This is a genomic window from Caballeronia sp. HLA56, assembly GCF_054655155.1.
Genome location: NZ_BAAHOB010000002.1, coordinates 168,899 through 284,241, shown reverse-complemented (window position 1 = coordinate 284,241; position 115,343 = coordinate 168,899). Strand labels below are relative to the sequence as shown.

Genomic DNA, 115,343 nt, shown 5'->3' with positions numbered 1-115,343 from the left:
TCTGTTGCGTGCCGGCGTGCATCCGTTTCGGAACTCTCGATTACCGCATCGAAGCGCTTCATGTCGGTGAGCGGCGATCCGCTTGAGATCCCGTGCCACTGCGCGGCGGCGAGCGCATCGGTCGGCGCCTTTCTGACCAGCCGTTGATACACGGCGACGTAGCCGGGCAACGGTGCACCGATCATGCGAGAGGCATCGGCGACTGCCTGACGGACGATCCGCAGCGACTGTGACAGCGCGTCAGCGTCGGCATGCAGCGCAGGCGCCACGCTCAGCACGACGCCGTCAGGTGCGTGACCGTCGCGCCATTGCCGCATGGCGAGCGCGAGGCGCGGCAGATCCTGGATACGATCCGCACGTACCCAGATGGCTCCCTCTCCGACATGAACAAGACGTTCCCTGCTGCTCTCATGATTGAAGATCGATGGCAGGGCGTCACCCGTCACCAGGACGAGCGGCATGCGCGTGCGAAGCCTGACTGGTACCTCCGCCGTGGCGGAGCCGAGCGCCGTCAAAACGTGTTCACTGGCCTGACGCGCACGTGTCTGTTGATGCGTGCGCAAACCGATGGCGAGTAGTGCCGCCAGCACGACGACGGCAGTCAATGACCAGGCGAGCGTCGTCGTCACCGGCATGACGAGCCAAAGCACGGCGAGCATCAGCGCTGCGGCGATACCGACTACTGTGCGAAAGGGATACCCCAGCCGTTGCATTGAATTCACCGCTTGATGCCCGACGGAATCGTGCTAACCAGTTGCGCATCGAGCGCCACGTGCCACGCAAACCAGACAGCCAACGCGACTACGGCGCACAATCCGGCGATACCCCAAGGCGACAGGCGCTGAAACCAGCTACCGAGGCGGCGTCCGCCATGTTCGATAAGAAACACAGGCTGTTGCGACGGGCGCAACTGCTCAACTTGCGCATTGAGGCTAGTAATGAGCGCGTTGCGTTTTGTCTCGTCCTCTAACGCATAACGACCCCGAAAGCCGAGACCAAGGATTGCTGCATAGCATTCAAGCAAGTCGATACTCGGCGCCGCTTCGCGCATGCGAATTGCCATTCGCTCGAATACGTATTCGCCAGCGTTATGGTGCTGTAGACGCTCGACTTGAATAGGCTCCGCGATCCACTTGTTCTTATTCACGGGATCGAGATGACGCAAGGCGGTTTCGTCAAGCAGTGCGCAAAGCGCGACGATTGCGTCGTCGCCTACGTCGTGCGAATACCCATGCTGCGTAAGCGCCGTCTCAAACGCTTCGACAAGTTCCTTGCAACGGTGGCGGAGCAGTTCGAAGTCACTGGCTTTGCCACCGGCCGATAGTGTGGTAACGAGAAGAGCTGACGCGCGTAGCAAGCCTGTCAGACCCGCAGCCGGCTCGATGGTCGGCTTCGTCGACCGAAGCAACGTGTCGCCGCGCGCCGGCGAAAAAGTAAGCGTCGTCATGCGCGTAGCACCGCGTAGAGTTCAAGCGCCGCATCTGGCACGGATGAGGGCAAGTAGATCTGGCACGCGCGGGCAGCCAGCAATCGGGCGTGCGCGGGGCTCGCGGCGTCCAGCGCGAAATAGTGATTGTCGAGGCGGACCGGAATAGCCGACGGCACCCGTTGCACAGGCTTGAGTGCGATGCCCGCAAGCGCGGAATTGACGATGTGTTCGACATCGTCGGGCGCGCCGATCTTGCACAAGCGCGGGATGCGTTCGACGAGTTCGAACGCCGGGAGTGATGAGTTCACGGACAGATACCAGTCCGCTGCATCCGATGCGATACGTTCGTCCATAATCTTGCCTGACCATGTCGTCGCATTGTCACGAGACAGCCCGATCGACACCACGCGCGACGGGATGATTGCATCGAGCAATTGGCGAATCAACGCTTCCAGCTCCGTGAAGACTTCATCGGCGCGTGCGTGATCGTAGAGAGGGATGTCGGTAAGCTGAGATCCGGTCGAAAACGTCATCAGCGCGCTCGCTAGTTCGGCGATGATCGCGTACAGCCGCTCAGGAGGCTGGTTTGGATTCGATGCAAGAAAGCGCAGCTTCGGCCATGCTGCATGTATGCAATGCAGCAGCCAGAACAGCTGTACGTCGGCCACGCCGTATTCCGTCACCTGATCGACCCGCTCACTACGACGCGCACCGAGCGCGAGACTTTTTGCCAGCAGAATGTCGGTCAGGCGATTGATGCGCTCCATGTGCAGAGCATGAGCGCCCAACGTCAGACACGGTGGCACGTATTGCGAGACTAGCTGAAACTGTCCGCTGGTTGAACGCGACAGGCGTGCGATGGCGCATACCGTGTCGTCGGCGTGTGGTTCGAAGTCGAACAGCAGCCTAAGGGCATGGCGTTCGGCCGCGATCTCCGCTTCATCCGAGCCATTGAGATCGACGACTTTCACGAACTCACGATAGGAGCGGCGCGGACGAGTCAACGCTGTCTCATCCATGCGGCAGTTGCTGCCGTTTGCATCGGGAAGCGCGAGCGCGGCCAGCACAGTAACGCTTTGCCGATTAGCACCGACGCCTTCGAGCAGATCGCGCGGCGGAGGCAGCGCCTGAGCAAGCGTCGTGTCGATGGGAGTGCCATCCGGAAAACGCAACTTGAGTCGAGTCAGTTTGAATCGCCCGGACGCGAGCGCGTCTTCATCTACCTCGACGGCCAGGGTGCCCCATGGTTGAGCCAGCGCGGCCGTCGCGACTTGCCTCAAGGCGAACTCGTTCCAACGGTCCTGTTGCTGAAAATGCTGTTGCGTGAGGATCAGGCCTTCATGCCAAAGCGGTTTTTCGATCCGCATGTCTTTCTTCTCTAGCTATTGTTGCCATCAGTTGAGAATTCTATCTCTCACCACTTAGTTCGTATAGCTGATAACTAAAACGAAGCGACGAATCATATCTGCTAACGAGGACATTCTGTGTACCGTTTCGCCGGAGACGCGAAACATTTATTTCGAGATATGAAGCGCGTCCAGTGCGCGACGTGGAAATTGTCAAATGGTGTTGCATTTGAGTTGAGGGACCGACGAATCTCACTTCCGTCGATTTACACGAGTAGTACTAAGTCTTTGAAGGGACAAAGATTAAGGCCTTGCATAAAGCTTCGTTGCCTAACTATTAGTCACGCCGTACGATCATTGGCAGTTGATGTGGAACCTGTTCTAATAGTGCCCCAATGAGAATCACAATCAAGTGAACAGATCCATGAGCGTGCTCGAGAGTCGCGCCTTCAAGTAGTGCGGTTCGTTGTCGCAACGAATCTTCTTCGAGAGGTTCCTGCGTGTTCGCAGATCGAGTGGCGCTTATGGCTAATCAATAAGGACTATTTATGGACAGCTTCCAGCGCGAAATCCCGAAGAGCCGGGTTTCGATCACCCTCGACCTGCATTCCGGCGGCGCGCAAAAGAAAATTGAGTTGCCGCTGAAGCTACTCGTTGCAGGCGATTTCAGCGCGGGGCGAGAGCAAGCGCCGCTCGCCGAACGAAAGAAAGTCAACATCGACAAGAACAACTTCGACGCGGTGCTTGCTGATTACGCGCCAGACCTCAAGTTCGGTGCGGACAATACGCTCGCGAACGACGGCTCTGAGTTGCCGGTGAACCTGTCGTTCCGTTCGATGAAGGACTTCGAGCCGGAACAGGTGGCGCGTCAGATTCCGGAACTTCAGGCACTTCTGGCCGTGCGCAATCTGCTGCGCGATCTGAAGTCGAATTTGTTGGACAACAGCACCTTCCGCCGCGAGTTCGAAAAGATTCTGAAGAACAAGGAAATGTCGGACAAGCTGCGCGGCGAACTATCGCAAATCGCCACGGCTGCCACGCAGCCCGAAGGCAACGCTTAACGCGCCCTCGGCACCTCTCGAAAAGCACCGTAGACAGGACAAGAAAATGAGCAAGAATCCCGCACGCCAGAGCGCCGCGGCAGAGACCGTCGTGCTTGACGCACCTCGTGATGCGCATGGCGAGAGCGTCTATGCATCGCTTTGCGACAAGATCAATCTTACGCCGGTTGCGCAGGCTCGGCCGCTGGAAGCGTTTCGTGACAACGACACATTGTCGGAAGCGTCTGCCGACGAACGTCTCGCACGCGGCATGGGCGCGTTCCTCGAACTCGTGGCGCAAAGCAGCAAGCCGGTGGATCGCCTGGACAAGTCGCTGCTAGATTTCTTTATTGGTCAGCTCGACCGTCAGATCAGCAAGCAGCTCGACGCAGTGATGCACAACCCCGAGTTCCAGGCGCTCGAAGGCCGCTGGCGCGGTCTGAAGATGCTCGTAAGCTTCACTTTTCCGGCGTGGTCTGGCACGCCTGTGCAAGACGTTAAGAACCCGATCTCTTTCGGCTTTTCTGAGTAAGCATCGATATGGCAAATTCATCAAGAGCGGCACAACCGGCCTCTGCGCCTGCGCCTGCGTCCGCACCTGCTTCTGCACCTCGCGCCGCCTCAAGCGCTCCGGCGAACGCTCCTGCTGCAAGAGCGCCGAGCGCTCCACGCTCCGCGCCGCCTGATACCAAGGTCAAACAAATATCGTTTGGGTTCCCTTTTTTGAAGAAGGGACAACGCCCTGCAGACGCGGCGGCAAAGTTCACCGACGAGCACGAGATCTATCAAATGCTCGCCAATAAGGAACCGTCAGGGAGCTATCTCGTAAGCAAGAGCGGAATGTGGCATGGCGGGATACACATCACGGACACGGGGGCGGGTACGCAGCTGGATCTCAACCAAGGGGTTCGATGCATCGCGGATGGCCATGTCATCGCCTACCGCGTCAATCGCGCTTATCCGGTCAGCCAGGTTCCGGCTTCCAGCAATCAGCCGGCCTCTCAGGCCTTATACAGCACCGGGTTTGCCTTGGTGCGGCATACGATGGAGTTCCCAAAGGGAAAGACTTTCACGTTCTATAGCGTGTACATGCACCTTCAGGCTTACGACGACTACGAACGGGATGTGGGGAAAAGCAAACCGTCGTACTGGTCCACGCAATTCAAGGTGACCGAGCACGCTCGGGATAAACCTGAGGTCAGTAGAACTGGGTCGGCTGCTGACCCGGGTCAGCAGGGTTTGACGGTACGCGCGACGCCGCGAGGAGGCCAACGAGGAGGTCATGCTATGGCCATACTTCCGCAGGGCGCATGCGTCAGTATCGGAGAACAACAGCACGGCTGGGGAAAGATCACCGACGTACATGGCGCGCAGTTGTATGCACCGCAAGCGGGTGGGGTTCCGCCGTCAACAGCCGTGAGCGGATGGATTTTTCTTGGCAACGAAAACGGCGGTCCGCTGGTACAAGCGTTCATGCCCGACGACACCTTCGATCGCGTCGTGGTTACTGCGTCGACCTTGGATAGCGCGGGCGACGCGAGTGCTCAAGGTATTCCCATCAAGGCTGGTGACTTGATTGGCCATCTGGGACGTTACGACTCGCTGAACGCAGGTTCGTCGGCCACGCGCATGGCACACATCGAGGCGTTTTGCGACGACAGCGTGCAGACGTTTATCGACCAGTCCCGAACGTGGATCGGAGCGCATGGCGCGCATAAGGACGACTGGACTCCGCTGGGCTTGTCTGCAGAACCGACGATCTTGCGTATCGACACCCAAACTAAGCTATTCCACGATGCCGAGCGCGAAGGTGCGAGCGCACCCATGACCGGAGTTGTGCAGCGTTGGTCGCTCGGGGAACTCGCACGTGACAGAAATAAGCAGCATGTGGAACAGAACGCTGATCGCACCGGACGCAAGGTGAATTGGTGGCGTGTCGGAAGTGCGGATCCACGGGGGCAAGCCATAGAAGGATGGGTGCGGGAGGAGGCGTTCGCGGGCGGTAGGGTGACGCGTGAATTTGCTCAGACGTGGGTGGACTTTTCTTGCATCGACGATGCGCACGACCCCGCGCACTCAATGTTTGCGACTACGCAAGCTTGGGTGGATTATGCCGGTCATGCGAACGTGCCACACGCGAAATCCCTGACTAAGCTGAGTCCAATGATGAGGACCATCTACCGTGTGTTGTTTCCACAGGGAGATGGGAGTGGCGCTGCGGACGATATGTGCGTGTCTTATGCGGGGGAGTCGGGGCACTATCCGTGGTTGATGCAGCGGGCCTCGCGGTTAATTGTGAAGCACGAGAGTGAGTGGGCTAATCCGGATAAGTGGAAGCAGCTTTATGCGGAGATCGAAAGGGTCGCGGGACGGACACCGCAGTATGACGAAGAACAGAAGCGAATTGAGAAGCTCGTTTGGTGGGATGAGGTGAAGGCAAAAGTGTCAGGCTTTCCTGGGTCAGATGTGTTTCATATCAATCCGATTGGCTTGGTGGCGAATTTTGAAGCGTCAAACGGTTGTTCATGTGGCTGCTGTTATGTCGACAAATTCAAAGTTTCGCGGTGGTCTGGTCAGACCGTGCACTACGGACCCGTCTATTGGGGGGGAGTAAGCTTAGAAGCATCGCCCGCGATGCGGTGCCTTCTTTCCAATGGGCAGATGACGCAAAGCGAACACAGAATTTTAGTGGCTATGTCTAAAAACGAAGGGAAGATGGATTCGGTTCAAGCGTACGATAGCGAGATCTTCACCGCCGGAGCTTGTCAAAAAACCGTAAATATCCGGGGGGCTGGGGAATTTCCAATTCAAGTTGCCGAATTTAAACAAGAAAACGGGGCCGCTTATAAACGCTTATTCGCCGATTGCGGTTGGAGCGTTGAAGATACTGGATCTAAATCGCCCATTGCCACTATGTTTTATAGTGATGAATCTTTAACCGGCGGCACGCTTATTACCGGACGTGAACTTTATAGCCTCGTTAGGACTGGCTGTAACGCGAAAGCCTTTGGTCATGTCGTATCTAATAAGCCGTTAGCATCCATCGTAAATGCAGTGATTGATAACGAATTCCAGGAGAAACAAGTAAAGGATTTCGTGCGCCGACTTAGGTTAGTAATTTCTATAATTCCTACGGGGTTCACTTCTACAATTGGAGACTTTTGTCGAAACGATCTAGGGCGGGCGTTAGCCTTAGACCAACATGTGAATCGGCCTGGCAATGTTGCCGACGATTTTGGAAGGGCTCTCTCTGACTTCTTTCATGCTAATTCATCGGTTGCGAACGATCCCGCGAAGTGGGGTGCGCAGCATACGGCACACGAGGCAGCGTTGACTGCGGCTTACGCCGCACGAAGGCGAATGAATGACAACAATACTCGTTACGCATCATTAAGTGGAGCGCTGTCCCAATGAGATTAAGTACTCACTCTTTCTTGGCCTTATTGTTCGTTTCATGCGCATTATTTGTGACGCGTAGTTTCGCAAATGTTAGCGCAGACGTCACCGCCCAATTGCCAGGTGGTCAAGTGTTGCAATTTAGCGATCATCTATCCGGTACTAATGAGCTACGTTTTGGATCAGGGTGGGCGCGCGCTCGGCTCAAACTGAAAACAGGCGACTGGCTGCGGTTCCTTCCAGACGAATCATTAAGCATCAATGGCGGCGTTGTCTTCAATGGCGTAAGCGCTCGAAGCTTATCTTTTAGCGGGCGTTATTTGGTGCTCCCACTAGTTAGACAGGGAATGCTCGAAAGTGCAGGCAAGGAGCCACGTATAGTGGGAAATCAATATTGCCCCGTCGTAGACACGTCTTCCGGATGCATGATTAGCTTCGAAACTGGAGCTATCTGCTCGGGAGCCTGGTCGCAGCAAAAAGACGCTTGGATTGAGCAGGGGCGCGACCGTTCGGGCGAGATGTTGCAGGGGCAGGAAGATCTTGCTAATCAACTATGGACCGATTTTCGAAAATCACCAAAATCAGGAACATTGCGCGATCGCGTGGTTGATGCATTGGGTATCGAGAATTTAATCTCGTGTGACTCCCCCAGTAATGATAATCGACACACTTATAGGCAGATAGCTGCAGCACTCAGACGCGAGGGTGCAGCGTCTGATGCAACGTACATTGAAAATAAGCTTGCTAAAGTATCGAATGAAAGAGAAGGTAAGTTAGCTCTTGATACCAGGGTCCGGATCAAATCTTGGCTGTATGATTCTCCTGAAGCATTAGCAAGAACAACCGCATATCTAGTTCCGGGCGACAGGGTAAAAGTGCTCGGGGTTAGCAAAGACGGATGGGTTAAGACAGAATACACACAGGCTAATGGCAAAAAAATAAAAAAATGGATACTTAAGTCAACTCTCGACGAATGAGAATTTGAAGGGAAGTCTTCTTTAGGATGGTAAATTCGCGTTTATAATTTTCTCTTAATTTTTTGGAACTCGTAGCGCAATTCCAATCCTCCAAATTGCAAAAGGACAGTATTGGAAGATTAAAACCAACCCGAACGGCGAAAGTGACGTGGTCCCAGCAGGCAAGCGCTTAGTTCATCCTAAAAGCCTTGAAGCCAAAGTTGATCGGCGAGTGGATTTCCGTACCTCCAAAAGCGCCTTTTACTGTGAATTAACCTAAAGAAATGGTTCTATTAGGGTATTGATCTTACAACGATGGCCGTAGGACGGCGTGTAATCGTACCGCGTTAATAAAAAAATTCATGCATTGCCGTAGGGCTTAAGTTGTGAATTAACTTGCCAAGACTGGCTCATCGGCTGAATCGCTACAACCTAACGATCGAGTGAAAACAAAATGTTTAGTTTCCAGAAGATTATGGTTACACTCGCGCTCAGCGCCGGAACATTAAATGTTGCACACGCAGAATTGACGCTTTGTAAGGATTTTGAGGAAGTGTATTTCAGTTGTCATGCCAGCGGAAAAATAATATCCCTTTGTGCCTCTGGTAATATCTCGCCGAATAACGGCTATGTACAATATCGCATCGGAACGAAAGAGAAGATCGATCTCCAATATCCAGAACAAAGCATTCCGCCACGTAATAGATTCAATATTAGCGATGTTTTTGCAGCCAATGCAAGCTCAACACACATTAAGTTTCGACGCGGTGCCTATAACTACGTAGTGTACGCAAGCGCACTCGGCGGAGTTTATGTGAAACGAGGCGACGAACTTTTATCAAACAGAGTCTGTGAGCCAGGAATCTACCAAAGGTTCAATTCGCGAGCTTTCAGAGGCATCGAGACGGTGGCGCCGATTGATGGCATTGACTAACGGAAGACTATAGCTAATACCGCAAAAAGCAGTGGTATGGCGGATTACCACTTAAAGTGGGTAGAGTACCACGCAGACTTGTGCATCTAAGCCACAAAATAGCAGCATGTTGGCCGCGATTTTATTAACACGGTCAAGGAGATGTAAGCGATCTAAAGGATTTTCGCAAACGGTGTAAGTTTATTGAAGATCGCGCGATGCCATGGATCTCATCTTTTGCTTTGATGCATGTCAGTGCGAGAGTTTCGTAGAACCGATAGGATAGCCTCGTTTTTCCTAAAAATAAAGGGCGCAAAAAATTGAAATCTTTGAAGTGGAGAGAAGCAACCTGCGAGTGCTTGATTTTTGTTGTTCTACTTTCGGTCATGAATACGCCGGCTTACGCGCGCGAAAACGTACTTCGAGATGATTTCGAGAGGATTGGCGTTGTGAGTACATTGACATCTAAAAACGATCACGACAAGCTAAAAATCAGGTATCGTGCGACAGATGGGGTTGTCCATTTATATAATGTGGATAAATTCGATTCATGTAGCTCGATGGCAGTTTACAAGGTTCCAAGTGCGTATTCCATAGCCATTGACGGCAGCTGTTCGAGTCAAGGTGGACAGATTTTTACGAAAATTTATCAATGGGATAGCTCGTTCGGAAATTGGTGCTTACGACGGGAAGTAACAGGAGAAAAGCCCTACCTAAACTCTGGCGAGGTAGCCTCAAAAGAATATGTTTCGCGTGTCGAGGGCTGCTTTGCGCCAGGCGATCTCAGACCTCCTCGATATACGCCTTCAACCCAGTCGAGGAAAGCGGTGATTTCGCAGCTTCGTTATTTTCGGACCATCATAAAAGATGAGGCGGCTATTAAAGAATTCATCAGATTATTTCCGTTTTATAGCGTTGCAGAGCTAGTGCCGTATATTGATGTAAATACTGTGCAGGAGGTAAATGATATCGCTTTCTATCTTTCAAAGTATGATCGATCTTACGAGGCAATACCGTTGCTAGAGCGCATAGTGAGAGAATTCCCGGAACGAATTGTTGCCAAGCTTAACCTCGCTGACGCCTACTGGACGAACGGATTTGAGAGTAAGGCCATACCGCTTTATGTGGCTTACGAGGCCAAAATGAACCCACTCGGCTTAACCAAGAACATTCCATCGCGAGTAAAGAATCGACAGGCTGCAAAGGAAAATTAGACTTATGCACGCCGGATTGAATGTTGAGGCTTGAGTCGCAACTTAGGCAACGGTGTTTGGGCGATGTCCATCACATCTTTGACGAATACGCTGAGTATGCAAGCCATGAGAAATTTCGATAATTAAGTCAAATTGATGATTCTTAAAATGGTGTTTCCGCATAGGTCTTTGTTTTTTTGGAGCTCGTAACGGAGGTCCAATCCTCCGAATCGCAAAAGGGCCGCTAATTGGAAGACAAGACCAACCCGAACGGCGAATTGCACGCGCCTGCAAGGCGAAGCTGGACCGCAATGGGTGATGACCGCACCAGCGCCGTGTACGACGAGTCGCTACGGGTGGTTCCTTATCTGCAAAACCAAGCGTGACGTGGTCCCAGCAGGGCAAGCGCTTAGGCACCCAAAACCCAAGCTTCTAGATTGAACCGATTTCCGTTGGCGCGAAGCAAAACAAAACCATCATGAAAAACCTAGCATACGAAGGCAATGTCACCAGCCACGGCGGCAAGATCCTCTGCGGCTCCAACCGCATTAAAGTCAAAGGTCGACGTGCTGCCCGCATCGGAGACTTTGTCTCTTGCCCAATCCATGGCGACAACCGGATCGTCGAAGGAAGCAAGCGGATAAAAGATGGCATCACCTCACTGTCCCGTGATGGAGACCACACGGAATGTGGCGCGTACTTGATTGCATCCCCGCTCGGTGCTTCCGTCGAGTAGACGATGCCAATCGATTTCGAAAGAATTCCACCGAAAGCGGCGGTTCCCCTTGCACCCAGAGCGTCGCTCTTCCTTTGGGGTTCGTTGTTGGTGCTTGCACTGTGCGTTGGCGCAACCATGGCGATTTCTGTTTGGCGAGAGAGCCATAAGATAGATACGGCCTGGTTCTGGCTCTGCGCCGTCGGATACCCCATTCTGATTTGGGCCTTCTCGCTCTTTTCAACTTTGGCATACAGTTCCGCGGCGCGAGCATCAGCGCTTGCCAATAATCGAGTCAGCGAAGATGCAGAAGCAGCATGTCACGCTGCCGCCAGTAAGCCATTGACCGTTTATGGCTATTCCTGGCACTACTCTTCGGACAAGAAGGAAAACAGTCTCCAGAGCATCGTCGATGGAAAAGTTCGTTCAGAGTTGCGTCTGAGCGCTGCCGAGAGAGATAGAGAAGTCTTGGCGCGCTGGATAGACGTGCCCGGCGAGCCTTTTTATCCGAGCAACGAACTGGGGGAGCACACTCGTCATCTGGCCGTGTGCGAATGGCTGATCGATCAAATGCTCAGCGATCTAGAGTCGCCGTTGTTAGCTCTACCGGGAAAAAGCACGCTTCACGTACATCTCTGCTTGCACTCCAATCTCAAGACGCAGCCTGTGATTGATCGAATTTGCGCGTTGCTGAAAAAGCTTGGAAAGGCTGATCTCCGGATCAGTTGCGAAGACGTTTTTGCGCTCTTCACCACCGACGCGTGGCTGGATCAGAAAGACGAAAATACCTTTCATCTCGTCATTGCAATCGAACTTCGCAATGCCATAAGCAACGTGCTTGGCGGGGGAGTCGCCGAAGTAGGGGTTGCCGTGTTGCTTGGCTATGTCTCCAAGCCTGAGGCTGGCGGTCAGCCGGCAGTGCACCTGCACCGGCCGGTCAAGTCAGGCGTCGATAAGATCGCGGACGCGATTGGCCTTGCAAGCCGTTGGTCCGGGGCAAGTGGGCAGGAATTGAGCGCTGTCTGGATTGCTGGCTTGCAAGAAGATGATGTGGGCCTTGTTCGTCGGTCAGCGAAGCTCGATGAGCAAACCCAATTGATCTCGATCGAGTCGTCGGTCGGCGACTGCTCGGCTGCTAGCGGTTGGCTCGCGCTTGCGCTAGCTGCAGCAAGCGCAAGCGCGAGCCCCAACCCTCAATTGATTTTGGCACGGGAAGACGACGAAATGACCGCTCTGGTTTGCAGGAAAGAACGTGACTAAACAAAGAGAAAGACCGCTGGCGCTCTTAATTGCTATCGCTATTTTCATCGTCTATCTGGCATTGGCGGTTGGCTTGGCGGTAAAGGGCCCAAGCATTGGTTTGTCAGGAGACAAGCTGCTCATCGTTGAACTTTCGTTGTTTTGTGTGCTCTTGATATTGACTTTGCTGAGCAAGTTCTTCGAGGCAATCTTGCTCTTGATTGCATCGCTAAGGGCCACACGATGGTTCATGCGGTACGACGCGGAAAAAGGTAGTCCACCCGGTGGCACGGCTGACAACTTACGCTCGCAAGACTCGGCCGGCCGCGCGAAGGCATTAAAGACCGCGCTCGTTCATCGCTTCGGGTTGAGGTGGAGACACCGGGCTCGGTGGATACTCGTTGCCGGCGAGCGCTCGGTCGTGGATCGCATCGCGCCAGGACTTTCCACCAGCGGCTGGCAGATGATTCAAGGCGCCGTGTTGCTCCAGGGATGCCATGACGACGGTCAACCCGACGTGGAATGGTTAAAAAAACTTCGGCGGTTACGTCGTCACCGCCCTGTGGACGCAGTGGTTGCTTGCACTGAAGTGCTCGGCCCGGCAAGGACGCCCTTCGATGCAGAGGGCATGGCGCAGCGCCTCGTGCTTCAGGCTCGAACGTTGTGCTGGTCGGCGCCTGTCTATCTTGTCGATGCCGTCAGGTGTACCGGGAATATTTCCGCGTACGACGCATCGATTAGCGTGACGTGGTCGGATCGTCGCTCGAACTCGGCAGAACTTGAAACCACTCTAACGAATCTCGCCGGCAGTCTTGCAGGCAACGGGGTTGCACGCCTTGCTCGCGACCCGCTCGATCGGGCTGCGGCGGAGATGTCGCAACACATAGAGCGGTTTCGTGCCGCGTTACGTGTCCTCCTCGACACGGTTGGAACGTCGGGATTCTGGCGCAGTGATGTACACGGTTTGCTGTTTGCCCCGATTTGTGTTGAACAGGTCGAGGACGCAGATCGCGAAGTGAGCGAACAAGCTTTTGCATTGCCGTCTTATGACGCTCTTTGGAAATCCGTCTTAACGCAAAGTCGCGCTATCCATGGCCGCCGTGTGGGCGTGTCGTTATCGAGCGCGGCGGCATATGGCGTCATCGTTGTCCTGGGCATATTCGTCGCCGGCACGTTGCTTTCAGGCTTCGTCAATCGTTCAATGGTCCGAACTGATGCAGGCACGCTGGAAAGTCTGTCATCCGCGAAAGATCCCGAGCAACGACTGCAGGCGTTAAACGCGCTCGACTCACAACTCGACACGCTCGAAATCCGCAGGAAGGAAGGCGCACCGCTTTACACCCGCTTCGGTCTGAACCACGACGCCGCCCTATACCAGCGCCTCTGGCCGGCTTACCTCAACGCCGCCTCACGCGTCCTGATCGTTCCCATCAAAGCCAAACTCGAAAACCGCCTGAGCCAACTTGCCTCGCTATCGGATGCCGAAATCGCCAGTGGCGGCAACGCACAAGTTCAGGCAGCCTATGACACGCTAAAAACATATCTCATGCTCGCCAACCCCGAGCACGCCGACGCAACCTTCCTTACGACGCAGCTACTAGCCACCAACGAACCCGCGCGCCAGCAAAATGCGACGCTCACGCAAGGCGCGTGGGAGGACCTGCGCCAGCACGCAATTGCATTCTATGCAAGCCACTTAAAGCACGGGGCGTCGCCGGCCTTGACGCCCGACGCGGCACTGATAGCGTCGGCGCGTCAGACGATCATTGGCGTGCGCGGAATCCAGAATTCGACGGATGCGATCTACCAACAGATCATCGATGAAACCAAGCCCAAATATCCGCCGCTGACATTGGCCGGCATCCTCGGGGATCATCCTAGTCGCGGCCTCTTCGGCACGAGCGCCACGGTCCCGGGCGTTTTCACGCGCGCCGCTTGGGAAGAACGCATTCCCAAAGCGATCGACGAAGCGAGCGAACATCACACCGTCGCAGGCGATTGGGTGCTCTCAGACGCGAAAGCCGACAATACATCGCCGTCGGCGCTGAAGGCCGAACTTCGCCAACGCTACTTCGACGACTACTTCCGCGCCTGGGCGCAATTTCTCAACGGTATTCGCTGGCAGGATGCATCGTCGCTTTCCGGCACGGTCGATCAACTGACACTGCTCGGCGACCCGCAACGCTCGCCGCTCGTCGCGTTGATGGACGCAATCGTCTATCAGGCCGGCGCGGGCGCATCGACGCAAACGTTGTCGGACAGTCTGATCACGAAGGCACAGCAACTCGTGGGCGCCGACGAGAAAGATCCATCGAAGCGCGCTCAAGCTAGAAACACCCCGCTCGCCGAAGCATTCGGCCCCGTCCTGCGCCTGACCGGAAGCGATCTCGGGGCCGCAGCATCCGCGAATGGGAAAGGCGTGCCGCAACCTGTCGGCGACCTCAGTCTGCCGCGCTATCTCGAACGCGTCACCGCCATGCGCCTGAGAACGCAGCAGATGATGTCCAGTCCCGACCCGGACGCCATGTCGCGCGCCGCGGCGCAAGCGATGCTGCAAGGAAAGACTTCGGATATTGCTGACAGCCGCGACTACGCAAGCCGTGTGTCCGCGAGCCTCGGCGAGCGCTGGGCCGGTTTCGGCAAACTCTTTGAAGCTCCCTTCGACCAGACGTGGCAGGTTGTCGTGCGCCCCGCGTCCGCAAGTCTGAATGACATCTGGCGCACGGCCATTCTCGCGGACTGGAATCGCAACTTCGCATCCCGCTATCCGTTCGCGGATTCCGACAACGATGCATCGTTGCCCGATCTTGCGCGCTTCCTGCGGCTCGACAATGGCGTGATTGCGCAGTTTGTCGCGACGCAACTTGCAGGCATCATCGAACGGCAGGGCGATCACTGGGTCGCGGCGCAGGGCGCGAATCAGGGCGCGCTTACGCTCGATCCCGCGTTCCTTATCGCGCTCAACAAGCTCACGCGCGTCTCGACCGTGATGTTTCCATCCGGCGATGCACACGTCCGCTTCGATCTCCGTGGTGTACCAACTCCCGGCGTCACCGAAATGACGTTCGTGCTTGCGGGCCGCACGTTCAAGTACTTCAATCAGCAAGAAGAATGGATGCCCTTCGAATGGCCGGGCCAGTCGCTGGAGAACGTCACGCATCTGGAATGGGAAACGGCGCAAGGCGGCCTGCGCTCGGCCCTCGATGCCCAAGGCCGTTTCGGCGTGATACGCCTGCTCGAGCGTGCGAAGGTTACGCAACAGGACAGCGCGCGCTACTTGCTTTCCTGGACACCCGATCAAAGTCAGGCGCTGCCTCTTTCGGTGCAGATGCGCGCGGAAGGCGGTGCGGGTCCGCTCGATGTACTTGTGTTACGACACTTCGCCTTGCCGGAGCGCGTCTTCCTGGTTAATAACCCCGCGAAGACGAAGGCGACGTCGGCGGCCTCGAACCCTCCGCCCCTGCCTCCCGGAGCGTTCACTGCGGCGAATCAGTTGGGCATTCCCTTGCCGCAAGGCGCAACCATAGAGATGCATTGATGTTTGCTGGTCTTTTTAAAACGCTTTTCCCTTCGCGCGATGCTGCCCAATTTGCTCGCACTCGCCTCGACACTTGGGAGGCTTGGCTCGCGCCGCTTCCCGGAGATGCAGGCGTCGGTCGAGATCCCGGTTACGAAGACGCCTTCTTCAGCTTGAAGGATGAAGCAGGAAAACTTTCGGGCATCGACGATTCGTTGATTGTCCGCTCGTGCGAGCAAATCACGAAAGAAGTCGGCAAGGATCTGCGTGTCGCGGGCCATTACGCTTTTGCGCGATTGCGTCAGGACGGACCTGAAGGCTTCGTCGATGGTCTCGAACTCGCTGCTGCCATGATCGACCGCTTCGGCGATGCCATCTTGCCTTTGCGTCCCGAAGCCAGGAAGGGCGCGCTCGAAATGCTCGCCACTACACGCACGCTGGACTTGCTCGACAGCCGGGACGCTTTCGATCCTGGTGGTGTGGAGCGCGCGGTCGCCGCGCTCGATGCGATCGTCGGAAAGACACTCACATGGCCGGAAGCGGCGCGGCCCAACTTGCAGATGCTTGCCTCTCGCTTCCAACGCAAGGACGACGGCATACAAAGCGCCGAGCCGAGCACGACCGCGCCGATTCCATCGGCTCCGGCGCTTGCCGGTAGCGCCCCGATCGCATCGCAGCGCGAATTGCTCGATCAGGCTCGCACCATGGCAGCATGGTTGCGCGATCAGGAAAACGGCTATCTGCCTTCTGCGCGACTCGTGCGCAGTATCCGTTGGGATACGCTTCACGAAGTCCCGCCCGCGGATGCCGGCGCTCGAACCCGCCTCGCCGCGCCACGCGGCGAATTGCGTCAGCAGTTCAAGCGCCTCGTGTTGCAAAAGCAGTGGAACGAGTTGCTGGAACGCGTCGAAGCGGCGTTCATGGAAGGGGTCAATCACCTCTGGTTCGATCTGCAACATTTTCAGCACGTTGCGCTCGATAACGTAGGCACGCCTTATGATGCATGGCGCGATTTGCTGCGCGCGGATTTCGCGCTCTTTCTTGAACGTCTTCCCGGCATCGAGCGGCTTGCCTTCACTGACGGTACACCTTTCGCCGATGATGTCACGCTCGAGTGGATCGCGCGTCACGCCGTCGTGCGCGATCTTGACGCAGGCGAGAGTATCGCGGCGTTGCCGGTGTCGGCAAATGCCGCGGAAGGTGCGGCCGGAGACTGGCCCGAGATCGAAGCACAGGCGCGTGATTTGTCCGCGCGCGATGGTATTGAAGCCGCATTTATCTGGCTCGATGCGCTGCCGGGCATGAAGACAGACAAGCATCGCTATCTGCAGCGCCTGATGATGGCGCGTCTGGCCGAGCAGGCCGGCCGCGCGGATACCGCACTCTCACTTCTCGCGGAACTCGATGCCGCCACGCGCACCTTGCCTCTCGCACGCTGGGAGCCGGCGCTCGCTTTTGAGGTCAAGCAGCAATTGATGCGTGCATTGAAGACGATGAGTGCCCGCAAGGACGCCGACAAGACAACGCTGACCAACCGTATCGGCGAACTGCGTAGTGAACTGATCGTGCTGGACCCGGCGCGTGCGCTCACGCTGTCATGAAAACATAGATGAACGACGAATCGACACAAGACCCCAATCAGGACCTCTCGCGCGGCGATCCGGTCCTGCGCTACTACGAAGCAGAAATGCGTTATCTGCGCGAGTCTGGGCGCGAGTTCGCACGGGCGCATCCTGATCGCGCGCGCATGCTCAATCTCGATCGCGTGGGTGATCGCGACCCCTACGTCGAACGTCTTTATGAAGGTTTTGCGTTTCTCACGAGCCGGCTTCGGCAGAAACTCGACGACGAACTGCCGGAGCTGACAGAAGGCATCGTAAGCCTGCTCTGGCCGCACTACTTGCGGATGATCCCATCGCTGTCCGTCGTGGAACTCTTGCCGCAAGGCGAGCGGATGCAGAAAACCGCATACGTCCCGGCAGGCGTCGCGGTGCGCTCCGCGCCGATTTCCGTGCCGACGGATTCAGGCACAACCGCTGCGCCTCGGACGGTGCAATGCCTCTACCGCACGACGCAGCCCGTCGCCATGCAACCGTTGCGCCTCTCGCAGGCAGGCCCCGCGGTGCGGCACGACGGTCGTTCGGTTATTCGGATAGCCTTTGAACTGGATAACTCGGCGCGCCGCACGGAAACCGATCTCTCGCGCCTGCGACTACACCTGAGCGCGGATCAGCCGACGGCGTTTGCCATGCACCTTGCGCTGACCCGTCAGGTCGACGCCATCGAATGGCGCATCCCCGAGGTTCGTAACGGCGAGGCCCTGCCGTGCAAAGGCGCGAGCATCGAACCAGCAGGGTTCTCTCCTGAAGAACGGTTGTGGCCTAAGTCGGATGCTGCATTTTCGGGCTATCAGCTGCTGCTCGAATATTTCACGTTCCGCGAGAAGTTTCTGTTCGTCGATCTTTGCGGGCTCGACATCGACATGCTTCCGGTGGGCGCGACGCGCTTCGAGTTCGAAATTGTGTTGAAGCATGCATATCCGTCGGATCAGCGATTCAACAAAGACAATTTGCGTCTCTTTTGCACGCCGGTCATCAACCTGTTCAGCCTCGACGCCGAGCCGGTGGTAATCAACCATCACGAGACGGAGTATCGCGTGGTGCCCGCGGGGCATCAGGGCGGGCACGTCGAAACCTATTCGGTCGATGCCGCCGAATCTTTCGATCACGAAACCGCCGAGCGCTTCGAATATGTTCCCTTCGCGACGTTTCGACATCGCGGAGGCATGTTGCGGCACGAGTCGCCCGAACGATACTTCCATACGCGCGTGCGGCCGGGTATGGACGGTCTACACGAGACGTGGGTGATTCTTGGCGGACATGCATGGGATTCGATGCAGACGCTGCCAGAGGAAAGCATATCGCTACGCGTGACCGGCACCAACGGAATGTTGCCGCGTAAGGGTTTGCGCGAAGCGCGCATCGACGAGCTCGCGCTCAGCACGCCAAACGTGGGCGGCGTGCGCAATCTCGTCGCGCCGACGCTGCCGCTTTATCCGCCCACCGGCGACCGGTTTCAGTGGCGCGTGTTGTCACATCTCGCGCCGAATTTTCTATCGATGCTCAACGCCGAGGTCTTGCGCGGCGCGCTCGCACTTTATGACTGGACCAACGACGAACTCAATCGGCGGCGGCTCGCCGGCATTCTGCACGTCTCGGAGCAACTGCTGGAGGAGATTTCCGGCGGCGCTGTGGAGCGCGGCGTGCTGATCGAAGTGACGCTCGACTCGCAGGCGTTCTCGGGCGAAGGCGACGTGATGCTGTTCGCCGAACTGCTGCATCGCTTCTTCGAACTGTATGCGGAAATCAATCTCTTCACGAAGCTCGCCATCGTGAGTCTGCCGTCGCAGGCTCGCATCGAATGGCCGCGCAGCAAGACGCGGCGTGCTCCGCTATGACGGCGCGCGATCTATCGGGGGTCGAACCGTTCGTCGCCGCGTTGCTCGCGCGCGCGCCACGAATGAGCTTCATGCAACTGTGCCGTCTTTTTGAGGCGAGCGAGCCGAACAGGCCGGGTTTCGGCGAGCGTGATACGCCCGAACACGAACCCGTGCGCTTCAGGCCGCGCCCGCGCATGGGCTTTCCCGCAGGCGAAATGGCGAGTGTCGAATTCGCGGACGAGGGCGATGCCCTGCTTGCGCCTACCGTGCGCACTACGTTCATGGGTCTGTACGGCGTCGATGCGACGATGCCGACGCATTATCTCGACGATATCGTCCAGCGCGAGGAGGGGCACGAAGCAGTCGAAGCGTTTCTCGACCAATTCAATCATCGGCTGGCGACGCTGCTTTATCGGACGTGGAAGAAGTATCGCTATCCGGAAAGTTTTTGCCACGGCGGTACGGACCAGCACTCGCAAAAGCTTTTGTGTCTTGCTGGTTTCGGCTGGGGCAACAAGCCCGCGCGCGCCGGTTTGCCAGATTCGCGCATGCTCGCCTTGCTAAGTCTGATGGTCCAACGTACTCGCACGCCGGAGGGTCTGGCTGGCGTCATTGCGCTTGGTGCGCCCGGCGTGGAGGTCAGGGTCGATGAGTTCTGGCCGGTTGCGAAGCGCACGGAACAGGGTTCGCCGCTAAGCGCGAAAGACGTGGGTGCCGCAAGCGCCGGCAGCAAGCGACGTGGCCTCGGCGGAGGTTATGTGCTCGGCAAGCGAATTACCTATCGAAGCCGTGCGGTGCGTGTGACGATGCGTCCGCGCGACGCCGAGCAGGCCAACGATCTCCTGCCCGGTGGGTGGCTGCATCGCGATCTGATGGCACTGGTGCGTCTCTATATCGGCGTCAAGGCCGATGTGCATTTGCGCGTGCAGATGTCCTCGCGTTTCGTTCCGACACCGGCGGTTGGCGTCCTGCTGGGGGCGCGCGCCCCGCGGCTCGGCTGGACCGTGGTGCTGCCCTCCGAGGCGGAACGCGACATCGAGATATCGCTCGGTGTGTGCGAGGCGCTTCCTGCTCCCGGCATCAATCCTTATCTCAAGCCATATGTCAGCCCGCACGCGGCGTGACTTCAATAGCAGAAGGCAATCATGTTGAAACGATTTAGCGCAGCAAGCGTCGCCGCGACGCTGCTGCTTTCCGGATGCGGCGCTTGGCAAACCGTTTCCGATACCTCGGTCGACGCTTATAACGCAGTCTTCCACAAACGGGTGAAAGTGCTCGACGTAGATCTGACCGCGCGCGCCGGGCTGAATCAGGACGCGGCGGGTCGTTCGACTTCAGTGGCGGTACGCGTTTATCAACTGAAGGACCGCAAGCTATTCGACAGCGCGGCCTATGGCGATCTCATTCGTGACGACAAAACCATGCTCGCGCAGGATCTCCAGGCAAGCCTAGGCGTGGTGGTCAACCCAGCCGCATCGGTGAGTCTTTCACAGCCATTGGAAAAGGAAACGGCATACATAGCGATCGCCACTTTCTATCGCGATCCGCCTGCGAACGGAAGCTGGAAGCAGGTCGTCGAGGCAAAGAAGCTGTCCGCCGATGCTCCGCTCAAACTCGAGCTATCCGATCGGCAAATAACGGAGCTCACCGATACTAAGGCAAGCGGCAAGAAATAGACTTGCGCACCGGGGCACTGATTCAGTTCGACGGACATTTCGCTCGCGAACCGCGTTCCTCACTACGGACAACGTCCGCCCGCTATCCATGCTCACGGGAGTCTGCATGGCGGGCTGCGCAGCGAATGATAGAAGACGGCTGTGTCACGGCAATAGCATTCGCTGCCAGGCAAGTGCCCGACGTCCCTCGCCCTCGACGCTCATGGGAAATCCATGAGTTCGGTACTACTGGATATCGACGTGGATTGATCGTATAAAACGGCCGTGCGCATGAGGCGGCTGCGCGCTTCGAAGTGTGGGAAAAAAACTAACCGTTCCGGTAAAAACCACCGTCCATGCCTTGACAAAACATGGCCACGCGAGAGCAGAAAGCTCTCGTTAGACTTTTTTACACTTTAGTTGGCAGAAGGTTTCTAAACGTCTGAATACAATCGAAATTGTTAAAGATTGTGTAGCCGTCGGGACCAATGACAACGAAGCGAACAACGATACTGTCCATTTTTGGGACGCGCCCCGAAGCCATCAAGATGGCGCCGCTCGTCAAGGCGCTGGAAGCGGAGCCGGGCGTTCGGTCCATCGTGTGTGTAACCGGTCAGCATCGCTCGATGCTGCAACAGGCGCTGGATCTCTTCGACATCGCTCCGCAGTACGACCTCGCGGTCATGTCCGAGAACCAGAGTCTGAACGGGCTGGCCGCGCGGCTGATCGGCGCGATCGATAACGTCATCGAAGAAGAAAAGCCGTGCCGCATTCTCGTGCACGGCGACACCACCACGGCAACGGCAGGCGCGCTCGCGGCGTTTCATCGGCGCGTGCCGGTGGCGCACGTCGAAGCAGGCTTGCGTACCGGCGACATGACGCGGCCTTGGCCGGAAGAAATGAACCGCCGCGTGGTCGATGTCATGAGCGACCTCATGTTCGTGCCGACGCAGCGCTCGGAACAGAACATCGCGCGCGAGACGCTGCAAGGCCGCTCGATCATCACGGGCAACACGGTAATCGACGCGCTTCTGTCAGTGACGAAGCGCATCGACTCGAACGCCACGCTGCGAGCCTCGCTCGATGCTCGCTTCCCGTATCTCGACGATTCGAAACAACTCGTGCTCGTGACCGGTCATCGGCGCGAAAGCTTCGGCCAGGGTCTGCGCGACATCTGCGCGGCGCTCGGCGAGATCGCCCGGCGTGACGATGTTCAGATCGTCTATCCGGTGCATCTGAATCCGAACGTGCAGGCCACAGTGATCAGCGCGCTCGGCGCCTCGCCGAACGTGTTCCTTATCCAGCCGCAGAACTACATGGGCTTCGTGCGTCTCCTGCAGCGCGCGTCCATCGTATTGACTGACTCTGGCGGCGTGCAGGAAGAAGCGCCCGCGCTCGGCAAGCCGGTGCTCGTGATGCGCGATGTCACCGAGCGCCCCGAAGCCGTGCAGGCCGGCACCGCGCGGCTCGTCGGCACGGATCGCCATGCAATCGTTTGCGCTGTGTCGCTGCTTCTCGACGATGAAAGCGCCCGCGCCGCCTTCGCCCGCAGCGTGAACCCCTATGGCGACGGCCATGCCTCGTCGCGCATCGTCTCGGCGTTGCTGGACCGTCCTTTCGAGGAGTTTCGCCCCGACTTGCGCGTGTCCGAGGAGCAGCATCGTCTGATGCGCGCGGCGGTTGCGTAGTGCGGCAGTGCGCGCATCGCGCGAAGCGCCGCAAGGCCGCGAAGCGAACGATGCGGATATCGAACGAAATAGCTGCCAGCTTGGGCGTTGCACCAAAAAGACCATCGCAATCTCGCGCGTTCGCGCTCTCGAGCCTCTTCGGGCGACAGAGCGGCTGTGCGTGAGAATGCGCCAAAATTCGAGCCATTCGCCTTGATCAACGACATCATCAAACCGCGCCGATTGCGCGTCGCACTCGCTTTGACCGCCGCATGGGCGGCCTTTTCCATGGCGCTTCCGTGCGCGGCGCTCGCCGCCGCCGGCGATCTTGCAAGCACGTTCGCGCATCTCGGGCTCAACGGCCGCGAATCGCGCACGGTGACACTGCGCGAGCTAGGGCTCTTGCAAGACGTCACGCTGAGCGCACCCGACACGCGCCAGGAGTTCTATCTCCCCGTTCCCGCCGATGTCCCGCTCAGCGACGCCACGCTGCAACTCGACGGCGGTTACGTACGCGGCGACGGCGGACGCGTGACGATGCTGCTCTCGCTCGACGGCTCGCCCGTGCTCTCGCGCGCCTTCACGCAGGACGCGGGCAACGTCGCGGTGAACATCGGCGTGGACGGCGCGCCGCGTTCGGCCGGTTTCGTGCGGCTCGGGCTCGGCTTCGCCTCGGTAATCAACCAGAACGTGTGCACGGACCAGACCGCGATCGGCAACGTGCTGCGCGTGCGTCCGGAAACGCGTCTGACCTTCAGCTTCGATCCCGCCGATATTCGCGATCTGCGCACGGCGTGGAGCGCGCTGCCTTACGCGCCGGTGCTCGCGGTGTCGTCGCCAAAACTCGCCAGCGACGCCTACGACACGGCCTGGCGCACCGATGCGCTCCTGCAACGCGACGGCAAGCGCCCGCTCGTGCAGGCGCTGCCAGCCGTGGGCGATACGGCCGACCTGACCGGCATCGACGTGCCCGCGGCTTTGCGCGCGATTCCCGCGTTCAGCGCGCTGGCCTCGGGCGGCAAGCATGCAATAAGCGATGACGCCGAACTCGGCGCGCTCGTCGCGCTCGGAGCGCGCGCGGCGTTCGGTCCGGACGTGATCGTGGCGGATGACGGCATGAGAAAGCGCATCGTCGGCGCGCTCGATGCGTTGCGCGCGCAAGTCGCCACCGCTTCCGCCGATGCCGTGCCCGCCTTCGACGAATGGCGCGCCCGCACGATGAACACGCTGACCGCGCCGCTCGCGCCGGGCGAGGTGCGCATTGCGCATGTCGGCGGACGCGCGGTGATCGTGGTCGGCGACACGCGCGGCATCGGCGCGCTGGCGGCAAGCTGGCGGCCCATCGATGTATCGAACCGGCTGATCGTGCATTCGATCGATGCCGACCAGCGCGTGCGCGGCGACAACATCGCGCTTTCGGAGCTCGGCGGCGATCCGCGCAGCATCGACGTGCAGACCAACGCGTCATGGTCCGCGCGCTTCGACCTCGCCGCGGCTTCGGGCAACGGCCGTCTGCCGCAGAACGTGGTGCTCGACCTCGCGGCATCGCCGACACTCTCCAACGGCGGCGCGACCGCCACGGTGTATTTCAACGACGTGATGATCGGCGCGCGCCTCCTGAACGTGGATGGCGTGCGTCAACGCATCATCGTGCCGATTCCGCGCTATGCGCTTGCACGCACCAACGAATTGCGCGTGAGCTTTCGCCGTCAGCCGGATGCAGGCTGTCAGGCGCGCCAGGCCTATCCGGTCGCCGTGTTGCCGACGAGCCATCTGCAACTCGGCAACTCCACGCTCGACAACACCTTCGCGGGCATGGCGGCGCGCTTTGCATCGGCGGCGACGGTTTACGTGCCGCACGCCTGGCTCGACGATGCGTTGAACAGCGTGCCGCGTCTCGCTTATCTGACAGGCGCGGCGGGCGTCGCTCCCGTGCAGGCGAAGTTCGCCGTGAGCGAGTCGGGCGCGACCGTGCATCCGGATGGCGCGTTCCTCGCCGCCGATGTTCCGCTTGCCGACGAGCACAATCCCGCCGTCTATTCGGCCGACAGGCTTTCGCTGAAGTCCGCTTCGGGCGACATGCTGCTCGACATGTCGGGCCTTTCGCGTGTCGCGGTGGTGAGCGTGGCGAGCTCAAACGGACAAAGCGGCGTGGTGTATCGCTCGGCGGGCGCCATGCCCGTACTCAGCGACAAGCTGCAACTCTCGCGCGGCGACATTGCCGTGGTGGACGGCAGCGGCGTCCTCAAGCAGTTCGATACCGTGAATCCCGATGAACTCGTCGATGAACCGGCGGGCAGCTCCGACTGGATCACGCGGCACTGGGCGCGCTGGGGCATTCCGGCCGTGCTCGTGGTGTTGTTGCTGGTGCTGATCGCGCTGGCGGGTCAGGCGCGCCGCAGGCATCTGCGCCGGCAGAAGAAGGACAACGGCGCGTGATCCTGGAAACGATCAGGTGGTACGGCCAGATACTCGTCGCCGAGTACTACCAGACACTTGAATACGTCGCGGCGGTGGTGGCGACGATCATCCTGCTGTCGAGTCTCGATGATCTCTTCATCGATATCTGGTTCTGGACCCGCAAGTTCTGGCGGCGCGTGACGGTGGAACGCCGTTACGCGCCGCTCACCGTCGAGCAGCTTTACGCGCGCGACGAGCAGCCGATCGCCATCATGGTGCCCGCCTGGCAGGAGCACGATGTCATCGCGCCGATGATCGAAGACCTTGTGCGCGTGCTCGATTACCGCAGCTATACGATTTTCGTCGGCACCTATCAGAACGATCCGGCGACGATCCGCGAAGTGGAACGCATGCGGCATCGCTACAAGCATTTGCATCGCGTGGAAGTGCCGCACGACGGGCCGACCTGCAAGGCCGACTGTCTCAACTGGCTCGTGCAGGCGATTCTGCGCTACGAGTTCGAGGCGGGCGTGGAGTTCGCGGGGATCGTCATGCACGATAGCGAGGACGTGCTGCATCCCATCGAACTCAAGTTCTTCAACTATCTGCTGCCGCGTAAAGACATGATTCAGTTGCCGGTGGCATCGCTCGAACGCAACTGGTTCGAACTGGTCGCGGGCACGTACATGGACGAGTTCGCGGAATGGCACGCAAAGGATCTGGTCGTGCGCGAAAGTCTCGCGGGTGCGGTGCCCTCCGCCGGCGTGGGCACGTGCTTCTCGCGCCGCGCGATGCTCGCGCTCGTTCGGCAGACCGAGAGTCAGCCGTTCAATACCGAGAGCCTCACCGAAGACTACGATATCGGCGCGCGCATTCTCAAGATGGGCATGCAGTCCATCTTTCCGCTGTTTCCGGTGCAGTTCACGTCGCGCCGCAAGGTGTGGTTCGGCCTGGGTCCCGAGCGCGAGATCACGACCACCATGCCGCTTTGCGTGCGCGAATTTTTCCCCGACACGTTTCGCACCGCGTACCGGCAGCGGGCGCGCTGGACGCTCGGCATCGGCTTGCAAGGTTGGGCGCTGACAGGCTGGAGCGGCACGCTCGCCAACCGCTATCTCTTGCTGCGCGACCGCAAGGGCGTGGTGACGGCGTTCGTCGGCATGCTGGCCTATCTGCTTGCCGTGCAGTTCATGCTGTTCGCGAGCGCTTCGTACTTCGGCTTCACGAATGATTTCTTTCCGTCACCGTTCATCGATTCCGGCTGGCTGCAGGCGCTGCTCGCCGCGAACTTCGTCGCGCTCTTGCTGCGCGTCACGCAGCGCATCATCTTCACGACGCGGCTTTACGGCTGGGAGCACGGCATTCTGGCGGTGCCGCGCATGGTGATCGGCAACGTGGTCAACTTCATGGCGGTGTCGCGCGCGTGGCGCCTTTTTATCGTGCATGTGGTGACGGGAAGGCGGCTCGCGTGGGACAAGACGATGCACGATTTCCCGAGCGTGGATGGCTTGCGCAGCACGCGTCAGGACCTCGGCGACTTGCTGGTGTCGTGGCAGGCGATTGACCCCGAACGGCTCGAACAGGCGAAGCAGACGGACCATGCGCGCGAAGCGCCGCTCGGACGCGTGCTCGTCACGCGCGGCTGGCTCGACGAGGAGACGCTCGCGGAAGCAATCGCGTTTCAGGCGGACTTGCCGCGTGGAAGGTTCGACGTGGCTCGCATGCAGAACGAGCCGGGCGTCGCGGTGCCGCCAGAAACGCTCGTGCGCCTGCGCGCCATGCCCCAGGGCGCCGATGCGAACGGCAACGCGATCTTCGTGAGCGCCAGTCTGCTCGATGACGCGGCGCTCGCCGAATTGCGCGAAGCGACCGGCTGCGCGGTATCGATCAACGTGGTGCGCGAAAGCGAGATCGCGGCAGGCTTGCGGATGTTGCGCGATGTGGGCGTGTCGGCGCTTTCCGGCGACGAGCAGACGGCCGCGAAGGCGGTGAACGACGAGGCTGCGCGCGGCGTGCCCTTGCTTGGCGACATCATGATCGAGATGGGCCTCGTCACGCGCCGCGCGTTCGAAACGGCGTTGCAGAATTATCGGCCGGAGCGGCATGGACGTATCGGCGATTACATGGTCGCCGAGCGCGTGATCACGAGCGAAGCGCTGGCTTCGGCGGTGGGCGAGCAACGGCGCCGGTATGCGAAGCGGGCGGGTGGGCAATGAAGCGCTATCGTGCGCGCCTGCGTGGCGAAGAATCGGCTTTGCGGGAAAGAATCGATTTGGTTGCGAGAAAGCATGGCGCTGGATTGCACACCGGAACGATGCCCGATCGTCAGGGGCCGAATGCGCGCCGGATGACGCCGCCGGCAACGCGCGCGACATCCCGCGTCGCTCGCGTCATGTTCTGGACCGCCGCGATGATGTGCGCGAGCGGTCACGCACACGCCGATGAAACCTTGCCCTTGCAATTGAGCGGCGCGCCGTATCGCATTGCGCGCGACGCTTACGCGGCGTTCGGCGAACATCGATATGCCGATGCCACCGCGTCGGCGCGCGAGGCTATTCGGCAGCGGCCGGATGTCGCGGGTTTGCGCGTGCTGCTGGCCAATTCGCTGGCGGCGCGTGGCCGTCTGAAAGAAGCGAGCCACGAACTGTCCGATGCGATCGCGCAACTCGGACCCGTGCCCGCATTGATCTCGCGCCGCCGGCAGATCGATACGTCGATCGCGGGCGGTGGCGAAGGGCATCCGGGCGGTGGCGGCGCCGGCGATCTGCAAGGTCCGGCGCTCGTGGCCGCGCGCGCGGCGTATCGCGATTTCGGCAAGAAGGATTACGCGGCGGCCGTGCGCGAGAGCCGTGAAGCTGTGCGTCTCGCGCCGCAAGTCGAGCGCTTGCGCTATCTGCTCGTCGATTCGCTCGCCGCTTCCGGCGATGATCCCGCCGCCTACGCCGCCGCCGACGATGCCGCGCGTCGCTTCGGCGAGAACAACGAATTGCGCACGCGGCGGCGTTATATCGGCGATCGGCTGGCGCCGGTGGAATCGAAGGCGGCGTATGCGGCGCGTGCGAATGGCGATTTCGTCGAAGCGGAAAGCCATGCGCGCAAGGCGGTGGCGTTCGCGCCGTCGCGGATGGAGTTTCGCACGCAGTTGCTCGAAACCCTCTTCGCGCGTGGCGATCTGGCGGGCGTGGAAGCGGCGGCGAGCGATTGCATCGCTATCGATCGCAACGACGCGCTCTGGTGGACCTTGCGCGGCTATGCGCGTGCGGCGCGCGGCGCGAATGCGGACGCGGATTTCGCGCACGCGTTGGCGGTGGCGCCGGAGTCGTTGTCGCAGGCGGGGGATACGCGGGCGAACGTTGGGGCGCAGGCGGATGATGAGAACGAAGGCGGCACGATGAGCGTTGCTTCCCCGGCATTGCGGAATCCGCGCCGGAGTGACGCTGCCAGTGCAAAGACAAGCGCCGACCCTTCAGACCCGAGCAGCGCGATGCTCGCTGATTCGGCGGCAGTGCGCCATCGACAACGCGGCAGCGAAGCTACGGATGCAAACGTGAACGCCGACACGCAAGGCAGCGCCATGCGCGCCGACCCCACGGGCATCGAACTGGAACGCGTGTTGATCGCCGAAGGCGACGCGCGCCGCGCCGAAGCCGCGGCTTCCGGCGAAAACGTGATGTTCGACGAAGCCGATGCGCGCCGCGCCAATCCGTCGATTGCGGGCGTAACGCAGTCGCGCGGCAACCAAGCCACGAATGACGTGGCCTCGACGAGCGGCGAAGCCGCTTCCGCAGCCGAACGTAGATATCGCGATGCCCGTGTGGCACGCACGATCATCGCCGATGTGCGGCTCGCGCAGAACCGTCCGCAAGCCGCGCTCGACGCGCTGCCGTCCGTATCGCAACGAAACGCCGCCGCGCTCGACGATGCCGACGCCGCCATCGCTTTACGCCGTCAGCGCGCTAAGACGATGCTGCAAATGGCCGCCGCCGCGCAGAACGACATCGACCCGCGTGCGCGGCCGACCTTCGATTGCCGCGAAGACCGCTACGGCGCATCGTGCGATGTCTACGCCCACGACCCCGCGCTCGCCGACACGCGCGCCGCACGCTTGGCCGAACGCGACGGCAAGCATGGCGAGGCCATCGACCACTGGCGCGATGCGATCGCCGCCGTACCCGACGATCCGCAATTGCGCATCGCGCTGATCGATGCGCTCGCGGCGGCGGGAAAAACGCGCGAGGCATCGAAGGAAGCGCGCGCGGCCATCGACGCCAATCTGCTCGATTCGATGAGCGACCTGCAGGCGGCCTTCATCGCGTCGCGGGCGGGCGAGCGGCAGCTTGCGCTGGACCGTTTCGCACGCGCTGAACGAAGCGGTACACTGCCACCGGGCGCGCAAGCCGATGCGGGTTATGCCGCGCTTTCGATGCATCGCAACGAGGAAGGCGCGCGCTATCTCGAACGCGCGATGGATCGCACCGCGAGCGCGCCTCACGCAGACGACGCGCTCCCGCCGCAAGCCGTGTACGACGCGCGCGCGGCCCACGCCGAAGCCACCCGCGACTGGGGCTTCAGCATGAACGTGAACTATCGCGGCAGCGGCGCGCAGCAGGGCTTTGCGTTCAACCCGACGCCCGGCCTGTCGAGCAACTGGCAAGCAGGCGCGGAGGCGTACTGGCGCCCGTTCGGCAGCCTCGGCGACCGCATGTTCGAAGTCTATGCGCGCGGTTACGAGAACTTCGGCGTGCAGGGTAGCGGACCGTCGGGGGCATCGACGTTGCAGGCCGCATTGGGTGCGCGCGTGAAGCCGTTTGCATCGGTGAATGCGATCTTCGCCATCGAAAAGATCTTGCCGATAGGCTCGGACGTGCGCTCCGACTGGCTCGTGCGCGCGGCCTATTCGACCGGTTTCGGCGACACGCGCCGCCTCGACGTTCCGAGTTGGTGGACCGGCACGTTCTACGGCGAGGCCGGCCATTACCTTGTGAATCCGTCGACGTACGCGACCGCGAACGCGCGGCTCGGACGCACGTATCGTATCGATTCGATCAGCCCGCGCCTCACCGTGTTTCCGCATGCGGTGGTCGGCGTGGACTACGATTCTGCAATCGATCGCAGCGTGCCGGTGGGCATCGGCGCGGGCGTGGCGGCGCGTTACTGGTTCCGTGGCGATGGTTACGATACGACGCGCTCGTTCGTCGATATATCGGTGCAATATCGCGTGCGCGTGGCGGGCGACGATCGCGCGAAGGGCGTGTTCTTCGGTGCGGTATTCTCGTACTGATGGCGCTCATGCTGCCGATGGGTTGGATGCAGTGCAGGTCTTGCATGTACGAGGTTTATGACATGTTCGCGGGTCATGCGTTTGCACGGCGATTACGCGCTTCGTTGTTCGCGGGGCTCAGTGTGCGCGGCGCTCGGTCGCTTGCTTCGTCGCCTGTAAGTGCGGGCGGCGGCGTCGATCAGTCGCCTGGATTGGGCTCGCAGGCAGATGCAATCGCAAGCGCGTTGCCCGCGCGGACTTCGCGCGCCGTTATCCGTGTGATGACGACGGCGTGCGTGTTCGCATCGATATGCTTCGCGAGCGCGGCGCCGGCGCAACCGCCGCGCATCGTCTCCGGCATCGTCTGGCAGCCGGACAACACGTTTTACGATCCGCACGGCGACTGGGACAAGCTTGGCGCGCACGAACTGATCGTCCAATGGACGGCGGTCGATGGCATCTCCTTCGTGCCCGGCGCGGGCTTTCGGCCGGCGCCGCGCATGCCGGACTGGGAGCGCATTGGACGTGAGCCTTGGGCACGCGATGTGATCATCGGCTTGTCGGGACGTTTCAGCGAAGCGGTGGCGCGTGCGAATGCGGCGCAGCTTTCCATCGAGTCGATGCGTCTGGCGGATGTCGTCTTGCCGGTGCACGTGACGGGCTACTACTTTCCCGTCGAGATCGATCCGACCTGGCAGGATGCGAGCGCGCTGCGCACCTTGCTCGATGCGTTGCCCCGGCCGCTCTGGATCAGCGTCTACGATCGCGCGAACGTGGGTGGGAATGCGATCGCCGAATGGCTCGATGGCTGGCTGCCGCGCGATGTCGGTGTGCTCTTGCAGGACGGATGCGGCGTCTATGCGCGCGAACCGCGAGTAGCGCGGCAATATGCGGATCAGCTTGCGGCGCGCCTGGGGCGCCATCGCGTGAGAATAATCGCGGAGGCGTTTCGACCGAATGTCGGTGGCGGATTTCGCTCCGCAACGGTCGATGAATTGAAGCCGCAGATCGATGCTTATCGCGGATATAAAACCTATCTTTTCGATGGGCCGCATTATGTGTCGAACGAGCTGGTACAGGGATTGGTGCAGGCGTATTCTGTTAGGAGCTATGGGGCGCGATAGAGGTTTTTTGAATATTTTGTGTTCATGGTTCCGCTTTGTAGGTGGTAGGCGTCAAATCTCGAGTAACGCGCAAATCAATCCAGGCAATTCTTTATCTTTCATGACCTATTGGATAGCCCGCTGCCGCCACGTCGCAGAGGCTTTGAATTATTACGTCTGGTATGAACGACTCAGCGACTGATCCATAAGTTTCGTGACGGACTACCTTAGCGTTTCAAATCAGTGAAACCACAACTAAGGAAGTCGTCGTTACAAAAAGAAAGCAGGATCAGCCGCGTGGACTTATCCCATTTGCAATGGCGCGGAAATAGAAGGCCTGCAACGTATAGATGGATTCAAAAATGAGTACGCAAGATGCAACGGTAACGCAAACCGAAAAGGCGTTTCGAGAAGCACTAGCCTTACGTCCAGATTCTCCTGCCGCACATAACAACTTCGGCGTCTTTCTCATGCAGGTCGGGCGTTTGGCGGAATCAGAAGTCATATTACGCAGGGCCATTGAACTTCGACCCGATTCGGCGGATATCGCGCTCAATCTCGGCGCCGTCCTGTTCCAGCTCAAACGTTTTGCCGACGCTGAGCCGCTGGTTCGCCGCGCGTTGACACTTCGCCCTGGCTTTGCAATGGCAAGTCATGTGCTCGGCTGCATATTGCGAGATAGTGGTCGTGCCGATCTCGCTGAAATTGCTTTTCACGACGCCATCGCCCTTCAGCCGCAACATTTCGACGCACATATCAGTCTTGGAGCAATAGCGCGATCGCGTGGCCGTCTCGCAGAGGCTGAAGAGATAAGCCGACGAGCTATCGAGATTCGCCCGACGGCGACCGAGGCACACTGCCTACTCGGCGACGTGATGTTCAACGCCGGCCGCGACGATGAAGCTCTTGCTTCGTACCGGCAAGTTTTGGCTCTCGATCCAACTAACGGCTTTGGGCATTGCGGGGTAGCGCTTGTGCAGCAGCGGCGTGGCGAGTGGGCCGAAGCCGAACTGTGCCTTCGCCGAGCGATATCTCTGCAACCCGAATCGTTCGAAGCCCGTCTAAATCTGAGTGCCTTGCTCACCGATTTCAACCGACTACAGGAGGCGGAAGCCTGGTTGCGCGAGGCGATTGCCCTGCGTCCGCAGAGTGCGGGGGCTAAGGTTAGCCTCGGCATCCTGCTGTTGAGAATGGGTCGATATGAGGAAGGGTGGGAATTCTTCGAAGAAAGGAACTCTGACTCGTTTGACCACGCCACTTTTGGCTTGATAGAACGGAAGGCAAGGGAGGTGTCGATTGTCGCGTGGCAAGGCGAGTCCCTTCAGGACAAGTCTTTACTAGTTGTTTTCGAGCAGGGCCTCGGTGATGCAATTCAGTTCGTGCGTTTCATGCCGCTGCTCAAAACGGCGGGCGTCGCTCGATTGACAGTGGCCTGTAATCACGGGCTTTTCGCATTGTTTCAGGGCGTCGAAGGTATCGATTCCATCATCGATATCGGTGTGCAACCCGGCGCAGCCGATTACGACCGCTGGTGCTTCTCGATGAGTGTTCCGGGGCTCATGCATATGACGCTACATGGCATTCCTTGGCGGGCGCCGTACGTTAAGCTGCCAAGTGAGCGTCTCGAAGCTTGGGCCAAGCGCATGAGCGGGTTGAGTGCGCGACGATCCTTGAAAGTTGGGCTTACCTGGGCGGGTTCGCCCGCGCTTGGCAATTTCAAGAGCGGTCCCGATCAAACGAAACTTGATGCTTTGCGATCGCTACACTTTCGGAACCTCCTTCCGCTGCTGGATACGCCCAGCGTGACTTTCTTCAGCTTGCAGCACGGCAAACCCCGAACGCAGCTTGCCGAGGTTTCACCGCGTGGCCAAGTCATCGACCTGATGAACGACGCCAACGACTTGGTCGATACGGCGTGCATCATCGAGCAGTTGGATCTGGTGATCAGCGTCGATACATCCGTCGCCCATCTGACAGGTGCGCTTGGAAAGCCGGTATGGATATTGAATCGATTCTCGGGTGACTGGCGTTGGCTCGATGATCGCGAAGACTCGCCCTGGTATCCGTCTGCGCGGTTGTTTCGGCAGAAGCGGCGTGGCGATTGGGATGAAGTGATAGAGCGCGTCCGAGACAGTCTGATCAAGCTCGCAATGGCTTCGGTCACGAGCTAATCGACAAGCCCTGCGCCATGGGGGCGGCGGCTCATATGCGTGGCTTCGTCAACACCCCTCAAAGCATCGGCATATGCAAATGATGCGGATCGGCCAGCATATCGGCCACCCGCTTCAAAGCCTCCCTGCAATCCTCGCGATTCTGCGGTCCACCCAGACACAAGCGCAACGCATTAGGCGGATTGCCATCCGTTGAAAACGCCGCGCCCGCAACGGCTCCGATCCCCTGATTACGCAACTGCAACGCCAATTCCGAAGCGCTCCAGTCACACAAGTCGGGCACGGGCAACCAGAGATGAAAGCCATGCGGATGCGCGCTATACGGAAAGTCGCGCAACGCCTGCGCCGCAATCGCCTGCCGCGCGATCGATTCCTCGCGCATGGCATCGAGCACGTCGGCGGCGGTGCCGTCGTTGATCCAGTGCGTCGCCAGCAGCACCGTATATGGGCTCGGCATCACCGTCGTCGCGCGCAACGCGCCAGCGATACGCTGCGTCTGCCGTGGCGTCGGCGCCTTGAGATACGCCACGCGCAAGCCCGCACCGAAGGTCTTCGATAAGCCCGTGACGTGATAAGTCAGCTCGGGCGCGAGCGCGGCAAGCGGCGCGGGCGCATCGAGCGGCAACATGCCGTACGGTTCATCCTCGATGATCGGCACGTTATAGCGCATGGCGACATCCGCCAATGCCTCGCGTCGTTGCGCGCTGATGGTCAACGTACTCGGGTTCTGCAAGGTCGGATTGCAGTAGAAGCCGCCTGGCTTCTCCGTCTTGCAAAGCGCTTCGAACGCATGCGGCAGCGGCCCCTCGTCGTCGCGCGGCAACGCCTGCAAGCGAACCCCGAGTTGCGATGCGATAGCCTTGATGCCAGGATACGCCAGCGTATCGAGACAGATCATCTCGCCCGGTCGCGCAAGCTGCGAAACAAGCGCCACCAACGCGCTATGAATGCCGGGACAGACGAGCACCGTATCGTCCTCGCAATCGGGCAGTCGCATGCGCAGCCACGCACGGCCCGCCGCGCGATCCGCCGCCGTCCCGCCGAAGTCCTGATAGCGCAACAACTGCCACGGGTCCGCACTCTGCATCAAACTGGCCGCCGATGCCCGCAAGCGCGCCGTCAACCCGGGCGGCTCGGGCGGCATGTTCATCGACATCTCGACGCTGCTGCCGCCCGCCAGCGGCAAGGTCTGCGTTCGGCCGCGCACGAAGGTGCCGCTGCCCGCGCGCAGATCCAGCAAGCCGCGTTTGCGTGCTTCCGCATAAGCGCGCGCCACGGTCGTGTAGTTGAGATTCAGGACATCGGCGAGATCGCGCAGTCCCGGCAGACGATCGCGCGGACGCAAGCGGCCGCTCGCGAGATCTTCCTCGATGAGATCGGGAATCGTCAGATAAGCAGGCTTGCGGCTCTCTTCGAGCTTCCTGATCCAGTGATGCGCGGGCTGATTCATAGGGGCGATTTCCCTTGTGTGCATGCGATCAGCCAAGCATGCCGCATCAAAAAAGATCGCATAAGCCTGGGCAACCTGATTGCATTGATCGCATCGATGCACGGCTTCGGTGTTGCGCGCACCAGCGCCATGCGTGTCTGCGCCGAATTCGTGCGCGCGATCTTCATTGATTGCATCGACAAAACGTCGCGAAGCGTTACCCATCATGGCGCGCGAAAATTTTTTTCGGCGCGCATCGCCGCAGCGCTTTTTATTGATCGCGAAGTGATTGCATTTCGCGGGCCAATCATTGGCATATCCGTTGCGTTTGTAGGCTCGCCGTCGCGACAACTCGATGCGCGCCATATCAGACACCACCATCGGAGAATGCCATGCCCGCAGTCACGCAACCGCTTCACAAGAACGGCGATTATCTGGTCGACTACGAAGAGAAGGTCTTCGAGGATGTCAAAGCCGAGCCCGGCGAAAAAGCGCTCGTCACGTTTCATACGGTCGCGTTCGAAGGCTCGATCGGCTTCGTGAATCTGCTGCAGGCAACGCGTCTGCAACGCAAGGGTTTCGATACTTCCGTGCTGCTCTACGGCCCCGGCGTCACGCTCGGTCTGCAACGCGGCTTTCCCACGCTTGGCGACGAAGCCTTCCCCGGTCATCTCAACTTCAACAAGCAACTACAGAAGTTCATGGCCGAAGGCGGCAAGGTCTATGCATGCCGATTCGCGTTGCAGGCGCTGTATGGGCACGGCGAAGCGTCGTTGATCGAAGGCATCCGGCCGATCAGTCCGCTCGATGTGCTCGACATCCAGCTGCTCCATCGCAAGGATAACGCGCTCATCATCCATACGTGGACCGTCTGACGATCATGGCCGCACAGAGCGCAAAACGCATCGTCCGCGCGGCGGCCGTGCAGATCACGCCCGACTTCGAGCGGCCCGACGGCACGCTCGACAAGGTGTGCACGGCTATCGACGAAGCCGCCGCGAAAGGGGTGCAGTTGATCGTGTTCCCCGAAACCTTCGTGCCGTACTACCCGTACTTCTCGTTCGTGCGCGCGCCGGTTGCCATGGGCGCCGATCACATGAAGCTCTACGAACAGGCGGTCGTGGTGCCGGGACCGGTCACGCATGCAGTCGCCGAACGCGCGCGGCTCGGCAATATCGTGGTCGTGCTCGGCGTGAACGAACGCGATCACGGCAGTCTGTATAACGCGCAACTCATCTTCGATACCGACGGCAAGCTGTTGCTCAAGCGCCGCAAGATCACGCCGACGTATCACGAACGCATGGTCTGGGGACAGGGCGATGCAGCGGGTCTCAAGGTCGTGGATACGAGCATTGGACGTGTCGGTGCGCTTGCTTGCTGGGAGCACTACAACCCGCTCGCGCGCTATGCGTTGATGACCCAGCACGAAGAGATCCACTGCAGTCAGTTTCCCGGCTCGCTCGTCGGGCCGATCTTCGCGGATCAGATCGAAGTGACGATCCGTCATCACGCGCTGGAGTCCGGCTGCTTCGTCGTCAACGCGACGGGCTGGCTCACCGAGGCGCAGATCGAAGCCATCACGCCCGATCCGAATCTGCAGCGCGCGCTGCGTGGTGGCTGCAACACCGCGATCGTTTCGCCCGAAGGCCAGCACGTGGTCGAGCCGTTGCGCGAAGGCGAGGGCATGGTCATCGCCGATTTGGACATGTCGCTCATCACCAAGCGCAAACGCATGATGGATTCGGTCGGCCATTACGCGCGACCCGAGTTGCTGAGTCTAGCGATCAACGACCGTCCCGCCATGCCCGTCATGCCATTCACCGGAGCCTCATACGATGAGCGCCAGAGAGAACCTGCCAGCGTCGAGCCGGCAATTGATGACTGAGCTTCAGTCGGCGGGCCTGCGGCTCGTCGATCCGCGCGCTGGCGTTTCGAGCCGGCGCGGCGGCGCGGGGCCATCGGATCACAAGGCCGTCACCGTGGATGGCGTGACGATCATGGTGCCCGTGCATACGAGCACCGCGTGGAACTCGCCCTTCGTCGCGGGCGAAGCGGACGCGAACGGCACGAGCGCGTTGATGCGCAATGCGATCCCTATCGCGAGCATCAGCTTCCCCAAAGCGCCGCGTTTCTATGCGATGCAAACGCTCGACGGCGTGCCGTACTCGCACATCGCCACCTTGCACAGCAAGGACGTGCTCGCGACGACGGTGCTGCAAACCTGCATCCGCTATGAAAGCCGCCGCAAGTCGTGCAAGTTCTGCGCGATCGGGCAATCGCTCGCGGCGGGGCGCACCATCGCGCACAAGACGCCCGAGCAGCTTGCCGAGGTGGCGCGCGCGGCGGTTCTGCTCGATGGCGTGAAGCATATGGTCCTCACGACCGGCACGCCGCCCACGCCGGATCGCGGCGCAAAAGTGCTGTGCGACAGCGCGTTCGCCATCAAGGCCGCCGTCGATCTGCCGATTCAGGCGCAGTGCGAACCGCCCGATGACGACCGCTGGTTCGAGCGCATGAAGGCAAGCGGCATCGATACGCTCGGCATGCATCTCGAAGCGGTGACGCCCGCCGTGCGCGATCGCATCATGCCGGGCAAGGCCAGCGTCCCGATGTCGCGTTACATGGAAGCGTTCAAGGCAGCCGTCGCCGTCTTCGGACGCGGACAGGTCAGCACGTATATTCTCGCCGGCCTCGGCGATAGCGCGCAGTCGATCATCGACATGTCGCGCGAGTTGATTGCGCTCGGCGTGTATCCGTTCGTCGTGCCGTTCGTGCCGATCAGCGGCACGCCGCTCGAAGACCATCCCGCGCCGGAGCCGGAATTCATGCGTTCGGTGCTGGCGCCCATCGGCTCGATGCTCGCCGAAGCACAGATGCGCTCGACCGATATCAAGGCCGGCTGCGGCAAGTGCGGCGCGTGTTCGTCGCTTTCATCGTACGAGGTGTGATCATGTTCGTCGAAGCCGATGTGCCCGATCTCGATTACTCGCCGGTCGAATATCGCGTGAAGTGGGCGACGCTGTCGTGGGAAGCGAGCGAAGCCTACAAGCTGCGGCGCGCGGTGTTCTGCCTGGAGCAAGGAATATTCATCGGCGATGACCGCGACGCTATCGACGAACGCGCGCAACTGCTCGTCGCGCTGAGTTGCGTGGCGGGCATGCCGGAACAGGTCGTCGGCACGGTGCGCATCCACGAGGAAGAGCCCGGCGTGTGGTTCGGCTCGCGCCTTGCCGTGCACGCTGCGTTTCGCTCGCACGCGAAGATCGGCGCGACCTTGATCCGGCTTGCGGTATCGAGCGCGCATGCGTTGGGCTGCGAGACGTTTCTCGCGCACGTGCAGTCGCAGAATGCGCCGCTCTTTGCGCGCCTGCGCTGGGATTCGCTCAAGGAGGAAGCCATTTTCGGGCGCCCGCATCATCTGATGCAGGCGCAACTCGATGCGTATCCGCCGTGCGTCACGCCGCAAAGCGGCTTCGTCGCGCTGGCCCGCAAGCCGTCATGAGCACGTTGTCCGCACTGGTCGAGCGTTTGCGCGAGAGCCGCGGCTTTCGCCACAAGCGCGATATCGCGGATGTCGTGAGCCGCTTGCCCGACAACCGTCTCGATCTTTCGCAAGCGGTTGCAATCGGCGACGACTGCGCGGCTATTCGCGATGGCGACGGCTTTCTGCTCTTCGCCATCGAAGGCATGGTCAGTGACTTCGTGCGCGCCATGCCGTGGTTCGCGGGCTATAGCGCGGTCATGGTCAACGTGAGCGATATCTACGCGATGGGCGGCCGCCCGCTCGCCGTAGTCGATGCGTTATGGAACGCGAACATCGAGGACGCCTCCGAAGTGCTCGCGGGCATGACGGCCGCATCGGCGACGTACGGCGTGCCTGTCGTCGGTGGACATAGCAACGTGCAGAGCGACGGCGCGCAACTCGCGATGGCCATTCTCGGCCGCGCCCGCAAGCTCTTGACGAGTTTCGATGCACGACCCGGCGACGCGCTTCTGATGGCCGTCGATCTGCGCGGCAAGTATGAAGACCCGTATCCGTTCTGGAATGCGTCGACCGATGCGCCGCAAGGCCGTGCGCGCGAAGACTTCGAGATACTGCCCGCGCTCGCCGAAGACGGACTCTGCGATGCGGCGAAGGACATCAGCATGGCGGGCGCGCTCGGCACCGCGCTCATGCTGCTCGAATGTTCGAAGGCGGGCGCTCGTATCGATCTCGATGCCATCCCGCGTCCCGCTGACGCCGACCTCGAACGCTGGCTCACCGCCTTTCCGAGCTTCGGCTTCGTGCTGTCGGTGCGCCCCGAACATGTCGATGCCGTGCGCGCGCGTTTCGAAGCCCGTTCGCTGGCGTGCGCCGCGATCGGCTCGGTGGATGCGTCGCGCGAAGTGGTCGTCGAACGTGGCGGGGAAAGCGCGCTGTTATGGAATCTGCGCGAAGAAGGCTTCATTTGCGCGAGGAGCGCGACATGATGCGCATAGGCTTGCTCACGCATTCGGTGAATCCGCGCGGGGGTGTCGTGCATAGCCTCGAACTCGCGCGTGCGCTCCACGAAAGCGGCCACCTCGTGACGATCTTTGCGCCCGCGCGTGAAGGCGAATCCATGTTCCGCGCTTCGCCGTGCCGCGTGGTGCTGGCGCGCGTGGCCGGAACGCGCGATGGTCTCGCCGCAATGGTCGATGAGCGCATCCGCGCGCTGAAACATGCGCTGATCGAAGAAGGCGCGGAGAGCTTCGATGTTCTCCATGCGCAAGACAGCATTGGCGGCAATGCGCTCGCCGAGCTTAAAGCGGAAGGCTGCATCAAGGGATTCGTGCGTACCGTTCATCATCTCGACAATTTCGACGATGCGCGTCTTTCGCACTGGCAACGTCGCGCGTGGCAAGACGCCGACGCCGTGCTCTGCGTCAGCGATGCATGGACGCGCACGATGTACGACACGCATGGCGTGCATGCGCGCACGGTGAGAAACGGCATCGACAGAACGCGTTATGCGGCGCGCGCGGACCGACAGCGCGACGAGTTACGCAAGCGCTTCGCGATAGGCGCGGGGCCGGTCGTGCTGGCTGTGGGCGGCATAGAGGCGCGCAAGAACACGCTCATGCTGCTCGAAGCGTTTGCGCTGCTGCGTGCGCAACGGCCATCGGCGCAACTGGTGCTTGCCGGCGGCGCGAGCCTGCTCGACCACGACGCCTACACGCGCCGCTTTCTTGCGCGTGCAGCCGAGCTCCGCCTCGATCACACGCAAGTGATCCTTACCGGTCCCTTGCCCGACGATCAGATGCCCGCGCTGTTCAGCATCGCCGATGTCGTCTCCATGATCTCGCTACGCGAAGGCTTCGGCCTGGTCGTACTCGAAGCGCTGGCGAGCGCCAAACCCGTCGTGGTCTCGCATATCGAACCCTTCACCGACTATCTCGACGATCGAACCTGCATCTTTACCGATCCGCATGACGCCGCTTCGATTGCCAAGGCGCTTGCAAAAGCAATGGACGGTGCACACGACATCGATTTCGATCAAGCCGTGCCGGCCTTGCTCGACCGCTACACATGGCAGGCGAGCGCTGCGCATCATCTCGACATCTACGGCAAGTGGCTGCAAAGCCTGCCGCTCACGACCGTCTAAAGGAACGCCACCATGCCTGTCATGCACTTTCGAATTCGCTGGCCCGATGGCGTCGAAGCGAACTGTTATTCGCCGTCCACGGTCGTCGGCGAATTCTTCACACCGGGCAACACCTATCCCGTCGATGACTTCGTCGCGCGCTCACGCGAGGCGCTGACGATAGGCTCCGAGCGCGTGCGCGAGAAGTACGGCTTCGCGTGCTCGGCCGCGATGGATCAACTCGCGCAGATCGAAGCCGACGCGGGCCGCTTCGATGCAAGACCCGGCGCGCTCGTCACCGTGCTCGCGCTCGATTGAAGTCCTTGGATCAAAGGGAATCGGAACATGTCGAACGTCACTTCCACAGAGACGCACTACAGCGTGATCGTCGTTGGCGGCGGGCAGGCCGGGCTGTCGGTCAGCTACTTTCTGCAGCAGGCGAACATCGATCATCTCGTGATCGAGAAAGCGACCGTCACGCATACCTGGCGCACGCAGCGCTGGGATACCTTCTGCCTCGTCACGCCGAACTGGCAATGCGCGTTGCCGGGCTACCCGTACACCGGCGCGGACCCGCATGGCTTCATGAAGAAGGATGAGATCATCGACTATCTCGATGGCTTCATCGCGAAGGTCAATGCGCCCGTGCTCGAGCAGACCGCCGTGTTACGCGTGCAACGTGATGCAGCGGGCCGCTATGCCGTGAAGACCACGCAGGGCGAGTTCACGGCGGATCAGATCGTGGTGGCATCGGGCGGCTATCACACGCCTATCGTCCCGCGCATGGCCGAACGCTTGCCGCAGGAGATCGCGCAGGTGCAGTCGTCGGAATATCGCAATGCGGATCAGTTGCCACCGGGCGCGGTGCTCGTCGTCGGATCGGGCCAGTCGGGCGCGCAGATCGCGGAGGACTTGCATCTCTCGGGACGCAAGGTGCATCTCGCCGTGGGCGAAGCGCCGCGTTGTGCGCGGTTTTATCGCGGACGCGACGTGGTCGACTGGCTCGCGGACATGCGCTACTACGAAATGCCCGTGACGGATCATCCGTTGCGCGAAGGCGTGCGCGACAACACCAATCACTACGTGACGGGCCGCGACGGCGGCCGCGATATCGACCTGCGCCGCTTTGCACAGGAAGGCATGGAATTGTTCGGGCGGCTGCAGGATCTCCGCGATGGCAAGCTGCGTTTTGCGCCCAACCTGCGCGCGAATCTCGACGAAGCCGACGATATCTACAACCGCATCAACATGAGTATCGATGGCTTCATCGACAAGCATGGCATCGACGCGCCCGCAGGCGAACGCTACGAACCCGTGTGGCAGCCGCAAGACGAGCGCACCGAGCTTGCGTTGACGGACAGCGGGATCACGTCGGTGGTGTGGTGCATCGGCTTCACGCCGGACTTCAGCTGGCTCGATGCGCCGGTCTTCAACGGACGCGGCTACCCGACGCACCGGCGCGGCGTGACAGCCACGCCCGGCATCTACTTCGTGGGCTTGCCGTGGTTGCATACATGGGGCTCGGGCCGCTTTTCGGGCGTCGCGCGCGACGCGCAATTCATCGTCGATGCGATCTGTGCCGAACGGGCCGCCACGGTCGATCAGATATCGATCGCGTGCGCCTGATGCTCGACGCGAGTGAAACGGCCCGCGCTAAAACGTACAACGAAGCAGGCCTTGGCCACACATTTACTTCACCGATGCAGCGCTATTGAGCTGTGCATAGTCGGCGGGCATGGCGCCGGACGTCAGCACGGTGGCAGGCAGATGCTGCGTGTCTTCCGCCGATACGGCGCCGACGAACTTCCAGCCGGCCGGCATCTTCACGAACGTGTAGCCCGTGGGTTGATCCACGAACACCGAATAAACCGGACTCGCTTGCGACACGACAGGCGCGGCGGTTTGGGCAAACGAAGCCAGCGGCGTGGCCAGAACGAACGCGGCGGCCAGGGCGGTAATAGATGATTTCATGTTGATGCTCCAGAAAACTGAATTGTGTAATGATCGACACACATATTAAAACACTGGTCCGTGCAAAGGTCCAGATATTTTGTTACGATCAACACAGAATTCAGAATTCCATGGAACGCACCAATCGCGTGCCACGTCGTTCATAAAAACGGAGACGACATGACGCTGCATCGAGATGAAGTCTTGGAGACGGTTCACAAGACGCGTGGCCGACCGCGCGCCTTCGACCGCGACGCCGCCCTCAGGCGCGCGATGGAAGTGTTCTGGGCCAAGGGTTTCGACACCTGTTCCATGGCCGATCTCGTCGATGCCATGGGCATCAACTCGCCGAGCCTTTATGCCGCGTTCGGCAGTAAGGAAGACTTGTACCGCGAGGCGATCGCGCTCTATTCCGCCGCGGAAGGTGGCGCGGCGGTGCGCCAGTTGCGCGCGCACGAGTCCGCGCGCGACGGTTTGCGCGCCATGTTCCGCACGAGCATCGAGCTTTTCACGAGCGGGACGGGGTCACGCGGCTGCATGATCTTTCTGGGCGGCATGTCGGTGGCGCCGGAGCACGGCGAGTTGCGCGACGAGTTGCGCAAGATTCGCCGTCAGGTGGCAAGCGCCATCGCCGCGCGGCTCAACGATGCGCGCAAACACGGCGAGCTCCATGCCAACGCGGACATCCATGCGCTCGCTGCGCTTTGCATGACGCTCTTCGCGGGCTTGTCCATCGAGGCGCAGGATGGCGTGCGTCGCAACGCGCTGTACGCCGCGGTCGATCAGTTCATCGCGAGCTTGCCGTTCGAATCGAAATGAAAGCGCCGCTCAAGGCCGACACGCACATCTGGCGCGCGCCGGAACTCGGCGCGGAACTGCTGCGCGGCCGCTTTGCCGATTTCTCCTACGACGTCCATGCGCACGACACCGCCTGTTTCGCGCTGCTGACGGGCGGCGCCATCCGCATCCGCATGCGCGGCACGGAGTTTGTGGCGCGACGTGGCGACCTCTACGCCATCGACGCCGATGAACCGCACGCGGGCTGGCCCGTCGACGAAGCCGGCTGGACGCAGCGCACACTCTATGTCGATGTCGCGCATCTGCGTGCGCTCGCGGGCGACGAACGTATGCGCGGCGGAGGGCTGATCGGCCCGATCATTCGCGATCCGGCGTTGTGCGCGGCGCTTCACGATGTGCACCGGTCATCGGAAGAGCAGGGACCGTCGCTGTATCGCGACGAGCGGTATTTGCAGTTCGCGGCGCGTCTCACCGGCCGGCATATGACGGATCGCACGAAGGACGCAAAAGCGCCGCGCGAACCGCGCGCCGTGGCGGCCGCGCGCGGGTTTATCGACGAACGTCTGGGCGAGCAGGTGCATCTGGAAGATATCGCGGAGGCGGCGAATTTGCCGCCCTATCGCTTGTTTCGCGCCTTCAGTCGTGAAACCGGCATGACGCCGCACGAGTATCAACGGCAGGCGCGCGTGCGCGTCGCCATGGCGTTGATCCGCGATGGCGGCGCGTTGAGCGATATCGCGGCCGCGACCGGTTTCGCGGATCAGGCGCATCTCACGCGCACTTTCCGCCGCATGCTTGGTGTCACGCCAGGCGCATACAAGACGGCGACGCGTTGAATCGAAGCAAGTTTATTTAAGCAGGCCGAGATTCGCGACCGCTTTGCTGACGGGCTTCTTGTCGCCGATCAGCGCGAGACCGACATAGCGCAAGGCCTCGGTTTCCACGCTGGCGACGGCATCGCGGAAGGCGTCGTAATCGGTCGTTTGCTGGCCTTGCACGGGAAACGTCACGACATCGCACGATGCGGCCGCGGCCTTCGCGCGCAACGCCGATAACGTGTCCTGATCTGCCGCCAGCACTGCAATGCCGATGGGAATCAGCCCCGGATGCGCGTGCCCAGAGGCATCGACGAGCGGCGCGCCGACGAGCGACGGATGCCGCTGCCCCACCGTCAGCGCCAGCACCGCCGCCGCGTTCGCCGCCCGGCCGGGTGGCAGTTCGCTATCCACCACGATCACGCAGCGTTGCGGCCGCGCGCTTGGTTCATGTTGTTCCGGTGATGCGCTCGTCATAAGGGCTGTCCGTTTCGGTTCGAAGTGACCCATTGTGAAAGCGCTGGCGGCTTGTCGTCTTGAATCCTGTTGCACGCATGTTGCAACGCTAGCGCGTCGGCGCAGGCATTCTGAAAGCCTCGAACCCTTTCCTGCCGGGCAAAACGCTGAAATAACACGAAAACCTAGTCGTAACCCGCGTTATGAAGCGTTTGCTTTTCGTGCAAACTGCGCATATTCGAGACGTAGCTCGCATTGTTCGTCGTTCCTGCTGGAAACCTCAATCGACCCGACCGCCATGCTCGCTGAAACGCAGTCGCAGACTGCCCCGCCCATTACCGACATCGAACAACTCGCGGAAGACTACGCGCGCTTTGCCCGCCGTACGCCTTCCGAAATGGGCATTTGTCTGCGTTCGCTCATGCAGCGGCGCGACATGCTGACAGTGGCGAGCGCGCACGGCCAGATCGTCACGCAACTGCTGGAAGTGGACCCGCGCGAAGGGCGCATCGTGTTCGACTGGGGCGGCGTGGAGTCGGACAATCGCGCGTTGCTCGCAGCGCCGCAGTTGTACTTCAAGGGCGCGCCGGAAGGCGTACGCGTCGAGTTCACGACGGGCCCGGCACAAGCGGTGAGCTTCGAGGGACGACAAGCGTTCGAAGTATCGTTCCCGGAAGCCGTCTATCACGTGCAGCGCCGCGAGTACTTCCGCGTGCCGGCGCCCATTCTCGATCCCTTCTTCGCCAAGGGCACTTATCCGGACGGTGACCCGTTCCACTGCGAAGTGCACGACATTTCGCTCGGCGGCGTCGCGCTGCGCATGGATACGCCGCGCCTCGCGGAAACGGAGATCGGCACGCTCTTCACCGATGTCCTTTTGAACCTCGGTGCGGGCGGCTCGCTTTCGGTGGATCTCGCGCTCGTCTCGCCACGCAGTATCACGACGCCGCGTGGCGACGTGCGCTATGTCGTCGGCTTTCGCTTCACGCGGCTTTCGGGCTCGGCGGAAAGCGTGTTGCAGCGACTCATCACGCGCATCGAGGCGAAGCGGCGCAGCCTGTCGGCGTGAGCGCGGACAGAGGAAACGAGGCGCGTGGAGTAGAATTCGGGCCTCATTCCAGCAGTTAAGACGACGCATGTTGACTATGTTGCCCAGAGCCTGGCGCGGAGAAGAACGCTTCTGGAAAGTCTGGTGGCTACTGGGTCTGCCCTTGCATCTCGCATGGTGGGCGCTCTATCTCTACCTTCTGTCGAGCGGCCTCGCTCCCGAAACGTTCCTGTTGCTCACCATCTGGTTCTGGCCCGGCACGCTCGCGTTATTCGTGGCGGGTTCGGTACTCTATCTGGCGTGGTGCGCGGTGGCGTGGCGTTGTTCCGGCAATGTCGATAACCGCTTCTGGACGATCCTCGCGCGCGTGCTGATCGGCGTGGGGCTGGGCTCGTTTCTGACCGAATGGCTGTTGATTCTCGGCGCGCCGCTCGCCTGAGTGCGACGCCTGGCGCGATGCTTCGCGGTTTCTTTTGACACGGAGTGCCTTTGCATGCCGCTTCGATCGATGTTCCGTTTCCTGAGCGCTTGCTGCGCCGCCGCCGCGTTGTGCGGCGCGCTGCCACCGGCGGCCAACGCGCAGACCGATCAGGATGTCGATGCCCGCATCGACACGCTCTTCGGCGCCCACGAGACATATCGCGCGTTCTTCGACAAGCTCAAGCAGGCCGTCGCGGCCGGCGACAAGAACGCGGTCGCGGGCATGATCCACTATCCGATCGCGGTGCATCGCAACAGCAATGGCGACAACGCCTTGCTGCGTAACAAGCGCGAGTTCGTGGCGGCCTACGCGGGCATCTTCACGCCAGAACTCGTCGATACCGTCGCGCATCAGCAATACGCCAAGCTCTTCGTGCGCGACCAAGGCGCGATGATCGGCGACGGCGAAATCTGGTTCAGCGGCGTGTGCCGTGACGATGCCTGCAAGGACTCGGACGTTCGGATCACGGCGTTCAATCTGGAGTGAGCGGACATGTTCACGGAGTTCGCGAAGACCGTGCTCGTGATCGTCGCGGGCCTGTTTCCGATCATCAATCCGCCCGCGGTCGCACTCGTCGTGCTGAGCATGCTGCCGCATCTGGCCGATGCCGAACGCAGCGAACTCGCGCGGCGCATCTGCATCAATAGTTTCGCCATCCTGGTCGTGTCGCTGCTGGTCGGTGCTTATGTGCTCAACTTCTTCGGCATCTCCATTCCGGTGCTGCGCGTGGCGGGCGGTATCGTCGTGGCCATGGCGGGGTGGGGATTGCTCCAGGCGCCCGACGACGACACAACGACCGAACCCGCGCCCACGCCGCGTAGCGGTGCTTCGCTGCGCGCCAAGGCGTTCTATCCGCTGACCTTGCCGATCACCGTCGGACCGGGTGCCATCGCTGTCGCCATCGCGCTCGGAACCGGGTCGCCGCGTGAAGGGTTGCAGCCGGTGCATCTGATCGGCGTGATCGTCGGTCTCGTGCTCGTGTGCGCGAGCATCTACTTGTGCGTGCGCTTTGCCGGGCATCTGGAACGGCTGCTCGGCACGGTCGGCACGCAGGTCGCCATGCGGCTTTTCGCGTTCGTCATCTTCTGCATCGGCGTGCAGATTCTCTGGCTCGGGCTCTCCGATCTCATCGCGTCGGTGCGGCTCAGTATCAAATGAATCGTAAACCCTAGGCGACGCGTCTTCGATGCGAGCGCTAGGATGCGGTTCGATTCAATGGTAGCGATACCATCGCGCTGAAAGACCGGACGACGATCCGGCCGCACAAGGAGACACGGTTTGACCTCATCCCGCAAGACGCCCGAACAGTTGCGCAGCCACCGCTGGTACGGCGTGAACGACCTGCGCTCCTTCGGTCACCGTTCGCGCACGGCGCAGATGGGCTATCACTCGTCCGATTACATGGGCAAGCCGGTCATCGCCATTGTGAATACATGGAGCGAGATCAATTCGTGCCACACGCACTTCAAGCAGCGCGTCGAGGAAGTGAAGCGGGGCGTCTGGCAGGCGGGCGGCTTTCCCGTCGAAATGCCGGTGATGACGCTCGCCGAGCCGTTCCAGAAGCCGACGACCATGCTCTACCGCAATTTTCTCGCGATGGAAGTCGAGGAACTGCTGCGGTCATATCCGTTCGATGGCTGCGTGCTCATGGGCGGCTGCGACAAGACCACGCCTGGCCTGCTGATGGGCGCGATCAGCATGAATCTGCCTTCCATCTTCCTGCCCGCCGGCCCGATGCTGCGCGGCAACTGGAACGGCCGCACGCTCGGCAGCGGGTCGGACACGTGGAAGTACTGGGCCGAACTGCGCGCGGGCAAGATCACGGAAGACGAGTGGAAGGGCGTGGAGAGCGGCATTGCGCGCTCGCCGGGCCATTGCATGACGATGGGCACCGCTTCGACCATGACGAGCGCCGCCGAAGCGCTCGGCCTCACGCTGCCGGGCTTCGCTTCGATCCCCGCTGTGGATTCGCGGCACGCGCAGTTCGCATCGCTAACGGGGCAACGCATCGTCGAAATGGTGTGGACCGATCTCAAGCCGCTCGACATCCTCACGCCGAAGTCGTTCGATAACGCCATCACCACCGTGCTCGCGATGTCCGGCTCGACCAACGCCATCGTGCATCTCGTGGCCGTCGCGCGCCGCGCGGGCGTGCCGCTCACGACCGCGCGTTTCGATGAGTTGTCGCGCATCACGCCCGTCATCGCGAATCTGCGTCCGGCCGGCAAATATCTGATGGAGGACTTCTTCTATGCAGGCGGCCTGCGCGCGCTGCTCGCGGAACTCGGCGATCTAATCGATGGCTCGCAACTAACTGTCAATGCCGCGACCCTCGGCGAAAATATTGAGGGTGCCGAAATTTTCGACGATGACGTCATTCGCCGGCGAAGCAACCCGCTCGTGCCGAACGATGGCCTCGCCGTGCTAACCGGCAACCTTGCGCCCGATGGCGCCGTCATCAAGCCGGCTGCGATGGAAGCGCATCTGTTGCGGCATCGCGGCCCGGCGGTCGTGTTCAGGGATTACGCCGACATGGCCGCGCGCATCGACGATGAAGCACTCGACATCACCGCCGATTCCGTGATCGTACTGCAGCACGCAGGACCGGTCGGCGCGCCCGGCATGCCGGAGTGGGGCCAGTTGCCGATTCCGCAAAAGCTCCTCAAGCAAGGCGTGCGCGACATGGTACGCATCTCGGATGCGCGCATGAGCGGCACGAGCTACGGCGCGTGCGTGCTGCACGTGGCGCCGGAATCGTTCGTCGGCGGACCGCTTGCGCTGGTCGAGGATGGCGATGTCATCGAACTCGACGTGCACGCGCGCAAGCTTCATCTCGACGTAAGCGACGCGGAACTCGCCGCGCGCAAGGCGGCGTGGATCAAGCCGAAACGCCCGTTCGAGCGCGGCTTTGGCGTGATGCATCAACTGCACGTCACCCAGGCGAACAAGGGTTGCGACTTCGACTTTCTCGAAGAACCCTTGGCCGATGACTCTGCTGAAATGAAATCGCACGACGATCCGGAAATTCACTGACACCATGCCCATTCAAGACATCGACGTCGCCGACGAAACCATCGAGCAACTGCGCCACGTCAGCACCGCGACGCTCACCACGCAGCTTTTCAAGCGCGGCTTGCGCAACGTGTTTCTGCAAGGCGTCGCGCCGCTCGTCAAGCCCGCTAATGGCGCACCGAACCTCGTCGGCCCCGCGTTCACGTTGCGCAATATTCCGGCGCGTGAGGATATCGATCACGTCGGCGTGTTTCAGGACCCCGATCATCCGCAGCGCAAGGCCGTCGAAACGGCGCCGCCTGGCAGCGTGCTCGTGCAGGATTGCCGCGGCGATCGCACGGTGGCGTCGACGGGATCGATATTGACCACGCGTCTCAAGGTGCGCGGCGTCGCGGGCATGGTCTCGGACGGTTGCGTGCGCGACAGCGGCACGATAGGCGATATCGGCTTGCCGTTGTTCTGCGCGGGCGCGAGCGCGCCGCTCAATCTCGCGAAGCATCACGCGGTCGATATGAACGTGCCGATTGCATGCGGCGGCGTGGCGGTGTATCCGGGCGATATCGTCGTCGGCGACGTGGATGGCGTCGTCATCGTGCCGCGTCACATGGCGTCCGAGGTCGCAAGGGACGCGGCCGAGCAGGAGTTGCTGGAAGAGTTCATCGCGAAGCGCGTGGCGGACGGCGCGATCTTGCGCGGCACGTATCCGCCGAACGAAGAAACGCTCGCCGCCTACGCGCAATGGCGCAAGACACGCGGCTGATCGCTATTCTTCCGCGAACGCCTTCAGCAAATGATGCGCGATGGCAAACGGCTTCGGCGCGGACAAGCCTTGCGCGTGGGAGCCATCGAGCATCGACGCTACTTCCTCGCGTGAGAACCAGCGCGCATCCTCAAGCTCGTTGTAGTCGATCGTGATGTCGGTTTCGACCGCGCGTGCGAAGCAGCCGATCATCAGCGACGATGGAAACGGCCACGGTTGCGAAGCGTAGTAGCGCACGTCGGCCGAGCGGATGCCCGCTTCCTCCAGCACTTCCCGGTACACCGCATGCTCGAACGTCTCGCCCGGCTCGACGAAGCCCGCGAGCGCCGAGTACATGCCGGGCGCGAACTGCTTTTGCCGCCCGAGCAGGCAGCGCTCGCCATCGGTGACGAGCATGATGACGACCGGATCGACGCGCGGAAAATGCTGTGCGTGGCAGTTCGGACAAAGGCGTCGCCAGCCCGCGCCGGCGGCATCCGTGGCGTGGCCGCAGTTCGCGCAGAAGCGGTGCCGCCGATGCCAGTCGAGCATCGAACGCGCTTCGCCGAGCGCACTGACGAGCGACGGTTCGACAAGACCTTGCATTGCGATGGGCCGCAACTCCACCGCTTCGACGGGCGACGCCTCGAGCGCATTCGCAATACTCTCGGCGCTGCCTTCGAGCGCGTGCGCGAAGAGCGCGCGGCCATCCGCTTCGCGACCGAGCAGCACGGTTTGCAGCGGCGCGCCGAATTTCGCGGCTTCGTCTGCATCGAACAAAGGATCGTGACCGTGCGCGCGCTTGAAGAGCGGCACATCGTTCACGAAGAGCAGAAAGCGCGTGGACGTCTGATCGCGCAGACCGGCGACGAAGCTGTCGTCGTCGCGCTTTTCAGAGACGCGGTCGAGCGGAGCAAGCGTGAAACCGATGGCGTGGGGCGGCGTGGGCATGATGTTTTTATCGATGAGCGGGATGCGTGTCATCCGCGCGGACTGGGGATATTCGTTTAGTCGAACATCGTAACGAAGTTGGCGGGTTCTTGCTGATGGGCAATTGCTTGACGGCAGGCTTACAGTTATCGCGCGGTTTTAGGATTTATCCCGTGGCGGCCGCCAAGCCCAGACTCCTAGAGTTCAGCTCCAACTCAACTAAAAGGGGAAGACTCATGGAGCCGAACATATCCGTGTCGATCGACGAGAAAGGGCAGCCCGTCATCACGCACGGCATGCCGCTTGCCGATTACTGCGTGCAGCGCGCGCAGACGTTGCGCGCGATGGTCCAGGTGGTATGCGGCGCGAAGCGCCCAGGAGAGGACGCGGGCGTCGTGTCCGCCGCGCTCATCAAGCCTCTGATGCAGTTGATCCGCACTCAGGTCGACGAGCTCGAACCGCTTTTCAGGGCGCTCGATCAGCGCGCGTACGAGAAGGGTTTCGATGACGGCAAGGAAGTCGGTTACCCCAGGCGCGCGCTGGTGGAACTGGACAAACAGAAGGTCTAGCAATGGCGCGGGGCACGCGCCCCGCGTTCAACTTGCGACTGTTTTGACGGACACGCGCACGTCGCGATACGACGGATTGATATCGAAGCTGCGCGCGGTGTTGCAGTACGCCGCGATACGGCGGGAAACAATGCCCGTTGCCCCTGACAACGCGCGCTGACAAACGCGCTCCATTTCGCGCATCTCGTCGCACTTGCTGACGATACCCGCCGCGCCCGCCTCTTGCATCGCGAAGAGCGTATTCGGCTCGGTTTCCTGCGTAAAAGCAACCACGGGTACATCGGGGAAACGCTCGCGCACCATGCGCAGCAGCGGAAACTCGCCGCCTGGCGCGCCTTCGAACGCACAATCCATCACGATGAGATCGCCGCCCGTCCTTTCGAGCTTCGTGAACAGCTGCGCGGCGTTGCGCGCCGTTGCCGCCACCCGATAACGCCCGCGCGCCTCGAACCAGCTTTGCAGGCCCAACAGCACGGCGGGCTGGTCGTCCGCTATCACAATATTTATCTTATAGATGGGCGTCATGCAGAGTTTCGCGGGTTTCGCTGGTGCTTCGGGTCTCGCACCTTAACAAAGGACGGCACGTCAGCGCTGCATCGCACAACAAATTTTTTTTAATTCCGCATGATCCGCTGTCGATTTTTAACGTGGTCGCGCGTCGTGCAGATAAGGGCCAAAGTCGCGACGGTTTTTTGCTTCTTTCGGCTTATTACAGGAGTTTTATCGATGAGTCTGATTCTGTACGCGCATCCGTTTTCCTCGTATTGTCAGAAGGTGCTGACCGCGCTGTACGAGAACGCGACGCCGTTCGAATGGCGCGCGCTTTCGCCGCAAATGCCCGAGGCGATGCGGGAACTGACGGAGTTGTGGCCGATAAAGCGCTTTCCCGTGCTCGTCGACAACGGCCGTTCCGTGATCGAGGCAAGCGTGATCATCGAGTATCTCGGGTTGTTTCATCCCGGCCCGGTGCGCTTGATTCCGGAAGATCCGCGCGCCGCACTGGAAGTGCGCTTTCTCGACCGCTTCTTTGACAACTACGTGTCCACGCCGCAGCAGAAGATCGTGTTCGATTGCATGCGCGCGGATGGCGAGCACGACCCGCACGGTGTCGCGGATGCCCGCGCGATGCTCGACACGTCCTACGCCTGGCTCGACCGCCTGATGGCCAAACGCGAATGGGCGGCGGGCGATGCCTTCACTCTCGCCGATTGCGGCGCGGCGCCGTTTCTGTTTTACGCGGACTGGACGCATCGCATCGATGAGCGGTACGCGAACGTCATCGCGTATCGAAAGCGTCTGCTAGCGCGGCCTTCGTTCGCGCGTGCGGTGGATGAAGCGCGGCCGTATCGCGCGTTCTTTCCGCCGGGCGCGCCGGATCGCGATTAAGCCTTCATGACAGGAGACGAAACATGAATACGCTCGTTCCCGCAGCAGAACTGGCCCAACGCGCCACCATGACTTTTCCGAACGAAAGCGCGGAGTATCGGCAGGCGCGTATTGCGTTGCTTGCCGAGGAAATCGAATTGAGGCGACATATCGAGCGGGTTGCGGAGATGCGGCGCGCGCTGCCGCCTGGCGGTATCGTCAAGGGCGATTATCACTTCGACGGCGAGCGCGGCGCGGTCGATATCGACGGGCTCTTCGGCGACAAGAACACGCTCGTCACGTATAGCTACATGTTCGGGCCGGAGCGCAAGCGGCCGTGCCCGATGTGTACGTCGCTGCTATCGGCGTGGGAAGGGGAGGCGGCGGACATTGGACAGCGCGTGGCGCTGGCGGTCATCGCGCGCTCGCCGCTCGAACGGCTGGTCGCGTTCAAGCAAGAGCGCGGCTGGCGCGATCTCGCCTTGTTCTCGGATACGAATGGCAATTTCAGCCGCGATTATCACGGCGTTTCGAAAGACGGCGGCGACGAACCGGCCATCAATGTCTTCACGCGGCGCGACGGCGTGATTCGCCATTTCTGGAGCGGCGAGATGGATTTCGCCACGGCCGATCCCGGCGAGGACCCGCGCGGCGCGCCCGATCCAATGCCGCTCTGGACCGTGCTCGACATGACGCCGGAAGGGCGCGGAACGGACTGGTATCCGAAGCTGGAGTATGGGGCGAAGAGTGAGTAAGGTGCTGAACCATCGCAATTGCAAGCACTCGCAAGTACGCGTCAGCGACACGCCGCACACGGTCAATGGCGCATGCAAATTACTTCGGCCCCTGCGTGCTGAGTGCATCGCCATGCGTCATGCCAGGCTGCCGGCTTCTGCCCACCCGCGCCGCAAGCGATCCTTCATGCGCAGGAACGGCACTTCGACCAGGAAGTAGCTCAAACTCGCGGCGACGAGCGCACCGATTACGCAGCCCGGAAAGCCGAATGCAACCGGCGAATGCGGATGCATGAATAACTGCTGCCATAAGTAAAGGCTGAACGAGATCGTGCCGACATAAACGAACGGCGCGGTACGCAGCAAGCGCGAGAACCAGAAGCCGTTTTGAGAAACCAGCACGATGATGACGAAGCCGACCATCGCGGCTTCGAGCGTCGTGCCATAGGTGGCGCGCCATAATCCGCCGAGTTTGTCCTGCACGGGAGGCACGACGAACAACAGAAGCGCGATCAGCACGCTGGGAATGACCGAGCCTAACGGCAGCGACGCGACCTTTTGCGCGAGACGGTCCTTATTCATCGCGACATAGGAGCCGATGAGAATTGGATCGATACCGGTATGCAGCATCATGCTGAGTTGCCCGCGAAGGCTCGGCGCCGCAAAATAAGTGGCTATTCTCACGAGTGGCACGAAGAAGATCAATCCGATGAGTACACGTTGATCGCCGCGCTTCAGGATGTAAAAGAGAAGCGGCGGCCAAAACCAGTAAAACTGTTCTTCGAGCGCGAGCGTCCAGAAGTGCCCGAGATACCAGGCGCCTTCGACGTGAGCCGCGTTCACGTTCGCAAGGCCCGCGACGCCGGCATAGTTCCAGAGATGCAATGCAGCCAAAGCAACCTGCCGATGATCGACATCGACGAGACCGGCAGCCGCTAGCATCGACACGATCATGAGATAGATATAAAACGCGGGCCAAATGCGCAGCGCGCGCTTTGCGTAAAACGGCATGAGGCGAATGGTGCCGGTTGCTTGCCACTCGGCTTGCAGAATGCCTGTAATTAAAAACCCGCTCAGCACGAAGAATATCAGCACGCCGAGCCTGCCATCCGATATCAGGCGCAGCGGCGCATAGACGCCTTTGAAACCGCCAGCGCTCATATGCTGCGCGTGTCCGATGACGACCATCATCACCGCGATACACCGCAAGCCTGTCAGCTCCTGGACATGCTTCTTCATCGCTATTCCTCAAGGAAGTCATGATCGGCGGCTAGTCGTTTAGTCGCACGCGCTCGAGCTCGATGGTCGGTCTAAAAAATTGGGAAGAAATAGCGCGGCTTGTTAGGAAATATTTCCGGTGCGCGGTAGCGGCAACTTTAGCGGCTTCAGCCCAAGGCTCAAGCACACAAGAAAAGTACAAAGGGATTTTTTTATTTTTATCCCTTCTATTCTTAGACTGCCACCTATCTACCAGACAAGATCGTGCAAAGATGAACGAGAAAATTCGCGGCTTCGACGGCCTGCGCGGCATCGCCGTGTTCCTGGTGTTTCTTCATCACAAGGCAATGGCCGAAGGAACCGGCTTGGGCCATTTAGGCGTATGGATATTTTTTGCGCTAAGCGGATTTTTGATCACCGACATATTGACGACACAGCGACGGTATATCGATGCAGGCACGAGTACGTTCGGCGCGGAGTTGAAACGCTTTCTGTATCGGCGGACGTTGCGCATTTTCCCGATCTACTATCTGCTGCTCGCCACGCTCGCGGTGCTGATGACCATGGGTTTCGCCGGTCCCGAGTTGGCGGGCGGCATGCCGTATCACTTCGCCTATTTGTCGAACTTCTGGATTGCGGATGTGCTGCATGCGTGGCCGGGCCGTTATTCGCACTTATGGAGCCTCTCGATCGAGGAGCAGTTTTATATCGTCTTCGCGCCACTGTTGCTTGGCCTTCGGGCAGATTGGCACGGGCGCATATGCTGGCTGGTGCTTGCGCTTGGGGTGGGCTCGCTCTTTACCATGAAGGCGCTGCACGACTCACCGATTGCAATCTACACGCATCCGCTAACCAATTTTTGGTTGCTTGCGCTTGGGGGTATAGGAGCCGCGTTCGTCAAGCGCAGTCGCTTGCGCGCGCCGCTTTACGCGGTCGTCATTATCTCTACGGTGATCGCGCTCTTGTGTTTTCAGGAACCCGAGTGGGAGCGCTTGGCCAATCCCTATTCATACACCGCGCTGTATGTTCTCTATGGCGCATGTATCGCAATGCTCGTTTGCGCGATAGCATGTAGCGCAAGCGGTCCGCTCTTGCGTGTGCTTGAGTGGGCGCCATTGGCGGCGCTAGGAAAGATTAGCTATGGATTTTATCTTTACCACGGCTTCATTCCCGACTTCTACAAGAGCGCGAGCGTCAAGGCGTTGTTTGGCGCGTCGGGTGTTCCATGGTGGGCGCGTTTTCTTTGCGTACTTGCGTCGTTTGCGCTGACGTGGATTCTGGCGCGGCTTTCGTGGCGTTTTATCGAAGCACCGATTTTACGGCTCAAGAATCGGCGCTTTATGCGGGTGTCAGTGCAAGGTCCGGCCAATGCCGAATTAAGCGGCGGGGAAGCACGCTGAAGCACTTGAGCACCAAGGTTTTTTTAGCGCTTCACAAAGATTATTTTTTGCGCTAAAGAATGCCGTCCTGCCGCGCTAGCCCATGCTTTAGGTCTTAGTGAAAAAACTGCTAAGTTTCGCTCAAAAAGTCTTGTGTTGTCATATTCGGACAAACCATAGTAATGGTATGCTTCGTGCACATATTCTTCATACACGAGCTGGACTACGCGTCGTGCGCCGGTTTGGTTAAATTGCTGCACCAAGAGCGAAAACCTTATCGGACGAATGCACCATTTTGTTGTTCGAGCAAACGTTTGCGAGTACCTCGAGATCCTTCGTTCGCGTGCTGACAAAGCCGGGGTTTGTGCTTCGTCGTCAGTGCTTGACCAGTACGCAGACCGATATCCGCAGCGCAGTCGACTGCATGGAGCAAAGCAATGTTTTTTAGCGAACTCAGCAATGAAGAGTGGGTATTGGTCTCCCAAATAATAGGAGAGAGCGAAGTCCGCGAGCATAGGCGCGGGCGTCCCAAAGCCCATCCACGTACAGTAGTCAATGCCGTGTTGTGGATTCTCACCACAGGCGAAACCTGGTCCAGATTGCCAAGCCATTACCCCACGGTTCCAACCTGCCGGCGCCGTTTCGTCGAATGGCAACTGAACGGCATTCTCATCGAGATCGTCAAGGTACTGGCGAACGCGGGCCGTTCTTTCGCCTATGTACCGCGTCAGCCGGTCACCGAAGCGGCGCCGCGTCCTGCGCCCGTGGCGTACGAATGTGACCGTCTGCGCGGTGTGTTTTGGCAGAACCCGGAGTCGTGGCAAACGCCGGGCGCCTTGCCGTTCAACAGTCTCGCGAGCACGCCACGGCGTCTGCCGGAAGCGCGCGACGTGGCGCAAGCCAATGCGTCCGTGCTGACGGTCAGGCGCATGCGCGCATCGCGTCCCGCGCGGCCGTACGAGGCGCCGTTGCCCTTCGAACCGGCGTGTCCGCCGGTCGTCGATGCGCGCGGCTACAACATCTATCCCATCGCGCGGCCAGTGTCCGGCAACATGTTTCGCGGCTGGGCGGAAATCGTGAAAGACGGGCGGCGTATCGAGCGTTCCGGTTTGATCGGGCCGCGCTTCGCTTCGTCGGATGAAGCGCGCACGTATGCACTCGAATGGGCGCGGCGCTGGATCGCGGCCGAAGCCACGCGCGGCGATACACCCGATGAAGTGGACATGGAATCCGCTCAAGTCATGCAGCCTGAAGAGCGACCGGTCGAGCGCATGACGCTCGAGATGCGCGACTAAAAATACGAACGCGCGGACCAGCTTCTCAAGGCTGGCCCGCGCGCTCTTGCTTAAAGCTTAATTTCTGCCGTAAGTATCTTCGAATCGCACGATGTCGTCTTCGCCGAGATAAGTCCCCGACTGCACCTCGATGATTTCAAGCGGCATCTTCCCCGGATTTTCCAGCCTGTGTTGAATGCCGATAGGGATATACGTCGACTCGTTCTCGGCCAGAATGAACGTTTCCGTTCCCCGTGTCACGAGCGCCGTTCCCCGCACCACGACCCAATGCTCGGCGCGATGATGATGCATCTGCAATGAGAGGCGCGCGCCCGGTTTGACGACAATGCGCTTGACCTGGAAGCGGTCGCCCTGATCGACCGAATCGTAATGTCCCCACGGCCGGTGCACCTTGCGATGATCCGCAGCCTCCGTGCCGCGCTCGGACTTGATGCGCCCGACGATTGCCTTAACGTCTTGCGCGCAAGATTTATCGGCGACGAGGATTGCATCGGCCGTTTCGACCACCACGAGATTTTGCGTACCCACGCACGCAATCAGCCGCCCTTCGGAATGCGCATAAGTCGATGAAGCGCCCTGGAACATCACGCGTCCGCGCGCGACATTCGAGGAATCGTCCTTAGGCAATATGTTCCAGATCGCATCCCATGAGCCGACATCGGACCAGCCTGCGTCGAGCGGCACGACAGCACCCGTGAAGGCCTCCGTGGCGCGTTCACCCGCAAGTTGCTCCATCACCGCATAGTCGATCGAATCCGACGGCGACGCCGTGAACGAATCGCGATCCAGCCGGAAGAACTCGCCATCGTCGCTGCCTTTATCGAATGCCGCGACGCACGCTGCATGAATAGCCGGCTGATAGTGTTCGATAGCTGCAACCCAAGTCGATGCGCGCACGATGAAAATGCCGGCATTCCAGCCATATTCGCCCGATTCCAGATACTGACGCGCGAGTTCGAGATGCGGCTTTTCGACGAAGCGCTCCAGCTTCCACGCGCCGCACGGCAGAGCTTCACCGCTCTTGATGTAGCCGTAGCCCGTTTCCGCATGCGAAGGCACGACACTCAAGGTGACGATCGCCCCTTGCTCCGCGCATTGCGCGCCGGTCGCAATCGCTCGATGAAACTCGTCCTGATTTGCAACCACATGATCGGCGGGCATGACGACGAGCACCGCATCTTCGCCCGCGCGTAACGCATGAATGGCCGCTGCAGTCAGCGCGGGCGCCGTGTTGCGCGGCACGGGTTCGAGCACGAGCCGCGCGCGCCGGCCTTGGCCGCGCAGTTGTTCAGCCGTCGTGAAGCGATGCTCCTCATTGCACACGATGATGGCATCCGCCACGCGCAACGTCTTCTCCGCGGACACCGAGCCAAGACCATCGAGCCGATTGGCAGTGGCCTGCAGCAACGACTGCTCGCCAATGAGACCGATGAGCTGCTTGGGAAAATGTTCGCGCGACATTGGCCAAAGACGCGTGCCCGAACCACCTGCAAGGATCACGGGTTGAATGGCTAGGCGCGTGTCTGCGGCGACCGTGGCGAGCACGGTATCTGAAGCGTTCATGAAAAGCCTCCTGGCGTTAATCGCCTGATTCGGTAAGGCAATTTTTAGCACGCAGCAAAAGAGACGTTAAAACAAAAAAATCATGACGCGGCGCTGCATTTATTCATTGAAAGCAACCGCGACTGTCATGCGTTCGAGTGCCCGAATATTTTTTGCTAAGCGAGCCGATGCCTGCAAAGCCCCGTCCAGCAAGGGGGTCTTGAGCAAATAATTCTAAAAAAATCAGGCTGAACACGCAGACATATTTTCGCGGTTGCGGCGCCTTAATTATTCCGATTCCATATGCCTGAACAGCGGATGGACAAGAGCACTCAAGCAATTTGCTGGCGACTCCATCCGCGACAAGACGAATATGCGGGCGATCTTTCTTCCAGGGGTAAAGCGATGCTGAGCGTGCTATCGAGAGTCGTCGACATTGCCATGGCGGTGCTGGGCGCAGCGCTCGGCGCGTCGCTCTATGCGGGCGCTTTCGTATGGGTCGACGACGTGGAAGGCACCATGCTCGCGTTTTCATGCGTGCTGATGGTGATGACGTTTCCGTCTCTCGGCATCTATCAATCATGGCGCGGCAAGCCGTTCTATGACCTGCTGCTGCGCGTGATCGCGGCGTGGATTCTGGTCGAAAGCGCGGGCGTGCTGCTCACCTTCAGCATTCATCGCGCGGAGTCGCTGTCGCGCTTGTGGCTGATTTACTGGGCTGCGTCGACCATCGGTTTGTTGATCGTCACCAAGACCGTGATTTATACGGCGCTCAGGTTTATCCGCCGCGAAGGCTTCAATCAGAAGACGGTGGCTATCGTCGGCTCGGCGCCTTATGCGAAGTTCCTGATTGGCCAGATGCGCAATCGTCCCGAAGCGGGCTTTAGCCCCGTGCTCGTATTCGACTTGCAACTCGACGCAAACGATTCACCCATGCAAGGCGATGCCTTCAAGGGCGTGCCTATCGAACGCGATCTCGCGGAATTGACCAAGCGTGTGCGCGGCCGTGCGATTCGCGAACTATGGCTTGCCTTGCCGATTTCCGAAGAGCAGACCATTCACCGCCTCGTGAACGAGTTTCGCGACGACTTCGTGAACGTGCGCTTCATTCCGGATGTCCGCAGCCTCTCGTTCTTCAGCAACGCGGTGGTGGATTTGCTCGGCGTGCCCGCGATCAACCTGGCGGCATCGCCGATCACGGATGTGAAAGTGCTTCCCAAGCTCGTCTTCGATCGCGTCTTCGCCGCTCTGGTGCTGCTTGGCATGGCGCCGTTGCTCGCGGTGATCGCGTTGATGGTGAAGCTCTCGTCGCCTGGACCGGTGTTTTTTAAGCAAAAGCGCAAGGGGATCGACGGATACGAGTTCGAGATCTACAAGTTTCGTTCGATGAAGGTACACACCGAAGCGAGCGGGCAAATAACGCAAGCGCGTCGCGGCGACAAGCGCGTGACGAAGGTCGGGGCGTTCCTGCGGCGCACGAGTCTGGATGAGCTTCCGCAGTTCATCAACGTGCTGCGCGGCGAGATGTCGGTGGTTGGGCCGCGGCCGCACGCGCTCGAACACGACGATATCTACAAGGACCTCGTCAAAGGCTACATGCATCGCTACCGCATCAAGCCGGGCATCACGGGATGGGCGCAAGTGAACGGCTATCGCGGCGAGACGGATCGCATCGAAAAGATGTCGGGACGCGTAAAGCTGGATCTCTACTACATGCAGCACTGGACCTTCGGACTCGACATGAAGATCGTCGCGCTGACGCTGTGGAAGGGCTTTGCAGGCGCAAACGCGTATTGATCGGCAGACAAAGTAGTTAGCGATGCAACGATATTTTCACTACCTGGAGCAGGACCATGAAACTGACGATCATCGGCAGCGGCTACGTGGGGCTCGTAACCGGCGCATGCCTCGCGGACATCGGCAATGAAGTACTGTGTCTCGACGTCGATCGACGCAAGATCGCCATTCTCAACAGCGGCGGAATTCCGATCCACGAGCCGGGACTCAAGGAAGTGATCGATCGCAATCGCGAAGCGGGGCGGCTCTCGTTTTCGTCAAATGTGCAGCAGGCGGTCGAACATGGCGAGATGCTGTTTATCGCGGTGGGTACGCCATCCGACGAAGACGGCTCCGCCGATTTGCAATACGTGCTCGGCGCCGCGCGCGATATCGGCCGCTATATGAACGGCTTCAAGGTCGTCGTCGATAAATCCACCGTTCCGGTTGGCACCGCTCGACGCGTGAAGGCTGCGATAGAAACCGAGTTGGCCGGACGCGGCGTCGATCACATGTTCTCGGTGGTCTCGAACCCCGAGTTCCTCAAGGAAGGCGCGGCGATAGAAGACTTCACGCGGCCCGACCGCATCGTGATTGGTTGCGACGACGACGTGCCCGGCGAGCGCGCCCGCGATCGCATGAAGCGCCTCTATGCGCCATTCAACCGCAATCACGAACGCACGCTCTACATGGACGTGCAGTCGGCGGAATTCACGAAGTATGCGGCCAACGCAATGCTCGCCACGCGCATCTCTTTCATGAACGAGCTCGCGAATTTCGCGGACCGTGTGGGCGCCGATATCGAAGCGGTGCGGCGCGGCATCGGTTCGGACCCGCGTATCGGTTATGACTTTCTGTACGCGGGCTGCGGCTATGGCGGTTCGTGCTTTCCGAAGGACGTGCGTTCGCTGATCCAGACCGCGACGGAATTCGGCCATGAGATGAGCATTCTCAAGGCGGTCTCGAACGTCAACGAGGCGCAGAAAGATACGCTCACGCGCAAGATCGTCGAACGTTTCGGCGACGATCTCACGGGACGCACCATCGCGCTTTGGGGACTTGCGTTCAAGCCCAATACCGACGACATGCGCGATGCGCCGAGCCGCGTGCTGGCCGCTGCGTTGCTCGAACGCGGCGCATCCATCGTGGCTTACGATCCCGTCGCCGTGGATGAGGCGCGCCGCGTCTTTGCCATCGACCTGCACGACAAGCCCGATGCGCTCGGACGTCTCACGTATGCGAACAATCACAAGCAAGCGCTCGACGGCGCGGATGCACTCGTGATCGTCACCGAATGGAAAGTCTTCAAGAGCCCCGATTTCGACGCGATCAAGCGGCGTCTCAAGACACCCGTGATCTTCGATGGCCGCAATCTTTACGAGCCGGAAACCCTCCAGGAAATGGGCATCGAGTATCACGCGATCGGGCGCGGCGTGCGCCACGTCGAACGTGACGTGACGGCGAGCGTGGCCTAGAGCGCGCGCATGTTCGGAAGCGTATTGATCGTTTGTCACGCCAACATCTGCAGAAGCCCCGCCGCCGAAGCGCTCTTTCGTGCGCATCTCGCGCGGTGCGGTGGCCGTCCGATCGAGTTCCGTTCGGCGGGTCTCTATGCGCATGAAGGCGACGACATCGACCCGACCATGCAGCGTCTGCTCGCCGAACTCGGGCTGGATTCGTCGGGGCATCGCTCGCGCCGCTTCAATCGTCAAATGGCGCGCGATGCCGAATTGATCCTCGTGCCCGAGCGCAAACAGATCGATGCGATTTCACGACTCGCGCCCACGACGCGCGGCAAGGTGCATCTCTTAGGCAAGTGGGAAGACTCGGAGGTGACAGACCCGTATGGCGGCCATGAAGCCGCTTATCGGGAGAGTTTCGGACTCATCGAACGTCTGGTCCTTGGATGGCTAAACAAAATATGCTGATTTCGCGCTTGTCTAAGTACTCGATTTTGCTGACGACCTTTTTGTCGGCCTTGATTGCCGGATGTGCCGCCACACCGGGAAACTTCCTGAACACATCGCGTCTGCAGGACAACGACCCCGCGCCGACCGCGACCTATCCCGTGCGTCTGATCACGGCGCAAGTCGTCGCAGAGGAAATGACCGCGCCAGAAGTCGCGCAACCCTTGCCGCCCGCGCGCTTCGCCGACGAATCGCAATACGTTTATCGCGTGGCGCCGCAGGACATTCTAGGCGTAACGCTCTGGGATCACCCCGAACTGACGACGCCGCAAGGCAGCACCCTGTCGATGGGCGGCAACACCACGCAAACCGTCGCGGGCGCGCTGGCGCAGCCTTATACGCAGGCTTTGCCGGGACAGGCCGATCCATACGGTCAGACGGTCTCCGCGGACGGCTACATCTTCTTTCCGTTCATCGGCAAGACGCGTGTGGCGGGCAAGACCGTCGGCGAGATTCGCGACGAACTCGCGGCCAAGCTCTCGCCGTATATCAAGAACCCGCAGCTCGATGTGCGCGTGCTGGCCTATCGCAGTCAAAAGATCGCGGTGACGGGCGAAGTGAAGACGCCGGGTCCGCTCGCCGTGAGCGATGTACCGCTCACGCTCGTCGATGCCATCACGCGTTCTGGCGGCACGACGACAGAAGCCGACCTGCAGCGCGTGCGCCTCACGCGCGGCGGCAAGCTCTATGTACTCGATGCAAACGGCATGCTCGATCGCGGCGATGTCTCGCAGAACGTCATGCTGCAATCGGGCGACATCCTCAACATCCCGGACCGCTACGACAGCCGCATCTTCGTGATGGGTGAAGTGAAGACGCCGATGCCGGTGAACATGGTGCGCGGCCGTGCATCGATTGCGGATGCGCTCACGCAAGCGGGCGGCGTGCTCGATACCGACGCCAACGTGCGCCAGATTTATGTCGTGCGCGGCGTGCGTGCGAATCCTTCGCAGCCGGACATCTATCGCCTGGACATGTCGCAACCGGATTCGCTCTTGCTGTCGACGCAGTTTCAGCTTCGTCCGCAAGACGTGGTCTATGTCGGAACGGCCGGCGCGGTGCAGTTCAATCGCCTGATCAATCAGGTGCTGCCGACGCTGCAGACGATCTTCTACCTGAAGCAACTGACGCGCTGAGCGTTTCAACCATTACCCGTGGCGGGAGCCGAATCGTGGATATGCAAGCTCATCCTTATTTGCAAAAGCCGGATGAAGAGGACGTGGTCCTCGGCAATCTGATCCAGGCCGTGATCGACGATATCTGGTGGCTGATCGGCGTCGCTGCTTTCGTCATCGCGGCGGCGGCCGTGTACTGCTATCTCGCGCGGCCCATCTACTCCGCCGACGCGCACGTGCGCGTCGAGACCAACGACAACACGTCGCAAGCGCTGACGCAGACGCAGACGGGTCAGGCCATCAACAGCGGGTCGAGCGCGCTGCCGACGGATGCGGAAATAGAGATCATCAAGAGCCGTGGCGTGGTCGCGCCGGTGGTCGATCAATGCAAGCTGAACTTCGCGGTATCGCCCATGACGATGCCGTTTTTCGGCAGCATCGCGGCGCGGTTCGCGACGCCCGGCCAGCCCGCGAAACCTTGGTTCGGCATGACGAAATACGCATGGGGCGGCGAGGTGATCGACGTCGATTCCGTCGATGTCGAGCCGCGCTACGAAGGCAAGGACCTGATCCTCACCGCACTCGGCGATGAACGTTTTTCGCTCGTCGATCCGGACGGTCATGCGCTCTTGCAAGGCAGGGCCGGCGCAAGCGCAAGCGGCAATGGCGTGACGCTGCTGGTGACGAAGCTCGTGGCGCGCCCCGGCACGCAGTTCAAGGTAATGCGCGCGAACGACCTGAGCGCCATCGGCGCGTTTCAATCGGGTATCACGGTGACGGAGCAAGGCAAGCAAACCGGCGTGATTCAGATATCGCTCGAAAATCAGAATCCGGACAAGGCGGCGGAAATCGCCAATGCGCTTGCGCAGTCTTATCTGCGTCAGCATATCGAGAGTAAGCAGGCCGACGCCAGCAAGATGCTCGAATTCCTGCGCAGCGAAGAGCCGCGTCTGAAGTCCGATCTTCAGCGCGCGGAAGCGGCTTTGACCGAGTATCAAAGGCAAGCGGGCGTCATCAACGCAAGCGACGAAGCCAAGGTCTATCTCGAAGGCAGCATCAATTATGAAGCGCAGATTTCCGCGCTACGTTTGCAGATTTCGTCGCTCGAGCAGCGTTACGGTAACGCGCATCCCGCGTTGCAGACCGCGCGCGATCAGCTCTCGCAACTCGAAGTGCAACGCGAACGTTATGCATCGCGTTTTCGCGATCTGCCGCAATCCGAAGTGAAGGCGGTCGCCTTGCAGCGCGATGCAAAAGTGGCCGAAGACATCTACGTGCTCCTGCTCAATCGTGTGCAGGAATTGTCCGTGCAGCGCGCGGGAACGGGCGGCAACGTGCATATCGTGGATGCCGCGCTGCGTCCGGGCGATCCGGTCAAGCCGAAGAAAGTACTCATCATGTCGGCGGCCGTGATTCTCGGCTTGATCCTCGGCACGGGTTTCGTGTTTGCGCGGCGCGCGATCTTCAAGGGCATCGACGATCCGGAAAGACTCGAACGTGTCGCTGCATTGCCTATCTTCGGCCTCGTGCCGCAAAGCGCGGAACAGATCAAGTTCGATACCGACGCGCGCCGCTATCAGAACCGTGGCGATCGACTGCGCGAGACGCCGATCCTCGCGACCATGCGTCCGAACGATGTCACCGTCGAGATCATGCGCAGCCTGCGCACGTCGATTCAATTCGCGTTGATGGAATCGCGCAATCGCGTCGTCATGTTCACGGGGCCAGCAGCAGGCGTTGGCAAGAGCTTTCTGGCGGTGAATCTTGCCGTGCTGCTCGCGGCGACCGGCAAGAAAGTCTTGCTGATCGACGCCGACATGCGACGCGGCAAGCTCGAACGTTCCTTCGACGGCGAACGCGTGCCGGGTCTTGCCGAGTTGCTTGCGGGGAACATCGGGCTCGAAGAAGCGATACGCACGACGCGCATTCCATCGCTCGGGTTTCTTGCCGCGGGCAAGCGTCCGGAGAATCCTTCGGAGCTATTGATGTCGCCGCGTCTTCAGCAGTATCTCGATGGCCTGAGCCGCGCGTACGACGCAATCATCGTCGATACGCCGCCGGTGCTCGCAGTCACGGATGCGCTGATCGTCGGCAAGCTCGCGGGCGCCAACTTCCTCGTGCTGCGCTCCGGCGCACATAACGAAGCGGAGATCAGCGAAGCCACGCGCCGTTTGCGCACGGCGGGCATCGCGGTGCAGGGCGCGATTCTCAATGGCACGCCATTGCGGGCACGCGGCTACGGGCGCTCGCATTACGCGAGCACGGAAGAATATTTGAGCGCATGAAGTCGATTCGAGAGGAACGAGCCATGACTCTGAAAGTTTCCGTGGTGGTGCCGACTTATCGGCGTCCGGCGGACCTCAAGCGCTGTCTTGCCGCATTGCGCGCGCAGACGCATCTGCCCGATGAAGTGCTGGTCATTGCGCGTCCGGAAGACGATGCGACCGCGCGACGTCTCGCCATCGAGATGAAAAGCGCGAACGGCTTTACGTTGCGCGTGATCGATACCGGCGCGGGTGGCCAGGTCGCCGCACTCAATCGCGGGCTGGAGGCCGCGCAGGGCGACATCATCGCCATCACGGACGACGATGCGGCGCCGCGCCCCGACTGGACCGCGCGCATCGTCACGGCATTCGCGCGCGATACGCGGCTCGGCGCAATCGGCGGACGCGACTGGGTCCACGAGAAAGGCCGCGTGCTGGATGCGTCGCGCGAGGAGGTGGGCGTGATCCGGCGCACGGGGCGCATTGTCGGCAATCATCATCTCGGCGTGGGCGCGGCGCGCCGTGTACGCATGCTGAAGGGCGCGAACATGAGCTATCGGCGCGTGGCCGTGGCGATGCTGCGCTTCGATACGCGTTTGCGCGGCGCGGGCGCGCAAGTGCATAACGACATGGCGTTCAGCATGAGCGTGGAGCGCGCGGGATGGCATGTGATGTACGACCCGCTGATCGCGGTGGATCACTTCCCGGCAGAACGTTTCGACGATGACCGCCGCGACGCGCAAACGCTCAACGCATTAAAGGACGCGGCCTACAACTTCCACCTGATCCTGAGCGAACAACTGGCATCGTTCGATCGCGAGGTCGCGTGGCTTTGGTACGCGTTGATCGGTACGCGCGTGTATCCGGGTGCGCTGCACGCGCTTGCTGCCGCGCGTTTCGGATTGCCGCGCGCATGGCAACGCTGGCGCGCGGTTCGACGAGGCGCATATGAAGCGCGCCGCGATGCACGACATTCGCGCGATGACGCCACGCAATCCATTCACGCCGCGAGGACGCTATGACTCACGTGCACGTGCATCTCTTTCATGGCGCGGACCCACGGCACTACCGTTCCGGCGACAAGATCGGCTGCCTCTACGGCTATCACCATGCCGAATCGCCGGAGTTCGTGCTTTCCTATTCACGCGATGCCGCCGAAGGTAAGCCGATGCGCATCTTGCGGCGCGCGCTTAAGGCGATCGTAGGGTTCGACTTCATTCATACGTGGCGCAATCGCGATGACATCTTGTCCTCGGATGTCGTATGGACGCATACGGAGCACGAGCATCTTTCGGTCGCGCTGTTGCTGCTTCTCAAAGGCCGGCGCAAGGAATCGCCAGGCTCGCCGCTCTTGCTCGCGCAGTCGATCTGGTTGCTCGACAAGTGGGGGGGTTATGGCGCGTTACGTCGCTGGGTGTATCGCAAGCTGATCGACCGGGCCGATATTCTCACCACGCATTCCAGCGTGAATGCAGCGCTGGTGCGCGAATACTTCGACCGTGAAGCGACCCAAGTCTTCTATGGTTTGAACATGCAGGACTTCACGGTGCAAGCGCCGCGCGAATGGACGCCGCACGCGCCGGTGCGCATCGGCGCAATTGGCAATGACCGTGACCGCGACTGGCCGACGCTTGCCGCCGCGTTTCGTAACGACGCGCGTTATGAAGTGCGAATTGCAACGCGTCGCCGGGTGCCGGCGGCCTTGCGCGCATCGAATGTTCATGTGGCGCCTGCAATCGGTCTCAAGGCCGCCCGCGAGGTCTACGATTGGGCCGACGTGATCGTCGTGCCATTGCGCGCGAATACGCATGCCTCGGGGCTGACGGTGCTGCTCGAAGCCATCGCGCTTGGCAAGCCCGTGATCGTCACCGATGTCGGTGGCCTGCGCGACTACTTCGGCGCAGGACATGTCGCCTATGTGCCCGCGCACGATTCCGCCGCCATGCGCCGCGCGCTCGATGAAATGCGCTCGAACCCGGCGCTTGCGCTTCATCGCGCACAAGCGGCGCTGCGGCATTTCATCGAGCAGGACTACACCACGCGGGAATTCGCGCTGCAGCACGTGAGGATTACGCGCGAGGCGCTGCGTCCTTCGTTCGGACGCAACATGCATACGCGTTCACAACCGACGCACCGCACGAGTTGATGCGATGACCGCGCCCACGCTTCCTCATTCCCCACGCGCCCCACGCGATCTCGCCGGTCGCATCGGCAAGGTCGGCGAGGACTCGACGCACACGCGCAAGGGCGCACCGGAGTGGACCGCGCAAGCCATCGTCTGGGGCTTGACGACGCTGCTCGTGCTCGCCAAGCAAGGCACCGTGCTCACGCTCGCCTTCCCGTTGATGGCCACGCTTGCAGCGCTATGGCTCTATTTCAAGAGCCCCGCGCGTTATGTGGGCTTCATGTGGTGGGTCTGGTTTCTGAGCCCCGAAGTGCGGCGTCTCGCGGACTGGGGCAAGGGCGGCTTCACGCCGACTAGTCTCATTCAGATTGCGCCACTCGTCGTCACGATGATCTGCGGCATCACGCTCTTGCGGCAATATCGCGTGCTTGCGCAACGGCGCGGCCTGCCGGTGCTGCTGATGCTGCTCGGTATTGCGTATGCGTATCTCATCGGCGTGGCCGCGAGCGGGCCGATGGCCGCGACTTACGACCTCGCGAACTGGCTTTACCCGGTGCTGATCGGCTTTCACATTCTCGTGAATGCGCACGAGTATCCGAAGTATCGCAAGGTCATGCTCGATACGTTCGTGTGGGGCCTCTTCATCATGGGCGCATACGGCATCGTGCAATTCTTCGTCATGCCGCCGTGGGACGCCATGTGGATGATCGGCTCGCAGATGAACTCGCAAGGCGAGCCGGTGCCGCTCGGCGTGCGTGTATTCAGCACGATGAACTCGTCAGGGCCGTTTGCGCTCGTGGTCATGGCCGCGCTGACCTTCGTGATGGCGGGCACGCAGCGCGTCAAATGGATCGCGGGCGGTCTCGGCTTCGTATCGTTCGGTCTTTCGCTCGTGCGCTCGGCGTGGGGCGGATGGATCATCTCGATGGTGTTGCAGCTCATCAAGGCAAGCAACCGCGTGCGCTTGCGGATACTGCTTGGCGCCATCGTGCTCGTCGGAATCTCGATCCCTTTGATGACCGTCGGCCCGATTGCCGACCGTCTGGGCACGCGTCTGCAGACCATGACCAACCTGAGCGACGACAGCAGCTACGCGGCACGCAACGAGTTCTATGCGAACTTCATGGTCACCGCCTTCACCGATGTCACCGGCGAAGGTTTTGGCGCTACCGGAACCTCGACGAAACTCGCGAGTGCAAACGGTGATCTTGGCAAATACGGCAGCTTCGACAGCGGCCTCATGAACGTGCCGTTCGTGCTCGGCTGGCCCGGCGGATTGATGTATGTCGCGGGCGTGGGCCTCTTGCTCGTGCGTGCGTTACGCGCTTCATTTTCCCTGCGCGACGACAAGTTCGCGCAAGCGTGCCTGAGTCTTTCATTTTCGATGGTCGGCATTCTCGTGTTCGCGAACACCTTCGTCAGCACGGGCGGATCGTTGCTGTTCATGAGCCTCTTTTCGATCATCGCCGCGCGCCATCATGCCAAGCTCACGCGCCGGCGCGCCACGTTTTCTCCTTCCATCACGAGGTCAAGCCGATGAAGATCGCGATCGTCACGCACGTCGTGCGTCATAACGACGGCCAGGGGCGCGTCAACTACGAGATTGCACGCGCGGCGCTCACGGAAGGGCATGACGTGACGCTGATTGCGTCGCATGTCGCGCCCGAACTGCTGCAAAACCCGCGATTGCGCTGGGTGCGCGTGACAGCAGGCCGCTATTGGCCGACGCGGCTGCTCAAACAACAGGTCTTCGCCATCAAGAGCGCTTGGTGGTTGCGCACGCACCGCGATGAATACGATGTCCTGCACGTGAATGGCTTCATCACGTGGGCAAGGGCCGACGTGAACACCGCGCACTTCGTCCATGGCGGCTGGACGCGTAGCCCGTATTATCCGTTTCGCTTGAGCGGAGGTGTCTGGTCGGCGTATCAGGTGATCTATAGCCGCATGAATGCGTGGCTCGAAGGATGGGCTTATCGACGCTCGCGTGTGATCGCGGCGGTATCGGAGAAAGTGGCCGAGGAGATACGCGCGGGCGGTATAGAGCGAAATCGTGTCGAAGTGGTTTATAACGGCGTGGACACGGCCGCTTTCTCGCATGCGAGCAAGAACCGCGCGATGTTCAGTCTCCCCGATGACGCATGCCTGTTGCTCTTCGTCGGCGACTTGCGCACGCCGCGCAAAAACCTTCAAACGGTGCTGCAAGCGCTGGTGGGTCTGCCGCGTAGCGTGCAGCTCGTCGTGGCGGGTTATCTGCCGGGCAGTCCTTATCCGGAGCAGGCGCGCATTCTCGGCATTGCGGACCGCGTGCATTTTCTCGGGCTCGTCAAGGACATGCCGACCTTGATGCATTCCGTCGATGTCTTCGTGTTTCCCTCGCGTTACGAAGCCATGAGTCTTTCGCTGCTCGAAGCGCTTGCAGCGGGTCTTCCCGTGGTGACGGCGCAAACGGCTGGAGGCGCGGAGATCATAGGCGACACGTGCGGCATCGTGCTCGACGATCCCGACGATGAACTGGCACTCGCACGCGCCATCGATACGTTGGCGCATTCGCCCGCACGTCGCGCCGAAATGGGCGAAGCGGCGACGCAACTCGCGACCAATTTCAACTGGGCGCGCATGGCGCGTCGTTACCTCGACCTTTATCGCAGCTTCGCGCAGCGTGAGCGTTCACCCGCCCCGCTTGCTGCAACCTCCGCGCAAACAGGCGTCTGACCGCTCAACCCGAGCTTATCCCGAGACTAACCCGACCTTGGACCCACACATGAGCACGCACACTATCAAGTCCCTGCAAATCGGTATGCATTGGTTCCCCGAGCGCGCGGGCGGACTCGATCGCATGTATTACACGCTGGTCGGTGCGCTGCCTGCGGCAGGCGTCGAAGTGCGCGGCGTGGTCGCGGGCTCGCCTCGCGTGGCTGTCGATACGGGCGGCGCGATTCGCGGCTTCGGTCCCGCCGCGCAGTCGTTGCCGCGACGCCTGATGAATGCGCGCAACGCATTGCGCGATACCTTGAAGAGTGAGCGTCCCGATGTCGTCTCCTCGCACTTCGCGCTTTATACGTTTCCTGGTCTCGATGTGACGCGCGGCATCGCGCAGGTATCGCATTTTCAGGGGCCTTGGGCGGATGAGAGTCATGTGGAAGGCGCCGACTCGTTCGGGCAGCGCGCGAAATTCATGCTGGAGGGGCGCGTGTATGCGCGTTCCTCGCGGCTGATCGTCCTGTCGGAAGCGTTCGGGCAGATTTTGAGCACGCGCTATGGCGTGCCGGAAGAGCGCATTCGCGTGGTGCCGGGCTGCGTGGACGTTGCGCAATTCGACCTTAAGATGACGCGCACCGAAGCGCGCAGGCGTCTGCAATTGCCGGTGGGAAGACCGATCGTGCTCGCGGTGCGGCGGCTCGTGCGGCGCATGGGACTCGAATCGCTGATCGACGCGATGACGCGCGTGAAAGCGAAGATCCCCGATGTGCTACTGCTGATCGCGGGCAAAGGCCGGCTTGCGGATGAGTTGCAGCAGCGTATCGATGCAGCGGGCTTACAGGATAACGTGCGCCTGCTCGGCTTCGTGCCCGATGAGCAGCTCGCCGCGCTTTATCGTTCCGCCGATGTGAGTATCGTGCCGACAGTCGCGCTGGAAGGTTTCGGCTTGATTACCGTGGAATCGCTGGCTTCGGGAACGCCGGTGCTGGTTACGCCGGTTGGTGGCTTGCCAGAAGCGGTACGTGGACTATCGGAGGACCTCGTGCTGGCATCGACCGGCGCGGATGCTATCGCCGATGGACTGATTGCCGCGTTCGATGGATCGCTTGATCTCCCGAACGAGGCGGATTGCAGGCGTTACGCGTGGGAACATTTCGATCGCGGCGTGATTGCGCGGCGCGTGGCTGCGGTTTATGAGGAAGCGATTGAAGCGGGACCGGTGCATTGAAAAACGATAAAGCGCTTCCGCGGATAACCGCCGAAGCGCTTTTAATCGACGCTCAAGCGCAAATCAGACCGCTACTCGCGCGCTCATATACTCGTACATCCACTCCAACGTGCGATCGATCGGTGTAGCCGGCACTTGCCCGATCACCCGCCGCAACTTGCGATTGGACCCGACGAGCCGCGCAATCTCATTGCGTCTCAAGAAACGCGGATCGACGAATACATCGATCTTGTAGCCGGCTATGCGCGCAAGCATTTCAAGCACCTCGCCAAGCGAATGACTACGCCCGGAGCAGATATTGAACGTCTCACCCGCAGGCGCCGCTTCGAGCAATTTCGCATAGGCGGCCACCACGTCCCGTACATCGGAGAAGTCGCGCGACACATTCAGATTGCCGAGCGAGATGCGCGCTTCATGCCGTGCGTAGTGCCCGACGATCTTCGGCAACACATAGTCTTCGCTTTGGCCCACGCCCGTATAGTTGAACGGCCGCACGAACAAGATCGGTAACCGGTCCATCCATAGCCGCGAAGCCTGTTCCATCGCGAGCTTGCTGACCGCATAGTCGTTGGCGGGCTTGATATCGACATCTTCATCGATCACTTCCACCGCTGCGTTGCCATACACATTGGCCGTGCTTGCAAGCAAGACCGCGCGCGGCTTGCGGTCGAGCGTGGCGAGCGCGGCAAGCAGGTTACGCGTGCCGACGATATTCACGAGATAAGTCGTGCTCGGCGTGTTGCCCGTGACATGCGCCGCGCCCGCCAGGTGCACGACGACATCGGGCCGCGCATCGGCGACGAATGACTTGAGGGCGTCAGCGTCGAGCAGATCGACGGGCAGGCCGACGACATTGGGGACATCGGCTTCCGGCGAAGCGGACGTGGTGCCCCAGACGTCGTAGCCTGCGTTCATCAAATGCGCCGCCATGTGGCGGCCCGTGAAGCCGGAGAGCCCGGTTATGAGTGCGCGACGAGGCATGGGCGTTCAGAAGGTAGGCTGCAATTCGTTACGCTTCAGGTCCGCTTCCACCATCATCTGGCAGAGCGCTTCGAGCGTGGTCGTGGGACGCCAGCCTAGCTTTTCGCGTGCCTTGTCCGCGCTGCCAATCAACAAATCCACTTCCGCCGGACGATAGAACTTCGGGTTCACGCGCACCAGCGTGCGTCCCGTCGATATGTCGATACCGCGTTCGCGCTCGCCTTTACCGGCCCATTCAAGTTGATAACCCGCTGCGGCAAATGCCATGCGCACGAAGTCGCGTACCGTCTCCGTGCGATTGGTGGCGAGCACATAAGTATCGGGCTCGCTCGCCTGCAGCATGCGCCACATGCCTTCCACGTATTCGGCGGCAAAGCCCCAGTCGCGCTTTGCGTCGAGATTGCCAAGCTCGAGCAACTCTTCCTTGCCGAGCTTTATTTTTGCAACCGTATCCGTTATCTTGCGCGTGACGAATTCACGGCCACGCAACGGCGATTCGTGATTGAACAAGATGCCGCTGCATCCGAAGATGTTGTACGACTCGCGATAATTTATCGTCGTCCAATGAGCGAACAGCTTGGCCACACCATATGGGCTACGCGGATAAAAGGGCGTCTCCTCCGATTGCGGAATCGCCTGCACCTTGCCGAACATCTCCGATGTCGATGCCTGGTAATAGCGGATCGTCGGATCGATCACGCGCACGGCTTCGAGCAGATTAAGTGCGCCTAAGCCCGTGACGCCCGCGGTCGTCGAAGGCTGATCGAAGGAGACGCCCACGAAGCTTTGCGCCGCGAGGTTATAGAGCTCGCTTGCTTCGGCGGATTCGAGCAGACGCAGGTTCGAACCAAGATCGGTCAGATCGTGCTCAACCAGCTTGAGCTTCGGATGCCGGTCTATACCGAGTTCCGCGATACGCCAGAAATTCACCGAGCTCGTGCGCCGATACGTACCGACCACTTCGTAACCCTTGTCGAGCAGCAGCTTGGCAAGATACGCGCCGTCCTGCCCCGATACTCCGGTGATGATCGCCTTGTTCTGCGTGGCCATGGTGTTACCTCGTCGGTGATGTCATGAGGCGATTCTAGGCAAAAGAAATCGGAAAAAAACCTTTAGCAATTTTTAATGAGCGCGCCATTCGGCGCTTAGGAAAAGACGTTTCTTAAGCCATGCGAACGCCATTTAGCAGACGAATATTTTTCGTTTTTTTAGCTTTATTTGGCCTCTAACCTGCAAAGCGTCGGACCGCGACTCTTCTCGTTGATGCGACCAGACGACGTCCCGATGCATCGAGCGCACCCGGCGTGCACGCAGTTTTATCGGAGGCCCCGTTGCGGCGTAATTCGTTCTTCACTTCCGTTTGCAGGCTGATCTGTTTGCCGCTCGCGTGCGTGGCGACTGGCGCATTCGCGACGCCGCCCGTGCTCGATGCAAAGACATCGTGGATAGGCAATACGTCGGGCTTTGGCGACGGCACATGGACGCAGATCAACATCACGGCGATTGCCGTTGCGCCCGATGGCCGCGTGTTCACCAATGCACCGTGGGACGAAAGCGGAGCGGAAGCGAGCGTGTATCGCGATGGCCGCATGTCGAGTTACGCCGGCGGCACGCATGGATGGGGCGCTTCCGGCGGCGATGCCGTTGCAGTGAATTCGCGCTATGTATTTGTCGCCGTCGGCGTAGGTAACGAACGAGGCCGGCTCGTCAAGCAAGGCGTGTGGCCGCCTGCGGGCAAGCAGTGGTGGGGCGTATCGCGTCGCGATATCAACGACGTCAAGCGTCCCGTGCCTTTCGGTGCGAGTGCATTGGAAGAAAAGGACCCGCGCGCCACGCTGGCGCGCAGCTTCCTCACGATCAACGAGTCGAACGACGCACGACAGGACGTAAGCGGTCTTGCTGCAAGCGAAACAAGGCTTTATGTGGCGAACACGGCGCTGAATTGCATAGAAGTCTATGACGCGCAGTCGATGCAAAAGGAAGCGCAATGGAGCGCGCCGCAGCCGGGGAAAATCGCGCTGTCGGCGGATGGTTCCTTATGGGCGATCGTGGAGAGCAATGGCGATCATCCGCGCATCGCGCATTACGCCGCATCGGGCGCGTTATTGGACGATGCGCCGCGCTTGAATGCCGATAGCAGCGCGGTGGATATCGCCATCGACAGAGAAGGGCGTCTGCTTGTAGCCGATAACGGGCCGCGTCAGCAAGTGTTGTTCTTTATACGCAAGGCGAATGCTTATCACGAAGCTGGCGCGTTGGGCGAGCGCGGCGGCATCTTCTCCGGCGTTGCGGGAACGCCGGGCCCGCGTCGCTTCAATGGCCTGACAGGCGTGGGTGTCGATGCCGCTGGCAACGTCTACGTGTCGACGAACGGAATAGGGCCACGCACGGGTTCGACGGGCGCCGGTCTTGGCGCGACGCTGGAAAGCTATGCCGCCAATGGCGCGTTGCGTTGGCAGACGCAAGGGCTTCTTTTCGTCGATGGCGCGTGGATCGATCCGGGCCGCCCCAATAGCGTCTTCACCGGCAACAAGCGGTTCGAGCTGGATCTGTCAAAGCCTGCGGGACAGGACTGGAAATACGCGGGCTTTCTGTCGGGCCGCTTCAAGTATCCCGACGATCCGGTGTTCCACGTCGATCAATGGCCGGGCATGCCTATCGCAAGAAAACTCGATGGCCGCACGTTCCTGTATCTGACCGACATGTATGCGGATCACATGAAGATCTATCGCTTCGATGCGAAGCATGACGGCGAGCTGGCGATTCCATCGGGCTTTATCGCGGGAAGACCACGCCCCGTGCAGAACGTGCCGAACCGCCCCGAAGGCGGCGAGTGGATTTGGCGCGATAGCAATGGCAACGGCCGCTTCGACGAAAGCGAATTCAAGCGCAATCCGGGCACTGCGCGCATGACGGGCGGCTGGGGCTGGTGGGTCGATATCAAAGGCGACATCTGGCGCACGAGCGACGTGAAGGGCATTTATCGCCTGCGCTATGGCGGCCTCGACAAGCAAGGCAATCCTGTCTACGACTACGAAAACATCGAGACGTATCCCGTTCCCGCGCCGTTCACCGAATTGCGCCGCGCGATCTACGACGCGGCAAGCGACACGCTCTATGTCACCGGTTATACAGCGGACGCGCCTTACGACAAGCGCTATTGGAAAGAGGTCGGCAAGCGCCTCGTGCGCTACGACCAATGGTCCGACGGCCCGCATCAACGCTATGCAATCGACTTGCCGTGGGATACGCAGAAGAAGCCGCTATCGACCGTGATTGGTGTGACCGTCGAAGGGCAATACGTGTTCGCGGTCGAGCCTGTTGGCGACGTGCACGTGTTCGACAAGGACTCCGGCAAAGAGGTAGGCGTAATCAAGCCGGGGGCGGAAGTCGGTCATGCGTCGGGCTGGGTGGACGTACCCAATGGCGTGAGCGCCTATAAGCGCGGCGATGGCGAGTACCTGGTGTTCGTCGAGGAAGACGCACGAGGCAAGGTGATGATGTACCGCTGGAAACCCGGCACATGAAGTCGCGAGGAACCGATGGAAAAGAGCATGGTCAGGAACGTCGGCATCAACTTCGTCGGGTTGATCCTGCCGACATTCGTATCGCTTGCAACGGTGCCTGCCTATATCCACCTCGTAGGCGTGGAGCGTTATGGCGTGATCAGTCTCGTATGGACGCTGATCGGCTACTTCGGGATTCTCGATCTCGGCATGAGCATGGCCGCGCAACATCAGATAGCGAAAGCGCATGCGGCCGGGGATATGGCACAGCGCGCGCAGGTCTTCTGGAGCGCGGTGTGGCTCAACTTCGCGACGGGCGTGGCAGGCGGCCTCGCCATCTACTTCGGCGCGTTTCTCTATACGGCGTATGTGGCGCACTCCGCACCGGCCTTGCAGCATGAGGTTTATCGCGCGTTGCCGTGGCTCGCGCTCGCCATTCCCATTGCCAATGTGTCGTGGGTTTTTGCTGGCGCGATCAACGCGATGGAACGCTTCGGCATCTATAACGCCAATCAGACCTTCGGCACTTTCCTGTTCCAGTTGCTGCCGCTCGGTGCTGCGTGGTTCATCGCGGCCAATCTGCAAACGGTGCTGGCTGCCGCGGTCGTCGCGAGATTGCTCGCGGCCATTCTGCTTGGAAGAGCGAGTCTGAAGCTGCTGGCGATACGCCGCATCGATTGGCCGAAGCGTGCCGTTACGGGCGGACTCTTCCGCTTCGGCGGCTGGATGCTGGTCTCAACCATGACCTCCATGCTCACCGATTCGCTCGATCGCGTTCTGCTCGGCGCGCATCTCGGCGCGCGTTTCGTCACGTATTACACGGTGCCGCAGAACCTCGTCACGCGTCTCAACATGCTGCCCAACGCGATGGTGCGCACGCTGTTTCCGCGCCTTTCATCGATCGATCGCAGCGACGCCGGCAAGATGGCCGCGACATCGCTCGAATTCCTCAATGGCGTATTTACGCCGCTCGCGATCTTCGCGATGCTCGTGCTCGAACCGTTCCTGCATGTGTGGATCGGCGCTGATCTCGCCATCGCAAGCGCGCCGGTAGGCCGCATTCTCGTGATCGGTGTATGGCTCGTCGGTCAGGCGAGCGTCACGCGCATCCTCATTCAGTCGCAGATCAACCCCGCTTCGGCTGCACGTGCAGGACTCTTCCAGTTGCCGTTCTTCGTGGCGCTTCTATGGTTCGGCATTCAACGATACGGGCCGGTTGGCGCCGCAAGCGTGGTTGCCCTGCGAGCGCTTGCGGACTACGCGGTGCTGTTGTGGCTGACCCGTGTGCGCGCAACCCCGATTGCGCTCGACATGCTTGCCCATCTCGCGTTTCTGCTCGCGGGGCTGGTGCTTGGCTATCTGATCGATGCCATGGCGCATCCGCTCTATGCAATATCCGCTGCCGCCTTGCTCGCACTCGTCGATGCGGGATGGTCCGTGGTGACGCGGCCGGCCTTGCGTGCGCTTTTGCTTGCAGTGCTACGCAAGGCCGGCGCGCGTTTTGGAAGACGCAATCATTTACCGTTGAAGGCGAGGAGTGACGCATGAAAACAAATATCGAAGACGCGTTCATGGGGACCGCGAAAGCGCGTCATTTCCTGCACGAGCCGGCGCCAGCCATGACGCCGGTGCCGCGTCGCGAGCGCAGTATCGCGCGTGCGAACGGTGTACCGCGTATCGCTATCGTGCATGACTGGCTCGTGACCTACGCTGGCGCGGAGCGTGTGCTGGAACAGATGATCGCGTGCTTTCCGGACGCGGATATTTTCAGCGTCGTCGACTTCCTCGAAGACAGAGCGTTCTTGCGCGGCAAGCAGGCGAAGACCTCGTTCATCCAGAAGTTGCCATTCGCGAAGAAGCGCTATCGCGCATATTTGCCGCTCATGCCGCTCGCGATAGAACAGCTTGACGTGTCCGGCTACGACCTCATTCTGTCGAGCAGCCATGCGGTAGCGAAGGGTGTGTTGACAGGACCCGATCAGGTGCACGTCAGTTACGTGCATTCGCCCATACGCTACGCATGGGACCTGCAACATCAGTATCTCAAGCAGTCGAATCTCACTGCGGGCATGAAGTCGCTGATCGCACGCATGGCGCTGCATTACATGCGCAGCTGGGACATACGTACCTCGAATTCGGTGAATCATTTCATCGCTAATTCGGCTTTCATTGCGCGGCGAATCCACAAGGTTTATCGGCGTTCGTCGCAAGTGATCTTTCCTCCTGTCGATGTCGCCGCGTTCAACGTGTGCGAGGAAAAGGACGATTTTTATTTAACGGCGTCGCGCATGGTGCCGTATAAGAAGATCGATCTGATCGTCGAGGCGTTCGCGCAGATGCCTGAGCGCAAGCTCGTCGTGATCGGCGAGGGCCCGGACATGGCGAAGATCCGTGCGAAGGCTACGCCCAACGTGCGCATCATGGGGTATCAGCCGTTCTCCGTGCTGCACGAAAAGATGCGCCGCGCGAAAGCGTTCGTCTTCGCGGCGGAAGAAGACTTCGGCATCTCGGTGGTCGAAGCGCAAGCGTGCGGCACGCCAGTGATTGCCTACGGCAAGGGCGGCGCATTGGAAACCGTGCGCGATGCGTCGGAGGCCGAGCCCACGGGCATGTTCTTTCAGGAGCAGTCGGCGGACGCCATCGTGGATGCTGTCGAGGCCTTCGAAGACGGCACGGTGACGTTCAAGCCAGCCGACTGTCGCAAGAACGCAGAGCGCTTTTCCAACGCGCGTTTCAGGGAACAGTTCCATGCGCATGTCGCACGCGTGGCGCCGCGCTTCATTCTTCCTCCGCTGCCGGCAGAGCCCGAGGTTCAGGTCGAAGAAAAGAGCGATTTGCGCGTGCTTGCCGTGGATCAAAGCGGCTCGCTCGGCGGCGCGGAACTCTCCATGCTCGAAGTGGTGAAGAACATGCGTGGCGACGTGCAGACGGTTCTTTTCGACGATGGTCCGTTTCGCATTGCGCTGGAAGCGGTCGGCATCAAGGTAGACGTGCTCGACGGCAAAGCGCTCGGCAATGTTCGCAAGGACGGCATGACGCGTCCCGGCGCGGGCGTGGTGGGCGGCGTCGTCAAGCTCCTGCGCGGCACGCTCGAAAAGTCGCGCAATGCCGATGTCATCTACGTCAACACGCAGCGCGCGATGGTGATCGGCGCCATCGCCGGCCTGATCTCGCGGCGCCCCGTGGTGTGGCATCTGCGCGATATCGTGAGCGAGGACCACTTCGGGCGCACGCAGCTTTCCATCATCAAGTGGTGCACCAAGCTCATGCTCGAACATGTCATCGCCAATTCGACGGCATCGGCGGCCGCGGTCACGGCGCTCACGCGTTTGCGCGACGAGCGGCTCGATGTCGTGTTCAACGGCATATCGGCGGAGCCTTTCACTAGCATCGAAACGGTGGCGCAGCATGAGTTGCGAGCACGGTTCGGCTTGCCGCAGGATGCGTTTCTCGTCGGATGCTTTAGCCGTCTTGCACGCTGGAAGGGTCAGCATGTACTGCTCGAAGCGTTGCGCGAATGCACGGAGATGCATGCCGTTCTGGTTGGCGCGGCGCTTTTTGGAGAACATGAGTACGAGGCCGAGCTGCGTGCTTTCGTACTCGAACACGGGCTTGCGGACCGCGTGCATTTTCTCGGCTTTCAGGATGACATTGCCGCGTGCATGAAAGCGGTCGATGTGGTCACGCATACGTCGATCATGCCGGAGCCGTTTGGCCGCGTGATCATCGAAGGCATGTTGTCGAAACGGCCCGTTGTTGCGACGCGTGCGGGCGGCGTGACGGATATCGTCGACGATGGCGAGAACGGCCTGCTCTGCGCTCCCGGCGATGCCGCCGAACTGGCGCGCATACTGGATCGCCTCAAGGACGATTCACCGCTTCGCGACCGTCTGACCGAAAGCGGCTTCGTACACGCGACGAAAAGATTCGGGACCGAGCGATATGTCGAGAGCGTCGAGAGAATCCTCGGAGACGTGGCGGCGAAGGCGAAGAAGCGCGAGCGTAGCTGAGGTACTCGAACTTCGATCAAGCCGCTTTTCGAGGCGGCTTTTTTTTATTGGCGCTTTATCAACGCGCAATGCGAACGCGTGTTTTCGCAGGTTTCAATCTTGCGGCCCAGGCCATGGCGGGTCGCTCGACAAGCGCATAGAACGCTGCGGCAACCACAACTGCAATGGCGGTAAAAGCAAACGAGGCCCAGATGCCCGTTTGCAAGACCGAATGAAAAAGCACGGACCCAAGCAGCACGAAAATGGGCAGATGCACGACGTAAAGCGAGAAGCTGAACTCGCCGAGCACGGAAAACACGCGCACTGGGCCGCCTTCACGCATGGGCCGATCTAATGCGCCAAACAAATAAACGGCAAACGCCAGCGCCCAAAGCTGAAACGCCAGATATTGCGCAAGCCCGAAGGCAGCGCATCCGCATAGCGCGATGCCAACCGCCACGACTCCCGAGCGCCTCGGTGCGCGCACGTTACGCGCTTTCGCTTCGGCGATCCATGCTCCAAGCATCCATGAAAGCCAGTAGGACGTGAAGATTACGATCTGCTGGCGCTCGAAGACGAGCGCCGACACGATGTTGACGACAGCGACAAGGCCGACGACCGCCGGCATTCCGATTCGCCTCCGCAATGCAATCACGAGCGGATATACGAGGTAGAACTGCACCTCGACGGAGAGCGTCCATAAGGCGCCATTGGAGCCGAACGTCTTGCCCGCGATTCCCTGCAAGGAAAAGAGGTTGATGAGGAAAGCATGAAGATCGAAGGGATTGATCTTGCGGCTGACCGGCTCAAAGCCGACGCTAAGCGAATCCAGCACGAACGTCAGTACCAGCGCGGCAATCAGAACCGGATAGATCCGCACGAACCGCCGTAGCAGAAAATTCAAGCCGTCGAACGGCGCGCGCGGGTCGGCATTCAGGCGCCGCGCCATCGCGCGATGAATGCAATAGCCGCTGATGATGAAGAAAATCGGCACACCGGCCGATCCCCAGGCGACAGGGAACGTGAGGTAACTGACGACCGCGTTGAGGTCGAACGCGGGCGAAGCGCGATGAAACTGCTGCATGCCGACCCACGTAACCTGCCTGCAATGAAAGTACGCGACCAGCAACGCGGCGACACCACGCCATGCGTTGATCGCGACGTCTTTATCGTCGGCGATAGCGTTCGAATTGCGCGCGGAAGTGCGCAGCGCCATGCCGCTTTCGTCGAAGGCCGGGGAGTCGCTCATCGCTAAACCTTAAGGAGCCGAAGGGATCGGCCCATGTTAGAGCAGCAAGAAATCCGTGCCTAAGCAAAAAATTCGGCGCATTTCTTAAGAAAACAGGCAGCGTAACGGCTTAAAGCGGGCGAATTATTTATCGATTTTTTTCTGCTACGGTGAGCCCTCATCTACAGGCGAATGGGTGTCGATCATGGATATGCATGCAGTCGCCGGCATAGCCGTGCTGCTGGTACTCGTGGCGGCGTCCGCGTACCGCGACGCGTTGCGCAACGACCCTCTCGATCCCTTCCGCAAGAAGGGCTCCAACAATGCGCAGGCATCGCAGATGGAGGAAGCGGAGTAACGCGCGCAACGCCAAAAGCCTGCCGCAAGTGCGGGCGAAATCACAAGAAAAACAGCGCGGGGACAACATCAATTTTCCGGTTTCGATCTGGAGGAGCAGTCATGCTTAAAGTGACCAAGGCCGTATTTCCAGTCGCAGGTCTCGGCACACGTTTTTTGCCAGCCACCAAGGCGAGTCCGAAGGAAATGCTGCCAGTGGTCGATAAGCCGCTCATTCAATACGCGGTGGAAGAAGCCATTGCTGCGGGCATGACGGAGATGATCTTCGTCACGGGTCGGGGCAAGCGCGCAATCGAGGATCACTTCGACAAATCATATGAGCTCGAAGCGGAACTGGAAGCGCGCAACAAGGCGGTTCTGCTCGATGCGGTACGCAGCATCAAGCCCGCGAACGTGGATTGTTTCTACGTGCGCCAGCCGGCCGCGCTGGGCTTGGGTCATGCGGTGCTATGCGCGGAACGGCTCGTCGGCGGTGAACCATTCGCCGTCATCCTGGCCGACGATCTGCTGCACGGCGCCGAGCCTGTCATGAAGCAACTCGTCGATGTATTCGACCACTATCACAGCTCGGTGATCGGTGTGGAACGCATCGCGCGCGAGGAAAGCGCATCGTATGGTGTGATCGAAGGCCGCGAATGGGAAGAGGACGTCATCAAGTTGTCGGGTGTCGTCGAGAAGCCGCAGCCCGCGCTTGCGCCTTCCAATCTCGGCGTGGTCGGGCGTTACGTGCTGATGCCGAGCATCTTCGATCATCTGCGCAAGACGAAGCCCAACGCGGGCGGCGAGATTCAGCTAACCGATGCCATCGGCTCCTTGCTCGCGGTCGAACAGGTGCTGGCGTATCGCTACTACGGCACGCGTTTCGACTGCGGCAGCAAGCTCGGGTATCTCAAAGCGACGGTACAACTGGCCTTGCAACATCCTGAAGTGCGCGGAGACTTTGAGGCGTATCTGCGTGCGGCGGTATGGGCGCTCATGCCGCAAACAAAGGACGAACCGATGACGCATGCGGAATCGCTACAGGATTCGCTGTGATTGGAAATAGTTCGAATGACGAATCATGATCATCGTAAGGCAAACGTAGTCCTGTAAAGAAGCGTCATATCCAAGGAAGGCAGGTCAACGCTAAAAAGCAGAGGGCGTTAAGGGCGATCCGATCCACGAATCGGTAACTCATGGAGTAGATCGCCCATGCAGGTCCGCGCATTCCATGCGCGCCGGCTATTGGCCTGGATCGTGTCCATCGGCGCTTGCGTGTTGCTGTGCGGATGGACTTCACATCGGCCAGTCAAGCCAGCACGCAAGCATCATGCTTTACACAAGGCCGTGTCGCACGCGAAGCATGTGCACGCCAAGAAGGCATATGCCTTCCAGATCGGCATGGCCAGCTATTACGCCGACGCCTTCCAAGGCCGCCCCACCGCGAGCGGCGAGGCTTACGACATGAACGCGCTCACGGCCGCGCATCTCACGCTGCCGCTCGGCACTTACGTGCGCGTCAGCAATGCCGCGAAGACGCGGTCGGTCGTCGTGCGCATCAACGACCGCGGCCCCTACCAGAAGGGCCGCGTGATCGATCTTTCGTTTGCGGCGGCGGTATTGCTCGGCCTGCAACACGGGGGGACGGCGCAAGTGGTGATCGAGCGTGTATCGGCGCATGATGCCGTCGCCATTCCCGTGCATCATCGCGCAAAGAGGCGAAGGCACAAGCGGCACCGTTGAGCCGGATACAATGCGCTCTCGCGTGCTTGAGCGCTCTCTGATCCCACTCATGAATCAATCGACCCGGGCAGTCCTCCTCGGCCCGCTTCTCAAGAGCGTTTCGCGCTCGTTCTATCTGACGCTGCGGATTCTTCCGGCGGGCATGCGCGACCCCGTCGCGCTGGCGTATCTGCTTGCGCGCGCCGCCGATACCATCGCGGATACGTCGCTCATCGCGCCGCAACTTCGTCTGGACTTGCTGCTGTCGTTGCGCGCGCAAGTCAACGGCGCACCGGACGATGGCGCGCTGGCCCGCATAGCCGGCGAAGTAGCGGGCCAGCAAGCGCAAGCGGATGAACGCGCGCTGCTCGAATCGCTCGGCGGAGCGCTTGCCATCCTGCCGCAATTGAGCAAGGCCGACCGCGATGCCGTGCGCGATATCGTGACCACGCTCACAACGGGCATGGAGTTCGACCTGCGCACGTTCCCGGATGAAACCTCGGGCGAGATCGCGGCGCTCGGTGAATTCGACGAACTGGACCGCTACACCTATCTCGTCGCGGGCTGCGTGGGCGAGTTCTGGACGAAGATGACCTACGCGCATATGCCGGGCACGCTCAAGGCCGCGCCGGATGTCATGCTTGCGCGCGGCGTGCGCTTCGGCAAGGCGCTGCAGATGACCAACGTGCTGCGCGATTGCGCGCGCGATCTGCGTATCGGGCGTTGCTATCTGCCTTCGTCGATGCTGGCGCGTCATGGCATCGCGCCACGAGAACTGCTCGCGCCCGAGGCATCCGATAAAGCGCGTCCCGTGCAAGACGAGCTGTTGCAAACCACCATCGCGCTCTATCGCGACGCGCTGGCCTACACGATGGCGATTCCATCGAGCGCCATTCGGCTGCGGCTCGCGTGCCTGTGGCCGATCATGATCGGGCTGGAAACGCTGGTGTTGCTGGCGCGTAACGACGCATGGCTCGCCCCGGAGCGCATCACCAAGGTGCGCCGCAACGATGTCTATCGCATCATGGCGGCGTCGATGCCGCTGGTTGCATCGAATAGGCTTCTGAAGGCGTGGGCCGAACGCAGGATCAGCGCCATCCAAGCCGCACTCAACGGCGCAACTCGGCCATGATGCGTTCGGCCAGGAAGTCGCAAGGCGGCCGTTTGGATGCCGCGCTGCGCGCCAGCACCACTTCGAGCGCGGGGATTTCCGGCAGCCCTTGCGCCTGACCGAGTAGCGTGAAATGCGCGGGGACAGCGCACTTGGCAAGCGGCGTGACGGCAAGACCGGCTTCGGCCATCGTCAGGAGACCGAGCAGACTCGGGCTCTCGTACGACGTGCGATAGCCGATACGCGCGCGTTCCAGGCTGCGTATGGCGTTCTCGCGCGCCACGCTGCCCGGCAGGAACACGGCAATGGGCAAGGGACGTTCGCGCCAGATTTCCGTGGCCCCGGGCGCGGCGGCCCAGACCATCGGCTCGTGACGCAGGAATTCGCCGCTCAGACCTTTCACGCGCGTGGCGCAGACCAGATCGACCGAGCCGTCTTTCAGCATCGGCGCAAGCGCCACGCTCGGCAAGCCGACCACCTGAATCTCGACCTTGGGAAAGGTCGCCGAAAACTTCTTGAGGATGGGCGGAAACAGCGACGACGCGTAGTCGTCCGGTACGCCGATCACCACGCGCCCCGTCACGTCCGGCCGCACGACGGCGGCCCATGCTTCATCGCGCAAGGCGAGCATGCGGCGCGCGTAGGTCAGTAACACTTCGCCGTCTTGCGTGGGCGTCACGCTGCGCGGTTTGCGCACGAACAGCGCCTTGCCAAGCGCGGTTTCGAGCGTCTTGATCTGCATGCTGACGGCCGATTGCGAGCGATGCACGAGTTCCGCCGCGCGGCTGATGTTGCCCGTGTCCGCGACGGCGACGATCATGGCAAGGACATCGAGGTCGAGTGCTTTCATGCCTGTGTATGACGACTTGGTATCAGAAAATCTGAACGATGTTATCAATATTATGCGATTTTCTTTTAAATTGGCGGACGGCATAGTGCGGGAAAGGAGCGAATCAATGAACGCCCGTACCGATCCCGCCGTACTGTCCGCCTTGCAAGCCTTGCCGGAAGCGTCTTTCGCAACGACCGCGTCCGGCATTTCCGTGCCTTACGTGGATTGCGGCGAAGGCGAGCCGCTCCTGTTCGTGCATGGTTCGCTCTGCGATTACCGCTACTGGAGCGCGCAGATTCTGCCGCTTGCCAGGCAGTTTCGTTGCATCGCGCCGAGTCTCAGTCACTACTGGCCCGCCGTCGATGCCTTCGTGCAGGGCGAATTCAGCTGGGAAGCGCATGTCGCGGAGATGGCGGAATTTATCGAGGCGCTCGACATTGCACCCGTGCATCTGGTCGGGCATTCGCGCGGCGGGTGCGTCGCGTTTCATCTCGCAAGGGAATATCCGCGTCTCGTGAAGACGCTCACGCTCGCGGACCCGGGCGGACCGCTCCAGGTTTCGCCGCAGCCTGCGGCCGCCAGCTTGCCGCCCGCGACCAACGCCTTGCGCACGCGCGTGGCGGAACTCATCGAGATGGGCGAAATCGAGCCGGGGCTGGAACTGTTCGTCGATTCGGTCAGCATGCCGAGCTTCTGGCAAAAGAGCACGCCGGCTTTTCGACGGATGGCGATAGACAACGCGCTTACGGTGCCGAAGCAACTTCGCGATCCCTTGCCCGCTTATACCCGCGACGCCGCGCGCGATATCAAGTGCCGCACTTTGCTGATAGACGGACAAAAGAGCCCGCGCATGTTCCGCAATAACGTCGACAAGCTGGCGGAATGGATTGAATTCGCGGATCGGCAAACTATTGCCGGGGCATCGCACGGAATGAACGTGGCAAGCCCGGCCGCATTCAATCGCGCTATACAGGCGTTTGCCGGTGCCTGGTAATTTCCTTAGCGATTCTTGAGCAAGAACGCTCGTTCGCTCGAAAGTCACGCTTAAGAATATCTTTGGCTATTGCTAAGGAAGTAATGGAAGGCAAGCACTTATCGTCCGACTTTTTGTCTGCTTGTTGTGGCGGGACAACGCAAACGCGCGGGTCTCGGGCTAACATCATTGCCACCTCATCGCCAAGAAGAGGCCAATGTGAGTACGGGCCAAGACGATCTCGAAGCATGGAAGCGCCAGCGCACCCAGCAATTGGCGTTCGAACTGGCCGATAGCGGTCAATACGAGAATTTCGCCGATATCGCTTATGCGCTGCAATTCGAGCGCGGTCTCGCGACGGCGCAAGCACTCATCGAAAATCCGGAAATGCGTCGCTTGCTGAACGTGCATTGCGCAAATGCGCGTGAAGCGCTCTTGAACGTCAAAGCGCCAGCGCCTGAAAAAATACAGGCGCAATCTCAGCCGGTTTTAGAAACGCCCGAATTACCCACCCTCGAAATCATGGCGGCGCAAGGCGCGCCATCGTTCCTGCGCCGCGCTGCATTCATGCTCGGGCGAAGCGCACGCGCGGTCGAACCCGTGAACGCCGGGGACTTCAACTCCGCTGCGCCTTGAGCAGATCGAGCCGCAAAAGCCCTGCCGCGTCGCCTTTTCTCTCCTCGATTTGAGTGTGTGGCAGGGGAAATGGCGGATATGCACAGTCAAGTCGCGCCTCAAAACCATTACACTTACCGTAGTGGAACCAGAAGCCCGGGCCGTGCTCGCGCGCGTTCCGGTGTTTGAACTTTGAGGAGGGAAATGTTCGTGGCTAACGAAAAGATGCTGTCGCAAATGGCGGAGAAGCAAGGTTTTATCGCCGCCTTGGATCAAAGCGGCGGTTCGACGCCGGGCGCGCTCAAGCAGTACGGCATTGCAGAAGACGCCTACGACGGCGACGCCGAGATGTTCAAGCTGATGCATGAAATGCGCGTGCGCATCATCACCGCGCCGTCATTCACGGGAGAAAAGGTCATTGGCGCCATTCTCTTCGAAGCCACCATGGACGGTCAGGCAAATGGCAAGTCCGTGCCTGCGTTCCTGTGGGAAGACCGTGGCGTGGTGCCGTTCCTCAAGGTCGACAAGGGCCTCGAAGCAGAAGCCGACGGCGTTCAGGTCATGAAGCCGAACCCCGGCCTCGACGCGCTGCTGGAACGCGCCGTCAAGCTCGGCATCTTCGGCACGAAGATGCGTTCGGTCATCAAGGACGCGAACGAAAAGGGCATCGCCGCAGTCGTGAAGCAGCAATTCGAAGTGGGCAATCAGATCATCGGACACGGTCTCGTGCCCATTCTCGAACCCGAAGTGTCCATCAAGAGCACGGACAAGAAGGGTGCGGAAAAAATTCTGCGCGACGAATTGCTGAAAGGTCTCGACGCGCTGCCGGAATCCAGTCAGGTGATGATCAAGCTGACCATCCCCGATGAAGTGGACTTCTACGCGCCGCTGATCGAGCATCCGCGTGTCGTGCGCGTGGTGGCGCTTTCGGGCGGCTATACGCGCACCGACGCATGCCAGCGTCTGGCGAAGAACCACGGCATGATTGCGAGCTTCTCGCGCGCGCTTATCAACGAACTGAAGAAGTCGATGAGCGACGAAGAGTTCAACGCGACGCTCGGCGAGTCCATCGACGAGATCTACGAAGCATCGGTCGACAAGGTTTGACGCTTCAGTGGCGATGAGGCGTGGTGTCTGCCCTCATCGCCACGATCATGAATCGGCGCGTGTCGTCGATGGCGGCGTCTGCACGATAGGCGCGGCAGCCCGGAACAACTCTTCGCGGCAGCCGCTCCTCGGCGGATAGATCCGCTCCCCGTTGATCGTGCGCTTGGTCGCCTTGGCAGCCTCGCCTTCCGAGACCAGCTTGCGTTCCCATCCCTCCGTATAGACCGCGCCCCACGGGCCCAGGTCGCAGACCGTCGTGTACCAGTCGATCTGCAACGGCAGCATCTCTTCTCCGTATAAATCGCAGACGGCGTTATTGCCGGCGTAGCGGCCCATCGGCCGGCCATGCTGACACGACATGACCGAAGGCCGTTTGCCGTCGATCAGCACGCGTGCGCAATCGCCCGCCGCAAATACGCCGGGAACGCCCGTGACGCGCAGATAGGCATCGACGGGCACGCGGCCCATGGAATCGAGTCCGACGGGAAGCTGGCTCGCCAATGCGTTGGCGCGCATGCCGCCGCACCAGACCACGGTGCATGCCTGGATGTAATCGGCATTGACGCCGTCCGAAAGCGAAGCGCCGTGTCCGTCGAGTTCTTCCAGCGATACGCCTGGCCTAAGCTCGACATCGAGCGAGGTCATGGCCTGAACGACGACGCTTTGCGCGCCGCCCATCGATTGCGCGATTTTCGGCGACCGATCCGCGAGCACCACGCGCACCTTGTCGCGATCCGCTTCGCCCACGATCTCACGCAGGCGGCCGGGCAATTCCGCCGCGAGTTCGATTCCCGTCAGGCCTGCGCCGATCACGACAGCCGTATAGCGTCCGGGCGAGTCGGGCAATGCGGGCAGGGTGGACAGATGCGCCTGGAGCTTGCAGGCGCCCGCGTAGGTATCGACGTCGAACGAGTGGCGATCCAGCCCGGGAATTTCCGGGCGTACCAGTTCGCTGCCTACCGCGAGGATGAGCCGGTCGTATTCCAGCGAACCTTCTCCGTCTTCCCGCGTGAACATGACGCGCCGATTCGCGCTATCGACCGTGTGCGCGGTCGCCTGGACGAAGCGCACGCCGGTCGGACCGAACACGCCGTCGAGCGGCACGAGCGTGGGATCGAGCGGTTGCTCGTAGTTGCGCACGCGCACGCTGTGATAAGGCTGCGGATTGAGGACGACCACTTCGGCCTGATCCGCTGGTTGCTGCAATTCATCGAGTTTGCGCGCGGCGGCGAGCGCGCTCCATAGTCCGGCAAAACCCGCCCCAACGACCACGATTCGCTTCAAGGCATTGCCTCCTTTGCAAACCGAACGTTCGATCCATTTGGCATGATGTGTCGTGGACAACGTCCTGCTTACTTTATAGGCGATGCGCTAAGCAATTTCCCGTCGATGCTAAAGAACTGGAGTTTTCAGGCCTGGATTAGTCGCGATTTCACCAAAACTGATTTCGTGGATTAAGTATTTACCCTAAGCGAAGCACTCACTAAACTCTCTTCAACGGTCGCACACGAGCAAATGCCAAGTGAGCGACAGCCCCAAAAACCTAAGCTGGAGGGTATCAATCATGAACAAGCTCATTGGAATCGCAGCAGTTGCCATCGCTTTCGCCGCACCGGTTGCTTCTTTCGCACAATCGAACCAACCGCTTACGCGCGCTGAAGTTCGCGAACAGATCGTTCAGTTGGAAAAGGCCGGTTATAACCCCGGCTTCGTGAGCGACTCGCACTATCCGTCGGACATTCAAGCTGCTGAAGCGCGCGTTGCGGGTCAAGGCAACTCGTTTGGCGGTGCGACTGAAGGCTCGGCGCAAGCCGGCTCGCGTGCGGTGCAAGCCGACGTGTTCCCGACGTTTGCGCATCACTAAGCAACAGGTAGTCTCGCTATAAAGAAAGCGCTCGCAATTGCGGGCGCTTTTTCTTTGGCTAGAGCAAGCGCTAAAGCAAGCGCTAAAGCAAGCGCTAAAGAAAACGCTAAAGCGGAAAGCCGCCCGCAAAGGTCTCACGCAAATAGCCGATGAAAAGCGCGACCGCACGCGGCACATGAGGCGCATAAGGACGCACGACATAAAGCTGATCGGCGAATGTGCCCACGCAGCGCCAGTCCGGCAGCAACACCACAAGCTTTCCCGCCTGCACCGCGGCTTGCGCGCTGAAGTCGGGCAACAGCGCGATACCCAGATCGTCGAGCGCGGCATCGCGCAGCACTTCGCTATTGTTCGCGGAGAATGGCCCGTTGACCGCAAGCGTATGAGGCCCGGCCGCCGTCTTGCGCGCGCCCTTACGCACGAACGACCACACGCCCGATGTCTGCGCGCGCGGATAAAACAGGCAGTCGTGCACCGCAAGATCGGCGGGCGTCGCGGGCATGCCGCGCCGTTTGAGATATGCATGTGTCGCCACGATCACCGAATGGGTATCGCACAACTTCCACGCGACATGCGTTTCCGGCGCTTGCGCGCTGTGCCGGATGGCGAGATCGAAGCCCTCCGTCGCAATGGAACTCAACCTGTCCGATGCTTCCAGTTGCACCCGCACTTCCGGATGTGCATGCAGAAAGCCCGCTAAACGCGGCACCAATTGCTGACGCGCGAACGCCATTGGCGCGGTGACGCGGATCAAGCCGCGCGCCACACCCGCCATTTCCCTCACGCTCGAAAAGCTCGCGGCGATATGCTCGTACTGCGTGCGCGTATCGTCGACGAGGCGCCGTCCTGCCTCCGTGAAGCGCACGCTGCGCGTGGTGCGCGTGACAAGCGGCACGCCTGCCGCGCGCTCCAGTTCGGCGATACGCTGACTCATCGCGGCTTTGCTCACGTTGAGCCGCGCCGCCGCCGCCGTGTAGCTGCCCTGCTCGGCGAGCACCGTGAGCCAATGCAGATGCGTCCAGAGCCCTTCGACTTTTTGTGCGTCCATGCGCGGGGATTGTTTGCCGTTATGAACAATGAGTTCAATCATAACGCGTTCGCGGCGCACGATTCCGTCCTACACTCTTGGCATTGACACTTCTGGACAGGAGACGAAATGAAAGCGTATAACGACACCGCCGACGTGGTTCACTTCATTCATGGCGAACGCGTGAATGGCTCGGGCGCCCGCTCGCAGCCCATTTTCAATCCCGCGACGGGCGAGCGTCCGCGCAAGCTCGTGCTCGGCGAAGTCGCCGATGTCGATGCCGCCGTCGAGAGCGCGAAAGCCGCGTTCCCCGCATGGCGCGATACGCCGCCCATTCGGCGCGCGCGCGTCATGCTGAAGTTCCTCGAACTCATGAACCTGCGTCGCGATGAACTCGCGGCGATCATCACCGCCGAGCACGGCAAGGTCTTTACCGACGCGCAAGGCGAAGTGTCGCGCGGTATCGACGTGATCGAATTCGCCTGCGGCATTCCGCAATTGCTGAAGGGCGATTACACCGAACAAGTCTCCACCGGCATGGATAACTGGACGACGCGTCAGCCGCTCGGCGTCGTCGCGGGCATCACGCCGTTCAACTTCCCTTGCATGGTGCCGTGCTGGATGTTCCCCGTGGCCATTGCAAGCGGCAACGCGTTCATCCTGAAGCCGAGCGAGCGCGATCCGTCCGCGTCGCTTTTCATGGCTAATCTGCTGAAGGAAGCGGGTCTGCCGGATGGCATTTTCAACGTGGTGCAAGGCGACAAGGTCGTGGTCGATGCATTGCTCGAACATCCCGATGTGCGCGCGATCAGCTTTGTCGGTTCGACGCCTATCGCCAACTATATCTACGAGACCGGCGCGAAGCACGGCAAGCGTGTGCAGGCGCTCGGCGGCGCAAAAAATCACATGGTCGTGATGCCGGATGCCGATCTCGATCAGGCTATCGATGCGCTCATCGGCGCGGGCTATGGCTCGGCGGGCGAGCGCTGCATGGCGGTATCGGTCGCGGTGCTGGTGGGCGACGTGGCGGACAAGATCGTGCCGCGCCTCGCCGAACGTGCGCAGCAGCTCGTCATCAAGAACGGCATGGAGCTGGATGCCGAAATGGGGCCGATCGTCACGCGCGCCGCGCTGGAACGTATCGAAGGTTATATCTCGCTGGGCGTGGATGAAGGCGCGAAACTCGTCGTCGATGGACGCGGCCACAAGGTTCCCGGTCACGAAGACGGCTTCTTCACGGGCGGCACGCTGTTCGACCATGTAACGCCGAACATGCGCATCTACAAGGAAGAAATCTTCGGGCCGGTGCTTTCATGCGTGCGCGTGAAGGACTTCGGCGAAGCCGTGGAACTCGTCAATGCGCACGAGTTCGGCAACGGCGTCGCCTGCTACACGCGCGATGGTCACGTTGCGCGCGAGTTCGGCCGACGCATCGAAGTGGGCATGGTCGGCATCAACGTACCCATTCCCGTTCCGATGGCATGGCATGGCTTCGGCGGCTGGAAGCGCAGTCTCTTCGGCGACATGCACGCTTATGGCGAAGAAGGCGTGCGCTTCTATACGAAGCAAAAGTCCATCATGCAACGCTGGCCGGAAAGCACGGAAAAGGGCGCGGAATTCGTGATGCCGACCGCGAAGTAAGGCGTACGCAGCACAGGTAGTCGTCGCCCGCTTGGCTTCCGTGCAGGAAGGAGCGGGCGATTTGTCATCTGGCCTCGCAGCCTTGCGTGCGGTTTCATCGTCGAGAAGCTCGAGGCCACTATCGAGAGGACATGGTCATGAGCAGGAGCAACGCTTTATTGCCGTTACTCGGCATCAACAAGCCCATCATTCAAGCGCCGATGGCCGGTGTCACGACGCCTGCTCTCGCGGCGGCGGTATCGAATGCGGGCGGACTGGGGTCGCTCGGCGTGGGCGCGATGAACGCCGAAGCGGCGCGCAAGGTCATTCGCGAGACGCGCGCGCTGACCGACAAGCCGTTCAACGTCAACGTGTTCTGTCATAGCCCGGCTAAAGCCGACGCCGCTCTGGAAAGCGCGTGGATCGAATGGCTCGCACCCGTTTTCGCGCGATATGGCGCCACGCCGCCCGCGCGGCTTAGCGAAATCTACACGAGCTTTGTCGTCGATGAAGCCATGCTCAAGGTCTTCGTCGAAGAAAAGCCGGCTATCGTGAGCTTTCACTTCGGCCTGCCTTCGAAGGACTATATCGATGCCCTCCGTAACGCGGGCATCAAACTGATTGCATCTGCAACTAATGTGAATGAAGCGGAGCAAATCGCAAAAGCGGGTATCGATGCGATCGTCGCGCAAGGCATCGAAGCAGGCGGGCATCGCGGTATCTTCGACGGCGAAGCCGACGACGATTATCTTGGCACCTTCGCGCTCACGCGTTTGCTCGTGCGCAAGTTCGACGTACCGGTGATCGCGGCGGGCGGCATCATGGATGGCGCGGGAGTCGCCGCCGCGCTCGCGCTCGGCGCGCAGGCGGCGCAGCTTGGCACGGCTTTCGTTCCGACCACCGAGTCCGCAATCGATGCTGGATATCGTCGCGCGCTTCTGAGCGATGCCGCGAATCGCACCACGCTTACCGCCGCGATATCGGGCCGCCCGGCGCGCAGTCTCGTCAACAAGTTCACGGAACTCGGGCGTGAGGCAAACGCGCCGAACAACCCCGCGTATCCCGTGACTTACAACGCGGGCAAGGCGCTGCATGCGGCGGCCAAGGCACGAGGCGAGTTCGGCTATGGCGCGCAATGGGGCGGGCAGGCGGCCGCACTCGCGCGCGAAATGTCCGCCGCGGAATTGATGGCGCGGCTCGAAGCGGAACTCGATGAAACGATCGAATCCTTACAGCGTTATTCGCGTTGAATAGCGGATTCGAGCAAAGCGTCATCACCTCGGCGCTGTAAAGCTTAGTCGAAACGCTTCGTTGGTCTGATGGGCAGTCGATGCTTCAATGTTTCGGTCGCGTTCTTTCGCGGCTTGCCCACGATATCCGAAACCAACGGAGCAACCGATGTCCGATTCCGCTACGCTCGACCACGATTCCGTCCGTCAGCCCGCCGCCACGCAGGAGCCTTTCCAGGTCCGTCCCATAGGCGGCCGTATTGGCGCCGAAGTGCGCGGCGTGACGCTCTCAGGCGATCTCGACGATACCGCCATCACTCGCATCAACGACGCGCTGCTCAAGCACAAGGTGCTGTTCTTTCGCGGCCAGTCGCATCTGGACGACGCTTCGCAGGAAGCGTTCGCCGCGCGTTTTGGCGACACTGTGGCGCATCCCACGGTGCCTTCGAAGGAAGGCACGAGCCGTCTGCTCGAACTCGATTCGAAGCACGGCACGCGCGCCAATTCATGGCATACGGATGTCACTTTCGTCGATGCCTATCCGAAGATTTCCATCCTGCGCGGCGTGGTGATCCCGCCCGCCGGCGGCGATACCGTGTGGGGCAACACCGCCACCGCCTACAGCAACCTGCCGCAGCCCTTGCGCGATCTCGCCGACAACCTCTGGGCGTTGCATTCGAACGCCTACGACTACGCAGCCACGCGCAACGCGCCCGACACCGAGACGGAGCGCGAGTACCGCAAGCAGTTCACCTCCACGCTCTACGAGACGGAACATCCCGTGGTGCGCGTGCATCCGGAAACGGGTGAACGCACGCTCGTGCTGGGTCACTTCGTGCAGCGCTTCGTCGGCCTGTCGCAGCGCGATTCGGACCGACTGCTCGAAATCTTCCACGATCACATTCAGCGCCTCGAGAACACGGTGCGCTGGCGCTGGACGCAAGGCGATGTCGCGATCTGGGACAACCGCGCGACGCAGCACTACGCGGTGGCGGATTACGGCGATGACCACCGCGTCGTGCGTCGCGCGACCGTTCACGGCGACGTGCCCGTTTCCATCGACGGCAGAAAGAGCCGCACCGTCAAGCGCGAAGCACGCGCCTGAACGCCCTCACTGGCGATGACGCGGGTCATCGCCAGTCGATCATCGAATAACGCCGAAGGACAAGATGACAACGAGATTCGCGCGCTTCGCGGGCGCTCTTTTGTGCGCCGCATTCGTTTCCATCTCGCACGCCGCGGCGCCGGAAACGGTGCGCATCGGCGTCGCGCAGCAGGGCGCGGGCGACCCGCCCACGTTCGGCGGCTCGCCTGCCGCCACCGCGCAATTGCAGCATCGCGTCGAGGATGCATTGCAGGGCGATCACATCAAGGTCGAGTGGATCTTCTTCAAGGGCGCGGGTCCGGCCGTGAACGAGGCGCTCGCCAACAAGCAGATCGACTTCGCGTATCAAGGTGACTTGCCCGCCGTGCTCGGACGCGCGAACGGCCTGAAGACGCACTTGCTGCTCGAATCGAATGTGCGCGCGGGCGTGTATGTCGCGGTGCCGCCGGACTCCGACATCAAGTCGGTGAAAGACCTCAAGGGCAAGCGCGTGGCGATTTTTCGGGGCACGAATCTGCAGCTCGTCGCGGATAACGTGCTCAAGGAAAACGGCCTGACCGAACGCGATCTGCGCGTCATCAATCTCGATACGGCCGCGGCGCAGGCAGCGCTTGCGTCGAAGGGCGTCGATGCCGTGTTTCTCGACTACTCGCTCTTCAAGTTGCAGCGCCAGGGTCTCGCGAAGATCGTTTATGCGTCGCGCGATGGCGGCATGCAACTGACGCGGCAAGCGCATCTGCTCGTACTCGACGACTTCGAAAGCGCGCATCCCGACGTGGTGCAAAAGGTCGTGACTTCGGTGGTGCAGGCCGCGCAATGGTCGTCCGACGAAGGCAATCGCAATGCGCTCTTCACGTTGTGGTCGAAGAGCGGCGTGCCGTCGGAGTCGTGGGCATCGGAGTATGCGAATCAGCCTTTGAAGGACCGCAATTCGCCGCTCATCGATTCATTCGTGCAGGCACGATATCAGTCCGTCGCCGATGACGCCTTGCGGCTGAACCTCATTCGCCAACCTGTCAGCGTGAACGGCTGGTTCGAGCCGAAGTATCTCGATCAGGCGCTCAAGTCGCTCAAGCTCGAAAGCTACTGGCCGCGCTTCGATGCGTCGGGCAAGCCGGTCGCCTGACCCGCTTCTTTCTTAACGGAGAACTTCCGATGGCGAATGCTCTCTCGCGTGTGCTGGTGCCGGCGGCACGCCGCAACGCTTCGGTCGCGCGCGCATCCGGCGGCACGGCGCGTTCGCTTGGCTGGGCCGTATTGCCGTGGCTTCTGCCGCTCGCCTGCGCGTTGCTATGGGTGCTGGGCTCGCGTCTTGGATGGATCTCCGCGCAGGTTCTGCCGCCGCCCTCGCTGGTCTTCGATACCCTTACCGCGCTCATCAAGAGCGGCGAACTATGGATGCACTTGGGCGCGAGCATGTCGCGCGCGTCTGTCGGCTTTGGCGGCGGCGTGGTGCTCGGCATTCTGCTAGGCGGCGTGCTCGGCCTGTCGCGCACGGTCGAGGCGTATGTGCTGCCGAGCTTCAACGCGATCGTGCAGGTGCCCGTGCTCGGCTGGCTGCCGTTTCTGATGATCGTAGTGGGCATCGGTGAGCCGTTGAAGTATCTGCTCATCGGTCATGCCGCGCTCGTGCCGGTGACCCTGAGCACCTTGCAGGGCTTTCGCAGCACCCCGCCCGAGTTGCGTGAGGTCGCGGCGGTGTATCGCTACACGCGCTGGCAAACCATTTTGCGTGTGGTCTTGCCCTCGTCGGTGCCGATGATCGGCACGGGCATTCGCCTCGCCTTCACCAAAGCATGGCTGACGCTCGTGGTCGTGGAACTCGTGGCATCGTCGGAAGGGCTCGGCTATCTGATCGTGTTTGGACGCCAGCTCTTTCAGCTCGATCTGGTGCTGGCTTCGGTCTTGATCGTGGGCGCGGTCGGCTATGTCGCCGATCGCTTGTTGACCGCGCTCGAGCGCAAGTTGCAGCGCGGCGCGGTCTAGGAGCGGACGATGTCATCGATAGAACTCGAAGCAGTCCCGCGTGTCGCCGTGCCGAAGCGCTGGCGCGGCTTCGTGCTGCCGCTCGCGGCGCTGGCGATATGGTGGCTCGTATCGCGCGATGCCAAGCCCGCCCACGGCATGATGGTGTCGCCCGCGCAAGTGCTGCATGTCGCGTGGGAACAGTTGCGTAGCGGCGCGCTGGCGCGTGCGTTGTCGGCGTCGCTTGCGCGGGAGTTGACGGGCTTTGTGATCGGCACTTCGCTCGGGCTCGCGCTCGGCGCGTTGCTGGGTGTGTCGAAGCTCGCGAATCGCGCCATTGCGCCGAGCTTCAACACCTTCAAGCAAGTGTCGCTGTTCGCGTGGATTCCGCTCATCTCCGTGTGGTTCGGTCTCGGCGATGTCGCGAAGGTCGTGTTCCTGTCGCTCGCCGCGCTGGTTCCGGTCGTGATGCATACGAGCGACGGCATCCGCGCCGTGCCGCCGCGTTTTCTCGAAGTGGCGCGCGCGTATCGCTACGGCAAGTTGCAGACGCTCGCGTTCGTGGTGCTGCCGGCCGCGCTGCCTTCGATCTTCACGGGCATCTATCTCGCGCTCATCTATTCGTGGCTCGCGACGCTCGGTGCGGAGTATCTGCTCGTCGCGGGAAGCGGGATCGGCAATACGCTCGTGGATGGCAGCGAACAGTTTCGGATGGATCTCGTCGTATTCGGCGTGATCGTCGTGGGAATAACGGGGTGGGCGCTCAACGCGCTCGCGCGTGCGGTGCAGCGGCGCTGGTTCAGCGAAGCGCGCGCGGCTTGAGGAGAATGACGATGGCAGCGATACCAACGATGGCAACGGACACGAGCGGCCTCGCGCTGCGGCGGGTGAGCAAGCGTTATGAGGGCGATGCAGGTGCGCCCGTGCTGGATCGTATCGACCTCTCGATCCGAAGCGGCGAGTTCGTGAGTATCGTCGGGGCGAGCGGTTGCGGGAAGTCGACGCTCTTGCGGTTGATCGCAGGCCTCGATGCGTCGTACGAAGGCGAGATCGAATTCGGCGGCGAGCGCGTGGTCTCGACGGATCTTTCGCGCGGCATCGTGTTTCAGGATCATCGTCTGTTTCCATGGCTGAACGTCGAACAGAACGTCGCGGTGGCCTTGCGCAACGCGCCTTTGAGCAAGCACGAGAAAGCGCGTGCGGTAGCCGAGCATGTGGCGCTCGTCGGCCTCGAGGGGTGCGAGGGACAGTATCCGCATCAGCTCTCGGGCGGCATGGCACAGCGTGTCGCCATTGCGCGAGGGCTCGTCAACCGGCCGCGTTTGCTCTTGCTCGATGAACCGTTCGGCGCACTCGATGCGCTCACGCGCGCACGGCTCCAGGACGAACTGCAACGCATCTGGGCGCAGGAGCGCATCACGATGGTCCTCGTCACGCATGACGTCGAGGAGGCGGTGCTGCTCTCGGATCGCATCGTGGTGATGGAAGCGCGTCCGGGACGTATCGGCGAAATCGTCGATGTCGACCTGCCGCGTCCGCGCAAGCGCGGCAGTCTCGATGTCGTCGCGCTCAGGGACGGTATTCTCGAAGGGTTCTTTCACGAAGCGTAGAAGTACTGCTAGACAGCGCTCGTCGCCGTCGCCATCGCCGTGAAATAAAAATCGAACGGATTCGACGGCGAGTCAAGGCTTATATTCGTGAAGCGGCCCGCGCGGGCCGTTTATGTTCAACACTCTGGCTGACCGCTCGCGTCACGCCATACATGTCTGCCCGCCTTGCATGCACGCTTCGACGCCCGTTGCGCGCGCGGTAATATAGACTGATACCTTTGTTCTTCGAGGCGGTCCATGACCAGCAAGCACGCAATCGACGTCCGTCTTACGGAACATCTCGCGGTTTTCGTCAGGGCGCGCTCAGGCCTTGCTCGCGAAGCCGGACTTCTCCCGGAGGCAAGGCGCCTGGACCGCAGCAACAATGCGCCGATGAGGGAGAAGTCATGACACCGGCAACCGACTTCCCCATTGTCGGCGTCGGCGCGTCCGCTGGCGGCGTCGAGGCGCTGGAAGGCTTCTTTCGCGGCATGCCGGAAAAGCCAGGCCTCGCTTGCGTGATCATCACGCACCTGAGCCCGGACCGTATCAGCTTGTTGCCGGAGATTGTTTCGCGTTTTACGCCAATGCAGGTACACGCGATTGCCGAAGGCGAGCCGATCGAGATCGATAGCGTCTATCTCTTGCCGCGCGATGCCATCGTCAGCGTCTCGAACCGGACCTTGCACGTGCAGTCACTGGACAAGCCGCGTCGCGAGCGCAAGCCGATCGACCATTTTCTGAGCACGCTCGCGCTCGATATCGGCGAACTGTCGGCAGGCGTCATTCTCTCGGGCGGCGATTCGGACGGCACGCTCGGCATCAAGGCCATCAAGGAGCGGGGCGGACTGACGCTCGCACAGGTTGCGGACGGCTTCGGACCGCATCATCCGGACATGCCCAATAGCGCCATTGCCACTGGCCTGGTCGATTTCGCCGTGCCGGTCGACCAAATGGGCGCGAAGCTCGCGAGCTTTGCCGCGGGCGCCTTCAGGCTCGATTCCGTCGTGGAAGAGCCCGAAGTCGAAGCCGCCGCGAAAGCATTCGACGAGGCGCGAGAAGCCATTTACGGCATCTTGCGCGATAACGTCGGACACGACTTCAGCGGCTACAAGGTCAAGACTTTTTCGCGGCGGGTGCAGCGGCGCATGCAGGTCCGGGCGATGGCAACTCCGGAGAGTTATGTAGCGCGGCTCACGGCCGATCCGCAGGAAGTGACGGCACTCTTTCGCGATCTCTTGATCAACGTCACGAGCTTTTTCCGCGATGAGCACGCGTTCGAGAGGCTCGCCACACTCGTCCTGCCGAAGCTTTTCGAAGGCCGCACCGCCGAGGATGTCGTGCGTGTCTGGGTGCCGGGCTGCGCCACGGGCGAGGAAGTGTATTCCATCGCCATGCTGATGTCCGAACAGATCGCAGGTGTCGAGAAGGCGCCGCGCATCCAGATCTTCGCCACCGATATCGACGACGGAGCGCTCACGGTGGCGCGTGCGGCGCGCTATCCGCTGGCGTTGCTCGACAATGTATCGCAAGAGCGGCGCGACCGTTTCTTCGTGCCGGACGGCAGCAGCTTCGTGGTGGCCAAGGAAGTGCGCGAACTGTGCATCTTTTCGCCGCACAGCGTCATTCGCGATCCGCCTTTCTCACGCATCGATCTCGTGTCGTGCCGCAATCTCCTCATCTACTTCGGAATCGAGGTCCAGAATCAGGTCATTCCGACCTTCCACTATGCGCTGCGCCCGGACGGTTTTCTGTTCCTCGGCCCGTCGGAGAACGTGAGCCAGTTCGACGAGTTGTTCGTTCCGCTCGACAAGAAGCACAGGCTTTTCAAGCGCCGCGCCGATGTCGTGTCGCAAGTGCGTCTGCCGCTCGCGGTATCCGCGCTGACTATCGGCCATCTGTCCGCGTTGACGCCAAGCCGTCCGCCCCTGGGCGGCGCTGCGCTGCGCCTTGCTGTCGACGGTCATATGATCGACCGCTTCACACCGCCGCACGTGCTCGTGACGCGCGATGGCGATGTCGTCTACTACTCGGGCCGCACCGGCAAATATCTCGAGGCAGCGCCCGGCATGCCGACGCGCCAGCTATTCGCAATGGCGCGCAAGGGGCTGGGCCTCGACTTGCGCTCGGTGTTTCGCGAAGCGGTCGACTCGGGCCGCACGATCGCGCGAGAGGGGGTGGTGGTCGAGGGCGAGGACGGCCGTGTACAGGTGATCAATCTGACCATCGAGCCGCTCGTCCAGCAAGCGCCGGGTGAGCGCATGTATCTCGTCGTGTTCCAGGACCAAGGGCCCGTGCTCACGCGCGAAGAGGCGCTTGCGCGCGCCGAGGCCATGCACGACGGCACCGCGGAGCAAATCGAAAAGGAACTACGGGATACCCGTGAGCGCCTGCAATCGATGATAGAGGAATACGAGACCGCGCTCGAAGAACTCAAGTCGTCGAACGAAGAGTTGGTTTCGGTCAACGAGGAACTGCAATCGTCGAACGAAGAGCTGGAGGCGTCCAAGGAAGAGCTCGTCTCGCTCAACGAGGAGCTGCACACCGTCAATCTGGAACTGAATGGCAAGATCGACGCGCTCGACCGCTCGAACAGCGATCTTCACAACCTGTTCGAAAGCACGTCGGTCGCCACCGTGTTTCTCGACCGGCAATTTTCCATTCGCTCGTTTACCCCGGCAATGGCCGATATCTTCCATATCCGTCCGGTCGATCGCGGGCGTCCCATTTCGGAGCTCGTCAGCCGTCTCGACCTTCCGGGGCTGGAAGAAGGCATCCGTGAGGTATTCAGGAGTCAGGAAACACGCGAACAGCAGGTCAGCAGCAAGGATGGGCTGAATCATTTCCTCGTGCGTCTCGCACCTTATCTCAACGGCGATCGCAAGATCGACGGTGTGGTCATTGCTTTCGTCGATATCACGGGAATGGTTCATGCTGAGGGTAGACAGGACGTTTTGATCGCGGAACTGCAACACAGGACGCGAAATCTGTTGTCGGTGATTCAGTCGATCGCGCAACAGACGCTCTCGGGCGACGAAGCGCTCGACACGTTCACGAGTCGCCTCGCCGCGCTTGGCAGGCTGCAGGGCTTGATCGGCGAAGCGAACGGGCATCTGATCAATTTGGGTGACATCGTTCGCCTTGAATTCGAGGCGCTCGGTGTCGGCAGCAGCGACAGGGTCTCGGTGAGTGGACCGGTCGTGCCGCTTGGCTTTCGCAACGTTCAGACGATCGCGCTCGTGCTTCACGAACTCGCGACCAACGCGCTCAAGTACGGCGCATTGAAGCATAAAGGCGCACGGCTCGTCGTCAGCTGGATTGTCGAGAAAAGAGAGTCCGGGCCGGAATGGCTCGTTCTGGACTGGATCGAAAGCGGTGTGCGCATCACGCCCGAGGACAAGAAAATCGGCTTCGGCCGGCAACTCATCGAAAAAGCGCTTCGTTTCACGCTACACGCTCGCACCGAGCTGGACTTCAACTGGGATGGGGTTTCGTGTCATATCGAGATCCCGCTGCGACCAGCGCATATGCACGGCAGCAGTCCCTAGGGGGTCCGAAAATGGCAGTAGTCGGGACACCGCTCGAAGGTTTGAGCATCTTGGTCGTGGAAGACGATTACCTGGTGGCGCTCGCGCTGTCCGCGTTGCTCGAAATTGCAGGGGCAATCGTCGTCGGGCCGGTGGCGTGGGCGCAGGACGCGCTGGCGGTCCTCGACGACGACGAACATTACATCGACGTTGCCATTCTCGACATCGACCTCAACGGCGAGAAATCATACGCCGTAGCGGATGAACTGACGTTGCGTGAGATCCGCTTCATCTTTGCAACGGGGTACGGTGTCGATTCGATCGATATCGCCTACCGGCATCATCCGCGTTGTCAAAAACCCTTCGATCATCAAACGCTCTTCAACACGCTCGCACTGAGCGGGCGTTGAAGAATCGCGCTCACCGTTTCGGCTTGCCCGAAGTGAATGCTGTCACCGCATCACGAAAAGCCGCGCTTCCATAGACTTCCTCGATGATGTCTTCGTCCGCGAAGCTCTGGTCGATCACGATGCGCCGCAGGCTCTCCTTTACCGCCTTCTGCGTGATTGGCGACAACGCCATGAGCCGCTCGGCAAGCGCATGCGCGCTGGCATTGAGCGCGTCTTTCGTCACCACCGAATATACGTAGCCGCACGCCAGGACCTCGTTCGCTGCGAGAAAGTCGGCGAGCATCAGCATGCGCTTGACGCGCGGCACGCCGAAAGCCGCATGTAGCCGCGCGATATTGCGCGACGAAAGCGTGTTCGAGAGCGTCTCGGCAATCGGTGCGCCGAAACGGGAGTTTTCGCTGCACACGCGAAAGTCGCAGGCAGTGGCGAGCGCGAGACCACCGCCGACCGCCCAGCCATCGATCACGGCGAGCGTGGGAAGCGCGATGCGCTCGACTGTATCGATCACGCGCTCGACCAGCGCTTCGTAGGCCACGCCATCGTGTCCGCCGCGAAAGTCCTTGAAGTACTCGATATCCGTTCCCGCGATAAACGACTTGCCGCCCGCGCCGCGAAAGAGAATGCAGCGCACGTCTTTATTGCGCTGGCATTCGTCGATACGCGCGAGCAGCGCTTCGTACATGGGAATCGACATGGCGTTGTGACGCTCGGGCCGGTCGATGACGATCTCCGCCGCGCCCGATGCATGCAGCGTAAGCCGGACATGTTCGCTCATGGCTTCATTCCACTGGTTCCGTTGATCTCCGCGAAGATCTCTTCGTTATGTTCGCCGAGCAGGGGCGGATGGCGGCGCACGGTCTGCGGCGTCCCGAGCAGCTTGACCGGAAAGCCGATGTTCTTCACCTTGCCTTCGTGCGGATGATCGATTTCCATTGCCATGCGGCGATGCGTGGCATGTTCGCTCTCGAATGCTTCCGGATAAGTCAGGATAGGGCCGGCTGGAATGCCGGCCGCGAGCAGGGTATCGACCCATTCCGCGCTGTCGCGCTTGGCGAACTCCTCTTCGAGCACTTGGACCATGGCCTCGCGGTTTTTCAGGCGCAGCGAGACGTTCGCATAGTCGGCGTGGTCGATCAGATCGGGCCGCTTTAACAACCCGCACAGCTTCGTCCACAGCTTCTGGTTAGTCGCGCCCATCACGAAGTAGCCATCGCGCGCCTTCACGGCCTGATACGGCGCGCTCATCTTGTTGCTGGTGCCAAGCGGTGTCGGCGGCACGCCCGTGCCCCAGTATTCCGACATGTCCCAGATCGAGAAGGCCATGACGGAATCGAAGAGAGAAGCGTCGATATGCTGACCGACGCCCGATTTTTGCGCGCCGATATAAGCCGACAACAGCCCCGACACCGCAAAGAGCGCGCAGCCGATATCCGCCACCGGCACGCCCGCCTTGACCGGCTTGCCGCCGGGATATCCCGTCACGCTCATGACGCCGGACATGGCCTGAGCCATCAGATCGAAGCCGGGCCGCGTGGACCACGGGCCGCTTTGCCCGAAGCCCGAGATGCTCACATAAACGATCTTCGGGTTGATCTCCCGGATCGACTCGTAATCGATACGAAGCCGCTGCACCACGCCTGGCCGATAGTTCTCGACGATCACATCGGCAGTTTTCGCGAGCTTGTAGAAGAGCTCGCGGCCTTCGTCGCTCTTCAGGTCCAGCGTCACCGAACGCTTGTTGCGGTTCATGTTGAGAAAGCCCATGCTGTCGGGCCCTTTCATCTTGAAGCCCATCGCGCCGCGCGTCTGATCGCCTTCGGGCGGTTCCACCTTGATGACATCCGCGCCCATGTCGGCGAGCAGCATGCAGGCGAACGGGCCCGCCATGACCTGGCTTACGTCGAGCACGCGGATTCCGTCCAGGGGGAGAGGTTTTGTCTGGGTCATGTCGATTGGTTCGGTGGAGAAGGGCTTCGACCTGCGGCGCGGGTCATGCCTTCACTTTCGACCACCGCTTGCAATGCCGCAAGGCTTGCGCGGGCAAGGCTGGTTTCGCAATTCGCGAAAGCCTCGAGCGTGCTTCCTCGTTCAGACTAGTTGCCTGCGTCGAGCAGCTCGGCCACGACGCGTTGAAGCGTCTGTTCCTGAGCGTGACCTTCGACGCAAGAAAGCACGTAGCTGCGCTTATGCCAGTCGCCTGCAATCTCCTGCGACGCAATCGCGCGTTCCGGGTGAAAGCTGCGCAGCACAGCCGCGGGCATGAGGCCGACGCCCAAGCCCTGACGCACCATCACGAGCATGGTGTCGAAGCCGCTCACGGCGTAATTGTTCGCGAAGAGTCGTCCCCGGCTCTGATGTGCGCGTTGCAGCGCGGACAGAATGGCGGAGCCTTTGCCGAGACTGATCACGGGCAAGTCCATGATCTCGTCGATACCGAGCGGCGCATCGTCGAACTCAAAATGTTCGGTGCTATACACGAGTTCGAGCCGGTCTTCCCGATACGGCACGCGGTCGAGGTCGAGAAAGCCGCTCTTCTTTTCGTAGATGCCGATATCGATGACCTTGTCGCGCAACAACTGCTGAACGATCTTGCTGTTCTCCTCCTGAACCATGAGCGAGATGCCGGGATGCTTGCGCTGAATCCCGGCGATGGCGCCCGCCAGAAACTGCATGACCACCGCCTTCGGCGCACCGATGATGATGCGCCCGTGGCGCCCTTCCTTGAGCGCGCGCGCATCGCCTTCGAGACGGTCGATCAGATTGTCGATCTGGCGGATGTAGAGCAGCAGCTTCGCGCCCGGCTCGGTAAGCTGCACACCGTGCGGAACGCGCGTGAAGAGCTTCGCGCCGAGTTGCGCTTCGAGGTCCGATACGCGCCGCGAGGCGGCGGCCACCGCGAGACTGAGCTTGTCCGCGGCGCGCGAGATGCTGCCTTCGTCCGCGATGGCGAGAACCAGACGGATGGTGGTCGTATCGAATTTCACTAAGGCTCCGTTTTGTCGTGCTCGCGAATGTGAAGTGTCCGCGAAGGCCCACCGGACAGGCAAACCCGGTAACTCTGCCCGCGCACGGGTAAACGATTAACCCGCCTCCCGGCTTTGCATTCAGCGAATATAAAACAGCGATGCTATATTGCGCCGAACCGATGCGGCCGAGCTTAAAGCGGCGCATTGCACTGGGTAGACAGCCCGCCATCCGGACGCCAAAGTCCACGGAGGAGACATGAATATAAAGAAAGCGATTGACCGCATTCCAGGCGGTCTCATGCTCGTGCCCTTGCTGCTCGGCGCCTGCGTCCATACTTTCGCGCCGGGCGCGGGCAAGTACTTCGGCTCGTTCACGAACGGGTTGATCACGGGCACCGTGCCGATTCTCGCGGTGTGGTTCTTCTGCATGGGCGCGACCATCGACCTGCGCGCGACCGGCACCGTGCTGCGCAAGTCGGGCACCTTGCTCGTGACGAAGATGGCGGTTGCGTGGATCGCGACCATCGTCGCCGCGCACTTCATTCCCATCGATGGCGTCAAGGCCGGTCTCTTCGCGGGCCTCTCCGTGCTCGCCATCACCACGTCGATGGACATGACCAACGGCGGACTCTACGCCGCCGTGATGCAGCAGTACGGCAGCCGCGAGGAAGCGGGCGCGTTCGTGCTGATGTCGGTGGAATCCGGGCCGCTCGTCAGCATGCTGATTCTCGGCGCGACGGGCGTCGCGTTCTTCGAGCCACGCCTTTTCGTCGGCGCGGTGCTGCCGTTTCTGATTGGCTTCGCGCTCGGCAATCTGGACAGCGACCTGCGCGAACTGTTCGGCCGCTGCGTGCATCCGCTGATCCCGTTCTTCGGCTTCGCGCTCGGCAATGGCATCGACCTGCACGTGATCGCGACGAGCGGCTTGCCGGGCGTTGCGCTTGGGTTGGGCGTGATCGTCGTGACGGGCATTCCGCTGATTCTCGCGGATCGCTGGATTGCGGGCGGCAATGGCGCGGCGGGACTCGCGGCTTCATCGACGGCGGGCGCGGCGGTGGCGAATCCGGCGATCATCGGCGAGATGATTCCGCGCTTCAAGCCGCTCGTGCCGGCGGCCACCGCGATGGTCGCGACCGCCTGTCTCGTGACGGCCATTCTCGTGCCAATTCTGACCGCGCTCTGGGTGCGCCGGCATCGGGCGCGTCATGGCCTTGAAGAACAACGTGTGGAAGAACCGGTGCGGCCGCTCGGCGAGCGCGACGTGCACGTGTGATTTCGTGCGGCCGACGAGCCGTCAGGATGGCTCGTCGCTCACGAACAGCATCGAGATATAAAGAATGGTCGAAACGGCGATAAGGCCAACGCCCGTGAACACCTTGGTGCGATTGAATTCGAGCCCGCCGTCGATGGCGATACCAATGCCGAGCACCGAGCCTAGCGTCCCGAAGGCCGCGAGCGCGACATGCGCCTTGCTCAAAAAGAGACGCCGGCGTTTTCTGCCGGCTTCGCTGAAGGGTCCTCGTCGCATCGCTTCTCCATCGGCCATGTAGCCGCGCCGTTATTTGCGTTCCGGATGAAGCAGCAATATCACAAAAATAAAACGTGCTTCGCGAAAGAAAATCGGCGAAGCACGTTCGTATCGACGATGCGTCACTCGACGCTTTCCCAGTGCTCCGGCTCGCCCTTGTCCGTGATACGCACCTTCGCCAGCAAGGGCGTATAGCCGCGCAGCCTGATTTCGCTGACCGCGAGCTTTTCTGAACTGAACACCTGCTCGGTGATCTTCGTGCCGTCGGGATACTCGAGTGTGTATCCATCGATTGGGCCCCATCGGCCCTTGGGCAAGGGTTCAACGTAGATTTGCATCATGATGACTCCGGCGTTGTAGGAAGCGTTGGGCAAGCGCCGTGACTGCGGCTGCCTCTTATATAAGAGCGTAGCCCTTAAGCGTGGCGCTGCATCGGGGAGAATGACGACTAAATTTGCGCGTGGAATCAGGACCTTGGAGAAGAAATTTCGCGATGAGAAACGCACCGGGGCTATGTGCAACGCGTGCATGCTGCCACGCAGCAGGATTTCTCACGACACGCGGGCTGGTTTCGTGATGTGGGATCGATGAGTTCACGCGCCGGGCAATTTGCCCGTGCATCGCGAGTCCTGACACGAGCGTGGGTTCCATGGCGCGCGGCCGCCCAATGGCCGCGCGCGCCGGTAACGTCGACGTCGGTTATTGCGCGGCGAGCGCCGGGTGCTTCATCAACGTCGCCGCAGCGGACGACGATGAAGCCGGGTTCTGCCCGGTAATCAAAAGGCCATCGGTGACGACATAAGGTGCCCAGTCTTCGAGCTTCGAATAGATGCCGCCCTTCGCCTTGAGTTCGTCTTCAACGAGGAACGGCACGACATCGGTCAGTCCGACCGCGGCTTCCTCGGAGTTGGTGAAGCCCGTGACTCGTTTGCCTTCGACAAGCGGTGCGCCCTCCGGCGTGCGGACATGGCGCAGCACGCCAGGTGCGTGGCAGACCAGCGCGACAGGCTTGCCAGCGGCCAAGAAGGCTTCGATCAGGGCGATCGAGTTTTTGTCTTCGGCCAGGTCCCAGAGCGGACCATGACCGCCCGGATAAAACACGGTATCGAAATCGGCTTGCGAGACGAGATCGAGCTTTACCGTGCTGGCAAGCTGCGCGGTAGCCTGCGAATCGGCTTCGAAACGATGTGTCATCTCCGTCTGATTGGCCGGCTCGTTGCTTTTCGGGTCGAGCGGCGGTTGACCACCTTTAGGCGATGCCAGCACGATTTCCGCGCCCGCATCCTTGAAGGCGTAGTAGGGTGCGGCCAGCTCTTCGAGCCAGAAACCCGTCTTGCGGCCCGTGTTGCCGAGTTGGTCATGCGAGGTCAGAACCATGAGCACTTTCATGTTGCATCTCCGTGGGTGAGTAAGGCGAAACCGTTAAGAAGGTTGATGGGGTTAGTAGACCAGTCGTCTAGTAAATGCTTCAAAAAGAGCACCTCTAAGGAAGTGATGGCACCTTGCTCCCTGCTTCGTCAGGGAGCAAGTCGCAAGATCTGCTGCGTTGTCGTCGTCGCCACTTCAAACGGCTGCGTGTTGCGAACAATCTTCACCATGATGCTGGCGCCGAGCCACAGTTGATACAAGCTCTGCGCGACGCTTTGCGGATCACCTTCGATCGAAAGCGAGCCTTCCGCCACACCGATTTCGATTGCACTTGCAAGACGGCGAACGATCCCTGCCGTGCCGCGCTTCAACGTGGCGCGCATGGCCTCCGACATGTCCGCCACTTCGGCGCCGAGCTTGACCGCAAGACATTTGCCCTGGCAATCGAAGAAGGACTGGGTTTCTTGCCAGATGCTCCAGTAGTTCGTCAGCCGCTGCGCCATGCTCAGTCCGGGCTGCGCTAGCGTCTGGTCGAGGTCGTTCAGATAGTCCTCGAAATAGCTTTCCAGGAGCGCCACGCCGAACGCATCCTTGGAGCCAAAATAATGATAGAACGAGCCCTTCGGCACGCCGGCTTCCGTGAGAATCTCATTCAGGCCGACGGCGGAAAAGCCTTTGGCGCCGATCAACCGTTGACCAACGGCAATGATGTTTTCGCGGACGTCGACGGTTTCTGATGTGTTTGCGGTAGGCATAGGTGGACTTTAGCGTGCAGTAGACCAGTCGTCTAGTACGTTCGGAAATTTCTTGCCCCTCACGGACGCCAGGTCCGGTCTATGTGCGATTCCTCACACTTTGTTTCAATTTGTTGCAAATACACGGGAGGCTTACTGGATAAGGCTTTGCGGGCTGGACGAGGTTGCGAGGGTGTCGGCAGGCCGCCGGGCTTGGTAAAGATTTCAAGCCCCACTCCGTTAAAGAACTCAACAGACAAGGAGCCAAAGCCATGAAGATCGAATCGAACAACACGCCCGCCGCACTCCAATCCGACACCTTTCGAGTAGCAAGCAAACGCGATGTGCAGGCTACGGGCGGCGTGCAGCAAACCAGCGCGACCAGCGCAACCAGCTCGAAAGTGACGTTGTCCTCGTTGTCGTCGATGCAAGTCACGGGCGGCGCGGACATCGACGCGGCGAAGGTCGAATCGATCAAGGCGGCTCTGCGTGATGGAACCTACAAGATCGACTCGGGCAAGATTGCGAGCGGGATGTTGAGCACCGCAGGCGATTTGCTCAAGACGACGATGCGTTGATGGGTGGTTGAGCGGGAATGGAGCGCGGACGGCGTAGCGCAAAGCGTCGGGGGACAAAACCAAATGCCCCGTTCAAATGGCATGGCCGATTCTGCAGATTCGTAGTCGAGCGGACCGAAGCGTAGCGCGCCCGACATCAATCACTCGCCTGGCGGCCCATACATCTTCGGATTTCTGCGCGGCGCCTCGACACGCTCTGAATGTGAATGATCAGTCGATGCCGGAGCTTGGGTGGCCGACCCTTCGGCTCCAACGCTATTCTCCGGCGACGCCGGCGCACCAGGCACCGCGCATCCCGCCAAAACGATTAGCAACGTCCCAAGCGCGGCTTTCAACATTTTGCACCCGGCATTAACGCACATTGGCAATCGCGGGCATCTCTTTGAACGAGGGCTTGGCGAACAAATAGCCTTGCATCAGGCTCACGCCGGCTGCTTCCAGAAAATCGCGCTCGCCTTGCGTCTCGATGCCTTCCGCGATCACGCGAATTCCCAGATCACTGCAAATCTTCAAGACGCCGGCAACGATCCGCTGACGCACGGTGTCGGTGTCGATGTCGCGCACCAATGCCATGTCGAGCTTGATCAAGTCCGGCTGAAAGTCGGCGAGCAGTGTGAGCCCTGAATAACCCGCGCCGAAATCGTCGATCGCGGTTTGAAAGCCGAACGATTTATACGCGCGGAAAATCTGCACCAGATGCGAACGGCTAATGATGTTTTCACCTTCGATGGTTTCGAAGATGATCTTATTCACCGGGAAGCCGTGTTTTTCGGCGGCCTCGAAGGTACTGCGAATGCATGCCGCAGGCTGATAAACCGCGTTCGGCATGAAGTTGATCGACAGAAAGCTGTCCATGCCCATGCTTGCCGCCTGCTCGATTGCAGTCGTGCGGCAACGTTGATCGAAGTTATAACGGTTCGAGTCGTCGACCTGCGACAACACCGAACCGGCCGATTCGCCATTCGGCCCGCGTACGAGCGCCTCGTAGGCATAGGGACTGCCCGACCGCACGTCGACGATAGGCTGAAACGCAAAGGCCATTTCGATCTGCGCCACTTCGGGGCTATTGCAGCCACCGCAGCGAACGGGGCCGTTCGCCGGCTGTCCCGCCTCGTGAATTTTGATCATGTTTCGTTCGTCTGAAAAGTTGGTCTTTGAAGCGACCGCTTGCCATCGCGCGCCGGCCTTCAATATATCGGACGATGGAACGCGCTTCTTTAACTTCCGGCACCTCCCGCGCTCGCCATGATCCACTTCTCGAAGGAAACCACGGCGTCATCCCCGACGCGGTCTGCGTTGATCACCAGTGTGTAATCGGGCGCGCGCCACGCCGGCGCCGCGATCGGGCATACGAGTCGGCCTTCGGCGATATCGCGTCCGATCAGCGGCAACGACGCGAGCGCCACGCCGAGCCCCTCCGCTGCAGCAGCGAGTTGCAGAAATGTGTGCTCGAACTCGACGTGCCGGGCCGCGCGCAAGTCCGCCGCGCCCGCCTCCTTGAGCCACGACGACCAACTCGTGCGCGTGCTGGCGGAATGCAGCAGCGCGTGATGACGCAGATCCGCGACGCTTGCTATGGGACGCTGACGCAGCAGCGCGGGGCTGCACACCGGCAAGCGCACATCGGCCATCAACGAGCGCGATACGACGCCCGCGCCTTGTTCATGACCCGAGCGTATGCCGATATCGAAGGCATCGCCGATATACCGCAACTTGCGCGACGTGGTCGACAACCTGACGTCGATATCGGGAAAGCGCGCCTGAAAATCGGCGAGACGCGGCAGCAGCCAGCACAACGCGAAGCTCGCCAGCGCGTTCACGCGCACGACGCCGGACACGCGGCGCGTGAATTCGTCGTGCCTGAGGCGCACTGCCCCGCGTGTGAGACGTTCGAACGCGCTGCTCACGTCGTTGAGGAGTGCCGCGCCTTCATCGGTAAGCTGAACGCCGCGCGCGCGCCGCTCGAACAACGGTACGCCGAACCAGTCTTCGAGCAGCCGTATTTGCTTGCCGACCGCCCAATGAGTGACATGCAGGTCGGCCGCCGCCGCGGCGAAGCTTCCATGCCGGGCGACCGCCTCGAAATTGCGCAACGCGTTGAGCGGCGGCAGCCTGTCCCGGTCCTGCGCCAGATTTGCTGGTTCGTCCATGGCGTGACTTTATCTCTCCATTGACGCGATCTTACGTCAATTGAAGGCGCCTTCCTCGAGTCATAAAATTGTCTTTTAGGCCTCGTCACGCCGTCGTCCGGGACACTCATGCGCTTTATTCCGTTTTCCTTGCCGTCTCTGCTTAAAACCGACCGGACCGCGCTTCTACCTTCGCGCGTGCTTTGGCTGTCCTGCGTCGCACACGCGCTGCACGACGGTTACACGGACATGATCTACGCGTTGCTGCCGGTGTGGCAGGCGGACTTCGGTCTGGGGTATGGCGCGCTCGCCATGCTGCGCGGCGTCTATGCCGGAACCATGGCGAGTCTCCAGATACCGGCCGGGCGTCTGGCGCAAAGGCTTGGCAGCCGGGCGACGCTTGCGCTCGGCACGTTGCTCGCAGCCGGTGGCTACGCGCTCGCGGGTATGTCGGGAAGCCTGCTCGGTTTGTGCGTGGCGTTGGCGGTATCGGGAAGCGGGTCGAGCACGCAGCATCCCATTGCATCGGGCGCGGTGTCGCGCGTCTATGGCCGCCGCGCGCGCGGCCCCTTGAGCGTCTACAACTTCTCCGGCGATCTCGGCAAATCGGCATTGCCGGCCGCAATCTCTCTTCTCGTTACGCTGATGCCCTGGCGTCACGCGCTCTGGATCATGTCGGTCCTGGGTTGCGTCGTCGCTGTATCCATTGCACTTTTCTTCCCTGTCGTACCGAGAAGCACGCCGGCCGCCGATGCGCAATCCAGCGGCAACCGCGGCGGCTCAGGACGAGGTTTTTCGATGCTGCTCTCGATAGGCGTGCTCGACACCAGCGTCCGCATGGGCCTGCTGACGTTCCTGCCGTTCTTGCTGAAAGAGAAGGGCATCTCTCCACCGATGCTGGGCACGGCGCTCGCGCTGGTTTTCATCGGCGGCGCGGCCGGCAAGTTCGCCTGCGGATGGCTCGGCGCGCGGCTGGGCGTGATCGGCACCGTGCTCGCAACCGAGGGCGGCACGGCGGCCTGCATCGTCGCGGTGATGCTCTGCCCGCTGAGCGTCGCGATGGTCTTGCTGCCGCTCCTCGGCGTGATGCTCAATGGCACCTCGTCCGTGCTCTACGGCACCGTGCCGGAACTGGCGCCACTCGACGGAGCCGAGCGGGCCTTTGCGCTTTTCTATACCGGCACCATTGCGTCGGGCGCGATCTCGCCGGTCATCTACGGTTTCCTCGGCGACCGGATCGGCGTGCACGGCGCCACGCTTGCCACGGCTCTCACGGCCATCGCCATTTTCCCGCTGGCTATCGCACTGCGCTCGCGCCTCGCGCACGAGGCCTAGATCGCGCATGTTCGTGCCAATCCGTCCGCGAATAAGCGGGCGGTCGGGCGACCTTGCGTCTTCCTTCTTCGCGCATCAGTTTTATTTATCGGACGCCGCATCACGCAGCCAGCCGATCGCTCGCCAAACCCGAGCAAGCAAAGGCATCGAACGTCGTCGGACGTATCGAATCGCGCCCATCTTCATGGTTTACGCGTAGTTTCCCGCGCTGCCGCCAGCCGCTATCTTCCATTCAGTTTTCCGCACCAGACACCGCTGCCGATGGACGCGTAACGCGTCGCCCGGCACCCGAAGGAGCATCACAATGGCTCGCATCATCGGCGGCATTGCTGCCTCGCATACCCCGACCATCGGTTTCGCGTTCGACAAGAACAAGCGCGACGACCCGGTATGGGCTCCCATCTTCGAAAACTTCGCGCCGCTCGCCACATGGCTCGAAGAGAAGCGCCCCGATGTGGTCGTGACGATCTACAACGACCACATCACGTCGTTCTTTTTCGATCACTACTCGGCCTTCGCGCTCGGCGTCGGTCCGGAATGGCGCGTCGCGGACGAAGGCGGCGGCGCGCGCGATCTGCCGCCGATCAAGGGGCATCCCGCGCTCGCGGCGCACATCGGCAACTCGCTCATGACCGACGAGTTCGATATGTCGTTCTTCCAGAACAAGCCGCTCGATCACGGCTGTTTCTCGCCGCTCTCGATGCTTACCCCGCACAAGCCCGACTGGCCGATGCAACTGATTCCGCTGCAAATGGGCGTGCTGCAACTGCCCGTGCCGAGCGCGCGGCGTTTCTACAAGCTCGGTCAGGCGCTGCGCCGCGCCATCGAAAGTTATCCGGAAGACCTCAAGGTCGCGATCATCGCGACGGGCGGCCTGTCGCATCAGGTTCACGGCGAACGCGCGGGCTTCAACAACACGGAATGGGATCACCGCTTCCTCGATCTCTTCGAGCGCGACCCCGAGCAACTCGCCGACATGACGCTGGCCGAATACGCGGAACTCGGCGGCTTCGAAGGCGCTGAAGTGATCATGTGGCTGACCATGCGCGGCGCGCTGTCGAACAACGTCGTGTGCAAGCACCGCAGCTACTACCTTCCGTCGATGGCCGGTATCGCGACCGCCATCTACGAAGGCGAGGACAGCGAGACGAAGCCCGCGATACTCGAACGTCATCGCCAGAAGATGGCCGTGCAACTCACCGATGTCGAGAAGCTGCAAGGCACGTATCCGTTCAGCATCGAAACGGCGGTGCGGGCTTATCGCATCAACGATTATCTGCATCGCATGGTCGAGCCCGCGCATCGCGAGGCGTTCAAGGCCGACGAGGAGGCGAGCTACGAAGCAGCGGGTCTGAGCGAACAGGAGCGCGATCTTCTGCGCCGCCGCGACTGGCGCGGTCTTCTTCACTACGGCGTGATCTTTTTCATGCTCGAAAAGCTGGGCGCGGTGACGGGCATCTCGAACCTGCATATTTATGCGGCGATGCGCGGCGAAACGCTCGAGGAATTCCAGAAGACGCGCAATGCGCCCGGCGCGCTCTACTCGGTGGCGGGCAAGGGCGCGGGCAATCTCGCCTGGGACGAAGAAGAGAAGAACAAGGCTTGACGGCCAAAACGATGCAACACGGAGACGAACATGAACAGCGGTAAAACCATCGACATCAAGGGCTTCATCGACGCGAGGCCCATCTCGGCGTACCAGTGGTTGCTGGTCGCGCTGTGCTTTCTCGTCGTCGCGGCCGACGGCATGGACGTCGCCATCATGGGTTTCGTGGCGCCCTCGATCATCGGCGACTGGCACATCTCGCGGCCCGCGTTCGGACTCGTGATGAGCGCCGCGCCCATCGGACTCGTGATCGGCGCGTTGACGGCGGGACCGGCTTCGGACCGCATCGGCCGCAAGTGGGTGCTGATCACCTCGGTGTTCCTGTTCGGCGTCTTTACCATCGCGACGGCGTTCACCAATTCGCCCTCGTCGATGGCGCTCCT

Annotated in this window: 99 protein-coding genes and 1 pseudogene (2 of these 100 running past the window's edge); 75 read left to right on the top strand and 25 right to left on the bottom strand. The window is 60.9% G+C overall.

Translation table 11 applies throughout. The features are described from left to right. The 3 genes in view from ACYQ47_RS07725 to tssK are tightly spaced (at most 5 nt apart) and all read right to left on the bottom strand, a layout consistent with a single transcriptional unit that may run on beyond the window. Positions 1-713, bottom strand: the start of a protein-coding gene (locus ACYQ47_RS07725) for an OmpA family protein (protein WP_459905479.1). 961 nt of this gene lie to the left of the window's left edge; only the first 713 of its 1,674 coding nucleotides appear in the window; the start codon lies at positions 711-713; its stop codon lies beyond the left edge, outside the window. A gap of 5 nt (positions 714-718) precedes the next feature. Then, on the bottom strand, positions 719-1,447 hold the full coding sequence (locus ACYQ47_RS07720; protein WP_309958290.1) for a DotU family type IV/VI secretion system protein: 729 nt from the start codon (positions 1,445-1,447) through the stop codon (positions 719-721). After that, positions 1,444-2,796 (bottom strand): type VI secretion system baseplate subunit TssK, encoded by a 1,353-nt coding sequence (gene tssK, locus ACYQ47_RS07715; protein ID WP_459905002.1) that lies wholly within the window; start codon positions 2,794-2,796, stop codon positions 1,444-1,446. Before tssK ends, ACYQ47_RS07720 begins: the two co-directional genes overlap by 4 nt. Positions 2,797-3,323: 527 nt before the next feature. Between tssK and tssB the strand changes: the two genes are divergently transcribed. The 19 genes and pseudogenes from tssB to ACYQ47_RS07620 all read left to right on the top strand — a co-directional run bounded on the left by tssB (position 3,324) and on the right by ACYQ47_RS07620 (position 33,439). Then, on the top strand, positions 3,324-3,836 hold the full coding sequence (tssB, locus tag ACYQ47_RS07710) for a type VI secretion system contractile sheath small subunit (protein WP_459905001.1): 513 nt from the start codon (positions 3,324-3,326) through the stop codon (positions 3,834-3,836). A 46-nt stretch (positions 3,837-3,882) separates the two neighbouring features. Beyond that, positions 3,883-4,278 (top strand): annotated as a pseudogene (locus ACYQ47_RS07705) (type VI secretion system contractile sheath domain-containing protein); the annotation flags it as partial. A gap of 77 nt (positions 4,279-4,355) precedes the next feature. Beyond that, positions 4,356-7,229 carry a hypothetical protein gene (locus tag ACYQ47_RS07700; protein WP_459905000.1) on the top strand — a complete coding sequence of 958 codons (2,874 nt, stop codon included), beginning with the start codon at positions 4,356-4,358 and terminating at the stop codon, positions 7,227-7,229. Next, positions 7,226-8,188: a hypothetical protein gene (locus tag ACYQ47_RS07695; protein WP_459904999.1), complete on the top strand. Its 963-nt coding sequence runs from the start codon at positions 7,226-7,228 to the stop codon at positions 8,186-8,188. The genes ACYQ47_RS07700 and ACYQ47_RS07695 overlap by 4 nt, the downstream gene beginning before the upstream one ends. A gap of 433 nt (positions 8,189-8,621) precedes the next feature. Next, positions 8,622-9,101 (top strand): hypothetical protein, encoded by a 480-nt coding sequence (locus tag ACYQ47_RS07690; RefSeq protein ID WP_459904998.1) that lies wholly within the window; start codon positions 8,622-8,624, stop codon positions 9,099-9,101. A 299-nt stretch (positions 9,102-9,400) separates the two neighbouring features. Then, the gene (locus ACYQ47_RS07685) at positions 9,401-10,294 is read left to right on the top strand and encodes a hypothetical protein (RefSeq protein WP_459904997.1); all 894 of its coding nucleotides are present in this window, start codon (positions 9,401-9,403) and stop codon (positions 10,292-10,294) included. 457 nt (positions 10,295-10,751) lie between these two features. Continuing rightward, positions 10,752-11,009, top strand: coding sequence for a PAAR domain-containing protein (locus tag ACYQ47_RS07680; RefSeq protein WP_459904996.1), 258 nt, complete (start codon positions 10,752-10,754; stop codon positions 11,007-11,009). Positions 11,010-11,012: 3 nt separating this feature from the next. Beyond that, positions 11,013-12,248: a hypothetical protein gene (locus ACYQ47_RS07675; protein ID WP_459904995.1), complete on the top strand. Its 1,236-nt coding sequence runs from the start codon at positions 11,013-11,015 to the stop codon at positions 12,246-12,248. Beyond that, complete coding sequence (locus ACYQ47_RS07670; protein ID WP_459904994.1) at positions 12,241-15,765, top strand: ImcF-related family protein; 3,525 nt, start codon at positions 12,241-12,243, stop codon at positions 15,763-15,765. Before ACYQ47_RS07675 ends, ACYQ47_RS07670 begins: the two co-directional genes overlap by 8 nt. Further along, positions 15,765-17,345, top strand: coding sequence for a type VI secretion system protein TssA (gene tssA / locus ACYQ47_RS07665; protein WP_459904993.1), 1,581 nt, complete (start codon positions 15,765-15,767; stop codon positions 17,343-17,345). Before ACYQ47_RS07670 ends, tssA begins: the two co-directional genes overlap by 1 nt. Before the next feature lie 8 nt (positions 17,346-17,353). Further along, positions 17,354-19,201, top strand: coding sequence for a type VI secretion system baseplate subunit TssF (tssF, locus tag ACYQ47_RS07660; protein WP_459904992.1), 1,848 nt, complete (start codon positions 17,354-17,356; stop codon positions 19,199-19,201). After that, positions 19,165-20,307 carry a type VI secretion system baseplate subunit TssG gene (gene tssG, locus ACYQ47_RS07655; protein ID WP_309958300.1) on the top strand — a complete coding sequence of 381 codons (1,143 nt, stop codon included), beginning with the start codon at positions 19,165-19,167 and terminating at the stop codon, positions 20,305-20,307. The genes tssF and tssG overlap by 37 nt, the downstream gene beginning before the upstream one ends. Positions 20,308-20,328: 21 nt before the next feature. Next, a complete protein-coding gene (gene tssJ / locus ACYQ47_RS07650) occupies positions 20,329-20,859 on the top strand; it encodes a type VI secretion system lipoprotein TssJ (RefSeq protein WP_459904991.1) in 531 nt (176 codons plus the stop codon). A 467-nt stretch (positions 20,860-21,326) separates the two neighbouring features. Beyond that, positions 21,327-22,526, top strand: coding sequence for a non-hydrolyzing UDP-N-acetylglucosamine 2-epimerase (gene wecB, locus ACYQ47_RS07645; RefSeq protein WP_244829942.1), 1,200 nt, complete (start codon positions 21,327-21,329; stop codon positions 22,524-22,526). Between the two features lie 192 nt (positions 22,527-22,718). Then, positions 22,719-24,944, top strand: coding sequence for a cellulose biosynthesis cyclic di-GMP-binding regulatory protein BcsB (locus tag ACYQ47_RS07640; RefSeq protein ID WP_459904989.1), 2,226 nt, complete (start codon positions 22,719-22,721; stop codon positions 24,942-24,944). Continuing rightward, entirely contained in the window at positions 24,941-27,121 is a 2,181-nt protein-coding gene (locus ACYQ47_RS07635) for a glycosyl transferase family protein (RefSeq protein ID WP_244829944.1), read from the top strand. Before ACYQ47_RS07640 ends, ACYQ47_RS07635 begins: the two co-directional genes overlap by 4 nt. 98 nt (positions 27,122-27,219) lie before the next feature. Continuing rightward, complete coding sequence (locus ACYQ47_RS07630; RefSeq protein ID WP_459904988.1) at positions 27,220-30,186, top strand: NfrA family protein; 2,967 nt, start codon at positions 27,220-27,222, stop codon at positions 30,184-30,186. A gap of 44 nt (positions 30,187-30,230) precedes the next feature. Continuing rightward, a complete protein-coding gene (locus tag ACYQ47_RS07625; RefSeq protein ID WP_459904987.1) occupies positions 30,231-31,289 on the top strand; it encodes an alpha-amylase family protein in 1,059 nt (352 codons plus the stop codon). A gap of 341 nt (positions 31,290-31,630) precedes the next feature. Then, positions 31,631-33,439 (top strand): tetratricopeptide repeat protein, encoded by a 1,809-nt coding sequence (locus ACYQ47_RS07620; protein WP_459904986.1) that lies wholly within the window; start codon positions 31,631-31,633, stop codon positions 33,437-33,439. Between the two features lie 58 nt (positions 33,440-33,497). Here ACYQ47_RS07620 and ACYQ47_RS07615 read toward each other — a convergent pair whose 3' ends face one another. Then, positions 33,498-34,889 carry an aminotransferase-like domain-containing protein gene (locus ACYQ47_RS07615; RefSeq protein ID WP_250494240.1) on the bottom strand — a complete coding sequence of 464 codons (1,392 nt, stop codon included), beginning with the start codon at positions 34,887-34,889 and terminating at the stop codon, positions 33,498-33,500. A 371-nt stretch (positions 34,890-35,260) separates the two neighbouring features. On the opposite strand from ACYQ47_RS07615, the gene ACYQ47_RS07610 reads away from it, so the two are divergent. From ACYQ47_RS07610 to ACYQ47_RS07575, 8 genes are read left to right on the top strand one after another with little or no spacing between them, the layout of a single operon-like run. Continuing rightward, positions 35,261-35,743 (top strand): MSMEG_0572/Sll0783 family nitrogen starvation response protein, encoded by a 483-nt coding sequence (locus tag ACYQ47_RS07610; protein WP_244829948.1) that lies wholly within the window; start codon positions 35,261-35,263, stop codon positions 35,741-35,743. A 5-nt stretch (positions 35,744-35,748) separates the two neighbouring features. Then, positions 35,749-36,753 carry a Nit6803 family nitrilase gene (locus tag ACYQ47_RS07605; protein WP_244829949.1) on the top strand — a complete coding sequence of 335 codons (1,005 nt, stop codon included), beginning with the start codon at positions 35,749-35,751 and terminating at the stop codon, positions 36,751-36,753. Continuing rightward, a complete protein-coding gene (locus ACYQ47_RS07600; RefSeq protein WP_370652265.1) occupies positions 36,746-37,816 on the top strand; it encodes an MSMEG_0568 family radical SAM protein in 1,071 nt (356 codons plus the stop codon). The genes ACYQ47_RS07605 and ACYQ47_RS07600 overlap by 8 nt, the downstream gene beginning before the upstream one ends. A 2-nt stretch (positions 37,817-37,818) precedes the next feature. Further along, entirely contained in the window at positions 37,819-38,370 is a 552-nt protein-coding gene (locus tag ACYQ47_RS07595) for an MSMEG_0567/Sll0786 family nitrogen starvation N-acetyltransferase (RefSeq protein WP_250468716.1), read from the top strand. Next, positions 38,367-39,338, top strand: coding sequence for a sll0787 family AIR synthase-like protein (locus tag ACYQ47_RS07590; protein ID WP_459904983.1), 972 nt, complete (start codon positions 38,367-38,369; stop codon positions 39,336-39,338). The genes ACYQ47_RS07595 and ACYQ47_RS07590 overlap by 4 nt, the downstream gene beginning before the upstream one ends. After that, on the top strand, positions 39,335-40,492 hold the full coding sequence (locus ACYQ47_RS07585; protein WP_459904982.1) for an MSMEG_0565 family glycosyltransferase: 1,158 nt from the start codon (positions 39,335-39,337) through the stop codon (positions 40,490-40,492). Before ACYQ47_RS07590 ends, ACYQ47_RS07585 begins: the two co-directional genes overlap by 4 nt. Before the next feature lie 12 nt (positions 40,493-40,504). Then, complete coding sequence (locus ACYQ47_RS07580) at positions 40,505-40,789, top strand: MSMEG_0570 family nitrogen starvation response protein (protein ID WP_250468704.1); 285 nt, start codon at positions 40,505-40,507, stop codon at positions 40,787-40,789. Positions 40,790-40,816: 27 nt separating this feature from the next. Further along, positions 40,817-42,097: an MSMEG_0569 family flavin-dependent oxidoreductase gene (locus ACYQ47_RS07575; RefSeq protein ID WP_250468701.1), complete on the top strand. Its 1,281-nt coding sequence runs from the start codon at positions 40,817-40,819 to the stop codon at positions 42,095-42,097. A gap of 63 nt (positions 42,098-42,160) precedes the next feature. Here the strand turns inward: ACYQ47_RS07575 and ACYQ47_RS07570 are convergent, their stop codons facing one another. Then, complete coding sequence (locus ACYQ47_RS07570) at positions 42,161-42,442, bottom strand: hypothetical protein (RefSeq protein WP_250494233.1); 282 nt, start codon at positions 42,440-42,442, stop codon at positions 42,161-42,163. 159 nt (positions 42,443-42,601) lie between these two features. On the opposite strand from ACYQ47_RS07570, the gene ACYQ47_RS07565 reads away from it, so the two are divergent. Both ACYQ47_RS07565 and ACYQ47_RS07560 read left to right on the top strand, forming a co-directional pair. Beyond that, on the top strand, positions 42,602-43,240 hold the full coding sequence (locus ACYQ47_RS07565; RefSeq protein WP_250527997.1) for a TetR/AcrR family transcriptional regulator: 639 nt from the start codon (positions 42,602-42,604) through the stop codon (positions 43,238-43,240). Next, entirely contained in the window at positions 43,237-44,055 is an 819-nt protein-coding gene (locus ACYQ47_RS07560; RefSeq protein ID WP_244829958.1) for a helix-turn-helix transcriptional regulator, read from the top strand. Before ACYQ47_RS07565 ends, ACYQ47_RS07560 begins: the two co-directional genes overlap by 4 nt. Positions 44,056-44,067: 12 nt before the next feature. Here ACYQ47_RS07560 and ACYQ47_RS07555 read toward each other — a convergent pair whose 3' ends face one another. Then, a complete protein-coding gene (locus tag ACYQ47_RS07555) occupies positions 44,068-44,511 on the bottom strand; it encodes a DUF2000 domain-containing protein (RefSeq protein WP_244829959.1) in 444 nt (147 codons plus the stop codon). A 277-nt stretch (positions 44,512-44,788) separates the two neighbouring features. Between ACYQ47_RS07555 and ACYQ47_RS07550 the strand changes: the two genes are divergently transcribed. From ACYQ47_RS07550 to ACYQ47_RS07525, 6 genes are all read left to right on the top strand, one after another. Then, the gene (locus ACYQ47_RS07550; RefSeq protein ID WP_459904978.1) at positions 44,789-45,559 is read left to right on the top strand and encodes a flagellar brake protein; all 771 of its coding nucleotides are present in this window, start codon (positions 44,789-44,791) and stop codon (positions 45,557-45,559) included. Positions 45,560-45,635: 76 nt separating this feature from the next. After that, positions 45,636-45,977, top strand: coding sequence for a hypothetical protein (locus ACYQ47_RS07545; protein ID WP_250468685.1), 342 nt, complete (start codon positions 45,636-45,638; stop codon positions 45,975-45,977). Positions 45,978-46,031: 54 nt separating this feature from the next. After that, complete coding sequence (locus ACYQ47_RS07540; protein ID WP_250494231.1) at positions 46,032-46,505, top strand: hypothetical protein; 474 nt, start codon at positions 46,032-46,034, stop codon at positions 46,503-46,505. Between the two features lie 6 nt (positions 46,506-46,511). Beyond that, the gene (locus ACYQ47_RS07535; protein WP_244829963.1) at positions 46,512-47,177 is read left to right on the top strand and encodes a MarC family protein; all 666 of its coding nucleotides are present in this window, start codon (positions 46,512-46,514) and stop codon (positions 47,175-47,177) included. Positions 47,178-47,297: 120 nt separating this feature from the next. Then, positions 47,298-49,052, top strand: coding sequence for an L-arabinonate dehydratase (gene araD, locus ACYQ47_RS07530; RefSeq protein ID WP_459904977.1), 1,755 nt, complete (start codon positions 47,298-47,300; stop codon positions 49,050-49,052). Positions 49,053-49,056: 4 nt separating this feature from the next. Then, positions 49,057-49,791 carry a ribonuclease activity regulator RraA gene (locus ACYQ47_RS07525; protein WP_250468673.1) on the top strand — a complete coding sequence of 245 codons (735 nt, stop codon included), beginning with the start codon at positions 49,057-49,059 and terminating at the stop codon, positions 49,789-49,791. A gap of 3 nt (positions 49,792-49,794) precedes the next feature. Here ACYQ47_RS07525 and nudC read toward each other — a convergent pair whose 3' ends face one another. Beyond that, positions 49,795-50,721 (bottom strand): NAD(+) diphosphatase, encoded by a 927-nt coding sequence (gene nudC / locus ACYQ47_RS07520; protein ID WP_244829966.1) that lies wholly within the window; start codon positions 50,719-50,721, stop codon positions 49,795-49,797. A 215-nt stretch (positions 50,722-50,936) separates the two neighbouring features. Here nudC and ACYQ47_RS07515 point away from each other — a divergent pair, with 215 nt between their 5' ends. Beyond that, positions 50,937-51,269 carry a hypothetical protein gene (locus tag ACYQ47_RS07515; RefSeq protein ID WP_244829967.1) on the top strand — a complete coding sequence of 111 codons (333 nt, stop codon included), beginning with the start codon at positions 50,937-50,939 and terminating at the stop codon, positions 51,267-51,269. A gap of 27 nt (positions 51,270-51,296) precedes the next feature. Here ACYQ47_RS07515 and ACYQ47_RS07510 read toward each other — a convergent pair whose 3' ends face one another. Next, positions 51,297-51,794 carry a response regulator gene (locus ACYQ47_RS07510; RefSeq protein ID WP_459904976.1) on the bottom strand — a complete coding sequence of 166 codons (498 nt, stop codon included), beginning with the start codon at positions 51,792-51,794 and terminating at the stop codon, positions 51,297-51,299. Positions 51,795-51,995: 201 nt separating this feature from the next. Here ACYQ47_RS07510 and ACYQ47_RS07505 point away from each other — a divergent pair, with 201 nt between their 5' ends. Together ACYQ47_RS07505 and ACYQ47_RS07500 are read left to right on the top strand one after the other, a co-directional pair. Further along, positions 51,996-52,655 (top strand): glutathione S-transferase family protein, encoded by a 660-nt coding sequence (locus ACYQ47_RS07505; protein WP_459904975.1) that lies wholly within the window; start codon positions 51,996-51,998, stop codon positions 52,653-52,655. A gap of 23 nt (positions 52,656-52,678) precedes the next feature. Beyond that, positions 52,679-53,389 (top strand): DUF899 family protein, encoded by a 711-nt coding sequence (locus tag ACYQ47_RS07500; RefSeq protein WP_250494226.1) that lies wholly within the window; start codon positions 52,679-52,681, stop codon positions 53,387-53,389. A gap of 117 nt (positions 53,390-53,506) precedes the next feature. Here ACYQ47_RS07500 and ACYQ47_RS07495 read toward each other — a convergent pair whose 3' ends face one another. Next, positions 53,507-54,607, bottom strand: a complete 1,101-nt coding sequence (locus ACYQ47_RS07495) for an acyltransferase family protein (protein ID WP_459904974.1) — start codon at positions 54,605-54,607, stop codon at positions 53,507-53,509. A gap of 62 nt (positions 54,608-54,669) precedes the next feature. Here ACYQ47_RS07495 and ACYQ47_RS07490 point away from each other — a divergent pair, with 62 nt between their 5' ends. Together ACYQ47_RS07490 and ACYQ47_RS07485 are read left to right on the top strand one after the other, a co-directional pair. Further along, a complete protein-coding gene (locus ACYQ47_RS07490) occupies positions 54,670-55,986 on the top strand; it encodes an acyltransferase family protein (protein ID WP_459904973.1) in 1,317 nt (438 codons plus the stop codon). 416 nt (positions 55,987-56,402) lie between these two features. Next, positions 56,403-57,260 carry a transposase gene (locus ACYQ47_RS07485; protein ID WP_250494223.1) on the top strand — a complete coding sequence of 286 codons (858 nt, stop codon included), beginning with the start codon at positions 56,403-56,405 and terminating at the stop codon, positions 57,258-57,260. 57 nt (positions 57,261-57,317) lie between these two features. Here ACYQ47_RS07485 and ACYQ47_RS07480 read toward each other — a convergent pair whose 3' ends face one another. Next, on the bottom strand, positions 57,318-58,823 hold the full coding sequence (locus tag ACYQ47_RS07480) for a mannose-1-phosphate guanylyltransferase/mannose-6-phosphate isomerase (RefSeq protein ID WP_459904972.1): 1,506 nt from the start codon (positions 58,821-58,823) through the stop codon (positions 57,318-57,320). A gap of 384 nt (positions 58,824-59,207) precedes the next feature. On the opposite strand from ACYQ47_RS07480, the gene ACYQ47_RS07475 reads away from it, so the two are divergent. The 10 genes from ACYQ47_RS07475 to ACYQ47_RS07430 are packed head-to-tail and all read left to right on the top strand — an operon-like array spanning position 59,208 to position 71,980. Further along, positions 59,208-60,599: an undecaprenyl-phosphate glucose phosphotransferase gene (locus ACYQ47_RS07475; RefSeq protein WP_244829975.1), complete on the top strand. Its 1,392-nt coding sequence runs from the start codon at positions 59,208-59,210 to the stop codon at positions 60,597-60,599. Positions 60,600-60,655: 56 nt separating this feature from the next. Further along, positions 60,656-62,053 (top strand): UDP-glucose dehydrogenase family protein, encoded by a 1,398-nt coding sequence (locus ACYQ47_RS07470; protein WP_250468654.1) that lies wholly within the window; start codon positions 60,656-60,658, stop codon positions 62,051-62,053. Positions 62,054-62,062: 9 nt separating this feature from the next. Next, positions 62,063-62,506 carry a low molecular weight protein-tyrosine-phosphatase gene (locus ACYQ47_RS07465; protein WP_250494221.1) on the top strand — a complete coding sequence of 148 codons (444 nt, stop codon included), beginning with the start codon at positions 62,063-62,065 and terminating at the stop codon, positions 62,504-62,506. Next, positions 62,485-63,681, top strand: coding sequence for a polysaccharide biosynthesis/export family protein (locus tag ACYQ47_RS07460; protein ID WP_459904970.1), 1,197 nt, complete (start codon positions 62,485-62,487; stop codon positions 63,679-63,681). The genes ACYQ47_RS07465 and ACYQ47_RS07460 overlap by 22 nt, the downstream gene beginning before the upstream one ends. 32 nt (positions 63,682-63,713) lie before the next feature. Continuing rightward, on the top strand, positions 63,714-65,945 hold the full coding sequence (locus tag ACYQ47_RS07455; protein WP_404989410.1) for a polysaccharide biosynthesis tyrosine autokinase: 2,232 nt from the start codon (positions 63,714-63,716) through the stop codon (positions 65,943-65,945). A 29-nt stretch (positions 65,946-65,974) separates the two neighbouring features. Further along, positions 65,975-66,946 carry a glycosyltransferase family 2 protein gene (locus ACYQ47_RS07450; RefSeq protein ID WP_250469494.1) on the top strand — a complete coding sequence of 324 codons (972 nt, stop codon included), beginning with the start codon at positions 65,975-65,977 and terminating at the stop codon, positions 66,944-66,946. Then, entirely contained in the window at positions 66,943-68,070 is a 1,128-nt protein-coding gene (locus tag ACYQ47_RS07445) for a glycosyltransferase (RefSeq protein ID WP_250468650.1), read from the top strand. The genes ACYQ47_RS07450 and ACYQ47_RS07445 overlap by 4 nt, the downstream gene beginning before the upstream one ends. A 4-nt stretch (positions 68,071-68,074) precedes the next feature. Further along, complete coding sequence (locus tag ACYQ47_RS07440) at positions 68,075-69,589, top strand: glucose-6-phosphate isomerase (RefSeq protein ID WP_250494218.1); 1,515 nt, start codon at positions 68,075-68,077, stop codon at positions 69,587-69,589. Further along, on the top strand, positions 69,586-70,764 hold the full coding sequence (locus ACYQ47_RS07435) for a glycosyltransferase family 4 protein (RefSeq protein ID WP_309958324.1): 1,179 nt from the start codon (positions 69,586-69,588) through the stop codon (positions 70,762-70,764). Before ACYQ47_RS07440 ends, ACYQ47_RS07435 begins: the two co-directional genes overlap by 4 nt. A 49-nt stretch (positions 70,765-70,813) precedes the next feature. Next, on the top strand, positions 70,814-71,980 hold the full coding sequence (locus ACYQ47_RS07430) for a glycosyltransferase family 4 protein (protein ID WP_459904968.1): 1,167 nt from the start codon (positions 70,814-70,816) through the stop codon (positions 71,978-71,980). Positions 71,981-72,043: 63 nt separating this feature from the next. Here the strand turns inward: ACYQ47_RS07430 and ACYQ47_RS07425 are convergent, their stop codons facing one another. Both ACYQ47_RS07425 and gmd read right to left on the bottom strand, forming a co-directional pair. Then, entirely contained in the window at positions 72,044-72,961 is a 918-nt protein-coding gene (locus tag ACYQ47_RS07425) for a GDP-mannose 4,6-dehydratase (RefSeq protein WP_250494215.1), read from the bottom strand. A gap of 6 nt (positions 72,962-72,967) precedes the next feature. After that, on the bottom strand, positions 72,968-74,011 hold the full coding sequence (gene gmd / locus ACYQ47_RS07420; RefSeq protein WP_250494214.1) for a GDP-mannose 4,6-dehydratase: 1,044 nt from the start codon (positions 74,009-74,011) through the stop codon (positions 72,968-72,970). Between the two features lie 326 nt (positions 74,012-74,337). On the opposite strand from gmd, the gene ACYQ47_RS07415 reads away from it, so the two are divergent. From ACYQ47_RS07415 to ACYQ47_RS07405, 3 genes are read left to right on the top strand one after another with little or no spacing between them, the layout of a single operon-like run. Beyond that, positions 74,338-76,488 carry an NHL repeat-containing protein gene (locus ACYQ47_RS07415; protein WP_459905478.1) on the top strand — a complete coding sequence of 717 codons (2,151 nt, stop codon included), beginning with the start codon at positions 74,338-74,340 and terminating at the stop codon, positions 76,486-76,488. Between the two features lie 15 nt (positions 76,489-76,503). Beyond that, entirely contained in the window at positions 76,504-78,015 is a 1,512-nt protein-coding gene (locus ACYQ47_RS07410) for an oligosaccharide flippase family protein (RefSeq protein WP_459904967.1), read from the top strand. 23 nt (positions 78,016-78,038) lie between these two features. Further along, positions 78,039-80,477 carry a glycosyltransferase family 4 protein gene (locus ACYQ47_RS07405; RefSeq protein WP_459905477.1) on the top strand — a complete coding sequence of 813 codons (2,439 nt, stop codon included), beginning with the start codon at positions 78,039-78,041 and terminating at the stop codon, positions 80,475-80,477. A gap of 58 nt (positions 80,478-80,535) precedes the next feature. On the opposite strand, the gene ACYQ47_RS07400 is transcribed toward ACYQ47_RS07405, so the two are convergent. Next, positions 80,536-81,672 carry an acyltransferase family protein gene (locus ACYQ47_RS07400; RefSeq protein ID WP_459905476.1) on the bottom strand — a complete coding sequence of 379 codons (1,137 nt, stop codon included), beginning with the start codon at positions 81,670-81,672 and terminating at the stop codon, positions 80,536-80,538. Positions 81,673-81,889: 217 nt separating this feature from the next. Between ACYQ47_RS07400 and ACYQ47_RS07395 the strand changes: the two genes are divergently transcribed. The 4 genes from ACYQ47_RS07395 to ACYQ47_RS07380 all read left to right on the top strand — a co-directional run bounded on the left by ACYQ47_RS07395 (position 81,890) and on the right by ACYQ47_RS07380 (position 84,874). Next, complete coding sequence (locus ACYQ47_RS07395) at positions 81,890-82,042, top strand: hypothetical protein (protein WP_244829986.1); 153 nt, start codon at positions 81,890-81,892, stop codon at positions 82,040-82,042. Between the two features lie 101 nt (positions 82,043-82,143). Beyond that, positions 82,144-83,076 (top strand): UTP--glucose-1-phosphate uridylyltransferase GalU, encoded by a 933-nt coding sequence (gene galU / locus ACYQ47_RS07390; RefSeq protein WP_244829987.1) that lies wholly within the window; start codon positions 82,144-82,146, stop codon positions 83,074-83,076. A gap of 156 nt (positions 83,077-83,232) precedes the next feature. Then, a complete protein-coding gene (locus ACYQ47_RS07385; protein ID WP_459904966.1) occupies positions 83,233-83,763 on the top strand; it encodes a septal ring lytic transglycosylase RlpA family protein in 531 nt (176 codons plus the stop codon). A gap of 49 nt (positions 83,764-83,812) precedes the next feature. After that, a complete protein-coding gene (locus tag ACYQ47_RS07380) occupies positions 83,813-84,874 on the top strand; it encodes a phytoene/squalene synthase family protein (protein WP_459904965.1) in 1,062 nt (353 codons plus the stop codon). Here ACYQ47_RS07380 and ACYQ47_RS07375 read toward each other — a convergent pair. Then, positions 84,852-85,703: a LysR substrate-binding domain-containing protein gene (locus tag ACYQ47_RS07375; RefSeq protein ID WP_459904963.1), complete on the bottom strand. Its 852-nt coding sequence runs from the start codon at positions 85,701-85,703 to the stop codon at positions 84,852-84,854. The two genes, ACYQ47_RS07380 and ACYQ47_RS07375, sit on opposite strands and share 23 nt — an antisense overlap. Before the next feature lie 106 nt (positions 85,704-85,809). Here ACYQ47_RS07375 and ACYQ47_RS07370 point away from each other — a divergent pair, with 106 nt between their 5' ends. The 3 genes from ACYQ47_RS07370 to ACYQ47_RS07360 all read left to right on the top strand — a co-directional run bounded on the left by ACYQ47_RS07370 (position 85,810) and on the right by ACYQ47_RS07360 (position 88,380). After that, positions 85,810-86,679 carry an alpha/beta fold hydrolase gene (locus ACYQ47_RS07370; protein ID WP_459904962.1) on the top strand — a complete coding sequence of 290 codons (870 nt, stop codon included), beginning with the start codon at positions 85,810-85,812 and terminating at the stop codon, positions 86,677-86,679. A gap of 198 nt (positions 86,680-86,877) precedes the next feature. After that, the gene (locus ACYQ47_RS07365) at positions 86,878-87,294 is read left to right on the top strand and encodes a hypothetical protein (protein ID WP_250494207.1); all 417 of its coding nucleotides are present in this window, start codon (positions 86,878-86,880) and stop codon (positions 87,292-87,294) included. A 189-nt stretch (positions 87,295-87,483) separates the two neighbouring features. Beyond that, positions 87,484-88,380: a fructose bisphosphate aldolase gene (locus tag ACYQ47_RS07360; RefSeq protein ID WP_459904961.1), complete on the top strand. Its 897-nt coding sequence runs from the start codon at positions 87,484-87,486 to the stop codon at positions 88,378-88,380. 45 nt (positions 88,381-88,425) lie between these two features. On the opposite strand, the gene ACYQ47_RS07355 is transcribed toward ACYQ47_RS07360, so the two are convergent. After that, a complete protein-coding gene (locus ACYQ47_RS07355; RefSeq protein ID WP_250468615.1) occupies positions 88,426-89,664 on the bottom strand; it encodes an NAD(P)/FAD-dependent oxidoreductase in 1,239 nt (412 codons plus the stop codon). 280 nt (positions 89,665-89,944) lie between these two features. Here ACYQ47_RS07355 and ACYQ47_RS07350 point away from each other — a divergent pair, with 280 nt between their 5' ends. Next, positions 89,945-90,244, top strand: a complete 300-nt coding sequence (locus ACYQ47_RS07350) for a DUF4148 domain-containing protein (RefSeq protein ID WP_244829995.1) — start codon at positions 89,945-89,947, stop codon at positions 90,242-90,244. Between the two features lie 106 nt (positions 90,245-90,350). Here the strand turns inward: ACYQ47_RS07350 and ACYQ47_RS07345 are convergent, their stop codons facing one another. Beyond that, positions 90,351-91,292, bottom strand: coding sequence for a LysR family transcriptional regulator (locus ACYQ47_RS07345; RefSeq protein ID WP_244829996.1), 942 nt, complete (start codon positions 91,290-91,292; stop codon positions 90,351-90,353). Positions 91,293-91,400: 108 nt separating this feature from the next. On the opposite strand from ACYQ47_RS07345, the gene ACYQ47_RS07340 reads away from it, so the two are divergent. The 9 genes from ACYQ47_RS07340 to ACYQ47_RS07300 all read left to right on the top strand — a co-directional run bounded on the left by ACYQ47_RS07340 (position 91,401) and on the right by ACYQ47_RS07300 (position 102,716). Continuing rightward, positions 91,401-92,912, top strand: a complete 1,512-nt coding sequence (locus ACYQ47_RS07340) for a CoA-acylating methylmalonate-semialdehyde dehydrogenase (RefSeq protein ID WP_459904959.1) — start codon at positions 91,401-91,403, stop codon at positions 92,910-92,912. Between the two features lie 137 nt (positions 92,913-93,049). Then, complete coding sequence (locus ACYQ47_RS07335; RefSeq protein ID WP_459904958.1) at positions 93,050-94,141, top strand: NAD(P)H-dependent flavin oxidoreductase; 1,092 nt, start codon at positions 93,050-93,052, stop codon at positions 94,139-94,141. 148 nt (positions 94,142-94,289) lie between these two features. Next, entirely contained in the window at positions 94,290-95,225 is a 936-nt protein-coding gene (locus ACYQ47_RS07330) for a TauD/TfdA dioxygenase family protein (protein WP_250468609.1), read from the top strand. 64 nt (positions 95,226-95,289) lie between these two features. Continuing rightward, positions 95,290-96,351, top strand: a complete 1,062-nt coding sequence (locus ACYQ47_RS07325; protein WP_459904957.1) for an ABC transporter substrate-binding protein — start codon at positions 95,290-95,292, stop codon at positions 96,349-96,351. A gap of 29 nt (positions 96,352-96,380) precedes the next feature. After that, complete coding sequence (locus tag ACYQ47_RS07320; protein WP_459904956.1) at positions 96,381-97,211, top strand: ABC transporter permease; 831 nt, start codon at positions 96,381-96,383, stop codon at positions 97,209-97,211. A gap of 9 nt (positions 97,212-97,220) precedes the next feature. Further along, positions 97,221-98,012, top strand: coding sequence for an ABC transporter permease (locus tag ACYQ47_RS07315; protein WP_309848175.1), 792 nt, complete (start codon positions 97,221-97,223; stop codon positions 98,010-98,012). A gap of 20 nt (positions 98,013-98,032) precedes the next feature. Further along, positions 98,033-98,800, top strand: coding sequence for an ABC transporter ATP-binding protein (locus tag ACYQ47_RS07310; protein WP_250469491.1), 768 nt, complete (start codon positions 98,033-98,035; stop codon positions 98,798-98,800). A 386-nt stretch (positions 98,801-99,186) separates the two neighbouring features. Beyond that, the gene (locus ACYQ47_RS07305; protein ID WP_459904955.1) at positions 99,187-102,327 is read left to right on the top strand and encodes a CheR family methyltransferase; all 3,141 of its coding nucleotides are present in this window, start codon (positions 99,187-99,189) and stop codon (positions 102,325-102,327) included. Positions 102,328-102,338: 11 nt separating this feature from the next. Continuing rightward, complete coding sequence (locus ACYQ47_RS07300) at positions 102,339-102,716, top strand: response regulator (RefSeq protein WP_309848174.1); 378 nt, start codon at positions 102,339-102,341, stop codon at positions 102,714-102,716. Between the two features lie 10 nt (positions 102,717-102,726). Here the strand turns inward: ACYQ47_RS07300 and ACYQ47_RS07295 are convergent, their stop codons facing one another. The 3 genes from ACYQ47_RS07295 to ACYQ47_RS07285 all read right to left on the bottom strand — a co-directional run bounded on the left by ACYQ47_RS07295 (position 102,727) and on the right by ACYQ47_RS07285 (position 105,700). Continuing rightward, positions 102,727-103,491, bottom strand: coding sequence for an enoyl-CoA hydratase (locus ACYQ47_RS07295; RefSeq protein WP_459904954.1), 765 nt, complete (start codon positions 103,489-103,491; stop codon positions 102,727-102,729). Continuing rightward, positions 103,488-104,663, bottom strand: coding sequence for a CaiB/BaiF CoA transferase family protein (locus tag ACYQ47_RS07290; RefSeq protein WP_459904953.1), 1,176 nt, complete (start codon positions 104,661-104,663; stop codon positions 103,488-103,490). The genes ACYQ47_RS07295 and ACYQ47_RS07290 overlap by 4 nt, the downstream gene beginning before the upstream one ends. Before the next feature lie 146 nt (positions 104,664-104,809). Next, entirely contained in the window at positions 104,810-105,700 is an 891-nt protein-coding gene (locus ACYQ47_RS07285; RefSeq protein WP_459904952.1) for a LysR family transcriptional regulator, read from the bottom strand. 238 nt (positions 105,701-105,938) lie between these two features. Between ACYQ47_RS07285 and kdgT the strand changes: the two genes are divergently transcribed. Beyond that, on the top strand, positions 105,939-106,955 hold the full coding sequence (gene kdgT, locus ACYQ47_RS07280) for a 2-keto-3-deoxygluconate transporter (RefSeq protein ID WP_244830008.1): 1,017 nt from the start codon (positions 105,939-105,941) through the stop codon (positions 106,953-106,955). Between the two features lie 21 nt (positions 106,956-106,976). On the opposite strand, the gene ACYQ47_RS07275 is transcribed toward kdgT, so the two are convergent. From ACYQ47_RS07275 to ACYQ47_RS07260, 4 genes are all read right to left on the bottom strand, one after another. Beyond that, positions 106,977-107,210: a hypothetical protein gene (locus tag ACYQ47_RS07275; RefSeq protein WP_244830009.1), complete on the bottom strand. Its 234-nt coding sequence runs from the start codon at positions 107,208-107,210 to the stop codon at positions 106,977-106,979. Positions 107,211-107,332: 122 nt separating this feature from the next. Then, positions 107,333-107,551, bottom strand: a complete 219-nt coding sequence (locus tag ACYQ47_RS07270) for a hypothetical protein (RefSeq protein WP_244830010.1) — start codon at positions 107,549-107,551, stop codon at positions 107,333-107,335. 358 nt (positions 107,552-107,909) lie between these two features. Next, complete coding sequence (locus tag ACYQ47_RS07265; protein WP_459904950.1) at positions 107,910-108,599, bottom strand: type 1 glutamine amidotransferase domain-containing protein; 690 nt, start codon at positions 108,597-108,599, stop codon at positions 107,910-107,912. A 128-nt stretch (positions 108,600-108,727) separates the two neighbouring features. After that, complete coding sequence (locus ACYQ47_RS07260) at positions 108,728-109,333, bottom strand: TetR/AcrR family transcriptional regulator (RefSeq protein ID WP_459904949.1); 606 nt, start codon at positions 109,331-109,333, stop codon at positions 108,728-108,730. A gap of 251 nt (positions 109,334-109,584) precedes the next feature. On the opposite strand from ACYQ47_RS07260, the gene flgM reads away from it, so the two are divergent. Continuing rightward, positions 109,585-109,890, top strand: coding sequence for a flagellar biosynthesis anti-sigma factor FlgM (gene flgM / locus ACYQ47_RS07255; RefSeq protein ID WP_459904948.1), 306 nt, complete (start codon positions 109,585-109,587; stop codon positions 109,888-109,890). A 351-nt stretch (positions 109,891-110,241) separates the two neighbouring features. Here flgM and ACYQ47_RS07250 read toward each other — a convergent pair whose 3' ends face one another. Together ACYQ47_RS07250 and gcvA are read right to left on the bottom strand one after the other, a co-directional pair. After that, the gene (locus ACYQ47_RS07250; RefSeq protein WP_250468590.1) at positions 110,242-111,018 is read right to left on the bottom strand and encodes an EAL domain-containing protein; all 777 of its coding nucleotides are present in this window, start codon (positions 111,016-111,018) and stop codon (positions 110,242-110,244) included. 89 nt (positions 111,019-111,107) lie between these two features. Beyond that, the gene (gene gcvA / locus ACYQ47_RS07245; RefSeq protein WP_459904946.1) at positions 111,108-112,040 is read right to left on the bottom strand and encodes a transcriptional regulator GcvA; all 933 of its coding nucleotides are present in this window, start codon (positions 112,038-112,040) and stop codon (positions 111,108-111,110) included. 108 nt (positions 112,041-112,148) lie between these two features. On the opposite strand from gcvA, the gene ACYQ47_RS07240 reads away from it, so the two are divergent. The 3 genes from ACYQ47_RS07240 to ACYQ47_RS07230 all read left to right on the top strand — a co-directional run. Then, a complete protein-coding gene (locus ACYQ47_RS07240; protein WP_459904945.1) occupies positions 112,149-113,354 on the top strand; it encodes an MFS transporter in 1,206 nt (401 codons plus the stop codon). 304 nt (positions 113,355-113,658) lie between these two features. Further along, the gene (locus ACYQ47_RS07235) at positions 113,659-114,960 is read left to right on the top strand and encodes a gallate dioxygenase (RefSeq protein ID WP_459904943.1); all 1,302 of its coding nucleotides are present in this window, start codon (positions 113,659-113,661) and stop codon (positions 114,958-114,960) included. Between the two features lie 30 nt (positions 114,961-114,990). Next, on the top strand, positions 114,991-115,343 hold the beginning of the coding sequence (locus ACYQ47_RS07230; protein WP_250468578.1) for an MFS transporter. 1,000 nt of this gene lie beyond the right edge of the window; only the first 353 of its 1,353 coding nucleotides appear in the window; it begins with the start codon at positions 114,991-114,993; the stop codon falls past the right edge of the window.

Coding starts and splice junctions, on each gene's coding strand:
- ACYQ47_RS07405 (WP_459905477.1), top strand. CDS start 78,039: ATGGGGACCGCGAAAGCGCGTCATTTCCTGCACGAGCCGGCGCCAGCC.
- ACYQ47_RS07700 (WP_459905000.1), top strand. CDS start 4,356: ATGGCAAATTCATCAAGAGCGGCACAACCGGCCTCTGCGCCTGCGCCT.
- ACYQ47_RS07435 (WP_309958324.1), top strand. CDS start 69,586: ATGAAGATCGCGATCGTCACGCACGTCGTGCGTCATAACGACGGCCAG.
- ACYQ47_RS07470 (WP_250468654.1), top strand. CDS start 60,656: ATGAAACTGACGATCATCGGCAGCGGCTACGTGGGGCTCGTAACCGGC.
- ACYQ47_RS07630 (WP_459904988.1), top strand. CDS start 27,220: ATGCCCGATCGTCAGGGGCCGAATGCGCGCCGGATGACGCCGCCGGCA.
- ACYQ47_RS07585 (WP_459904982.1), top strand. CDS start 39,335: ATGATGCGCATAGGCTTGCTCACGCATTCGGTGAATCCGCGCGGGGGT.
- ACYQ47_RS07490 (WP_459904973.1), top strand. CDS start 54,670: ATGGTCGGTCTAAAAAATTGGGAAGAAATAGCGCGGCTTGTTAGGAAA.
- tssF (WP_459904992.1), top strand. CDS start 17,354: ATGAACGACGAATCGACACAAGACCCCAATCAGGACCTCTCGCGCGGC.
- gcvA (WP_459904946.1), bottom strand. CDS start 112,040: ATGGACGAACCAGCAAATCTGGCGCAGGACCGGGACAGGCTGCCGCCG.
- ACYQ47_RS07675 (WP_459904995.1), top strand. CDS start 11,013: ATGCCAATCGATTTCGAAAGAATTCCACCGAAAGCGGCGGTTCCCCTT.
- ACYQ47_RS07600 (WP_370652265.1), top strand. CDS start 36,746: ATGACTGAGCTTCAGTCGGCGGGCCTGCGGCTCGTCGATCCGCGCGCT.
- ACYQ47_RS07425 (WP_250494215.1), bottom strand. CDS start 72,961: ATGCCTCGTCGCGCACTCATAACCGGGCTCTCCGGCTTCACGGGCCGC.
- ACYQ47_RS07695 (WP_459904999.1), top strand. CDS start 7,226: ATGAGATTAAGTACTCACTCTTTCTTGGCCTTATTGTTCGTTTCATGC.
- ACYQ47_RS07475 (WP_244829975.1), top strand. CDS start 59,208: ATGCTGAGCGTGCTATCGAGAGTCGTCGACATTGCCATGGCGGTGCTG.
- ACYQ47_RS07460 (WP_459904970.1), top strand. CDS start 62,485: ATGGCTAAACAAAATATGCTGATTTCGCGCTTGTCTAAGTACTCGATT.
- ACYQ47_RS07320 (WP_459904956.1), top strand. CDS start 96,381: ATGGCGAATGCTCTCTCGCGTGTGCTGGTGCCGGCGGCACGCCGCAAC.
- ACYQ47_RS07565 (WP_250527997.1), top strand. CDS start 42,602: ATGACGCTGCATCGAGATGAAGTCTTGGAGACGGTTCACAAGACGCGT.
- ACYQ47_RS07265 (WP_459904950.1), bottom strand. CDS start 108,599: ATGAAAGTGCTCATGGTTCTGACCTCGCATGACCAACTCGGCAACACG.
- ACYQ47_RS07385 (WP_459904966.1), top strand. CDS start 83,233: ATGCAGGTCCGCGCATTCCATGCGCGCCGGCTATTGGCCTGGATCGTG.
- ACYQ47_RS07290 (WP_459904953.1), bottom strand. CDS start 104,663: ATGACCCAGACAAAACCTCTCCCCCTGGACGGAATCCGCGTGCTCGAC.
- ACYQ47_RS07595 (WP_250468716.1), top strand. CDS start 37,819: ATGTTCGTCGAAGCCGATGTGCCCGATCTCGATTACTCGCCGGTCGAA.
- ACYQ47_RS07540 (WP_250494231.1), top strand. CDS start 46,032: ATGCCGCTTCGATCGATGTTCCGTTTCCTGAGCGCTTGCTGCGCCGCC.
- ACYQ47_RS07335 (WP_459904958.1), top strand. CDS start 93,050: ATGAGCAGGAGCAACGCTTTATTGCCGTTACTCGGCATCAACAAGCCC.
- ACYQ47_RS07330 (WP_250468609.1), top strand. CDS start 94,290: ATGTCCGATTCCGCTACGCTCGACCACGATTCCGTCCGTCAGCCCGCC.
- ACYQ47_RS07510 (WP_459904976.1), bottom strand. CDS start 51,794: ATGACGCCCATCTATAAGATAAATATTGTGATAGCGGACGACCAGCCC.
- ACYQ47_RS07495 (WP_459904974.1), bottom strand. CDS start 54,607: ATGAAGAAGCATGTCCAGGAGCTGACAGGCTTGCGGTGTATCGCGGTG.
- ACYQ47_RS07430 (WP_459904968.1), top strand. CDS start 70,814: ATGAGCACGCACACTATCAAGTCCCTGCAAATCGGTATGCATTGGTTC.
- ACYQ47_RS07505 (WP_459904975.1), top strand. CDS start 51,996: ATGAGTCTGATTCTGTACGCGCATCCGTTTTCCTCGTATTGTCAGAAG.
- ACYQ47_RS07570 (WP_250494233.1), bottom strand. CDS start 42,442: ATGAAATCATCTATTACCGCCCTGGCCGCCGCGTTCGTTCTGGCCACG.
- ACYQ47_RS07300 (WP_309848174.1), top strand. CDS start 102,339: ATGGCAGTAGTCGGGACACCGCTCGAAGGTTTGAGCATCTTGGTCGTG.
- wecB (WP_244829942.1), top strand. CDS start 21,327: ATGACAACGAAGCGAACAACGATACTGTCCATTTTTGGGACGCGCCCC.
- ACYQ47_RS07590 (WP_459904983.1), top strand. CDS start 38,367: ATGAGCACGTTGTCCGCACTGGTCGAGCGTTTGCGCGAGAGCCGCGGC.
- ACYQ47_RS07615 (WP_250494240.1), bottom strand. CDS start 34,889: ATGAATCAGCCCGCGCATCACTGGATCAGGAAGCTCGAAGAGAGCCGC.
- ACYQ47_RS07445 (WP_250468650.1), top strand. CDS start 66,943: ATGACTCACGTGCACGTGCATCTCTTTCATGGCGCGGACCCACGGCAC.
- ACYQ47_RS07500 (WP_250494226.1), top strand. CDS start 52,679: ATGAATACGCTCGTTCCCGCAGCAGAACTGGCCCAACGCGCCACCATG.
- nudC (WP_244829966.1), bottom strand. CDS start 50,721: ATGCCCACGCCGCCCCACGCCATCGGTTTCACGCTTGCTCCGCTCGAC.
- ACYQ47_RS07315 (WP_309848175.1), top strand. CDS start 97,221: ATGTCATCGATAGAACTCGAAGCAGTCCCGCGTGTCGCCGTGCCGAAG.
- ACYQ47_RS07555 (WP_244829959.1), bottom strand. CDS start 44,511: ATGACGAGCGCATCACCGGAACAACATGAACCAAGCGCGCGGCCGCAA.
- ACYQ47_RS07560 (WP_244829958.1), top strand. CDS start 43,237: ATGAAAGCGCCGCTCAAGGCCGACACGCACATCTGGCGCGCGCCGGAA.
- gmd (WP_250494214.1), bottom strand. CDS start 74,011: ATGGCCACGCAGAACAAGGCGATCATCACCGGAGTATCGGGGCAGGAC.
- tssG (WP_309958300.1), top strand. CDS start 19,165: ATGGCCGCGCAGCAAGACGCGGCGTGCTCCGCTATGACGGCGCGCGAT.
- ACYQ47_RS07400 (WP_459905476.1), bottom strand. CDS start 81,672: ATGGCGCTGCGCACTTCCGCGCGCAATTCGAACGCTATCGCCGACGAT.
- ACYQ47_RS07605 (WP_244829949.1), top strand. CDS start 35,749: ATGGCCGCACAGAGCGCAAAACGCATCGTCCGCGCGGCGGCCGTGCAG.
- ACYQ47_RS07580 (WP_250468704.1), top strand. CDS start 40,505: ATGCCTGTCATGCACTTTCGAATTCGCTGGCCCGATGGCGTCGAAGCG.
- ACYQ47_RS07610 (WP_244829948.1), top strand. CDS start 35,261: ATGCCCGCAGTCACGCAACCGCTTCACAAGAACGGCGATTATCTGGTC.
- flgM (WP_459904948.1), top strand. CDS start 109,585: ATGAAGATCGAATCGAACAACACGCCCGCCGCACTCCAATCCGACACC.
- ACYQ47_RS07535 (WP_244829963.1), top strand. CDS start 46,512: ATGTTCACGGAGTTCGCGAAGACCGTGCTCGTGATCGTCGCGGGCCTG.
- ACYQ47_RS07235 (WP_459904943.1), top strand. CDS start 113,659: ATGGCTCGCATCATCGGCGGCATTGCTGCCTCGCATACCCCGACCATC.
- ACYQ47_RS07240 (WP_459904945.1), top strand. CDS start 112,149: ATGCGCTTTATTCCGTTTTCCTTGCCGTCTCTGCTTAAAACCGACCGG.
- ACYQ47_RS07620 (WP_459904986.1), top strand. CDS start 31,631: ATGAGTACGCAAGATGCAACGGTAACGCAAACCGAAAAGGCGTTTCGA.
- ACYQ47_RS07525 (WP_250468673.1), top strand. CDS start 49,057: ATGCCCATTCAAGACATCGACGTCGCCGACGAAACCATCGAGCAACTG.
- ACYQ47_RS07325 (WP_459904957.1), top strand. CDS start 95,290: ATGACAACGAGATTCGCGCGCTTCGCGGGCGCTCTTTTGTGCGCCGCA.
- ACYQ47_RS07250 (WP_250468590.1), bottom strand. CDS start 111,018: ATGATCAAAATTCACGAGGCGGGACAGCCGGCGAACGGCCCCGTTCGC.
- ACYQ47_RS07260 (WP_459904949.1), bottom strand. CDS start 109,333: ATGCCTACCGCAAACACATCAGAAACCGTCGACGTCCGCGAAAACATC.
- ACYQ47_RS07575 (WP_250468701.1), top strand. CDS start 40,817: ATGTCGAACGTCACTTCCACAGAGACGCACTACAGCGTGATCGTCGTT.
- ACYQ47_RS07275 (WP_244830009.1), bottom strand. CDS start 107,210: ATGCGACGAGGACCCTTCAGCGAAGCCGGCAGAAAACGCCGGCGTCTC.
- ACYQ47_RS07370 (WP_459904962.1), top strand. CDS start 85,810: ATGAACGCCCGTACCGATCCCGCCGTACTGTCCGCCTTGCAAGCCTTG.
- ACYQ47_RS07465 (WP_250494221.1), top strand. CDS start 62,063: ATGTTCGGAAGCGTATTGATCGTTTGTCACGCCAACATCTGCAGAAGC.
- ACYQ47_RS07690 (WP_459904998.1), top strand. CDS start 8,622: ATGTTTAGTTTCCAGAAGATTATGGTTACACTCGCGCTCAGCGCCGGA.
- tssJ (WP_459904991.1), top strand. CDS start 20,329: ATGTTGAAACGATTTAGCGCAGCAAGCGTCGCCGCGACGCTGCTGCTT.
- ACYQ47_RS07305 (WP_459904955.1), top strand. CDS start 99,187: ATGACACCGGCAACCGACTTCCCCATTGTCGGCGTCGGCGCGTCCGCT.
- ACYQ47_RS07345 (WP_244829996.1), bottom strand. CDS start 91,292: ATGGACGCACAAAAAGTCGAAGGGCTCTGGACGCATCTGCATTGGCTC.
- ACYQ47_RS07350 (WP_244829995.1), top strand. CDS start 89,945: ATGAACAAGCTCATTGGAATCGCAGCAGTTGCCATCGCTTTCGCCGCA.
- ACYQ47_RS07410 (WP_459904967.1), top strand. CDS start 76,504: ATGGAAAAGAGCATGGTCAGGAACGTCGGCATCAACTTCGTCGGGTTG.
- ACYQ47_RS07380 (WP_459904965.1), top strand. CDS start 83,813: ATGAATCAATCGACCCGGGCAGTCCTCCTCGGCCCGCTTCTCAAGAGC.
- ACYQ47_RS07625 (WP_459904987.1), top strand. CDS start 30,231: ATGTACGAGGTTTATGACATGTTCGCGGGTCATGCGTTTGCACGGCGA.
- ACYQ47_RS07545 (WP_250468685.1), top strand. CDS start 45,636: ATGTTGCCCAGAGCCTGGCGCGGAGAAGAACGCTTCTGGAAAGTCTGG.
- ACYQ47_RS07680 (WP_459904996.1), top strand. CDS start 10,752: ATGAAAAACCTAGCATACGAAGGCAATGTCACCAGCCACGGCGGCAAG.
- ACYQ47_RS07375 (WP_459904963.1), bottom strand. CDS start 85,703: ATGAAAGCACTCGACCTCGATGTCCTTGCCATGATCGTCGCCGTCGCG.
- ACYQ47_RS07440 (WP_250494218.1), top strand. CDS start 68,075: ATGACCGCGCCCACGCTTCCTCATTCCCCACGCGCCCCACGCGATCTC.
- ACYQ47_RS07550 (WP_459904978.1), top strand. CDS start 44,789: ATGCTCGCTGAAACGCAGTCGCAGACTGCCCCGCCCATTACCGACATC.
- kdgT (WP_244830008.1), top strand. CDS start 105,939: ATGAATATAAAGAAAGCGATTGACCGCATTCCAGGCGGTCTCATGCTC.
- tssB (WP_459905001.1), top strand. CDS start 3,324: ATGGACAGCTTCCAGCGCGAAATCCCGAAGAGCCGGGTTTCGATCACC.
- ACYQ47_RS07480 (WP_459904972.1), bottom strand. CDS start 58,823: ATGAACGCTTCAGATACCGTGCTCGCCACGGTCGCCGCAGACACGCGC.
- ACYQ47_RS07485 (WP_250494223.1), top strand. CDS start 56,403: ATGTTTTTTAGCGAACTCAGCAATGAAGAGTGGGTATTGGTCTCCCAA.
- tssA (WP_459904993.1), top strand. CDS start 15,765: ATGTTTGCTGGTCTTTTTAAAACGCTTTTCCCTTCGCGCGATGCTGCC.
- ACYQ47_RS07395 (WP_244829986.1), top strand. CDS start 81,890: ATGGATATGCATGCAGTCGCCGGCATAGCCGTGCTGCTGGTACTCGTG.
- ACYQ47_RS07720 (WP_309958290.1), bottom strand. CDS start 1,447: ATGACGACGCTTACTTTTTCGCCGGCGCGCGGCGACACGTTGCTTCGG.
- ACYQ47_RS07295 (WP_459904954.1), bottom strand. CDS start 103,491: ATGAGCGAACATGTCCGGCTTACGCTGCATGCATCGGGCGCGGCGGAG.
- ACYQ47_RS07515 (WP_244829967.1), top strand. CDS start 50,937: ATGGAGCCGAACATATCCGTGTCGATCGACGAGAAAGGGCAGCCCGTC.
- ACYQ47_RS07270 (WP_244830010.1), bottom strand. CDS start 107,551: ATGATGCAAATCTACGTTGAACCCTTGCCCAAGGGCCGATGGGGCCCA.
- tssK (WP_459905002.1), bottom strand. CDS start 2,796: ATGCGGATCGAAAAACCGCTTTGGCATGAAGGCCTGATCCTCACGCAA.
- galU (WP_244829987.1), top strand. CDS start 82,144: ATGCTTAAAGTGACCAAGGCCGTATTTCCAGTCGCAGGTCTCGGCACA.
- ACYQ47_RS07340 (WP_459904959.1), top strand. CDS start 91,401: ATGAAAGCGTATAACGACACCGCCGACGTGGTTCACTTCATTCATGGC.